The organism is Anaerobacillus sp. 1_MG-2023 (genome assembly GCF_030547345.1).
GTDB classification, from domain to species: Bacteria; Bacillota; Bacilli; order Bacillales; family Guptibacillaceae; genus Guptibacillus; species Guptibacillus hwajinpoensis_B.
In genome coordinates this window covers 172,042-287,384 of sequence record NZ_JAUORD010000002.1, presented here as the reverse complement: position 1 = coordinate 287,384, position 115,343 = coordinate 172,042, and the positions used below count along the sequence as shown (strand labels likewise).

113 protein-coding genes, 2 riboswitches and 1 other annotated feature (2 of these 116 only partly in view) are annotated in these 115,343 nt (G+C 39.3%); of the genes, 23 read left to right on the top strand and 90 right to left on the bottom strand.

The window, feature by feature from the left end; translation table 11 throughout:
- From Q4550_RS05240 to Q4550_RS05175, 14 genes are all read right to left on the bottom strand, one after another.
- Positions 1 to 1,864, bottom strand: partial view of a S8 family peptidase gene (locus Q4550_RS05240; protein ID WP_303530850.1) — the beginning only. 2,423 nt of this gene lie to the left of the window's left edge; the window shows 1,864 of its 4,287 coding nt (coding positions 1-1,864); the start codon lies at positions 1,862 to 1,864; its stop codon lies off the left edge, out of view.
- Positions 1,865 to 2,595: 731 nt separating this feature from the next.
- On the bottom strand, positions 2,596 to 3,684 hold the full coding sequence (locus Q4550_RS05235; protein ID WP_303530849.1) for an FAD-dependent oxidoreductase: 1,089 nt from the start codon (positions 3,682 to 3,684) through the stop codon (positions 2,596 to 2,598).
- A 20-nt stretch (positions 3,685 to 3,704) separates the two neighbouring features.
- Entirely contained in the window at positions 3,705 to 5,132 is a 1,428-nt protein-coding gene (locus Q4550_RS05230; protein ID WP_303530848.1) for a dihydrolipoyl dehydrogenase family protein, read from the bottom strand.
- Positions 5,133 to 5,146: 14 nt separating this feature from the next.
- Complete coding sequence (locus Q4550_RS05225) at positions 5,147 to 5,728, bottom strand: CDP-alcohol phosphatidyltransferase family protein (RefSeq protein ID WP_303530847.1); 582 nt, start codon at positions 5,726 to 5,728, stop codon at positions 5,147 to 5,149.
- 13 nt (positions 5,729 to 5,741) lie between these two features.
- Positions 5,742 to 6,398, bottom strand: coding sequence for a TVP38/TMEM64 family protein (locus Q4550_RS05220; RefSeq protein WP_303530846.1), 657 nt, complete (start codon positions 6,396 to 6,398; stop codon positions 5,742 to 5,744).
- Complete coding sequence (locus Q4550_RS05215; protein WP_303530845.1) at positions 6,395 to 7,381, bottom strand: ABC transporter ATP-binding protein; 987 nt, start codon at positions 7,379 to 7,381, stop codon at positions 6,395 to 6,397. Before Q4550_RS05215 ends, Q4550_RS05220 begins: the two co-directional genes overlap by 4 nt.
- 13 nt (positions 7,382 to 7,394) lie before the next feature.
- The gene (locus Q4550_RS05210) at positions 7,395 to 8,213 is read right to left on the bottom strand and encodes an ABC transporter permease (RefSeq protein WP_303530844.1); all 819 of its coding nucleotides are present in this window, start codon (positions 8,211 to 8,213) and stop codon (positions 7,395 to 7,397) included.
- Positions 8,210 to 9,094 (bottom strand): ABC transporter permease, encoded by an 885-nt coding sequence (locus tag Q4550_RS05205; protein ID WP_303530843.1) that lies wholly within the window; start codon positions 9,092 to 9,094, stop codon positions 8,210 to 8,212. Before Q4550_RS05205 ends, Q4550_RS05210 begins: the two co-directional genes overlap by 4 nt.
- Complete coding sequence (locus tag Q4550_RS05200; RefSeq protein WP_303530842.1) at positions 9,063 to 10,301, bottom strand: ABC transporter substrate-binding protein; 1,239 nt, start codon at positions 10,299 to 10,301, stop codon at positions 9,063 to 9,065. Before Q4550_RS05200 ends, Q4550_RS05205 begins: the two co-directional genes overlap by 32 nt.
- 277 nt (positions 10,302 to 10,578) lie before the next feature.
- Positions 10,579 to 11,928 carry a copper amine oxidase gene (locus Q4550_RS05195; RefSeq protein ID WP_303531133.1) on the bottom strand — a complete coding sequence of 450 codons (1,350 nt, stop codon included), beginning with the start codon at positions 11,926 to 11,928 and terminating at the stop codon, positions 10,579 to 10,581.
- 297 nt (positions 11,929 to 12,225) lie between these two features.
- Positions 12,226 to 12,888 (bottom strand): sulfite oxidase-like oxidoreductase, encoded by a 663-nt coding sequence (locus tag Q4550_RS05190; RefSeq protein ID WP_303531131.1) that lies wholly within the window; start codon positions 12,886 to 12,888, stop codon positions 12,226 to 12,228.
- An 83-nt stretch (positions 12,889 to 12,971) separates the two neighbouring features.
- Positions 12,972 to 13,070, bottom strand: a riboswitch (SAM riboswitch).
- Between the two features lie 39 nt (positions 13,071 to 13,109).
- Entirely contained in the window at positions 13,110 to 13,595 is a 486-nt protein-coding gene (locus tag Q4550_RS05185) for a GNAT family N-acetyltransferase (protein WP_303530840.1), read from the bottom strand.
- A 196-nt stretch (positions 13,596 to 13,791) separates the two neighbouring features.
- Complete coding sequence (locus Q4550_RS05180) at positions 13,792 to 14,223, bottom strand: GNAT family N-acetyltransferase (RefSeq protein ID WP_194222332.1); 432 nt, start codon at positions 14,221 to 14,223, stop codon at positions 13,792 to 13,794.
- A gap of 97 nt (positions 14,224 to 14,320) precedes the next feature.
- A complete protein-coding gene (locus Q4550_RS05175; RefSeq protein ID WP_303530838.1) occupies positions 14,321 to 14,884 on the bottom strand; it encodes a GNAT family N-acetyltransferase in 564 nt (187 codons plus the stop codon).
- Between the two features lie 249 nt (positions 14,885 to 15,133).
- Between Q4550_RS05175 and Q4550_RS05170 the strand changes: the two genes are divergently transcribed.
- The gene (locus tag Q4550_RS05170) at positions 15,134 to 15,757 is read left to right on the top strand and encodes a LysE family translocator (protein WP_303530836.1); all 624 of its coding nucleotides are present in this window, start codon (positions 15,134 to 15,136) and stop codon (positions 15,755 to 15,757) included.
- 61 nt (positions 15,758 to 15,818) lie between these two features.
- Here the strand turns inward: Q4550_RS05170 and Q4550_RS05165 are convergent, their stop codons facing one another.
- From Q4550_RS05165 to Q4550_RS05145, 5 genes are all read right to left on the bottom strand, one after another.
- Complete coding sequence (locus Q4550_RS05165; protein WP_303530834.1) at positions 15,819 to 16,595, bottom strand: 3-hydroxybutyrate dehydrogenase; 777 nt, start codon at positions 16,593 to 16,595, stop codon at positions 15,819 to 15,821.
- Between the two features lie 240 nt (positions 16,596 to 16,835).
- Positions 16,836 to 19,025, bottom strand: coding sequence for an FUSC family protein (locus tag Q4550_RS05160; RefSeq protein ID WP_303530833.1), 2,190 nt, complete (start codon positions 19,023 to 19,025; stop codon positions 16,836 to 16,838).
- A gap of 216 nt (positions 19,026 to 19,241) precedes the next feature.
- Complete coding sequence (locus tag Q4550_RS05155) at positions 19,242 to 20,771, bottom strand: glycine betaine uptake BCCT transporter (RefSeq protein WP_303530832.1); 1,530 nt, start codon at positions 20,769 to 20,771, stop codon at positions 19,242 to 19,244.
- A 259-nt stretch (positions 20,772 to 21,030) separates the two neighbouring features.
- Positions 21,031 to 21,792 (bottom strand): anti-sigma factor, encoded by a 762-nt coding sequence (locus Q4550_RS05150; protein WP_303530830.1) that lies wholly within the window; start codon positions 21,790 to 21,792, stop codon positions 21,031 to 21,033.
- Positions 21,776 to 22,348: an RNA polymerase sigma factor gene (locus tag Q4550_RS05145; protein ID WP_194222029.1), complete on the bottom strand. Its 573-nt coding sequence runs from the start codon at positions 22,346 to 22,348 to the stop codon at positions 21,776 to 21,778. Before Q4550_RS05145 ends, Q4550_RS05150 begins: the two co-directional genes overlap by 17 nt.
- A 530-nt stretch (positions 22,349 to 22,878) precedes the next feature.
- On the opposite strand from Q4550_RS05145, the gene fabL reads away from it, so the two are divergent.
- The gene (fabL, locus tag Q4550_RS05140; protein WP_303530829.1) at positions 22,879 to 23,637 is read left to right on the top strand and encodes an enoyl-[acyl-carrier-protein] reductase FabL; all 759 of its coding nucleotides are present in this window, start codon (positions 22,879 to 22,881) and stop codon (positions 23,635 to 23,637) included.
- Positions 23,638 to 23,745: 108 nt separating this feature from the next.
- On the opposite strand, the gene Q4550_RS05135 is transcribed toward fabL, so the two are convergent.
- Positions 23,746 to 24,633, bottom strand: a complete 888-nt coding sequence (locus Q4550_RS05135) for a phosphatidate cytidylyltransferase (protein WP_371018652.1) — start codon at positions 24,631 to 24,633, stop codon at positions 23,746 to 23,748.
- A gap of 96 nt (positions 24,634 to 24,729) precedes the next feature.
- On the opposite strand from Q4550_RS05135, the gene Q4550_RS05130 reads away from it, so the two are divergent.
- On the top strand, positions 24,730 to 25,284 hold the full coding sequence (locus Q4550_RS05130) for a hypothetical protein (RefSeq protein WP_303530827.1): 555 nt from the start codon (positions 24,730 to 24,732) through the stop codon (positions 25,282 to 25,284).
- A 97-nt stretch (positions 25,285 to 25,381) separates the two neighbouring features.
- Here the strand turns inward: Q4550_RS05130 and Q4550_RS05125 are convergent, their stop codons facing one another.
- The 3 genes from Q4550_RS05125 to Q4550_RS05115 form a co-directional block, all read right to left on the bottom strand.
- A complete protein-coding gene (locus tag Q4550_RS05125; RefSeq protein WP_303530825.1) occupies positions 25,382 to 26,311 on the bottom strand; it encodes a manganese-dependent inorganic pyrophosphatase in 930 nt (309 codons plus the stop codon).
- A 147-nt stretch (positions 26,312 to 26,458) separates the two neighbouring features.
- Complete coding sequence (locus tag Q4550_RS05120; RefSeq protein WP_303530823.1) at positions 26,459 to 27,103, bottom strand: SDR family oxidoreductase; 645 nt, start codon at positions 27,101 to 27,103, stop codon at positions 26,459 to 26,461.
- A 61-nt stretch (positions 27,104 to 27,164) separates the two neighbouring features.
- Entirely contained in the window at positions 27,165 to 28,340 is a 1,176-nt protein-coding gene (locus Q4550_RS05115; protein ID WP_303530821.1) for an MFS transporter, read from the bottom strand.
- 149 nt (positions 28,341 to 28,489) lie between these two features.
- On the opposite strand from Q4550_RS05115, the gene Q4550_RS05110 reads away from it, so the two are divergent.
- The gene (locus Q4550_RS05110) at positions 28,490 to 29,248 is read left to right on the top strand and encodes a TrmB family transcriptional regulator (protein WP_303530819.1); all 759 of its coding nucleotides are present in this window, start codon (positions 28,490 to 28,492) and stop codon (positions 29,246 to 29,248) included.
- 219 nt (positions 29,249 to 29,467) lie between these two features.
- Here Q4550_RS05110 and Q4550_RS05105 read toward each other — a convergent pair whose 3' ends face one another.
- Complete coding sequence (locus tag Q4550_RS05105; protein WP_303530817.1) at positions 29,468 to 29,773, bottom strand: AbrB/MazE/SpoVT family DNA-binding domain-containing protein; 306 nt, start codon at positions 29,771 to 29,773, stop codon at positions 29,468 to 29,470.
- A gap of 390 nt (positions 29,774 to 30,163) precedes the next feature.
- Here Q4550_RS05105 and Q4550_RS05100 point away from each other — a divergent pair, with 390 nt between their 5' ends.
- Positions 30,164 to 30,616: a MarR family winged helix-turn-helix transcriptional regulator gene (locus tag Q4550_RS05100; protein WP_194222037.1), complete on the top strand. Its 453-nt coding sequence runs from the start codon at positions 30,164 to 30,166 to the stop codon at positions 30,614 to 30,616.
- On the top strand, positions 30,613 to 33,255 hold the full coding sequence (locus tag Q4550_RS05095) for an MMPL family transporter (RefSeq protein ID WP_303530814.1): 2,643 nt from the start codon (positions 30,613 to 30,615) through the stop codon (positions 33,253 to 33,255). The genes Q4550_RS05100 and Q4550_RS05095 overlap by 4 nt, the downstream gene beginning before the upstream one ends.
- 84 nt (positions 33,256 to 33,339) lie before the next feature.
- Here the strand turns inward: Q4550_RS05095 and Q4550_RS05090 are convergent, their stop codons facing one another.
- The 4 genes from Q4550_RS05090 to Q4550_RS05075 all read right to left on the bottom strand — a co-directional run bounded on the left by Q4550_RS05090 (position 33,340) and on the right by Q4550_RS05075 (position 37,017).
- Positions 33,340 to 34,269 carry an aminoglycoside phosphotransferase family protein gene (locus tag Q4550_RS05090; RefSeq protein WP_303530812.1) on the bottom strand — a complete coding sequence of 310 codons (930 nt, stop codon included), beginning with the start codon at positions 34,267 to 34,269 and terminating at the stop codon, positions 33,340 to 33,342.
- A gap of 28 nt (positions 34,270 to 34,297) precedes the next feature.
- The gene (locus tag Q4550_RS05085; RefSeq protein ID WP_303530810.1) at positions 34,298 to 35,671 is read right to left on the bottom strand and encodes a hypothetical protein; all 1,374 of its coding nucleotides are present in this window, start codon (positions 35,669 to 35,671) and stop codon (positions 34,298 to 34,300) included.
- Between the two features lie 282 nt (positions 35,672 to 35,953).
- Positions 35,954 to 36,436, bottom strand: coding sequence for an NUDIX hydrolase (locus Q4550_RS05080; protein WP_303530808.1), 483 nt, complete (start codon positions 36,434 to 36,436; stop codon positions 35,954 to 35,956).
- Positions 36,437 to 36,453: 17 nt separating this feature from the next.
- A complete protein-coding gene (locus Q4550_RS05075) occupies positions 36,454 to 37,017 on the bottom strand; it encodes a M15 family metallopeptidase (protein ID WP_303530806.1) in 564 nt (187 codons plus the stop codon).
- A 320-nt stretch (positions 37,018 to 37,337) separates the two neighbouring features.
- On the opposite strand from Q4550_RS05075, the gene Q4550_RS05070 reads away from it, so the two are divergent.
- Both Q4550_RS05070 and Q4550_RS05065 read left to right on the top strand, forming a co-directional pair.
- Complete coding sequence (locus tag Q4550_RS05070) at positions 37,338 to 37,877, top strand: P-loop NTPase family protein (protein ID WP_303530804.1); 540 nt, start codon at positions 37,338 to 37,340, stop codon at positions 37,875 to 37,877.
- 90 nt (positions 37,878 to 37,967) lie between these two features.
- Positions 37,968 to 38,429 (top strand): hypothetical protein, encoded by a 462-nt coding sequence (locus Q4550_RS05065; protein ID WP_226615440.1) that lies wholly within the window; start codon positions 37,968 to 37,970, stop codon positions 38,427 to 38,429.
- Between the two features lie 47 nt (positions 38,430 to 38,476).
- On the opposite strand, the gene Q4550_RS05060 is transcribed toward Q4550_RS05065, so the two are convergent.
- From Q4550_RS05060 to Q4550_RS05050, 3 genes are read right to left on the bottom strand one after another with little or no spacing between them, the layout of a single operon-like run.
- Positions 38,477 to 38,908 (bottom strand): GNAT family N-acetyltransferase, encoded by a 432-nt coding sequence (locus Q4550_RS05060; protein WP_303530803.1) that lies wholly within the window; start codon positions 38,906 to 38,908, stop codon positions 38,477 to 38,479.
- The gene (locus Q4550_RS24560) at positions 38,905 to 40,140 is read right to left on the bottom strand and encodes an MFS transporter (RefSeq protein ID WP_303530800.1); all 1,236 of its coding nucleotides are present in this window, start codon (positions 40,138 to 40,140) and stop codon (positions 38,905 to 38,907) included. The genes Q4550_RS05060 and Q4550_RS24560 overlap by 4 nt, the downstream gene beginning before the upstream one ends.
- Positions 40,141 to 40,172: 32 nt before the next feature.
- Positions 40,173 to 41,795, bottom strand: a complete 1,623-nt coding sequence (locus tag Q4550_RS05050; protein ID WP_303530798.1) for an SLC13 family permease — start codon at positions 41,793 to 41,795, stop codon at positions 40,173 to 40,175.
- Between the two features lie 293 nt (positions 41,796 to 42,088).
- Between Q4550_RS05050 and Q4550_RS05045 the strand changes: the two genes are divergently transcribed.
- On the top strand, positions 42,089 to 42,766 hold the full coding sequence (locus tag Q4550_RS05045; RefSeq protein ID WP_303530796.1) for a hypothetical protein: 678 nt from the start codon (positions 42,089 to 42,091) through the stop codon (positions 42,764 to 42,766).
- 87 nt (positions 42,767 to 42,853) lie between these two features.
- On the opposite strand, the gene Q4550_RS05040 is transcribed toward Q4550_RS05045, so the two are convergent.
- The 4 genes from Q4550_RS05040 to Q4550_RS05025 all read right to left on the bottom strand — a co-directional run bounded on the left by Q4550_RS05040 (position 42,854) and on the right by Q4550_RS05025 (position 47,116).
- Complete coding sequence (locus Q4550_RS05040) at positions 42,854 to 44,149, bottom strand: Na+/H+ antiporter NhaC family protein (RefSeq protein ID WP_303530794.1); 1,296 nt, start codon at positions 44,147 to 44,149, stop codon at positions 42,854 to 42,856.
- Positions 44,150 to 44,219: 70 nt separating this feature from the next.
- Positions 44,220 to 44,323, bottom strand: a riboswitch (SAM riboswitch).
- Between the two features lie 193 nt (positions 44,324 to 44,516).
- Entirely contained in the window at positions 44,517 to 45,356 is an 840-nt protein-coding gene (locus tag Q4550_RS05035; protein ID WP_303530793.1) for an alpha/beta fold hydrolase, read from the bottom strand.
- A gap of 159 nt (positions 45,357 to 45,515) precedes the next feature.
- Positions 45,516 to 45,845 (bottom strand): YolD-like family protein, encoded by a 330-nt coding sequence (locus Q4550_RS05030; RefSeq protein WP_303530792.1) that lies wholly within the window; start codon positions 45,843 to 45,845, stop codon positions 45,516 to 45,518.
- Between the two features lie 14 nt (positions 45,846 to 45,859).
- Positions 45,860 to 47,116 carry a Y-family DNA polymerase gene (locus tag Q4550_RS05025; RefSeq protein WP_303530791.1) on the bottom strand — a complete coding sequence of 419 codons (1,257 nt, stop codon included), beginning with the start codon at positions 47,114 to 47,116 and terminating at the stop codon, positions 45,860 to 45,862.
- A gap of 360 nt (positions 47,117 to 47,476) precedes the next feature.
- On the opposite strand from Q4550_RS05025, the gene Q4550_RS05020 reads away from it, so the two are divergent.
- On the top strand, positions 47,477 to 48,280 hold the full coding sequence (locus Q4550_RS05020; protein WP_303530789.1) for an SDR family NAD(P)-dependent oxidoreductase: 804 nt from the start codon (positions 47,477 to 47,479) through the stop codon (positions 48,278 to 48,280).
- 88 nt (positions 48,281 to 48,368) lie between these two features.
- Here the strand turns inward: Q4550_RS05020 and Q4550_RS05015 are convergent, their stop codons facing one another.
- The 4 genes from Q4550_RS05015 to Q4550_RS05000 form a co-directional block, all read right to left on the bottom strand.
- Positions 48,369 to 48,929, bottom strand: coding sequence for a GNAT family N-acetyltransferase (locus Q4550_RS05015; protein WP_303530787.1), 561 nt, complete (start codon positions 48,927 to 48,929; stop codon positions 48,369 to 48,371).
- 161 nt (positions 48,930 to 49,090) lie between these two features.
- Positions 49,091 to 49,438, bottom strand: coding sequence for a DUF805 domain-containing protein (locus Q4550_RS05010; protein WP_303530785.1), 348 nt, complete (start codon positions 49,436 to 49,438; stop codon positions 49,091 to 49,093).
- Positions 49,439 to 49,553: 115 nt separating this feature from the next.
- Positions 49,554 to 50,090 carry a GNAT family N-acetyltransferase gene (locus Q4550_RS05005; RefSeq protein ID WP_303530784.1) on the bottom strand — a complete coding sequence of 179 codons (537 nt, stop codon included), beginning with the start codon at positions 50,088 to 50,090 and terminating at the stop codon, positions 49,554 to 49,556.
- Positions 50,091 to 50,281: 191 nt separating this feature from the next.
- Positions 50,282 to 51,037 carry an NUDIX hydrolase gene (locus tag Q4550_RS05000; protein ID WP_303530782.1) on the bottom strand — a complete coding sequence of 252 codons (756 nt, stop codon included), beginning with the start codon at positions 51,035 to 51,037 and terminating at the stop codon, positions 50,282 to 50,284.
- 200 nt (positions 51,038 to 51,237) lie between these two features.
- On the opposite strand from Q4550_RS05000, the gene Q4550_RS04995 reads away from it, so the two are divergent.
- A complete protein-coding gene (locus tag Q4550_RS04995; protein WP_303530781.1) occupies positions 51,238 to 51,744 on the top strand; it encodes an LURP-one-related family protein in 507 nt (168 codons plus the stop codon).
- Positions 51,745 to 51,992: 248 nt separating this feature from the next.
- Here the strand turns inward: Q4550_RS04995 and Q4550_RS04990 are convergent, their stop codons facing one another.
- Together Q4550_RS04990 and Q4550_RS04985 are read right to left on the bottom strand one after the other, a co-directional pair.
- Entirely contained in the window at positions 51,993 to 52,784 is a 792-nt protein-coding gene (locus Q4550_RS04990; RefSeq protein WP_303530779.1) for an SDR family NAD(P)-dependent oxidoreductase, read from the bottom strand.
- A 12-nt stretch (positions 52,785 to 52,796) separates the two neighbouring features.
- Positions 52,797 to 53,765 carry an MBL fold metallo-hydrolase gene (locus Q4550_RS04985; protein ID WP_303530777.1) on the bottom strand — a complete coding sequence of 323 codons (969 nt, stop codon included), beginning with the start codon at positions 53,763 to 53,765 and terminating at the stop codon, positions 52,797 to 52,799.
- A 415-nt stretch (positions 53,766 to 54,180) separates the two neighbouring features.
- On the opposite strand from Q4550_RS04985, the gene proC reads away from it, so the two are divergent.
- Positions 54,181 to 55,011, top strand: coding sequence for a pyrroline-5-carboxylate reductase (gene proC, locus Q4550_RS04980; RefSeq protein WP_303530776.1), 831 nt, complete (start codon positions 54,181 to 54,183; stop codon positions 55,009 to 55,011).
- Between the two features lie 90 nt (positions 55,012 to 55,101).
- Here the strand turns inward: proC and Q4550_RS04975 are convergent, their stop codons facing one another.
- Positions 55,102 to 55,365 (bottom strand): HPr family phosphocarrier protein, encoded by a 264-nt coding sequence (locus Q4550_RS04975; RefSeq protein WP_303530775.1) that lies wholly within the window; start codon positions 55,363 to 55,365, stop codon positions 55,102 to 55,104.
- Positions 55,366 to 55,626: 261 nt separating this feature from the next.
- Here Q4550_RS04975 and Q4550_RS04970 point away from each other — a divergent pair, with 261 nt between their 5' ends.
- Together Q4550_RS04970 and Q4550_RS04965 are read left to right on the top strand one after the other, a co-directional pair.
- A complete protein-coding gene (locus Q4550_RS04970; protein WP_194222063.1) occupies positions 55,627 to 55,935 on the top strand; it encodes a MerR family transcriptional regulator in 309 nt (102 codons plus the stop codon).
- A 108-nt stretch (positions 55,936 to 56,043) separates the two neighbouring features.
- The gene (locus Q4550_RS04965) at positions 56,044 to 56,430 is read left to right on the top strand and encodes a DUF302 domain-containing protein (RefSeq protein WP_303530774.1); all 387 of its coding nucleotides are present in this window, start codon (positions 56,044 to 56,046) and stop codon (positions 56,428 to 56,430) included.
- Positions 56,431 to 56,481: 51 nt separating this feature from the next.
- Here Q4550_RS04965 and Q4550_RS04960 read toward each other — a convergent pair whose 3' ends face one another.
- Positions 56,482 to 56,805, bottom strand: a complete 324-nt coding sequence (locus Q4550_RS04960) for an MGMT family protein (protein WP_303530772.1) — start codon at positions 56,803 to 56,805, stop codon at positions 56,482 to 56,484.
- Between the two features lie 140 nt (positions 56,806 to 56,945).
- Here Q4550_RS04960 and Q4550_RS04955 point away from each other — a divergent pair, with 140 nt between their 5' ends.
- The gene (locus Q4550_RS04955; RefSeq protein WP_303530771.1) at positions 56,946 to 58,592 is read left to right on the top strand and encodes a BCCT family transporter; all 1,647 of its coding nucleotides are present in this window, start codon (positions 56,946 to 56,948) and stop codon (positions 58,590 to 58,592) included.
- Between the two features lie 113 nt (positions 58,593 to 58,705).
- Positions 58,706 to 58,909: a binding site (T-box leader), on the top strand.
- A gap of 72 nt (positions 58,910 to 58,981) precedes the next feature.
- Complete coding sequence (locus tag Q4550_RS04950) at positions 58,982 to 60,325, top strand: sodium-dependent transporter (RefSeq protein WP_303530770.1); 1,344 nt, start codon at positions 58,982 to 58,984, stop codon at positions 60,323 to 60,325.
- A gap of 54 nt (positions 60,326 to 60,379) precedes the next feature.
- Here the strand turns inward: Q4550_RS04950 and Q4550_RS04945 are convergent, their stop codons facing one another.
- Positions 60,380 to 62,428: a peptidoglycan D,D-transpeptidase FtsI family protein gene (locus tag Q4550_RS04945; protein WP_303530769.1), complete on the bottom strand. Its 2,049-nt coding sequence runs from the start codon at positions 62,426 to 62,428 to the stop codon at positions 60,380 to 60,382.
- Positions 62,429 to 62,713: 285 nt separating this feature from the next.
- On the bottom strand, positions 62,714 to 64,159 hold the full coding sequence (gene cls / locus Q4550_RS04940) for a cardiolipin synthase (RefSeq protein WP_303530768.1): 1,446 nt from the start codon (positions 64,157 to 64,159) through the stop codon (positions 62,714 to 62,716).
- Between the two features lie 257 nt (positions 64,160 to 64,416).
- Here cls and Q4550_RS04935 point away from each other — a divergent pair, with 257 nt between their 5' ends.
- Positions 64,417 to 64,554: a hypothetical protein gene (locus Q4550_RS04935; protein ID WP_194222070.1), complete on the top strand. Its 138-nt coding sequence runs from the start codon at positions 64,417 to 64,419 to the stop codon at positions 64,552 to 64,554.
- A gap of 171 nt (positions 64,555 to 64,725) precedes the next feature.
- Positions 64,726 to 65,361 carry an FMN-dependent NADH-azoreductase gene (locus Q4550_RS04930; protein WP_303530765.1) on the top strand — a complete coding sequence of 212 codons (636 nt, stop codon included), beginning with the start codon at positions 64,726 to 64,728 and terminating at the stop codon, positions 65,359 to 65,361.
- Between the two features lie 52 nt (positions 65,362 to 65,413).
- Here Q4550_RS04930 and Q4550_RS04925 read toward each other — a convergent pair whose 3' ends face one another.
- From Q4550_RS04925 to Q4550_RS04915, 3 genes are all read right to left on the bottom strand, one after another.
- Positions 65,414 to 65,623: a cation transporter gene (locus Q4550_RS04925; RefSeq protein ID WP_303530764.1), complete on the bottom strand. Its 210-nt coding sequence runs from the start codon at positions 65,621 to 65,623 to the stop codon at positions 65,414 to 65,416.
- Positions 65,624 to 65,746: 123 nt separating this feature from the next.
- Positions 65,747 to 66,133, bottom strand: a complete 387-nt coding sequence (locus Q4550_RS04920; RefSeq protein ID WP_303530762.1) for a DoxX family protein — start codon at positions 66,131 to 66,133, stop codon at positions 65,747 to 65,749.
- A gap of 69 nt (positions 66,134 to 66,202) precedes the next feature.
- Entirely contained in the window at positions 66,203 to 67,819 is a 1,617-nt protein-coding gene (locus Q4550_RS04915; protein ID WP_303530760.1) for a M20/M25/M40 family metallo-hydrolase, read from the bottom strand.
- A gap of 152 nt (positions 67,820 to 67,971) precedes the next feature.
- Between Q4550_RS04915 and Q4550_RS04910 the strand changes: the two genes are divergently transcribed.
- Together Q4550_RS04910 and namA are read left to right on the top strand one after the other, a co-directional pair.
- Positions 67,972 to 68,757 carry a glycerophosphodiester phosphodiesterase gene (locus Q4550_RS04910; protein WP_303530758.1) on the top strand — a complete coding sequence of 262 codons (786 nt, stop codon included), beginning with the start codon at positions 67,972 to 67,974 and terminating at the stop codon, positions 68,755 to 68,757.
- 76 nt (positions 68,758 to 68,833) lie between these two features.
- Positions 68,834 to 69,853 (top strand): NADPH dehydrogenase NamA, encoded by a 1,020-nt coding sequence (gene namA, locus Q4550_RS04905; RefSeq protein ID WP_303530756.1) that lies wholly within the window; start codon positions 68,834 to 68,836, stop codon positions 69,851 to 69,853.
- 30 nt (positions 69,854 to 69,883) lie between these two features.
- On the opposite strand, the gene rnz is transcribed toward namA, so the two are convergent.
- Positions 69,884 to 70,816 carry a ribonuclease Z gene (rnz, locus tag Q4550_RS04900; protein WP_303530755.1) on the bottom strand — a complete coding sequence of 311 codons (933 nt, stop codon included), beginning with the start codon at positions 70,814 to 70,816 and terminating at the stop codon, positions 69,884 to 69,886.
- A gap of 90 nt (positions 70,817 to 70,906) precedes the next feature.
- Between rnz and Q4550_RS04895 the strand changes: the two genes are divergently transcribed.
- Complete coding sequence (locus tag Q4550_RS04895) at positions 70,907 to 71,503, top strand: CPBP family intramembrane glutamic endopeptidase (RefSeq protein WP_303530754.1); 597 nt, start codon at positions 70,907 to 70,909, stop codon at positions 71,501 to 71,503.
- Here the strand turns inward: Q4550_RS04895 and Q4550_RS04890 are convergent.
- The 9 genes from Q4550_RS04890 to Q4550_RS04850 all read right to left on the bottom strand — a co-directional run bounded on the left by Q4550_RS04890 (position 71,480) and on the right by Q4550_RS04850 (position 82,112).
- Positions 71,480 to 72,700, bottom strand: coding sequence for a hypothetical protein (locus Q4550_RS04890; protein ID WP_303530752.1), 1,221 nt, complete (start codon positions 72,698 to 72,700; stop codon positions 71,480 to 71,482). The two genes, Q4550_RS04895 and Q4550_RS04890, sit on opposite strands and share 24 nt — an antisense overlap.
- Positions 72,697 to 73,908 carry a DUF58 domain-containing protein gene (locus Q4550_RS04885; protein ID WP_303530750.1) on the bottom strand — a complete coding sequence of 404 codons (1,212 nt, stop codon included), beginning with the start codon at positions 73,906 to 73,908 and terminating at the stop codon, positions 72,697 to 72,699. The genes Q4550_RS04890 and Q4550_RS04885 overlap by 4 nt, the downstream gene beginning before the upstream one ends.
- Positions 73,905 to 74,858 carry an AAA family ATPase gene (locus Q4550_RS04880; RefSeq protein ID WP_303530748.1) on the bottom strand — a complete coding sequence of 318 codons (954 nt, stop codon included), beginning with the start codon at positions 74,856 to 74,858 and terminating at the stop codon, positions 73,905 to 73,907. Before Q4550_RS04880 ends, Q4550_RS04885 begins: the two co-directional genes overlap by 4 nt.
- Positions 74,859 to 74,894: 36 nt before the next feature.
- Positions 74,895 to 76,175 carry a DNA polymerase IV gene (locus Q4550_RS04875; RefSeq protein WP_194222081.1) on the bottom strand — a complete coding sequence of 427 codons (1,281 nt, stop codon included), beginning with the start codon at positions 76,173 to 76,175 and terminating at the stop codon, positions 74,895 to 74,897.
- Positions 76,176 to 76,273: 98 nt separating this feature from the next.
- Positions 76,274 to 76,762: a transcriptional regulator, SarA/Rot family gene (locus Q4550_RS04870; RefSeq protein WP_303530740.1), complete on the bottom strand. Its 489-nt coding sequence runs from the start codon at positions 76,760 to 76,762 to the stop codon at positions 76,274 to 76,276.
- 139 nt (positions 76,763 to 76,901) lie between these two features.
- Positions 76,902 to 78,023, bottom strand: coding sequence for a M20/M25/M40 family metallo-hydrolase (locus tag Q4550_RS04865; protein ID WP_303530738.1), 1,122 nt, complete (start codon positions 78,021 to 78,023; stop codon positions 76,902 to 76,904).
- A 25-nt stretch (positions 78,024 to 78,048) separates the two neighbouring features.
- Positions 78,049 to 79,599 carry an acyl-CoA carboxylase subunit beta gene (locus Q4550_RS04860; protein ID WP_303531129.1) on the bottom strand — a complete coding sequence of 517 codons (1,551 nt, stop codon included), beginning with the start codon at positions 79,597 to 79,599 and terminating at the stop codon, positions 78,049 to 78,051.
- Entirely contained in the window at positions 79,596 to 80,432 is an 837-nt protein-coding gene (mce, locus tag Q4550_RS04855) for a methylmalonyl-CoA epimerase (protein WP_283154009.1), read from the bottom strand. The genes Q4550_RS04860 and mce overlap by 4 nt, the downstream gene beginning before the upstream one ends.
- A 21-nt stretch (positions 80,433 to 80,453) precedes the next feature.
- Entirely contained in the window at positions 80,454 to 82,112 is a 1,659-nt protein-coding gene (locus Q4550_RS04850) for an acyl-CoA mutase large subunit family protein (protein WP_303530735.1), read from the bottom strand.
- 206 nt (positions 82,113 to 82,318) lie between these two features.
- On the opposite strand from Q4550_RS04850, the gene prli42 reads away from it, so the two are divergent.
- Positions 82,319 to 82,411 carry a stressosome-associated protein Prli42 gene (gene prli42 / locus Q4550_RS04845; RefSeq protein WP_142329569.1) on the top strand — a complete coding sequence of 31 codons (93 nt, stop codon included), beginning with the start codon at positions 82,319 to 82,321 and terminating at the stop codon, positions 82,409 to 82,411.
- Positions 82,412 to 82,557: 146 nt separating this feature from the next.
- Here the strand turns inward: prli42 and Q4550_RS04840 are convergent, their stop codons facing one another.
- The 14 genes from Q4550_RS04840 to Q4550_RS04775 all read right to left on the bottom strand — a co-directional run bounded on the left by Q4550_RS04840 (position 82,558) and on the right by Q4550_RS04775 (position 97,526).
- The gene (locus Q4550_RS04840; RefSeq protein WP_303530733.1) at positions 82,558 to 83,103 is read right to left on the bottom strand and encodes a L,D-transpeptidase; all 546 of its coding nucleotides are present in this window, start codon (positions 83,101 to 83,103) and stop codon (positions 82,558 to 82,560) included.
- A gap of 46 nt (positions 83,104 to 83,149) precedes the next feature.
- Complete coding sequence (locus Q4550_RS04835) at positions 83,150 to 84,118, bottom strand: aromatic acid exporter family protein (protein WP_194222338.1); 969 nt, start codon at positions 84,116 to 84,118, stop codon at positions 83,150 to 83,152.
- Positions 84,119 to 84,345: 227 nt separating this feature from the next.
- Complete coding sequence (locus tag Q4550_RS04830; RefSeq protein ID WP_303530730.1) at positions 84,346 to 85,068, bottom strand: amino acid ABC transporter ATP-binding protein; 723 nt, start codon at positions 85,066 to 85,068, stop codon at positions 84,346 to 84,348.
- Positions 85,061 to 85,720: an amino acid ABC transporter permease gene (locus Q4550_RS04825; RefSeq protein ID WP_194222088.1), complete on the bottom strand. Its 660-nt coding sequence runs from the start codon at positions 85,718 to 85,720 to the stop codon at positions 85,061 to 85,063. Before Q4550_RS04825 ends, Q4550_RS04830 begins: the two co-directional genes overlap by 8 nt.
- Positions 85,721 to 85,746: 26 nt before the next feature.
- Positions 85,747 to 86,547 (bottom strand): transporter substrate-binding domain-containing protein, encoded by an 801-nt coding sequence (locus Q4550_RS04820; protein WP_303530726.1) that lies wholly within the window; start codon positions 86,545 to 86,547, stop codon positions 85,747 to 85,749.
- 252 nt (positions 86,548 to 86,799) lie between these two features.
- The gene (locus Q4550_RS04815) at positions 86,800 to 87,228 is read right to left on the bottom strand and encodes a BrxA/BrxB family bacilliredoxin (protein WP_226614125.1); all 429 of its coding nucleotides are present in this window, start codon (positions 87,226 to 87,228) and stop codon (positions 86,800 to 86,802) included.
- Positions 87,229 to 87,355: 127 nt separating this feature from the next.
- On the bottom strand, positions 87,356 to 88,651 hold the full coding sequence (locus Q4550_RS04810) for a dihydrolipoamide acetyltransferase family protein (protein ID WP_303530723.1): 1,296 nt from the start codon (positions 88,649 to 88,651) through the stop codon (positions 87,356 to 87,358).
- 27 nt (positions 88,652 to 88,678) lie between these two features.
- Complete coding sequence (locus tag Q4550_RS04805) at positions 88,679 to 89,662, bottom strand: alpha-ketoacid dehydrogenase subunit beta (RefSeq protein WP_303530722.1); 984 nt, start codon at positions 89,660 to 89,662, stop codon at positions 88,679 to 88,681.
- A gap of 12 nt (positions 89,663 to 89,674) precedes the next feature.
- On the bottom strand, positions 89,675 to 90,667 hold the full coding sequence (locus Q4550_RS04800; RefSeq protein WP_194222093.1) for a thiamine pyrophosphate-dependent dehydrogenase E1 component subunit alpha: 993 nt from the start codon (positions 90,665 to 90,667) through the stop codon (positions 89,675 to 89,677).
- Between the two features lie 28 nt (positions 90,668 to 90,695).
- Entirely contained in the window at positions 90,696 to 92,117 is a 1,422-nt protein-coding gene (lpdA, locus tag Q4550_RS04795) for a dihydrolipoyl dehydrogenase (protein WP_303530721.1), read from the bottom strand.
- A gap of 78 nt (positions 92,118 to 92,195) precedes the next feature.
- Complete coding sequence (gene buk / locus Q4550_RS04790; protein WP_303530719.1) at positions 92,196 to 93,302, bottom strand: butyrate kinase; 1,107 nt, start codon at positions 93,300 to 93,302, stop codon at positions 92,196 to 92,198.
- Positions 93,303 to 93,316: 14 nt separating this feature from the next.
- Positions 93,317 to 94,414 (bottom strand): branched-chain amino acid dehydrogenase, encoded by a 1,098-nt coding sequence (gene bcd, locus Q4550_RS04785; protein WP_194222096.1) that lies wholly within the window; start codon positions 94,412 to 94,414, stop codon positions 93,317 to 93,319.
- A gap of 30 nt (positions 94,415 to 94,444) precedes the next feature.
- On the bottom strand, positions 94,445 to 95,341 hold the full coding sequence (yqiS, locus tag Q4550_RS04780) for a phosphate butyryltransferase (protein ID WP_303530715.1): 897 nt from the start codon (positions 95,339 to 95,341) through the stop codon (positions 94,445 to 94,447).
- Between the two features lie 118 nt (positions 95,342 to 95,459).
- Entirely contained in the window at positions 95,460 to 97,526 is a 2,067-nt protein-coding gene (locus tag Q4550_RS04775; RefSeq protein WP_303530713.1) for a sigma-54 interaction domain-containing protein, read from the bottom strand.
- Between the two features lie 237 nt (positions 97,527 to 97,763).
- On the opposite strand from Q4550_RS04775, the gene Q4550_RS04770 reads away from it, so the two are divergent.
- Complete coding sequence (locus tag Q4550_RS04770; protein WP_226614134.1) at positions 97,764 to 98,003, top strand: DUF2627 domain-containing protein; 240 nt, start codon at positions 97,764 to 97,766, stop codon at positions 98,001 to 98,003.
- Positions 98,004 to 98,067: 64 nt separating this feature from the next.
- On the opposite strand, the gene spo0A is transcribed toward Q4550_RS04770, so the two are convergent.
- The 18 genes from spo0A to spoIIIAE form a co-directional block, all read right to left on the bottom strand.
- Entirely contained in the window at positions 98,068 to 98,868 is an 801-nt protein-coding gene (spo0A, locus tag Q4550_RS04765) for a sporulation transcription factor Spo0A (RefSeq protein ID WP_194222100.1), read from the bottom strand.
- Between the two features lie 242 nt (positions 98,869 to 99,110).
- Positions 99,111 to 100,406, bottom strand: coding sequence for a SpoIVB peptidase (gene spoIVB, locus Q4550_RS04760; RefSeq protein ID WP_303530710.1), 1,296 nt, complete (start codon positions 100,404 to 100,406; stop codon positions 99,111 to 99,113).
- Between the two features lie 124 nt (positions 100,407 to 100,530).
- Positions 100,531 to 102,225 carry a DNA repair protein RecN gene (recN, locus tag Q4550_RS04755; RefSeq protein ID WP_303530708.1) on the bottom strand — a complete coding sequence of 565 codons (1,695 nt, stop codon included), beginning with the start codon at positions 102,223 to 102,225 and terminating at the stop codon, positions 100,531 to 100,533.
- A 35-nt stretch (positions 102,226 to 102,260) separates the two neighbouring features.
- On the bottom strand, positions 102,261 to 102,710 hold the full coding sequence (ahrC, locus tag Q4550_RS04750; protein WP_098444159.1) for a transcriptional regulator AhrC/ArgR: 450 nt from the start codon (positions 102,708 to 102,710) through the stop codon (positions 102,261 to 102,263).
- A 179-nt stretch (positions 102,711 to 102,889) separates the two neighbouring features.
- On the bottom strand, positions 102,890 to 103,696 hold the full coding sequence (locus tag Q4550_RS04745; RefSeq protein WP_303530706.1) for a TlyA family RNA methyltransferase: 807 nt from the start codon (positions 103,694 to 103,696) through the stop codon (positions 102,890 to 102,892).
- A 6-nt stretch (positions 103,697 to 103,702) separates the two neighbouring features.
- A complete protein-coding gene (dxs, locus tag Q4550_RS04740; protein WP_194222103.1) occupies positions 103,703 to 105,595 on the bottom strand; it encodes a 1-deoxy-D-xylulose-5-phosphate synthase in 1,893 nt (630 codons plus the stop codon).
- A gap of 18 nt (positions 105,596 to 105,613) precedes the next feature.
- Positions 105,614 to 106,222 carry a CNNM metal transporter family protein gene (locus Q4550_RS04735; protein ID WP_303530705.1) on the bottom strand — a complete coding sequence of 203 codons (609 nt, stop codon included), beginning with the start codon at positions 106,220 to 106,222 and terminating at the stop codon, positions 105,614 to 105,616.
- Between the two features lie 768 nt (positions 106,223 to 106,990).
- A complete protein-coding gene (locus Q4550_RS04730) occupies positions 106,991 to 107,848 on the bottom strand; it encodes a polyprenyl synthetase family protein (protein WP_303531127.1) in 858 nt (285 codons plus the stop codon).
- 20 nt (positions 107,849 to 107,868) lie between these two features.
- Positions 107,869 to 108,105: an exodeoxyribonuclease VII small subunit gene (locus tag Q4550_RS04725; protein WP_194222105.1), complete on the bottom strand. Its 237-nt coding sequence runs from the start codon at positions 108,103 to 108,105 to the stop codon at positions 107,869 to 107,871.
- Positions 108,092 to 109,450: an exodeoxyribonuclease VII large subunit gene (xseA, locus tag Q4550_RS04720; RefSeq protein ID WP_303530704.1), complete on the bottom strand. Its 1,359-nt coding sequence runs from the start codon at positions 109,448 to 109,450 to the stop codon at positions 108,092 to 108,094. The genes Q4550_RS04725 and xseA overlap by 14 nt, the downstream gene beginning before the upstream one ends.
- Positions 109,451 to 109,471: 21 nt before the next feature.
- A complete protein-coding gene (nusB, locus tag Q4550_RS04715) occupies positions 109,472 to 109,858 on the bottom strand; it encodes a transcription antitermination factor NusB (RefSeq protein ID WP_303530703.1) in 387 nt (128 codons plus the stop codon).
- A 127-nt stretch (positions 109,859 to 109,985) separates the two neighbouring features.
- Entirely contained in the window at positions 109,986 to 110,381 is a 396-nt protein-coding gene (locus Q4550_RS04710) for an Asp23/Gls24 family envelope stress response protein (protein ID WP_194222108.1), read from the bottom strand.
- 10 nt (positions 110,382 to 110,391) lie between these two features.
- On the bottom strand, positions 110,392 to 111,759 hold the full coding sequence (gene accC / locus Q4550_RS04705) for an acetyl-CoA carboxylase biotin carboxylase subunit (protein WP_226614152.1): 1,368 nt from the start codon (positions 111,757 to 111,759) through the stop codon (positions 110,392 to 110,394).
- A gap of 11 nt (positions 111,760 to 111,770) precedes the next feature.
- A complete protein-coding gene (accB, locus tag Q4550_RS04700; protein WP_303530702.1) occupies positions 111,771 to 112,259 on the bottom strand; it encodes an acetyl-CoA carboxylase biotin carboxyl carrier protein in 489 nt (162 codons plus the stop codon).
- Positions 112,260 to 112,700: 441 nt separating this feature from the next.
- Positions 112,701 to 113,258 carry a SpoIIIAH-like family protein gene (locus tag Q4550_RS04695; protein WP_303530701.1) on the bottom strand — a complete coding sequence of 186 codons (558 nt, stop codon included), beginning with the start codon at positions 113,256 to 113,258 and terminating at the stop codon, positions 112,701 to 112,703.
- Complete coding sequence (gene spoIIIAG, locus Q4550_RS04690; RefSeq protein ID WP_194222112.1) at positions 113,259 to 113,897, bottom strand: stage III sporulation protein AG; 639 nt, start codon at positions 113,895 to 113,897, stop codon at positions 113,259 to 113,261.
- Positions 113,898 to 113,902: 5 nt separating this feature from the next.
- Entirely contained in the window at positions 113,903 to 114,508 is a 606-nt protein-coding gene (gene spoIIIAF, locus Q4550_RS04685; protein WP_303530700.1) for a stage III sporulation protein AF, read from the bottom strand.
- A 10-nt stretch (positions 114,509 to 114,518) separates the two neighbouring features.
- Positions 114,519 to 115,343, bottom strand: partial view of a stage III sporulation protein AE gene (gene spoIIIAE / locus Q4550_RS04680; protein ID WP_303531125.1) — the 3' portion only. 357 nt of this gene lie beyond the right edge of the window; 825 of the gene's 1,182 nt are visible here — the last part of the coding sequence; the start codon falls outside the window, past its right edge — the gene reads right to left on this strand; it ends in the stop codon at positions 114,519 to 114,521.

The window sequence follows — 115,343 nt, the reverse complement described above, 5'->3', positions numbered from 1 at the left end:
GGATAATTTCTACCTGATATTCGTCCGTTGTGACAACATGCCCGCCATAGTCTTCGATTTTAAACCTGTAACTAACGGAAGGTTCACTGACGGCGTCACCTGGAATAATAGCTTGATAGGATCCAGAAAGATAGTTCCCATCAACTCTTGTTGCTTCAGTTGACGTCCACCCTCCGTTATGAGCATATTCAAGCTCTACACTCGTTACGCTCACATTATCTGTCGCTGTGACGGTAAGAGGAAGGTCCATCTGAGCATAGCCCTCTGCAGGAGCATCGTGTTGATATGTGGGCTCTTCTTCATCGCTTCCTTCTTTCATCACATCACCTTCTAATGTACCGAGCCCACTCATAACAGAAGAAACGGCATCAAATGCATTCACTAATCCATAACCGTAACCATTATTCGGAGAATCTGGGAATTCATCGTCTGTAAGTGGTGTGACGGTGTTTAAAAAGATGTCTTCTATATCATCAACCGTCAACGATGGATCTGCTTGACGAAGGAGAGCAGCAATCGCTGATACGTGTGGTCCAGCCATCGACGTACCATTCCACCCTCCTTCATAGCTACTCCCTGGTACCGCAGAACGGATATTAACTCCAGGAGCTGAAACGTCAGGTTTTATTTCATCATATGGGGATGGTCCCTGTAGAGAGAAACTCCCAAGAGCATTATTGATATCTGTAGCTCCTGTAGCAAATGACTCAGGATAATTTGCTGGTGTTGCGATTGACTCCGGTCCTCCGGGATTAAATAGTGTTGTATTACCAGCGGAAAATTCTGGGAATATATCTGCATTTCGCCAATTTTGAACCATTGGGCGATACCATTCGTCAAGCCCAGGTCCGCCTCCCCAAGAATTGTTTACCACATCAGGAGCCTTCTCAGGGTGTGGATTGCCTTCTGCATCCTTAGGAGCAATAATCCATTCTCCTGCTTCAAGAAGATCGATATCTGTTCCACCGTCTTCGCTAAAAGCTTTTACCGCTATCCATTTTGCCCCAGGAGCGACACCAATCTCGTTCGAACCATCCGGTTCAGCGCCAACCATTGTTCCCATTGTATGGGTCCCATGTGCGAGATCATCATATGGGGCGGCTTCTCCGCTTACAGCGTCAAACCAGTTAAATTCATGATCTACTCCTTCAGAACTATATCCTCGATACTGTTCCATAAGAGCGGGATGATCCCATTGAACACCGGTATCAATGTTAGCGATCACCGTCCCTGCCCCATCAATTCCCATATCCCATACTTCAGGAGCACCTACTCGATCAATATTCCACTCAATTGAGTTTGTATCTGAAGTCGTTTTAGCCTTAGTTTTCGTTTTATCTGGAATTGGCTGAATCTGCCTGATCTCGTTAGGAAGTATTTTATCCACTTCAGGAAATGATGCTAGTTGGTTCATCACTTTTTTTGTTGCTGTTACTGCCATACCGTTTACGATGTAAAATGATTTTATGTCTTCTGCATTACCTTTTTTCTCTTGTTGTTCTAAGTATGTGGACACAGAGTGTTGTGTTTCAATAGACGTAGCTCTTAATGCATTAACAACAGCTGATCGCTTAGTGATTTCAGCTTGAAAGGAAGTTAAGTTGTTTTTCTTAGCCTTTTCTTCAGCTTCTTTCGCGGCTTTTGTCGTATCAGCTTGTTCTGCAAATTTAATCAAGAACGTTACTTTTTCGTTCTTCTCGAATGCTTTCGATACCTTCTGATCAACGCGTTTCACTTCATCATTCATGGATACAGAAGAATCACTTTTCGCGTTCGCTTGCATCGCTGGTTGTATGAAGCTCGTGATGAGGAGAATAAAACAAGCAAAAAGAGCTACGATTTTACGTTTGCTTCGTTTTCTCAAATTTCTTCCTCCCTAATTATTAGTTTTGTGTTTACACTCTGCCCTCCTTTTGTATTGCCGGGTTCACTTAATATGCTATACCAGGATTTGTCACAACCCAAACGAAAATGACAAAATTTTCAGAAAATGATTCGATTCTCTCAAAGTACTTTTAATATAAAATAATGATGATTGTCCTACTTATGAAGTATTTTGATGAGTGATATCGTTTTTTAATAGCCTTTAGCGGTTAAGGACTATAGAAGCAGCGACTCTTACTCAAGTAATACACTTATGACAAAGTCCCTAAAATTCGCTTTTATATCTTTTTGATGTCAGCATAAAGGAGGAGTTTGTTCAAATAGTCCTTTATCGACATGCCAAAAAAATTTAGAAGTCACTCTAATTTGTCATATTTCGCTAGCAATCGTTCTGTCAACCCCTCTCTTTTCAGCACAAATATCCGACAGGGTTTTCACATGTCCACTCATAAAGTCGCGGTCTTTTTGTATGAATTAATGAAGATTACACCAATATTTTTTATCAACAATCTATATTAGCTTCTACTTTTGATTCTCGATTTTTGGCTCATTCGAGTGCAATTTAATCAGAGAGCGTACATGAGCCAAAAATCAGCAACGTTCATTAACATCCTTTTTCAAAAAAAACTCTCTTTCTTAAAGAAAGAGAGTTTTTTTATGAAGAGAACCCCTTAAAGGCCTATTGTAATACACCTCTAAGTGGGGCGTTACTCAAACATGCGTCTTGTATGTGGTCATAAACTTTTGATCTATTCTATTTTTTAATTTCCAAGAGAGTGGATGATGAAGTACTATTCTCCCATATAACAGTAATCCCTGTTTCTGACCAGTAGAAAGAATCGATAAGTAAGTATTTTTAGGTTGGAAACGCCGACCATTCGCCTCTTTCAGAAACCCCTTTATGTTCGCCCAGAGGATCTCTGATTGTCGCACGGCTACTACACCGGCCTTAGGTAGATCTGGATACTGGCGGATAGAAGCACAATCTCCTGCCGCAAAAATGGCCGGATACTCCTTCACTTGTAGTGTATCTTCTACAAGTAAATAACCCGCTTCATCAACTGGTAATTGAGAAGTTCGAAATATACCTGGAGCTTTTGGTCCAGTTAACCATAGCACTTCATCATAAGCAATTTGATTACCAGTTGTTGTGATAATCTGACTTGATGTTATATTTGCCACTTTTTCTTGCAAATAAAGTGGCAAGCTTTTATCTTGCATAATTTGCTTGATTTTTTCCTGCGCTTTAGCAGAAGTATTTTCTAACAATGGTGAATGAGAAATTAATGCCACCGGTTTTTTATCCTCAAGTTTTCTTTTTGCAGTGAGAGCTAAAGCCATTTCAACACCCGCTGCGCCGCCCCCTACAACGACAGGGGTTTCTGCCGACTGCATTGCCTTCGCGACTTCCTCGAAACGATAATTAGGTTTTATGCGGAGAGCATGCTTTCTAGCGCCAGGTACGTCAATTCCGGCTGTTAATGAACCGATATCTACGGAAAGAACATCATATGAGAGAATGTCACCCTTTTCCGTTAACACAACTTTTGCTTTAGCATCTATAGATAACGCTGCACCCTCCGTAAAATGAATGCCTGCCGCTTTTGCTAATGTTGGAATATGTATTCGCATATCTTCTTTGTTATATAGCCCTTCAAGATAGCCTGAGAACATTCCAGAATAATATTGATACTCCGATGGAGAAATGAGTGTCACCTCATGCTCTCCTTTTTCTTCCTGAAGTTTCTTCATTATGTGAAGGTGAGCATGTCCCGCTCCAATTAACAACAGTTTCTTCAACCTTCTCCTCCTTTAATTCTTTATCGCACCCATTTAATGTATTTTTCTGACACCTTGGGAAGCCAACCATCAAATAATTTTTCTCTCCAGAATAAATCAGCGGCTTGATTTAGGATAGCCCCTTTCGTTGGGTATGGGTGAATAACTGTAGAAATGTCTCCGATTTTATGACCATGTTCTTTCGCAAAAACAATTTCTTGCATCCAGCTTCCAGCATCTTCACCAACAGCATGAGCACCTAGAATATGCCCTTTCATGTCTGTAATGACCTTTAAAAGTCCATTTTTTTTGCGCTCAGCTATAAATCGATCGACATCTTCCATACCAACCTTGAAAACGCGAATTTGATCGCCATGTTTCTCTTTCGCTTCTTTCTCAGTCATTCCAAGATGAAAGACCTCAGGATCTATATACGTAACCCATGGAACGTTCTCATAGTTTACTTTTCTCTTCAATCCAAACACCGCGTTTTGTACAATAAGTTTCCCTTCCATACCAGCTCCATGTGTAAAAGGAAAGGCACCATTTACGTCACCAATTGCATAGATGTGGGATTGGCTAGATTGTAATGATGCATTAACTGTAATAAATCCATTGTCCTCATCTACTAAGGCCGCTTCTAAATTCAATTTATCTGTATTAGGCTTTCTACCCGTTGAAAACATAATCATTTCTGATTGGATAGTTTTCTCTTCGCCATTCTCTATATACGCCACAACTTTATAACCGTTTTCCTCTTTAATCTCTTTTACTTCTGCTTTAAAAATAAATGAAAGTTCTTTCTCCAATTCCTTCGTAGCAATTGGAATAATATCATGATCTTCTTTTTTCAAAATGGTTTCAGAGGTTTCTAATATAGTTACATTTGAGCCGAATCTTGAGAGAGATTGAGCAAGCTCAAGTCCAACAGGACCGCCACCTATAAAAACGATGCTTTCGGGCAAATGGTCTAAATTGAAAATTGATTCATTCGTAATATAAGAAACATGTTCCACTCCGTCAATTGGGGGAACTTTCGGGCTTGATCCTGTGGAAATTACAATACGTTTCCCTTTGATTGGGTTCTTGCCATCAATGTGGACTGTATGACTATCTTTAAATGAACCTTTGCCTCGATAAATATCTACCCCTAATTTCTCAAAGCGCTCATCACTATCAATTTCTTGAATTTCACTAATCGCTTCTTTCACGCGATCTATAGCACGACTAAAGAGCACTTCGCCGCTCACCGTAAGGCCAAATTCTTTTGCCCCTTTGTAGACAGCATGAACTTCTTTAGCAGCTGTAATAAAAGCCTTTGATGGGACACACCCATAATGAAGACAGTCACCACCTAAACCTGGCTGATCATCGATTAAGGCCACATTGGCTCCCATATTGGCTGCACCAGATGCAGCAGTCAGTCCACCAGAACCCCCGCCTATTACAATTAGATCATATTCTATCATTCGTCCCATCTCCTCTATCCTAATATCCTTTTGGCTTCTGCTAGTCTTTGAAAAGCAGTGAATAGTTCAATTGCTACAAACGCTAGTGTCAAGATAACTAAAAAGTTGTGAAACAAAATCATTGCTGTAAAGAGAAGAAAACCTTCTGTTCTCTCCGCAGCTCCCGCTTGATAATAGAATGATTTGATGCCTTTTTTCTCTGACACAGCACCTACTGTAAGGAAGATCGTCATGGCAAAAATGATGGAAGTACTTAATAATAACAGGGCCCACATTGCTTCAGGAAACCGAAAAGCAAGCCCCAATATGACACTAATTTCCACAACACGATCAAAACTCACATCTAATACGGTGCCAAAAGCAGATGGCTTTGTTTTACGTGCCATTGTTCCATCAACAGCATCAAGAAAACCAGAAGCCCATAAAACGATAACCGCCCAAACGTAATAATCAAAATAAATAAATATCCCCGATGAAATGCCAATAATGAATGAAACAACCGTTACTTGATTAGCCGTAAGACCTAATCGAAGCAGCGATTCTGAGGTGCGATCCATTAGAGGCTGAACATATTTCCTTGCATGAGTGTCAAGCACGACAGCACCGTCCTTATTTCAGTTCTTCTTCAACAGAAGGTCCGAATGCTTTTCTGCGAATATATAGACTTACGATAAGTAATAGTAGTAATACGGCAGCAGCAATAATGACCGACGATAAATTATTTGATAAAAAACTTGCCCCCAGAAAATTCAATGCAATGGCACCTGGTAACATCCCCAGCAGCGTTGCTAAATAGTATTTCCTCCGATTCACATTAGAAACCCCACAAACATAGCTAACTAAATCAAAATGAAGAAAAGGAACGAGACGTAACAAGAGTACATAAAGAAAACCCTTTTCTGATAATCGTTTCTCAAGGTTTTCTCCCCTCCGCTTCCATGATTTTGGTAGGATGTTCATTCCTAATTTTCTTGCTAATGAAAAGAAAAGAAGAGCTCCTGTTGAACCACCTACCACGGCTAGAACTGTACCAAGTAGAGGCCCAAATACTAAGCCACCACTGATCGAAATGATCGATGTGGGAAAAAGCACAAAGGGTCTGCCAATACAAATAAGCAAGAAAATGAGCGGGGCATAAAAGCCGAATGATGAAATCCAACCACGAATGTGAGAGGGTCTAAAATCAAATACATATTGATTAAGTAAGTAAATAACAATGATAAGTGCCGTCAACGATAATCCTTTTAGAAGTGTTTTAACAGTCATCGGGCAAGACCCCATTGATCTTTGGAATATTCTTTCATATCTTCCCTCTTAGCACTTAATAGAACTTCTTGGCCCGCAACTAAACGACTGTCTGACATGACAAGAATACTTCCCTGTTCCCAGGATATACGATAGCATTCTATGTTGTTTTTTACTGTAACCGCGCTTACCTTTCCTGAAACAAAGATACAATCCTGGTTACTTTCATTATCTTGCACAGAAATGGCCTTTAATTTACTAAGCGGAATAAAGCCTTCTTCTAGAGCTAATCCTTCTCCAATAATTTTAGCGCTCTCCATAGATGAAGGATTCGTGACAACATCATAAGGATGACCGATTTGGGTGAATCTCCCCTCATACATAACAGCAAGCCTATCACCCATTTCGATAGCTTCGTCACGGTCGTGAGTAATAAACAGGGAAGTAATCCCTTCTTCTCTTAATAAATCCTTCACCTCACTACGAAGTGATTCTCGTAGTGCAGCATCAAGCGAGCTAAACGGCTCATCTAATAAAAGAAGATCTGGTTTCAGCACAAGCGCTCTTGCAAGTGATACTCTCTGCTTTTGACCACCTGATAATTCATGAGGAAAGGTATCTTTCCATTTAGATAGTTTTACTTTATTTAACATTTGTTCAGCTTGCCTCACGCGTTCGTTTTTTGATACTTTTTTTCTTTTCAAACCATAAGTTACGTTTTCTAGTACTGTTAAATGAGGAAATAATAATGAATCCTGAAACATCAAAACGACTGAACGATCTTCTGGTTTCAGCCTTACAATTGATTTTTCTCTTAAGTAAATGTCTCCTTCATTTAGTGCTTCCAAACCAGCAATACACCTGAGGAGTGTACTCTTACCGCATCCTGATGGTCCTACTACTGTAAAATGCTCACCTTCTTCTAAATGAAACGAAAGGTTCTGCAAGATGGATGTATTTGAAAATTTCTTATGAAGGTTTCTGCATTGCAATAGCTGGTTCAAAACAATCTTCCTTTCAAACGCGATTAACAGCTCGAATAACCAGCCTCAACATAACTTCCACCAGGCCAATAAATAGAAGGGGAAGCAAAGCAAAAAGTATTGAAAATCCTGCAATAACTGCTTCATTCGAACTTGAAAAATAGGGGTAATATAATAATGGGAGAGTGATCACTGTACCTCCCCCAATAATAGCTGTAAGCGCATACTGTCCTAGAGATATAACAAAAGTTAATAACATTAAGCTTCGAATACTTGGAAGTAATAAAGGTAGGGCTACTGTCAAAAAGCGCGTCAACGGACCGGCTCCTAGTACAGCAGCCTGCTCATTTAGACTACTTCCCATTCTCTCATAGCCTGCCCTCATGACACGAATGGCATAAGGTAGCGTAGGAATCAAATGAACAATGACAACCCCTATCATCTTATCTGCTAAGCCAAATTGTATCATCGTAAATTGAAGCCCCATTGCGAGTAAAATGCCAGGTATTAAAATAGGGGATAGCAATAGTCCCTCAATAATGGATTTTCCTTTAAACGTATAGTGAGAAAGAGCCCTGGCCGCTGGTATTGCGAGCAAAATATTTAATATTACAACTAGAAGAGCAATCTTGAACGTTGTAACAATTGATTCGATTAATGAAGGATCTTTCATTATGCTACGCCACGCATCCAAACTTAGTTCGTTTGGAAATAACGCAGGCCACCTCCACCCTTCGGAGACGCTTTTCATTCCTATTGTTACAAAAGGTAGGATGAATAAAATAATAAACAAAACAAACACGAAACTAGTTGCTAACTCTCTTTTCCCTAAACGCTTCAAAAATAACCTCATCTGTTTCTCCCCTTTATCATTCTAAGCCTATGTTTTTGCACAGCTCCGATTGAAAAGGTCGCAAGAAGAAGGGCGAGCACACCTGGAAGGAGCATAGCAGAAAATGCAAGTGGTCGCTTGCTCCAATCCCCATCATAAAACCATTCGTATGCTCTAACTGGTAACATTTCTGGTCGTGTGACACCTAATAAATATGGGATTTCAAACGCAGAAGCGACAAATGCTAATAAAATTACTGCTGTTTCGATGAGAATCGGCAGTATCCAGGGTAGTTCAACTGTTTTAAAAACATCCCACTTACTTCCACCTAGCGTTCGAACGACTTCAGAATAGCGATGATCGATCTCATAATAAACAGGCAACAGCATGAGAATTACAAAAGGAACTTCCTTCCAGACATATGTTAAAATGATCCCCAACCCAAATTTCTCTTGAACAAGAACTGGAAAATCACCTCGACTCTCTAATGCTCCCATTTGATAAAGTAGAGAAGAGAACAGTCCACTTTGCGAGAAAAACAAAAATACTAAATAACCTGCAACAAAATGCGGAATTAACATCGGTATCCATACAAGTAGCTTCAGTGATGAATCTTTAAATAACTCATATAACATTCTAGTCATTATTAATCCTATCACTAACGATAGTAAAGTGGACAGGACAGCAACTCGAAACGTTAATTTAAGGGAATGAAAAAAAGCATGATTACTAAAAAGTTCCGTGTATGTTGCAATAGTCCATTCCCCATCTATTGTTTGAAAACTTTGAGCTACCGCTGACCACATTCCATGCCCTACAAGTAGCAATGTGACCGCAAGCGCAGGTAATAAATATAAACGTAATTTCCACTTATTGCTCAATAACCCGATTCGCCCATTCATTATTAATCCACTCCGTGTAACCTATATCTAAGTCTGGTAGCTTATAGTCATTTAAAACCTCTGTGGAAAGTACGCTTTTTCCCCGGTCAAGGTTCCCAATAATCTTCTGATCCTCTTCACTCAATTTATCAAAATTTAATACCGTACCTTCCCCCCACATTGTAGGATCCATTTTAGCTATTTGAGCTTCTGGCGATTCAAGAAAATCAATAACTGTCATAGCTCCCTCTGGATTCGGACTATTAAATGGAATACTGAGATAGTGTGTATTTGAAACCGATCCAGGATCTTTTAGAACAAACGACTCCGTGCTTTCAGGAAACGTTCCATTTTCAATTAAACTTTCTGCTCTTGCTTCGTTAAAGCCCATAGTCATTAGGATTTCCCCCTGACTATAAAGCGTATCAAGTTTAGTCAATGATTCAGGATAAGTTTCACCATTACGCCAAAGATCAGACTTTATATCATCAAGATAATTCCACACGTATTCTTCGGAATCTTTAATAATCTCTTTGTTAAATTCCTCTGCCAGAAGACCCGACTCTTCGCCTGCACCTTTTATGAGTAGGTGCTTCACGAACGTATTACCAGTAAAATCCGAAACGTTAGGATACGTAAACTTCCCAGGATTATCGTGAATCCACTGCTTTAACTCCTCAAGTGTACTTGGAGGTGTATCGATCTTGCTCGAATCGTAATGAAAAACATATTGAACATTTCCCCACGGAGCTTCTAATCCATCAATTTCCGTCCCTTGATCATATTCAGCATTCTGATCCTTTGATCCAATGTATTCTTGAAAATGAGGCAGCTTCTTTGAGAAAGAACCTAGTAATAAATCAGCATTCTTAGCATTTTTGAAATTTGCGCCATTTATCCATATGACATCAATTGTACCTTTGTTTTTATTTGCTTTTTTCTCTGTTAAAAGTTTTTGCATAAATTCTTCGGTATTCATCGGCTGACGATTAAGCGTAATATCATGCTCCTCTTTTAATCTTGGTGCTACCCATTCATCAACGTACTGATTAATGCCTTCATCCCCTCCCCACATAAAGAGATTTACCTCTGTTCCATTAGAAGAGGATACGATTTCATCCCACTCCTTTGATAACACCTCTGTTTTACCAGTTTCATTGGTTTCACTATTCCCACATGCAACAATAAAAAGTAGCGTTGCGATAATAAATGTTAACTTTTGCTTCATCTAGTTTCCCCCTCTTATAAACTATCCTAGCAACTGAAAGACATATTTGACGAACTTAATTGTGTTTCATAGTCAGACATCATCTATTTTCCCATTATCAGTATACCTTTTTTATAAACATGATGCTGTAACGCTCCTTACATCTCAAACTATAATAAAACCATTTCCTATAGCGTAAGAACGGCAAGTTCATCGTTCTTTTCACGAAGAAAAGCAATAGCCACTTTGGCTATTGCTTTTCTAACGGGTATGTTAGGCTACCCTATCATCTATTCCCTTAGCTTTTCTGCATTTTTCTACGAACAATTACGCCAGTTGCAGCCATAGTTGCAAGAATAGCTGCAACAATCCATTCGATTGGCATTTGCTGTTCAGCTGTACCACCCATACCTGTTTTAGGCATATCAGTTGGCATAGCTTCCATAGCGAATTTATCCGGGAATTGGTTTACGAAAGCACCAGAAAGTCCCTTTGCCGGCTTATACATATGAGCATAAGCTTCACGAACCGAATCATAAGCTGCATCGTAGTCTTCCGTAGTGTAGCTATCAAACGCAGATATTAATTGATTCACATGCATTTGTAACCCTTCAGATAATGGTCCCGCTTCTAATCTACCTTCAGTTGCTGTTTCAAGAAAACTCGAGAAGTCTGCACGATAGTCTTCAAGCGCTTTTAGTGCTTTTTCTTGAGCAGCTTCATCTTCAGCTCCCGTCGCTTGAACATATTCTACAAAGTTACCGATATGTCCAGACCACATTTCTTTAAATTGATTTCCTGCTTCTTCACCATATACAGAAGTTATCGCAGCAGCTAGATCATCCGTATTCTTGCTTAGTGCATCTGCAGATGCATTAAAGTCTTCTGATCCGTCGATTCCGTTCTGCATTGTCATCATTGCAAGACCAGCATGTTCAGATAATAAATGACCTAATGTTGCACGAAGATCAGAGGCTGGTGTTACGGCTTCTGTGTTTTCGAACTTGTCTGGGAACTGATCAGTAATGGCACCAGAGAATCCTTTAGCCACCATTTGCATGTGAGCAATCGCTTCACGTTCTTTCTCGTAAGCCATCTCGTAATCACCTGCTACATAGCTATCAAATGAACCAATCAACTGATTAATATGAGCTTGAAGTCCTTCAGACAATGTTTCAGCTTGAAGTCGTTCTCCAGTAGCATTTTCCAAGAAATTAGAGAAATCTTCTTTATAACCATCTAAACTATCTAAAGCTTTTTGTTTTGCATCTTCATCTTCATTACCTGTTGCTTTCACATAGTCAACGAAGAAACCGATATGATTGCTCCAAATTTCATTAAATTCAGCTCCTGCTTCTTCACCATAAACGGATGTAATCGCAGCTGTAAGGTCTTCCGTGTTTTCACTTAAGGCACCAGCAGAAGCTTCAAAATCTTCAGAACCTTCAGCTCCTTTTCTCATTGTTTCTACTGCAAGATAAGCATGCTCACTTAGTAAATGGCCAAGATCAGCACGAAGATCAGCACCTGGTGTTTCTACTGTAGGCTTGTCCATTTGCTCGTCGTGGTCAGAGGCAAATGCTCCAGCAGTTGGTATTAAAAGTGAAAAGCTAAGCGGAACAATTAATAGTCCCTTTTTCCAATCGATCACTTTCTTTTTCATATTCTTGTTCGTATTCATTATCAAATCCACTCCCCTTAATTTTGATTTACACTTAGCTAACGGAGAGAAGATCCATTTGGATCATTCTTTTTTAAAATTCTTCTCTTTTTTTAATTACGAGACAATAAAAAGTCAGCAAAACCCACACATACTAAGGTTCTGCTGACTTTCAAATTTTAACTATTTTTTTATAGATATGATGATATTTAGAATGTGATAATAAACTACCTTTTCCTCAATCAATTCTATATGTGTTAATCACGCCCGCTTTTTTAAGAAAAATTAATCAAACTCTTTTTTCTCCCATTCATCTTCCGGTAGTCCCAAATCCTCTCCAGAAAACCTTTCTTCTTTAAATGGATCGGCATGGTTATGAAATCCGTTTTGTTCCCAAAAACCAGGTTTGTCTTCATTGATAAATTCTATCCCTCTGATCCATTTAATACTTTTCCAGAAGTAAAGATGCGGTACAACTAACCTAAGAGGCCATCCGTGTTTTGCCGTTAATTTCTCTCCATCGACTGAGTGGGCAAGAATAACATCATCTCTCATTAAGTCAGTGAGGTGAATATTCGTTGAATAGTTATAGTCTCCATGTAGCATAACATAGTTCGTTTTCGGTACTATCCCATATGCGTTCATAAAATCCTTAATCAAAACCCCTTCAAAAGTATTATCAAACCTAGACCACCTTGTGACACAGTGAATATCACACTTTACTTTCTTCTGTGGTAAGGCAAGTATGTCGCTATAGGAAATGATCACTTCCTTATCAATTTCTCCAAATACACTTAGGTTCCATGTCGACATCTCATACACAGGTACATCACCTTCATGTAGAATAGGGAACCTTTCTGTAAGTACTTGCCCCGGTGGCAGACGATCACCATACTTTTCACTTGCATCTGGAACTTTCATTTTGCGAATACGGTCAGCTTTTTTCAAATTCTTCACAACCCGTCTCTCATTTATTGAATCGTCTAAAAAACTCTTCCTAACTAATAAGGAAGAGTTCGCTTCAGAGCTCTTCCTTATCTCTCAGAGCATAGACTCTGCTGGATTTGGCACCTTGTCTATCAGGTTGCCGGGCATCAAAGGGCCAGTCCCTCCGCCTCTCTCAATAAGGAAATTAAATAATGTAATTTTGATTCATTCTATCGGTCTATTTAGTATTTTGCAATTATTGTTTTAAACGAGATTTTTTTCATTTCAACAAATTGAAATTCTCCCCCATTGGTTTGTTGCATAAACAGATGAGTGATTTGAAATCCAGCCCTTTGATACACTTTTATGGCTCGTTTATTAAATTCAGCTACTGCCATTCCGAAGGAAGTTGGATGATACAATTCAACTGCTTTTTGAAGGCCAGCCTCTAAAAAAGAAAAGCCTTCTCCTTTTCCAACATTATCGGGACACATTCCTAGACCAATTTCTATATGGTTGTCTTCATGCTCATGAAAACTAAAAAAACCAATAAGATGATCCCTTTGGTAAACGCTCCAATAATTTTCATTGCTGACTGCATCTTCCCGGAACTCTTTTAGATCTTCAAGATCCTCGTCCATATTATAAAATGAGTATACCCCATCATAGTTCCAGGAGATAATTCGCTCGACTGCTTCATGACTTATTAACTTAAATTGATATACCAATACTCTCCCTCATTTCTGTGCGATTGAAAAGGAAAAGCCCCATGCTGGGAAATGCATGGGGCTCACACTTTATATTTTAAGGGGGACAGGAACCGGGGAAGTCCCTGCAAAAATAGTGTAGCAAGTTCCAAGGGCATGATGATTAATTATGAGTTGTTTTTCACATTCTTTTAATAAATGAAAAGAAGCTGGACAACTATTTATAAACCATGATTGTTTGAAGTTCTCGAAATCCAATGTCTTTATAAATGTATTTCGCGAAGTTAGAGGAATACACATTCAAACGAATTTCCTCATATCCCTGTTCTTTGAAGTTTTCAATACTCGCTTGAACCAGCTGCTTAGAATACCCTTTCCCACGAAACTTTGGAAAAACAAATACATCATAAATGAACCCATGCTTGCTTTCTGTAAAATAATCCGTGTTTTCTCCAAGTAATACCCAGCCAGCAATTTCCCCTTCGTCGCGATAAATGAGGTGGTAACCACCTCGATCAAGAATAGATGATACAATTTCGAGTGCTTTCTCTTCTTTTACGATACCAGGATTTGTCGTTCCTTCATTAACAGATTGAATGGAATTCGATAAAATAAAATCTCTTTCTTCTATCGTCGCTCGTTCGATCACATAGTTTCCCTCCATCATCAAAATCATTCATTACTCGTTTATTCTTGATGCAAGAACCTTATTCCTCCCATAAGTAGGATGCATATTCTTACCAAATTTATTTTTTTGTTAAAGCATAGACGCATGTATCAGTTAGTTTACTGCCATCAATTGAGACATGGTCGTTTCGTAAAATAGCCTCAAGTTGAAACAATTGTTTCTCGGCAATTCGCCGACTTCGCCTATTTGTCGCATTGCAACGAATTTCTAGTCTTCTAGCGTTAAGGTTTGAAAAGGCGTAATCTACAATGCCTTGGACCGCTTCAGACATATAGCCTTGACCAGCGTATCTAGAATCAATCCAATAACCGATTTCAAATTTACGAACGTTCCAATCTATTCGATGTAACCCTGAGGAACCGATAAAATCACCCGTCTGTTTATGGAAGAGTAATAGTCGAAGATCCTCCCGCTTTAAAAACGCTACGTGAGATTCGCAGATATTCGCTTCAACGTCTTCTTCCGTTTGATCTATATGTGCGAAAGGCATCCAAGGTTTAAGCTCTTCTAACGAGACAGCAATTGATTGATGAACCGAGACACCATCCCCAGGTAGTGGAAAACGTATATGTAAACGGTCAGTGCTAAATTTACTTGGTATATCAAATAAAATGGGTTTCATGGAACTATTCCTCCAACAACACCAAAAGATGTCAGAATTATATCATTAATGAGAAATCTGTCAAGTAATTGGTGTTTCCGCCCAATGTCCGCTACATATATTTGAAATCGAGAGACGAATTGAAGGGTCACTCACGAGGATATGGTTTTCGATATTCCGCATAATATTCATTCGCCCCTTTGAACAAGTCTTTATACATTTTCATTCCTCCTATATACTTGAGAAAATAGTTTTGAAAGGTGAGATCTATTGGATATTACAATTATACTATCATTCCTTCTTGCTGCTGTTCTTCTAACCGTTATGCCAGGACCTGACAATTTATTTGTTCTTGCTCAAAGCATCACACAGAACAAACAGGCTGGTATCGCCACTTCTCTTGGCCTCTGTTCAGGACTACTTGTTCATATTTCCGCTGCTACCTTAGGAATTTCTGCCCTCCTTTATCAATCCTCTCTCGCCTTTTCGATTGTTAAGTTTAGCGGGGCAGCTTACTTACTTTTCATGGCATATGAAGCTTTTAAAGATAGCGGATCCGCAACTAACCCCCTAAGTCAACCTAGCAGACCTTATTTTTCTTTATATCGAAAAGGGATTGTTATGAATATTTTAAATCCAAAAATCTCTTTATTCTTTCTCGCCCTTCTTCCACAGTTTATAAATCAGCAGGCAAATTCACCTGCTCTTCAAATGTTAATTTTAGGAGGGGTTTTCATTCTACAAGCCTTTCTTATCTTTAGTGCAATAAGCTTATTTGCAGGAAAAATCGCATTCTATGTCGTAGAAAATCATGTTCTAGCTAGAAAATTCAATCTTGCAAAAGCATTATTGCTTGCTTTAATTGGTCTTCAAATAGCCTTTAGCGATCAATAAAAAAAAGCAGCGCTTCTCATTAGAAGGCGCTGCTTTAATATTTTTTTAGTAAAATCTAAATTTACTGAGCTGTATAACCACCATCAATTAGAAGAGCTTGCCCTGTAATGCTCTTCGCTGCATCACTTGCGATAAACATTGAGTAATCAGCTATCTCTTTCACTTCAAGAAGTCTTCTTTGTGGTACAAGTGGATAGATTACTTCTTCTAGTACCTTTTCTAGCTCTACTCCGCGTTCTTTCGCTAGATCTTCCATCTGACCTCTTACGAGTGGTGTATCAACATAACCTGGTGCCATGGCATTTACTGTGATACCGTGTTCCGCACCTTCAAGTGCAGAAACCTTTGTAAGACCAATGACCCCATGCTTGGCACTATTGTAAGCCGCTTTCCCTCCGAAACCGATGACACCATTGATAGATGCCATGTTAATAATTCGCCCAAATCCTTGTTTCTTCATGATTGGAAATACATGCTTTGTTGCTATGAAAGGAGCTGTAAGCATAATATCCTGCATCATACGAAACTTCTCAGTCGGGAAGTTTTCTAATGCAGATACGTGCTGAAGTCCCGCATTATTTATTAACACGTCTAAGCGACCGTATTCTTCTACAGTACGGTCAATTGCTTGTTTAATTTCATCTTCATTTGTCACGTCTGCTTTAATACCAATAGCGTTATAACCTTTATCTCTTAGTTTCTTGGCAGCTTCTTGTGTTCCTTCTTCATTTATGTCAGATAGAACAACTTTTGCTCCATTCTCTGCGAACGTTTCACCAATTTCAAAACCAATTCCTCTAGCTGCTCCTGTAATAAATACAGTCTTGTTGTTAACCATGAATATTTCCTCCTATTGTCAATCCTAAATTAAAATTATACTGTCACACCTCTCTATTCCCGCTCCCCCTTTTAATAAACTAATCATTTTTGATTAATTTTCATAGCTCCCAATTTAAGTCACTTCATTAAAGTTTTTTTAGCCTATATTTAGATGTATTGATTTCTGGTTTATTTGAATGAAAGCTTAGTTTCAATCGCCCCATCCACATTTGGCTCAACAAAAAAATAACCTGGTGCGTTACTGCTCCAGGTTACGATTCTTATTAAAATGATCAGATGCTTCTTTATTCTTTGTGGAGCCAAGTTCCTTCCCTAATATCAAAAGTGACTGGTTAATTCTCCATATATAATAGAGGTCATTTACAAACTTTTTCAAATTTAAATCTTCATATTCAACTTTTTCTGAAAGACCTTCAATATACTCTCTTTCTTTATTTAAACTATACATCGTTAACCCTGTTTCACCTTTTAATAGTTTAAGTAAAGTATGGACATTATGTTTAATCACTTCATTAACCTCGAAAAGTGTGTTCTCTGATCCTTCTATGATAGTTGAACGGTTATTTCGATTTGTAGAAGCCAATAGATGTTTAGCAAAATAATTGATCGCTGTTAGTACAGTTAACCAGCGTTCAATCCCTGATCGGGCAAGAATAGCAGGTCGATTACGAAGCGGTCTCGCATCTTCAAGGATTTTTCGCATTTGTTCATCAATACTAAAAGCCTGATTTGTAAAATTAAAATTCTTTTCAGTATGTGAAAAGGATTCAAGATAATCCGACACATACTCATTTAATTTATTAAGAAAATCTTCCGCAGTATCTGCAACCTTTTCACGTGTAGTTTTAGGGTAGATCACTGCTGCTGCTAGAAAACCAATGAATGCTCCTGCTAACGTATCAAACACACGAGCTATTAAAATCTGTTCTGTAATCCCACCTAGGATAAAATCGTACATAATCGCGATTAGCATTGTCATCCAAAACATCATCATCGCATACGAAATGGAGAGCAAATAAAATGCCATAAAGATACAGCAAAATAATGCAATTAACTCTAAGACAAGCCTTCCTTCAAGAAGATGCGCCAGGCCAAAACCTGCAACCGCGCCGAAAATAGTTCCCAGTGACCGTTGAAAAGCTTTTTGTAACGTCATTCCAACGGTATCCGTTCCTAAAAGAACTACAAATGCAGAGAGGAGAACCCAGTACTGGTGAGTAGGTGAAAGGAAATAGCCTAAGAAAATAGCCACTACGCCTGCTACGATAGCTTGGAGCGCCTTCCTAGTGGCTGCTCTTGGTCGATTTGATTTTTCACTTTCTCGAACATTTTCTTTCTTTACTTCTTCTGGATCGTCTAATCGAACTTGTTCTTCAATATTCGCCATCCGTCTAGCTCCGAGTTCGTTTGAACTTTCAATAAGATGATTGGCAATCGACTCTATTCTCCTAATTAACCATAACCAATCTTTATTTTGATGATTAGATATTCGTAATTCGATCAGCTGATTTTTCAATTCTTCAATAACGGTCTGTGTTTGCTTTAAGTTTCCAACGATATCGTGACTTCGTAACACCTCAGCGTCTCTAATGGATTCAACAACTTTATATAGTAATTTTCTTACTTCATTATGTTCAAGTGCATGAAGTTCTTTCATCCTTTTAACTGCGGGATAAAGTGTTTCAATTAACATCTCGGCATCAAAGACGTACATTCTAAGTTGCTCAGCGTCTATACCACTCCAGACTTCTCCTGGATCAGTTGTTGTTAATTGGCTTGAAATAACCTGGGCATACTCATTAAGTTTTCTTACATCTCGCTTTAATAACAAGGCTCTATAGCGATTCGGAGTCGGATCTGATATGGCATCAAGTACGAGATCTAGCGTAAGGTTTGTTTGAATATGAAACGACTTCATACTTCGACTGAGCTGTCTTTTGGGACGATTTCTAAACAGAATAAAGTGATAAAGATACGAGTATGCTCCTCCGACAACAATTCCGAGGATAAAACCGAGCAAGTCGGATGGTTGAAGTTTCAATAAGGTTGAAAAATAGATCGATAAAAAAGCAATCATAAATAGTCCAAAATATCGAAAACCATAATGTTGTAGGTAGTAAGCAAAAAAGATCACAAGTAAAAACAAACCATCCGTAACAAATGGAATAGAGCTAAGCAATGTTCGAAGTGTTAACCAAATAATACTTGAAATTACTAACAAAAGGGCAGTGATTTTTTTCTTTTTATCTGTGTCATCATTCACAAGTAATAATGATAAAAGACTTACCACCCCAGCAAGAATAGCTGGGGTAAATGATATTCCAAGTATTGTGGTCAACCACAGCATTGTCATGACGGAAGAAAAAACGCTAATCGTTATTCTTGCTGCTTGATGTAACCTAGTCCTGCCGGGGTCTGTAGCAGCCAAACGAGACCACCAGCTTTGTATGATTGTTTTCTCGTTTTTAGTCCACATACATTAATAATAGCGAATTTTGATTCATTCTGCCAACATTGCGTATTCCAACTCTACTTTTATTTGTTGGGAAGTTAATGTTAGATCGTTCATATTGCTTATTTTCTTTTCCTCGGTATCTAACTCTATTTAAAAAACCTTTGGAGAATGTACTCCAAAGGTTTTATATTAAACCGTTTTTAGATCTTTTTTGGACTTGGCTTTCTTATCCGTACTACGTTGCTTTCTTGGTACTTCTTCATTAAATGATTTAATCATTCCCCAGCACGTAAATAACAGAATAATTGTAAGCGGGAAAGCACTAACGATTATAGCCGTCTGCATACTTTCAAGTCCACCCGTAATCATTAGAACGATCGCTGATGCTGATAACAAAAATCCCCAGGTAAATTTCACATAGTTCGGGGGATTCAAACTTCCATTTGTTGTTTGCATTCCAAGCACAAATGTAGCTGAATCGGCAGATGTAATAAAGAATGTAGAGATTAATAATAGTGTAACGATAGTTAAAATACCACCGAGCGGAAGTTGTTCATATAAGAAAAATAACCCCGTCTCAAGACTTTGACCTGCTATATCTGTTCCTTGAGTAAAATCAAAGAAAATACCAGATCCTCCAAATACCCCAAACCAAAATGCACAAACGACTGTTGGTACAACTGTTACGGCTATCATAAACTCTCTAATCGTTCTTCCTTTCGATACCCTTGCAATAAATGTCCCAACAAAAGGAGACCAGGCAATCCACCATGCCCAATAAAAGATTGTCCAATCTTGAATCCACGTTTCACTTTCTGCATTCATTGGAGCAAGTCTCATGCCCATAGCAAATATATTTTGAACATATTCTCCGAAAGTAGTGACAAATAAATCTAACACAAATTTTGTTGGTCCGAGAATGACAAACATGATAAGCAATAATACAGCAAGCGCCATATTAGCATTACTTAAATACCTTATCCCCCTCTTTATTCCTGTTCCTGCTGAAACAGTAAAAAGAACGGTGATAATCGCAATAATAATCAATTGAATTGTGAAATTATTAGGTATGTTTGTTAAATAACTTATACCACCGTTAATTTGTTGAGCCCCAAGGCCTAGAGAAGCGGCGACACCAAATATTGTCGCAAAAACTGCAATAATATCTACTGTAATCCCGATAGGGCCTTTCACTTTATCTCCTAATAGTGGATAAAGCGTTGCGCTCATTAATCCCGGCGCCCCTTTTCTAAATTTATAATAAGCTAGCGCTAATGCGATGGTTGCGTATATGGCCCATGCATGGAACCCCCAATGTAAATATGTATATCGAAGGGAAAGGTGCGCGGCTTCAACCGTTCCTCCTTCACCATATGGCGGGGTAGAAAAGTGGGACATTGGTTCTGATACACCAAAGAACAATAGCCCTATTCCCATCCCGGCGCTAAAGAGCATAGCAAACCATGTGAGCCTGCTATATTCAGGCTTATCTGTATCCTTTCCTAACTTGATATGCCCAAATCGACTAAAAATCAAATAAATTGCAAATATTAAAAAGAAAGTTGCGGCAAGCTGATAAAACCAGCCAAACTGATCTAAGAAGAAATTTTGGGATACCGTCATCACCTGATTAAGGTTATCTGGCATCAGCACGCCCCAACCAACGAAGACAATCGCAATAGCGATTCCTATCCAGAAAACGTTAGTAACTTTGTTCATTCTCTCCACTCCTACATTTATTATGTGGATCTCAAAAATATTTCAAAATAATAACCACATCGTTACTAATCATAAGCAAAACCGAACTTATTATCAAATTTTTATAAGAATTTAGTATAATATACCCCATACCGCTTTACTAAAACCCCTTCATATTCACAATGTATTTATTTTAGTATCTTGTTCTATTAATCAGCTTTTCTTTTCTCCATTTTCAAAAAAAAACAGAGGCGTATATTACGTCTCTGTTTTCTGTGATCTATAAACCTGAACTTAATATAATTTTCCCTTTAGGCGTTTCACTTGTATTATCCGGTTCAAGGGTAATCGCGACAGCATCCCAGTCGTGCTCACCTTCATAATCTACCTGATAAGCTACCTCACCTTTTCCTTCCTGATTTGGAACAAATGAGCCTGCGCGGTATGGTTTTTCACCTTCAAGTAACCAAACTTGATACACTTGATCGCCTTCAACTCCTGACACATCGTTCACTTCTACAACTAAATTCATTTTTCCATCTTCATTCATAAGCGCTGCAGATCCTGCTGAAGCTTCTGCTTCAGTTGGCTGTAGTTGTACAGCTTTGATAAGAGATGAAATTTGTTCTGAATTATCTATCTCGCCATCAGATTCGTTTATATACGTATACAAATTTCCACCAAGGGAGAGAAAAAGTGCTGCTGCTAATGCAGGCGCTACCCACTTCCTCTGTCTTGATTTTCTTTCTGTCTGCAGATCTATTACTGTATTACTCTGTTTCTCTTCTAGGTTTTCGACTTCATTGTTATCTACTTCTTCCGCCTCGCTCTCAAACACACTTGTCAGAACACGATCTTTCATTCCAGCGGGTGGTTCTTCTGGTATAGAGAGATAAGGAAGGTCACCTGTCAATTCATCCAGCTCCTTTAATTCCTCTCTGCACTCTTCACAAGATAAAAGGTGAGTTTCGAACCGTTCTTTTTCTTCTTCTGATAAGGTTTCATTAAAATAGTCAAGTAGTTGCTCACAATTTGCTTTCATCTGAGACCCCTCCTTTCTCTCTAAGACTGGTATTTAAATGTTTGAGCGCTAGCCGAATTCGGCCTTTAACAGTACCCAGAGGGAGGTCGAACTCTTCAGAGATCTTTTTGTGCGTCATTCCTTTAAAATAGAACATTTCAATTATTTTCTGTTGCTCATCTTTAAGTTTTGATACAGCTGTACGAAGTATTTGTCCTCGCTCTTTCCATTCAACCTGATCTTCCACTGAAGATTCATCACTATGAAGAGAGTCTCGTTCATCCAGTTCAAAATCTGGCTCTTTTGATTGTTTGCGGAGCAAATCAATTGCTGTATGCCGCGTCATTGTAAGGAGCCAAGAAGAGAATTTCCCTTTGTCAGCACTATACTCGGCCTTCCCTTTCCATAGCTTTATGAACACTTCTTGCATAACTTCTTCTGCAAGTCCTCCATCTTTTACAATTCGATATGAGAAAGAATATAACAACTTTTCATATCGATCGTAAAGAGATGAGAGAGCTTCTTTATCCTTTGCCTGCACCTTAACATACAGCTCGGCATCGTTAAGTTCTCTCATATCATTCTCCTTTTCATCGCAACTGACGCTAGCCTGAAGAGGCAGGAAGCTTATGTATAGCTAACGTTACTCAGTCTACTTTGGATGTGTTTTTCATAAAAAATCATCTTACCAATCCACGAAAGCGCTTTTAGTTTATAATGCCCCTCTGAAAGAAAAGCTGCAATTATACATCATTTCTGTCTTCAACACTTCTCTCAAGTATTGGATCCTTAAACCAAGGAGACTCATTCCATCCATTATTCACCAAAAAAGTTTTCTTCAAATCAGCTCCCTAAATAAACAGTTTACTGGCAGCTTTGACCAAAACTGATTTTAATATATTCACTTTCATCTCCATGCTCTAATCAACTATTTAGCATAATTTGTTTCTAGATGAAAGTATATCATAATTGTATTCTTTTCCATTGAATACACCCTCTAACTTAAAAGTTTTTTCTACCAATTCACCTCAGTTTGATTTCGCGAAACTTTTCACATGCTCCTTGTTCCTGTATGATAGGTTGGAGTAAATATTGAAGAGGTGACTTATGATGAGTAATAAAGTAGCGCTAATCACAGGTGGAACAAGAGGTATCGGTAAAGCAATAGCACGAAAATTTGCTTCCGAAGGCTACAACCTTGTTCTCAACTTTATGAGAAAGAAGAAAGATGCGGAACAAACAAAACAAGAATTAGAAAGCGAATATGGCATTACCGTACATATCGTTAAAGCAAATGTTGGTGAAGTGAAGCAAATCACTTCTTTATTTCATGAAACAGAAGAAACATTTGGTCGACTTGATGTATTTGTTAACAATGCCGCTTCAGGTGTTTTAAGACCTCTAATGGAAATAGAAGAAAGTCATTGGGATTGGACACAGAACATCAATGCTAAAGCATATCTATTTGCTGCACAAGAAGCCGCTAAAATCATGGAGAAAAATGGTGGAGGAGCGATTGTAGCCCTATCAAGTCTTGGATCAATCAGGGCACTTCCAAATTATGTTGCTGTTGGCGTATCTAAAGCATCCGTAGAAGCGATTACTCGCTATCTCGCTGTTGAATTATCACCAAAAGGAATTGTCGTGAACGCTGTTTCTGGTGGCGCTGTGGATACGGACGCTCTTAAACATTTTCCAAACAGAGAAGAATTATTAGAATCTGCTAAGGAAAGAAATCCAGCTGGACGCCTAGTAGAGCCTACAGATATGGCAGATACCGCTTATTTCTTAACAACTCCAGCAGCACGTATGATTCGTGGGCAAACGATTATTGTCGATGGTGGATTATCTTTGCTAGGTGAATAAACGTAAGGCACGACCGCGGTATTTTCTGCTGTCGTGCTTTTTTTGTCGCATCCTCGATAACAACAAGCTAAAATATCTTTCCTCACTGTATGAAACATGCTCTTTTACTTACATAAAATCAAAAAAGTACCGAATTACATGGAAATAAACAGGTGATGTGTATGCAAGACTATCCACTCTATTTAAGTAATTTCCCTCCAAAGCCTTCATTCTTCGATCGTCACCAAGTAAGAGATCCCTTTTCAGAACGGAAATTGTTAGACTACCAAGAAAGCCAGCGACGCTGATTAGAACTCCTGATAAAACTCCAAACAACGTACCAAAAGGCGTTAAATAAGGAAATAACATATAGGCTAGTGCTGTTGTGACGATAATTGCGCTTAAAAATCCTTCTAAAGTAAGATAAGGGTTGGAGGATGGAACGACTTTACGCCTGCCTAGATAAAGAGAAATAATGTAATGAACTGCATCATTTACCTGAGTTAGCAATACAAGAAATAACACTAAATTGGCTCCATAAATTGGGCTAGCTATTTGGAAATAGGCAAGGTGGCTTAGACCAAAAACCATTAGCATTAACCCCCATTGAGTCGAACTAACTGATCTTAGAAAACCTAGCGTCCCTTTTCCTATAATACGTGGAAGCGGTAGCAATAAGAAAACATAAACTGGTATAAACACAATGAACATTCCATACCAATCGATTAGGATCCAATAGAATTGGAGTGGGATAGCGACATAGGACCATAGAAAAATCCTTCTATCAGCTTTCCGAGTTTTCATCATTGAGAAATATTCTTTTAATGCGAAAAAGCTTAATATCATTAAAGAAAACAAGGAAACGATTGGGTTAAATAGTGTGGCAAGACAAAAAACAACAAACATGCCCCACCACGTTTTTACTTTTAACGATAGTCCCGTAAAGTCCTTGGTTGGCTGCTTATTCTTCGCAACAAGAAAAACAGCCTGTGCAAATAAAAGACCTATTAAAATAATTGCCAATATCCATATTGTGCTTTCCAGAAGAGGTACCTCCTTATCAATCTATTTATGTATAATGAGAGTAAACGTCAAATGTATAAGGATACCATGATGAGTCAAAAAATATATATTTTACTTTCTGATACCGGTACACTCTTTACAAAATCGATTAAGAAATATACTAAAGCTCCTTACAATCATGCATCACTTGCCTTCGATGAAGAATTAAATGATATGTATAGCTTTGGAAGAAAAAAACCTGGCAATCCTCTAAATGGCGGATTTGTGAAAGAAGATGTCCTAACGGGGACATACAGCCGATACCCCATGACGACATGCGTAATCTATGAACTCAATGTAACGGAACGTGATGTACACAAAATGAAGCGCTTGCTAAAGATATTCATTCGAAACAAACAGCGGTTTTTGTACAATATTCTCGGCGTTTTGGGGGTTTCAATAAATGAACCTATTGAGTTTAGTAATTCTTATTTTTGTTCTCAATTTGTTGCTGAAGTTCTTTATCGTTCAGGCATTCAACTTTGGGACAAGCTTCCAGCACTTGTTACTCCAGATGATTTTCGCAAATGCGAAAGGCTTTTACTAATTTACGAAGGGAAACTCTTTGATTATGAACCTATTAGAAAGCAGCTTCATAAATTTTAACGTGTATATTTAGTATGACTTTTATGATGTTTTTTCACAATAAATGAATAAAACGTGGACAGATCCCCTTAGAATCTGTCCACGTTTGGAACGATCATTAAGCTGTAAACGTTTCTGTTAGAACAGGAACGATTTGTTTCTTACGAGAAACAACGCCTTCAAGTACAGCAAGGTTTTCAATTAATGTGACATCAAAAGCCTTCTCGACTTTATTTGCTTGTTTACCTAGTGCTAAAGCCGTTGAGTTATTAGTAAGAATGTCCGTTACAACGAGTAAGAAAAGATCAAGATCTTTAGCTTCGATCGTTTTTCTCATTTCTTCTTCAACTACATCCTGACGAGCAAGAACATCGAGAGTATCAACAACGTTGACTTGAGCTACTTCCACTTTAGAAGCTCCCATACCAAATTCTTTCGCATCAAGAGAGATCAGTTCAGCAGGCGTTTTACTGCTCATATCCGCCCCAGCCTTAAGCATTTCAAGACCATATGTTTCGGCATTTACTCCCGCTATTTCAGCAAGTTCGCTAGCCGCAGCTATATCTTCCTCCGTACATGTTGGTGATTTGAAAAGAAGAGAGTCAGAAATGATCGCAGAAAGCATAAGACCAGCTATGTTTTTATCAACCTGAACATTCTTCTCTTTGTATAACTTATTTAGAATCGTTGCTGTACAACCAACCGGCTCTGCTCTGTAATAAACAGGGTCAGCTGTTTCGAAGTTCGCAATGCGGTGATGATCAATCACTTCTAGAATCCGAACATTTTCAATATCCTCTGCACTCTGTTGACGTTCGTTGTGGTCAACAAGAATAACCTCATTTGTTTCATTCGAAACGGTTTGAACCATTCGTGGAGCTTCCACATTAAATTGATCTAACGCGTATTGTGTTTCTCCATTGACTGCACCAAGGCGGACTGCCTCTACATTCATGCCAAGCTTCTTTTTTAAATCGGCATAAACGAGAGCAGAAGTGATCGTATCCGTATCAGGATTTTTATGTCCGAAAATCAATACTTTTTCCATAGTTAGACTCCTTTTAGATGAAAAGATTTATGTACTCAATACATATTGTAAAGATCTCTTACCGTAAACTCAACAGCATTTTGTATTCTTTAAATAAGAAAAGTAAGGAAACCGATTCTTTCGCATAAAGAATCGGTCACCTTATTATTATAGAGATCCTATTGACTGAGTAATCAAGCTATCCCCAGAAATCAAATCGAAAGATCGGCGAATCGTATTTTTTTTCATTAGTGTAGAAACGATAACCTCAGCTACATCATCACGTGGGATCGATCCACGTCCTAGATTCTCAGCGATTGACACCTTGCCAGTTCCTTCTTCGTTTAAAAGACCACCTGGGCGCACAATAGTATAGTCCAATGAACTTGCTTCTAACGCTTTATCAGCGTAATGTTTTGCAGCGTAGTATGGCAATAATGCCTCACTCCAATTTTCTCTGTTGTGTGCTTGAAGTGCACTCAACATCACATAACGCTTAATGCCAAGTTTTTCAGCTGCTTCGATCGTTTTTACTGCTCCATCTAGATCTACTAATAATGTTTTATCTGATCCAGTACTTCCACCAGAACCAGCAGCAAAAATAACGGCGTCGCTCCCTTTCATAGCCTCAGAAATGGTATCGACTGAGTCTTCAAGACTCGCTACTACTGATTCAATTCCGCGGTTTGCTAATTCATCCGCCTGTTCTTTCTTTCGGACCATCGCCTTTAAGGAATAGTCTTTGTTATGATCAAGAAGATTGACAACTTTTTGACCTACCTGGCCGTTTGCTCCAATAACCAGTACATTCATGAGTAAACTCTCCTTTTGGATTGTCTATCCATATTATTTCAAAATAAATTCTTAATCTCAACTAACCTGCTTGATTGTTCAATTGCGTTGACGCTTTCCCGCTATCTCTCTTCATAGAAAATACCGCGGCAGCAAGTGAAAGTAAAATAAAGGCACTTCCAACAGTGGCATTCATTTCAACTGAGCTGTTTTCAATGACAAAAGCTCCAACCGAGGAACCCATTGCAATTCCGAGGTGAAGAGCAGAATTATTCAGGCTTTGTTGAATATCAGATGATTCTGGCGCAAGTTCAATTAAATAGCTTTGTTGTGCAGGTGTGATCCCCCAGCTCAGCATACTCCAAATTACCATTATGATAAGAAAGACCGGAAAGGAGAAAGTTGAAAAGGGAATAATAAACATTGCAACAGCAAAAACCATAATCGATATAAGTATTGTTGGTCTTGTTCCAAATCGATCTGAAGCCATTCCACCTAGTCCGCCCCCGGCAACTGCAGCCACTCCAAAGATCAGATAAACAATACTTACCCAACTTCCTGATAATCCAAGTATTGTTTTGAGAAACGGCGTTAGATATCCATAAAGAGTTAGGTGACCTGTTAAAAACATTAAGGATGTTAACTGTGCTGATAATACACGGCTATCTTTCAGTGTTTGTAGCTGTTTACGAAGTGGAACTGCGGGTTTAGGCTGAATCTTCTCCATAAACAAGGTAACTCCCACCATTGATAACAGTGTGAGAACTAGGATCAAAACAAAAGGCGCTTTCCATCCAAATGCATTTCCAAGCATTAATCCAATTGGCACTCCCAAAACTAGAGAAGCACTAATCCCCATAAATACAACCCCTATAGCTCTTGCGCGATATTCCTGTTTTACTATATTGGAAGCAATGGTGACACATAGCACAACAAGAAGAGAACCACTTGCCGCTGAGATAATTCTCGCTGTCATTAACAGACTAAACGTTGTACTAATGACTGCGATTAGATTCCCTATTAAAAAAATAACGAGTGAGAATAGCATCAAGTTTTTCCGTTCTATTTTTGCAGTTACAGAAAGTAGAACTGGACCCATTAATGCAAATACGATAGAAAAAACACTAATTAATAAACCTGTCTTCCCTAAACTTATTTGAAGATCTTCTGCTACCAGATCAAGAATTCCTCCTATAATTAATTCCACCATTCCTACTACAAATGAAACAATCGTAAGTAAGTAAACACGTTTATTCATTACTTCTTGCACCCCTCTTATTAAGTTACCACTAAAAGAGTAACTCTTTTTAGAATGGAAGGCAATAGTTAAATGAAGGACGCTTTTGACTGGTCAGTTGATGTGCTATCATTATAGAAAAGATTAGATGAAGCAAGGAGAATCGACACATGCTGCAAGAGTTTGGATTTACTCAATATGAAAGTCAAGTCTATGAAGCGCTGATTACAATAGATGAAGCACTGGATGCCACGACTATTGTAAAACGTTCTGGTGTCCCTCGTTCCAAGGTTTATGACGTTATCCGTCGTATGATTGAGAAAGGGATGGTGTTAGAATCAACCACTGAGAAAAAAAGACTTTATACCGCTCTTCCAATTGATTCAGCGATCACCAAGCTTAAAAGTGATTTCACCGAAAGTATTACACAATTGAAATCAATTCAAACTCGTAAGAAGCAAGCAGATGATCGCGTTTGGACACTTAAAGAAGATCAGTCGATTCATTCCCTTGTCTCAGAGTTACTTCAACAATCATCGAGCTCTATTATCTTTTCGGGCTGGGCCGATGATATCGAGCAACACCTCTCCTTGCTTGCGGAAAAAGAAGCTGAAGGCGTTATCGTTGAGTTACATTCAATTGGAGAGATAGATTCTAATCTTAAAAACGTAACAACTTTAATTCCCGACAGCGCTCACCAAAAGTTAGAGCGAAGTCGTATTGTTATAGTAGATAATGAGGACGTTTTATTTGCCGGAATCGAAGATACAAGCTGGCAGGCGATTCACACCAAATCAAGACCATTAGTTACCTTTTTCACAGAGTTCTTCTATCATGATATTGTATTAACTGAAATTACTAGAAAATTTGGGTCTTCAATGATGGAAGATCCTCATTTAAGAGAGCTATTATTGAAATTACGTTATTAGGCCAAGCTTATCTTTTTATCATTTTAACTTTCATTAGTAGAAAGTTCTCACGCTATCTTATATGATCTTTAGAAAGAATCTCAATTGTTAGAAGGTATATTAGCTTATATGATAAACTCCCAAAATTTCACCTATTCTATTGGATATCCAACAACGTTCATTAACTTACTGTTAACAAAAAAACACCCTTCTCCTTTGGAAGGGTGTTACAGATAACACTTATTTTGCTTTAAGTATTTCCTCATTTTTCTTTCCTAGCTTCATTTCCAATTCTTCTCTCAGAAGCGCCATTCCTTCTGGACTAAGAACAATGCTTCCATTTCCAAATGTTTGATTTTCGTCTAATATCTCTCCAGTAACCATACATGCCATATCTGCCTGATACTTTTGTAAGACCACCCTGTTTTCACTTGTGAAGATTTCAATTGGATCTTTCACGTTAATATCTAAAGTTCGTCGGAGTTCTTTTGGAATGACAATTCGGCCTAGTTCATCAATTTTTCTAACCACACCAGTACTCTTCATTCTCATTCCTCCCTTTCGTTTTAACGAACAAGCGATGGTTTCTTTAATCATAATACCGTCGATCGTATTATGCAATACATATTGCGCCAAAATTCTGCAAATTTACATTTTATTTTATCTTTTGGTAGATTTCTCGTGTATTGAAAAAGAAATTCAATGAACAGAATCAGAATTTCATCAAGATACCTTACTACTCTTATTGAAAGTTATTTAAAACGAGACCTATTCTTCCTCTCCACCCTCTCCACCTTATCGTTAACTTAAAACGTTATCATGACCTCCTCCCTTTGACTAACCTTCAAAATTCATGCGTATTAAATAGTTGCAAAAACCATAGTTTAGAGGGTAAACTAATAATGTTTAGAGGGTAAACTAGTGGAGGAATGGTAAATGAATAAGAAGTTATGTGAAGCCGTTGAGCTTTTCGAAGAAGTGATCATGTATGGAACAGAACGAATTATTCGTTCTTTTGAGCATCAACTATTTGAAGAATATTCTTCAGAGCAGCTTCAGATGCTTCAAATTATTTCTAAATCAGGTCGTATTTCACCTGGGAAGCTCGCTTCTTTACAAGGTGTTCACAAAAGCGCTATATCAAACCGTTATAAAAAACTTGAGATGAAAGGACTCGTGGTCACAGTTGATTCCGAAGAGGACCTAAGAGGGAAATCGATTACGCTTACTGAAAAAGGAAATGACGTTGTCGACTTATTTGATAAAGTGATCTATGAACATGTCGAGAAAATCGTTTTAAACGATTTTCATGAAGAGGAAATCGATGAATTCCTGCGTATTTTCCGCAAGTTAAGTTCAATTTTAAAAGCAGAAGGAGATGCAAAATGAGACAAATTTTAAAATTCAAATGGCCAATTGCCATTGCACTTATTGCTCTAACAGCCGTTCTATTTGTTTTATCCCCTAACCTTACGAAACAGGCTGAAGATGCTGGAACCTTTCAATTACCTGAAAATGCAGATTCAAAAATAGCCGCAGACATTCTTGAGGAAGCTGGTGTGGGCGATGAAACCATTTCACTTGTCTTCACCTTCGATGAACCAGTAAATGAGGACTCTAAAGAAAAAGTTTCTTCAATTGCTGAAGAAATTGCTGAAGAAGGTTCACTCATAAAAGAAGTACTCGATCCATTTGAAAGTGAAGAGATGTCTGATCAACTTGTTTCAGAAGACGAACAAACCATCCTTCTTCCCATTACAGTCGATGGAACAGACGATGAAGTGAATGAACTCGCCAATCATATTCGTCAGGATCTAATTCCAGACAATACGACCGCTTATCTTACAGGTGAATCCATTATTAATCACGATGTGAATGAAAGTGCTCAAAAAGGACTTGAACGTACTGAAATCATTACTGTTGTGTTGATTTTCGTTCTACTTTTGGCCGTTTTTCGTTCGATTACAACCCCTTTCATTCCTTTACTTGCAGTAGGGGTTACGTATCTCCTAAGTCAATCAATTGTAGCTTTTTTAATTGATTGGATCGGCTTTCCTGTATCCAACTATACTCAGATTTTTCTCGTTGCCGTCCTGTTCGGGATTGGAACAGACTATTGTATCCTCCTCTTAAGCAGATATAAAGAAGAATTAACTGAGGGACATTCTGTAGAAGATGCGATTGTGAATACTTACAAAACAGCAGGCCGTACCTTATTAATTAGTGGATTAGCTGTATTCATCGGTTTCGCAGCGATTGGCTTTGCAGACTTCCCGATATTTAAATCAGCTGTTGGGGTTGCTGTAGGAATCGCGATTCTTATGCTCGTCCTGTTTACGCTTGTGCCATTCTTTATGGCCTTATTAAAAGATAAGTTGTTCTGGCCTTCAAAGAAATCAGCGTCACACAAAGATAGTAAACTGTGGACTTCGTTTGGTCGTTTCTCTATTAACAAGCCCATTTGGTCTATGCTCGTTGTCGCTGTTATTATGGTTCCACTACTTTTCACTTACGACGATCAACTGTCGTTTAATACAGTAAACGAGATTGGTAGTGACTATGAATCTGTTAAAGGATTAAATGCAATTGAGGAAGGATTCGGCCAAGGTGATTCACTTCCGGTAAAAGTGATCATTCAGAAGGATCAAGATATTGTTACAGAAGATTATCTTCCTTATATCGAAACAATTAGTAAAGAAATTGAGAAAAATGATAACGTTGATTCCGTTAGGTCCATTACAAGACCAGCAGGAGATGTGATTGATGATCTTTATGTTGATTCACAACTTGCACAAGTTGGGGATGGGCTCAACGAAGCAACGAATGGCATCGATGATGTTCAAAACGGCCTAACCGAAGTTCAAAATGGATTGGATAATATTAGTAACCAAATTCCTTCTAGCAGCAACGCTGGTGGACTTGAAGAAGCCGTAAATGGACTGGGGCAAATTAACGATCAACTTGGCTCTATTTCCGCTGGGCTTCAACAATCGCAAAATGTTGCTGCTGCTTCCGAACAGCTTGGGCAGGTGCAACAACAGCTCGGACAAATCCAACAGGGCCTCGCTGGCGCTTCTTCGGATCTACAAGGTCAGGCTGGTCAGACGTCTGAGCTAAGCGGTGGCATTACTGAACTATCTAAAGGTGTGGGTTCATCCATTGATGGCCTTGATGAAATAAAGAACGGCTTACAAGATGCTGCTGACATCGTGACCGATATGGGTAATTCGAAAGCTCTTCGGAATACAGGTGTATTTATTCCAGATGGAACCCTTGAAGACGAAGAATTTGAGCCTGCCATCGATCGCTATGCCTTCGATGAACAAAAAGCGGTTACACTTGAAGTTATTTTAAAGAAAGACCCTTATTCTACGGAAGCTATTGATACTGTAAGAGAAATTAAAGAAACGGTATCACGAACGATTGACGGTACGCCGCTTGAAGATGCAACTGTCGCTTATAACGGCGTAGCAAGTATTAACAGTGATCTATCTGACATTTCAACAAGTGATTTTACTAGAACAGTCATTATCATGCTTGTCGGTTTGTTTACTATTCTAACACTCCTTTTCCGCTCCATGATCATGCCACTTGTTATGATTGGTTCGCTGTTACTCACATACTTTACGTCAATGGCGATATCGGAGTTAATTTTTATTAATCTACTAGGCTATGATGGCATCACATGGGCAGTTCCATTCTTTGGATTTGTAATGTTAATTGCACTAGGTGTCGACTATTCCATCTTCCTACTCGACCGTTTTAACGAAGAAGCTTCCATTGGGATTAGGGAAGCAATGCATCGCTCTATGGCAAAAATGGGTACGGTAGTCATCACGGCCGCTATTATCCTAGCCGGTACATTCGGGGCCATGATGCCTTCAGGCGTTCTTAGCTTAATGCAAATTGCGACCATTGTCATTACTGGCTTACTTCTTTACGGTCTAATCGTTCTACCACTTCTAATTCCTGCTGTTGTTGTCTCATTCGGTAAAGGGATTTGGTGGCCTTTTAAATCTAAAAAATAATCATCCACATTTTCATCGATCAAAAAGGCTCAGAGCGTATCGCTCTGAGCCTTTTCAAATAGAAGCAACATTGTTTATCACTACTTAATCTACATAACACCCTATTTCAATTCCGTAATATTCAAAATATAGTCTCTCAAAAATAGAAATCATCCTATAAAAACAGCTACTATAGCTCATGCCTTCGACTGTCCACGCTGTCGCTAGTACGGCATGACAATATCCCCACAAAAAGAATCGCTCTAGATTCAGGTTCAGTTCATTTGTTAAAATTTCTATCCGCTTTTTCGTTACTTCATAAACCCCTTTATCAGGAAGACGATTTAAAAGAAATTGGATCAAATCATACTCTACTTCACCTATTAATCCCTTTGGATCAATCGCAACCCAATCTCCCTGTTCTGAAGCCAGTACATTATAATGATGAAAGTCTCCATGAAGCAACTTATATTGAGCGATTGTTTGATTCAGCTTAGCAAAAATGCTTAGTGCATTTACGAGCACATGTTGGGAAAGCGGACCGTATCCTTTCTCATTACGATTGACCGTATCTCGAAGCTCCTCTTCCCTTGCTCTCGTCGTTTGAATTCGAGTGTTTCTTGGAGCAGGAAGGGAAAGCCTTTGAACAACTTGCGCTGCTAAATAACAGGCTGTTTCGTCATCCTCTATTTCAGCTAACGTATATCCAGGTGACAATTTCTCTAAAATGAGAATTCCCTTTTCTATTTCATAGTCAAGGACCTTCACTATCCCGTGATGTTTAAATAAACGTAGTGATTCTAGCTCATTAAGAAAGTCAGCTCCTGGTATACAAATTTTCACCACTATTTCTTTTCCGTTCCTAAGCTTAGCAGGGGCAACATAATTAATAGAGAGACGGTAAGGGTTTTCCATTTTCATTGACCATTTTTGTTCACAGTAATGGATGATTCCAGGTAACTCCTGTAGCCATGCTTCTCCTTCTTCCTTACAATAAAGACGAACCAATTGCACAAACTGCTTTTGAAACTTCACCTTGCACCTCCTAATCTTCACAATGATTCTAGTAAAGAAATAAAGTGAGATAAGCGATCAAAACGCCTATAAAGCCACACATCAAACTATATGGGATGTTTTTTAAGACGATTTTATAAGGATTCATTTTTAATCCAACTGAAGTGAGTGTAACAATAAGCCCATAAGGAGCCGAAGGAACGGTAGCAATCGCGCTACTTGCAAGCAGGAGCGTTAACGTCACAGAAGGAAAAGTGTTTAATAATAGTTCACTTACCCCACCAAAGATTCCCATTGTTGCAATGGGATGGACGCCTAATAGTGTCATGATAAGAAAAGTTGCCTGAATGAAAAGCATAATAAAAACTTGATGCCCTTCTAATGCCACAAGAGGGTCCTGTAAATACCGTAAGTACGGAGAACCATTTAACGTTTCTGTAAAAAAAGAGAGGGTTAGTAGTAAAACAATAAAATTATGTAAATGATTGGTTTGTCTTTTCCAAGTTGGCCAGCCAATTTTAAGGAAGCTTCTTTTTCGTTTCAGGAGTACCGCCCAAATGTAAGCAAACGGGAACAGAGCGATCGTTACAGCAAACAAAAAGTTAAACTGAACTACATTGGTTAAAAATACAACCACGATTAAGAACAGTACAAGCGCCAGAATAAATTGAATTAACTTCTTCCGACTTCCCTTTCTCAAATTCGTAGAAGCCCCAGTTTCTTCAACGACTTCGTTTCGAAAGATGATTTTTCCAATACTCGAATCGATCGCAAAACCAAGAAAAGCAATAAGTAACATCCATGGTAATACTTCTAAATAATTGGCATTCGTAATAAAAATCGAAGTAGCTAACAATATTTCTAACGGACTCCATAGCAGAGCAAGTGAATATCCTCTCAAAGTAGACCTTGCTATAAAGCTATTTCTAACGTTTGTGTTAGCATTCTTCAACTGTTTTTTTAAGAGGTCTTGAGAAATGGTAGCAGACGATAGATTTAAAAATGCAGCGAGAGAAACCATAGTCGCTTCTCCACGCACATATAATTCTCCCATCCCTTTCACATTGCCACCCAATAACGTTTGTAGTAGCTTATTATATCTCCCAGCTTTAACAACGGTATTCATCCATGGAAGCATCGATATAAGAAAAAGCAATCCTATATTTCCCGCAAAAAAGGAGGGGATTTTTGTGATAGACTCATTGCTAGATAAATAGAAAACTGCCCCCGCGGATAGAAGGATGATGCCAAGTATTTTAAATACACGATCGGCTTCCTTAAAATTAATGACAATCATTATAATTGCAAACAAGCCAATTACGGTATAAAGGGAAGAATTAGACCAGAAAAGGTAAATCACATCCAATAGAAAAACAAATAAATAAAATACATACAAATACTGAGTAAAATTACGGTTCCACATGATATTCTCCTATCCAATAGCGAACGGCAAAAGGTTAAGTTCGTCTACTTCCCTGTTGTTTGGTTGCTGTTCTTATCCTATCGGTAACAGCTGGAATTTTCAAGAATTTAGAAAGTTTCAACCGCTAAGAGTTTTATGTCTCATCATTTACATTTCCATTTTAGAAAGATTTACACTCCCTCTCTTTCAAGCACTCTTAGCAAAAAAAGTACCGCCCGATTTAACGGACGGTACAAAAGGGGGAAAATTATGTTAGTTTGAATTTACCCCTTCTCCAAATACCTAAACCTCTTTTTTAAAATCCTTACTATTTTTTCGTTCGAAGTTAGCCTGTTTAATGAACTCCTGTGTTTCAGGGTGCTTAAGCATGAGCAATAACTCTTTTTCACCAACAAAACGCAGCTGATCAATTTCCTTATCAAGCGGGCTAAGATCCTGTTCATCCCCCTCGTACTCATAGTGAAACATGGGGATAACCTGGTTGTGATAGCCAATTTTACATTGAACCTCAGCTGGAAATTCAAATGTGATCGATTCATCAAACCTCTTCATCAGCTTGTATTTTACTGATCCCGTTTCCTCTAGCAATTCTCTTCTAATCGAAGCTTCAACGTCTCTATCCTCGTCTTCTACTCCACCTTTAACGAAATCCCACGTTTCACCCTGAGACTCTTGTCCAGCTTTGGTATTCATCTTTGTTTTATGAACGATCAAAAAACGGTGCTTATACGTTACGATAGCCCCCACAGCCTGTCTTGTTCTCATAACCATATCACTCTAAGCTAGTTTGTCGCATATTCACTCTCATCTGGCCTATGACCATTCTTTAACTCTCGCATTGTGAAACCAAAATCCATTTGAAGATGAGGATAATCTTTGAAGCTACTCCAATCGCCTCCCCATTCAAAACCAAGGTCTTTCGCCATGTCAACAACCTCCATCCAATCTGACTTCCCGTTGCCATTATCGTCTCGCTTCATATCCCAAACGACGTCACCATCATCTAACTTTAATGCAAAATCAATTGCTAGTCCGTAGTTATGATAGGAACCGCCGCCCGCTACGTTCGTCACCACCTGGCCCCCAGTAGAACGTCCCTTTTCATAAAGAGCATCCTGTTCTTCTTTCGTTCGATGCCCAGCGGTTATCACAATTTCTATTCCAGCTTCGGCAGCTCGATTCATCAACGCCTTTCTTGCTTCATTAACCTTTGGGTGAAGATCAGTTGGTAAGGGCACATCCTTCTTTATGAATTGTTTTTCAAGATCATCACTTATATAGATACAAAAGATACCGACTCCTATTATAAAAAGGAAGGTTATAAGATTTTTCGATCGACGTTTCATAACAAAACCTCCCACATTACTAATCTAGTCATTTGATCATAACATAGCAATCTGATATAGATTAATACGGACGTTCGCTTCATTAAGCTACTTGTCTGTAATACCTGCGTCACAAGGAAGATTTTTTTAAACAAGCTGTTTTCCTAAAGAAATAATGGTTTGTAAGCTGCTCATCTTTTGCCTTATTCACATTTTTTTGGGTTTTCGATCCATTCGATAAACAACTGTCCTCTTCTGCTCTTCATCATTCGTTAGGCCTGTTTGCTTACGTTAATTTTTGGTAAACTTTAGTAGTGTATAATACTGGAAGGAGCAAGGATATGAACCGAATTATGGTAATGGGCTCTTCCGGCGGGGCGGGTAAATCCACTTTCGCCCGTCGCCTTGGTGAAATTCTAGATTTGAAAGTTTATCATCTTGATACCCTTTTCTGGAAGCCCAATTGGGTGGAAACAAGTCTTGTCGAATTCCGTGATACCCAGCAAAAGATTGCTATGACTGAAAAATGGATCATGGAAGGGAATTATAGCAATTCTTACGATATTCGGGTTGCACGAGCTGATACGATTATTTACTTAGATGTTCCGAGATGGCTTTGCATTTACAGGGTGCTAAAACGATGGGTCACTCATATCGGTCAAACTCGTCCTGATATGGGCAAAGGGTGTAAAGAGAAAGTGGATTGGTCTTTTTTAACTTTCATTTGGACGACCTATTATCCTCGTAAAGAAAAAATGAGAAGTAGATTCGAACAGTTAGAACAAACTTCCCCCGATAAAACCATAATACATTTAAAAAACAAAGCAGATATCGCTAATTTTCTTCATGAACTTCATTCAAAGCATACAATTTTGTCATAAGCCATGATAAGATAAGGTGCAGTATGTTTGAATTGGAAGTTTCCTGTTCAAAATGAATATAGAAAGACTATTGAAGCACATGGAGGCATTATGCTAACTTTTGAAGAAAAATTAGAAATTATTGAATCATCCTTTCCTGAACTGACACGAAAAGACGTTTCTCTTGGACGTGTGAATTTTCACTATGAAGAAGCGGTTATTGATAAGAAAAATGTTGTTTATCATCTTCACCCTAATGGCAACGGCTATGTATTTGGTGACCTTATTGAAGGGTATCCATTAGATGAAAGAGGAATGGTTAATATCCGTGATTTCTCAAGCAACGAGCTTCGTAAAATCATAGGTGAATCCATTCAATCGCTTTCTGTTCTTCCTGGTTCAGATATTGAGATCCAAGTTTGGGTAAACGATGAAGATCAAACTCTGGAATTAATGTATGAGCCTGAGCTCGAACTATGGAATGTTTATGCTGGAGATATCCTTGATGGTACATTCCCTTCTCGTAACGAAGCGATCCAATATCTTGATGAAGAAGGATTTACTAGAAAGTAAACTTTAAGCGCCTGCCACCTTTTAAAGATGGCAGGCTTTTCCTATTATCAATCTATCGATTTATAAAACCCCGTGGATTTCCCCGTAAACCCACACGCTTCGTAAAAAAGGTGGGCAGACTTCCTTTCATCCCGATTCCCACTATTTAAAACGATGGTTGAGGCACCCTTTTCACGAGCCAGATTTTCTGCTTCCAAAAGCAGAGTCTTCCCAACTCCCTGCTGCCGATAATCTTTTGCCGTTACCATTGTAATAATTCTTGCAACAAGAATATTAGCAACATAAGATCGTTCATAATGCACTCCCAGCAGTCCAATCAAAGACTCCTGTTTTTCACTAACAAGCGTGACGTACAAAGGATCTGACAAAATTGGTTTTAGACGCTCCGTCACTTCGCATACAGACGTCTCATACCCCATTTCTGAAAGCAAATAAGTAATCCATTCCTCATCACCTTTTCTAGCCCTTCTAATGTTCATCGTGCTTTCTCTCCTCGTAAGTCTTCATAATGATATCTTTTTGAAACCTGTTTTTGTGAAAATAATAATAAAAGCGGCAAAATAAAAATAAGTAAGCTCACTACCCCTATCCATCCCAAACCGTCCCATAGGATACCAACGCCCGAACTACCTGCTGCTACCCCGGCATAGTAACTAATCAAATAAAAACTAGATGCCCCACTCTTATGATGCTCTGCCGTCTTTGCAACAGAAGCTGATGCCATCGAATGAGAAATGAAAAACCCTGCACAAATAACGCAAAGCCCAATCATTACCACAGTTAGTTCTTGATATAGTGTAATGCCAACTCCTAACGTTAATAATAATAGGCCCGTTACCATCGTGCGCCGTAAGCCAATGCGAGATGAAATTCGTCCTGCAATTGGTGGTGAAACTACTCCGAGAATATACGCAAAATAAGCAAGGGAGATCCATTTTAACGAAAGAGAAAATGGATCTTGTTTAAGGAAGAAAGGCAAATATGTCCACACGCCCGTAAAGATCACTTGAATAAGAAAGCCAAGCGTAAATAGCGATAAGAGTCGACGATCTCTTAAATGTACAAACATTCCTTTCATATCCTTTATAACACTGCTATTTCCCCCCTTAAAAAAGCGAGAGGGTGGCAGGAGCCAATAAAAGCAAATGATTGCTATAATAGCAAACCCTGCAAGGATGATAAAACTTACTTGCCAACTATATAAGTCAGTCAAATATCCTGTTGCGACTCGTCCACTAAGCCCCCCCATTGCATTGCTCGCAATAAAAATGCTCGTAGCAAGTCCTACGTTACTTGGAGCTACTTCATCTGCAAGATAAGCCATCGCCGATGCCGGTATACCTGCAAGAAAGAATCCCTCAATACATCGAATAATGAGCAGAAGAAGGAATGAATTCATAAAGGGCATTATTAGTAATGAACTAAGGACAAAAAGGAGCGATATTTTCATCACTACTGTTCGCCCATAGCGGTCTGAAACAAAGCCAAGTATAAGAAGTCCCGGTATCATCGTGATGACGGGCATAGACATAAGTAAGCTTGACGTTGTTGCCGTTAAATGAAATTCACTCGCAAATATTGGAAGCAATGGTTGAAAAGCATAAAGTGCCGAAAAGACTAATAATGCTCCACATCCAAGACTAACCGTCGCCCGCCAGAAACCCGCATCTTTTGATTTATATGGCTGATTGTTATTTAGAACAACTGACACTTGATCATCACCTTCAATTTTCTATCTTACTTTTATTTTAACTGATTGGGAATTTGAGTGAGATCAATTCCCCACACCACTGGCATATAAAAATAAATCGCCAGAGTAATGATGACGACAGATGTTAGATTTAGCCAGAAACCTGCTCTCGCCATATCTGGGATTTTTAAATAGCCTGACCCGAATACAACGGCGTTCGGAGGGGTTGCAACCGGAAGCATAAAAGCACAGCTTGACGCAATTCCTGCCCCAATCATTAGAGCATAAGGATGAACTCCGATCGCGGATGATAGAGACGCCATGATTGGAAACATCATTGTCGCCGTCGCCGTATTTGATGTAATCTCCGTTAAGAAAATAACAAGCGATGTGACAAGTAGTAAAATGACGAACAGATGAATGCCTTCAAGAACCGTTAATTGCTCCCCAATCCAGTTTGCAAGTCCTGACTCCTGAAAGCCAGAAGCTATGGCGAGTCCGGCTCCAAATAATAGAAGGATTCCCCATGGTAATCCTTTTGCTGTATCCCAATCTAAAAGAAAGGCACCTTTTTTCGAAGGGGCAGGTATAAGAAAAAGTAATAGCGCTGCAGTCATCGCGATGACAGTGTCATTTATATTCGGATTAAGCTCACTTAAAACAAAGGAACGGCTAATCCAGGCAACCGCAGTGAAAGAAAAAACCACCATAATGACCTTTTCTTCCATAGACATTTTCCCAAGATCCGCTTTCTCCTTATTAATCACCTCTTTCCCGCCTGGCAGCTCTTTAACATTCATCGGAAATGCCATTTTCACAAGGTAATACCAGCAGCCGAATAAAAGAAGAACAGTTAGAGGTACGCCAAACATCATCCAGCGGGCAAATGAAATCTCGATGCCATATAGCTCATTGACCACGGCTGCAAAGATGGTATTAGGAGGTGTTCCAATCAATGTTGCTAGACCACCAATTGAGGCACTGTACGCGATACCAAGCATAATGGCTTTCCCAAAATTAAATTGCGGCGCACCTTCTTCTTGTTTCATATCAAGCTGCTCGGATACTTGATAAATCACGGCCAGCCCAATTGGCACCATCATCATAGCCGTTGCCGTGTTTGAGATCCACATTGATAAAAAGCCTGTTGCAATCATAAAGCCAAGTACAATTCTCTCTGTACTTGTTCCTATTGCTGATATAATGAAAAGAGCAATCCGTTTATGTAAATGCCATTTCTGCATTGTAAGCGCGATCAAAAAACCACCCATAAAGAGAAAAATGGTGTTATCGCCATACGCTGATGCTGTTAAATCACCTTTAAGTCCGCCCGTTAGTGGAAATAAAATTAATGGTAAAAGAGACGTTGCTGGTATCGGAATGGCTTCTGTAATCCACCACGTTGCAATCCACGCCGTACTTGCTAAGATGGCCAAGCCTGCTTCTGAAAGACCATTTGGATTAAAAAACAACATTATGCTAAGAAAAAGGACCGGTCCGAGGATCAACCCCGTCAGTTTCCTTTTATCATAAGCAGGATCTGGTCCAGATGCATAACCTGGATTTTTTTGAGAACTTTTTGAAGGGATTTCCGGCGTGTGTGAAGAAGCGAATGTTAAGAGATCTTTTGCTCGATCATGTTCTTTCCATAATTGGTTCCAAAGGTGTTGTTCCATAGTCATACCTCCTATCGTTCATTAAACTATAGTGTAGAATTCGCTCGCCACATCTGTCAATAAATTCACAATTTTGGTACTTTATTACTCTCTTTCAAGAAAGGACTTTTGATTCGTTTTTCCATTTCCATACAAGTAATTCATTTCAAACCCCCTTAAATTTCCATTAGGGGCGAAAATTATAAGTTGATGATATGTTTTTATAATTCAAAATAAATAAACTCAATGATTAAATGTAAGAATAGATACACAATCCACAACAAGTTGCTCAAAATCGATCCAGGGGGTATATGATGAGAAAGATACAACAGACTACTATTAATTCGGTTGTGAAATACGGACAAACAAAGCTTCCAAAATCAGCTAATACAGAATGTCCAGAATGTGGAAACGACGCTTCATTTCAACTGAAGTTCGATTACCAAATTAATCAGGCTGTGTTCTCCACGCTTTCTCGCTGCTCTATTTGTAAAGAAGCTGTGCTTTTCATACTCATTAAAACGTCCCATAATGATCGCGGAGAAGAAGTTGAGCTTTTCGTGCATCAAACCTCTTTTACACGAGAGCCGCTCGGCAGACTGACTAGCACAGCTAGATTACCCGATGACCTTGAGCGTGTTTATCGCTCAGCAGTGAATGTACATAACATGAAGGATTGGACTGCAACGGCTGTAATGGCTAATCGTGTTCTTGAGAGCATTACAGGTAGTTTTCTTTCTGAAAATGAGCTAGGACAGCCACTTTCTAAACAGCTAGAAACACTTGCTAAGCAGATTGATTTAGAAGAACCAATTGTAAAACTAGGACACCTACTAGGCAAAGGTAGTAATTTAAATCACCTCCTTTGTCTTGAGAAAGCTACAAGTGAAGAAACGGCCAACTTAATTATCGACTTACTAGATTCACTTATTGAATACTTGTACATTCTTCCTCAACGAATTGTGCATCTTCAAAAACAAATCGAAGGATAATAAAAAAAAGCAGGTAGCCCAATTTGAGCTAGCTGCTTTTTAAATGCTCATATCAAATTTTAATTCAAGATTCTGTTCACTATCACTTTAGCCCTTTTTCGAAAAAGAGGGATAGTTGATGAAAATCGCAATAATTCCTGCAATAGCAATGAGGATTGGATAAATTGAATACGGTAGTAGAGCGAGTGGCGAAATCGACGCAAGACCTGCTACTGCAAGCACCTGTGCCCCATATGGGAGCATGCCCTGTATACTACCTGAGAAAATATCAAGAATACTAGCAGACTTTCGTGGGTCTACCCCATATTCTTCGGAAATGTTTTTCGCAAGTGGCCCCCCCATTATGATCGAAATGGTGTTGTTAGCTGTTGATAAATCAAGCACGCTTGCGAGACCGGCGATACCAAACTCTGCTCCTCTACGAGAAGTTACTTTGCTCAGGATTTTGTCCAATACGTATTGTATTCCTCCGTTATGCTTAATGACTTCAATCATCCCTCCGATGACAAGAGCAATCATGGCAAGGTCTTCCATCCCTTTTATGCCCTCTGTAACCGTGGAGATCAGTCCACTCATTCCAAATGTTCCGTTATATAAACCTACAATCCCAGCAAATAAGGTACCACTTACAAGTACAATAAGAACATTAACACCAGCGATCGCTGCGATCAGTACACCTAAATAAGGAATAATTGTAACGAAATTAAATGCGTGTTCTCCTCCAACCGTTGCTTGCTCTCCCATCGTTAAAGCACCATATATAATGGCTGTTACGATAGCAGCTGGCAAGACTATAAAAAAGTTTACTTTGAATTTATCTTTCATTTGCGTATTTTGTGTGCGTACTGCCGCAATTGTAGTATCTGAAATCATAGAAAGATTGTCACCAAACATTGCCCCACCTATGACTGCTGATAAAGCCAGCGCCGGGGCAACTCCGGTTTGCTCTGCAATTCCAATTCCAATGGGAGCAAGTGCTACAATTGTTCCCATCGATGTACCCATCGAAATAGAAATAAAACAGCCAATAACAAATAAACCTACGATTAAAAGATTAGCTGGTAGAATCGATATACCTAAATTAACAATCGAATCTACTGCTCCAATTTTTTCAGCTGTTCCGGCAAACGCCCCAGCCAGTAAAAAGACTAAAATCATTAATATGATATTCGTATTACCTGCTCCACGACAAAACACTTCCACTTTTTTCATAAAGCTTTCTTTTCGATTCATCGAAAGAGCTACGCCCGCCGCAATTAGAGAAGCGAGAATAACAGGCATACTATAAAAGTCCTTTGTTATGATAGCTGTACCAATAAAAAGCACAATAAATATTCCAAGAGGAAGTAAAGCCAGGCCGTTCCCCTTTATTTCTTTCTCCATTATTCATGTCTCCTTCATCTTTTATTCTGTCTCAATAAAAAAAGCCCACTTCAAGAGAAGAAGGCTTTTGCACTTATCTCTCAAGATTTCTCTTGCTGGAAGCAGCACCTTTCTGATGATCAGAGGTTGCTGAAGCTTCTTTGGGCCAGGTCCCTCCACTTCTCTTAATAAGAAATATACAATTATCAATGAGCGCATGCTTCATTTTACTTTTTCATAACGAGCTTTACTTTATCACGCATTATTCTGATGAGTCAACTTTGATTAACTGCATCAAAATAAACTCCTCATCCTTAAAGGAGTTTACCTGATTAACTAGTCTGGTTCAAGCTTTGTATGACTACCAATTTTTGCATTAGATCAATCTTTATTTTCCCAAAAACCACTCAATATCCTTCATAATCGATGCCGGTTTTTCTTCTGGTAGAAGGTGACCAGTTTTTTCATAGATGATCAGTTTAGCATTTGGGAGATCGTTACTGAGACGCTTCCCAATTTTCAAAGGCACAACTCTGTCGTTCTCTCCCCATATTAGTAGGCTAGGTGTATGAATTTGATTTAGTTCAGCTTCTGACAAATCTCCTTCGCGATCTCGAATCATCCTAACTAATGACCGAAAGATACCCTCATTGAAGAAAGGTTGGATATATCCATCCATCATTTCTTCATCGATAAGGGAAGGATCATAAACACAATTAAGCAAATTTCCTCTGACACCTTTTCGATAAAGCCACCTTTTCAAGTATACCGAGAAAAAAGGTAAATACGATGTATACACTAGACTCTGTTTAGCCTTTTCAAGATATCCTGAACTGCACAGTAAAATATTCTTACTAACGAGATCATCTTTCATAGCCGAGGCTCTCATTGCTACTTGCCCACCCATAGAATGGCCGATCATAACAGTATGATCAATTGAAAGCCTTTCTAAAAGTTCAACCACCACTTCCGCATAATTATGATAAGAGTGGACAAAACGATTAGACTTTTCACTTTTTCCGAACGGGGGAAGATCAATGGCAACAACAGTATATGCCTTTGTTAATAATGGTATCAATCTTCTGAAGCTGAAGCTCGACGATAGAAAACCGTGAAGAAGCGTTAATACTGGCCGATCGACGGCTGTGTCATTTCTATAGTATTCATAGTGAATATCAATTCCTTTGATCTTTTCCGTATTTTGTTTAAGATTTTGAGCTAATAGCATCTTTCATCTCACTCCGGATTTTAAATTCACCTGATCTGATTTACTCTTCGTTTCTAACCAGAAAGGATGGTCTCACTTATTCAGGTTTGACTTTATACTTATTTTACCCCAATCCTGAAATGAAAAACTTTTTTACAACCGAGAGGATATTCCATTTTTTCATTCTAACTCTACGTGCACAAGGTCCAGCAGCTTTATCGTTGTCCTTTTTTCATTATGGTCAATAATACGCAGTTCTTTCGTAAGTGGATCTACATAGTGCACATATCCAAAGAGAGTTTTCGTTTCACCTCCGCTAAAATATTGAAAACAAAGCGAGTTGTGAACGGCCATTGCTTCACATATCGTTTCATTCATTTCCGCCATTTTTTGTTCATCAAGTACCGGCTTTCCACTTCTTTTTTCTTCGGTTTTCCAATCTCTTAGCTCTTTCACATGCTCAGGTAACATCATTGACGTCCATTTTATATTTCCGCGATCACGTATCACGCTTCTTCCCCCTTCTATGCTTTATGACCACCCACAAGTTTACTTCTATGCAGTGCCGTACCGGCCTTTGTGTATGAAACGGCACGAAGCAGCGCATCTGAGCCATATTTCTCCCGGATCGAATCCATCACATATCCGAGATCCCGCTGCTTTGGGCGTGACGCATTAAATAAGTCCAACTGCACTTCTTCATCATTGCAAATATTTGAAAGGGTAATGGAAATCTTACGAACCGTTTTTCTTTCAAAAAACTCCTCAAATAACTGAAGACATACATTGTATATTTCGAGCGTAATAGCAGTCGGGCTGTGGATACTCCTTGAACGGTGAAAGCCACCCCCGCCTTCTTCTTTGCTATAACCAATCCCAAGGCTAATCGTACGCCCTGCCTTCCGGGCTTTTCTCGCACGTCTTGCAACTTCTTCACTCATCTCAAGAATGACGTGTTGAATGTCTTTTTCGTCATGGTAATCTCGTAACAAAATTTGGCTTTTCCCATAGCTAATCTGTCCCTGCATAATCGGCGCACCCATTTCAGAAAGATCGATGCCCCACGCATGATGATAGAGCTGATTTCCCATAATACCAAATTTTTCTTCTAGTAGATGTAGCGGATAATGCGCAAGCTGCTTTACATTCATAATCCCCATGCGATTTAACGTTCGCTCCACACGCGACCCAATACCCCACATTTGGCTTAGCGGGGAAAGCGGCCAGAGTTTTTTAGGAATATCTTCATAAGTCCATTCTGCAATCCCTTTTTCTTTCGCTTCCAGATCAAGACAAAGCTTTGCCATTAAAAGATTTGGCCCGATCCCTATGGCGCATGGTAATCCGAATGTCTCTCTTATTTCATTTTTGATCTTGTGAGCTACTTCAAATTTGTTCCCCCAAAGTCGTTCTGTCCCATCAACCTGCAAAAACGATTCATCAACGCTATACGTATGGATACATTCTGATGGTACATAACGATGAAAAAGCCTCGTTATTTCCATTGATTGTTTTAAATATGAAGACATTCTCGCATTAACGATATGAATGTTTTTGTTATTTGGAATTTCAAATAGTCTGCTCCCTGTTCGTATTCCAAATTCCTTTTTTAATGCCGGAGACGCCGCCAGCACAACACTTCCCAGTCGCTCGGTATCACCAACAACCGCGAGATAGCACGTAAGTGGATCAAGCCCCATCTCTACTGCTGAACAACTTGCATAAAAACTTTTCATATCAATACATAGGATTGTTTTCTTTGGAAATTTAGAATAATCCATTTGTATCCCCCTTCTCCTAAATGAAAGAACGTTTGTTCCCTTTATATATACCCGTATTTTAACCGAATATACGTTCTCTTCACAATAAGTACTTTCTTCCAATCATAAAAGCACTTACCGATGAAGAAGGAGTAATACCGGGACATCAATGTCTAGTCACACGTAAAAAAACTGAACATTTTATTTCATGTGATCATTCACGATTTTGTTTATTCCTCTATCACATCTTAATTTTATTCAATTGTAGTTGCTTCATTATACTCTTCCCTTGTAATATTTCTTCCCTTGAAAACGGCTAATCTGAGGTTTTAATGCTTCTTATTCGGGAAAGTTCCTTAGAAGATTAAAGGAGGGAATAGAATGAGCATTTATAAGGAAAATACATTAAAATACGAGCACATTCTTATTACCGGAGCCACGGGTGGTATTGGATATGAAACAGCAAAAGCCGCCGTACAAGCCGGTGCTACGATTACGATAACTGGAAGAAATAAGGATAAATTAACTCAGCTGAAACAGGAGTGCGAAGAGTTAGTCGCGGAAGCAAAGGTTGCTGTTCTTCCCGCTGATTTAAACAATGAGAAAGATCGTTATACCCTTATCGAAAGTGCGATTAAATATAACGGAAGCATAACGGGGTTAGTTAACTCAGCAGGAATTGGCGGCGGCAATACGCTTGATCAATTACAAGAAGAAGATCTTCGCAAAGTAATGGAGCTAAATTATACCTCGACTGTTTTACTGACTCAACTTGTGTATAAGCGAATGCGTGCGGATAAGAAGAAAGGGGCGATTGTAAACCTCTCTTCTCTCTCAGGTCTTAGAGGAACTTTTGGTAACACGGCCTATAGCGCTTCAAAGTTTGCTATAACTGGGTTCACGCAGTCGTTTGCCCACGAGGCTATCCGTGATGGAATTAGAGTTAACGCAGTATGTCCCGGCTTCGTTGATACAGAAATGGGGCGAAACAGTATTGCTTCAAAAGGGGCGAGAGAGAATAAAAGCTTTGAGGAAGAATTAAAAGCTGTAGAAGCAGCAATGCCATCTGGAAGAATTACGCAGCCTGAAGAAGTCGCCAATAGCATCATTTACCTTCTTTCAAATGCGTCAGAAAACATTATTGGCGAATCGCTCAAAATTTCAGGTGGAAGCGTTATGCGCTAGGTGCTTTGGAGAAATTATCTACAAATAAAAGATGACTCATGCTTGAAGAAAGCATGAGTCATCTTTTATTTGAGCATTCACGAAGCCATTAAATAATACTAGCGTAGATACAAGTATCTGTTATCTGTGTTCCGTCGATCGACATATCTTCGTTTTTGAGAGTTCCTTCGAAATCATAGTCCAATCGTTCTGGAATTGCACGACTTCGCTCATTTTCTCGATCGCATCTAATCTCGACCCTTCTGCACTTCAAGTCCTGATGTGCATATTCAGTAAGTTTCTGAACGGCCTCAGTCATATAGCCATGACCACTTTGCTTCGTAGCAACCCAATACCCAATTTCAAGCTTTGGAACATCCCATTCAATGTTATGAAACCCAGTGGATCCAACAAATTCATTTGTTTCTTTCAAAAACACCAGGAATCTTAAACTTTCACGCTTTAGGAATTTAATATGTGCCTCTCGTGTATTAATCTCTGTATCCTCCGGAGTCGGCGTTTCTCTAGCAAAGCCAAGCCAGGGCCTCAGTTCACTTATAGAAGATTGAATGGCTTGATTAACTATTTTACCATCCCCGTATTCAGGCATTCTTAATATTAATCGTTCTGTTTCAAGTACTGTTTCAATTTCCATTAAGATTGGATTCATTTCTACCCCTCCGACGTAAGTAAAGACATTCCCTCAAAAAGAAGGAGATTTACAAATAAGCTGGAACAAGCGATTAACTTTTCACCTTCAACTAGAATTTGAACCGCCAATCAAGGAGATTAGCGGTTCAAATGAGATCAGAATAATTGAAATTTAGCTAACTATACTACTTTCGGATTTTTCCCAAAACGGTTTTCTTCTACATCGCTATCTAAGCAAGTGAAGACCAGAATGACAAGACTACCAATTAGAGGAATAAGTCCGATGAGCACCCACCAACCGCTTCTTCCCGTGTCATGCAATCTTCGCACAGTTACAGCAAGCGATGGTAAAATAATGAACAATGAATAAATACTTGTCAAAAATGGGGAAATATCAGCTAGAGACTCTACTATCGTTAAGACAATAGAAAAAATAACATTAAAAAGAGTAAACATCCAATATTCTTTACGCCTTGCTCTTCCTTGGAAATTCACATAATTCTTTAATACTTTCAAATACCAGTTCATACTGCTTCTCCTTTAGCGAATAAGTTTAGTAGATTAGTACCTTTTCATACAAAATAGTATAACATAAAGGCTAACAATATTAGGTAAACAAATCAATAATTGGATATAAAATCTGCTAATTAACTTCTCTTCTCAGAATACTCATTCTAACCCGGTCCACATACTTTCCTTCTCTATACCGATCCTCACGCAATATCCCTTCTTCCACAAAGCCACACTGCTTGTAAGACTTGATTGCCTTATCATTATCTACTTCTACTCTTAGCCAGACCTTATTTAAACTAAGTTCCGTAAACCCTAAATGAAGCATAGCTTTTAAGGCGCTCATCCCATAACCTTTCCCCCTATAGCGTTTATCACCTATAGCAATCCCTAGCTCTGCATGACCGTTTAACTGATCAATATTCTTTAAGTCTACCCAGCCAATATGTTGACCTTCACCAGTTACAATAGCTCTTTGTTCATACCCGTTCTTTCGATTGATGCACATTTGAATCCAGTTCATTGTTTCTTCTCGTGTAAAAGGAGGATATTTAGCCGGCATGTTCAGATGCCTTGTTACGTCTCGATCCAGGCACCATTGATAGCGATCTTCAACATCTGAAAGAGATAGTTCTCTAATCGTAACAAAAGGTAAGGTTTTTGTTTTCATATTCTGCTCTCCTACTTGATCGATTTTAGTGGTGCATTTCTCCCGTTGCATAAACTTTAATCTTTACTCCCAATAACAAGCCTGAAGGTAGGGAAAACAAGTTACCATTGGCTCGGCTGGACCCTACTTTATGAAGAACCAAAGAATGAAGTAATAAGACAGCATTATCCGATTCTTTTTAGAGACCCCTTTTACCTCCTCAGATGATCTTCGCTCTGTGTGAAGTTTTTTTCTATCTCCTTCACAACCGATTGATAATAAGAGACTTCATGTGGTACAAAATGAAGTTTATTGATTTTTTCATTCACATTTATTCTCTCTTCATCGTCATTCAAGCAAAATCCTTTTACATCCACTTCATCCCGCTCTCCCAACCAAAGGTTATAAAATTGATCAAAATCAGCTTGTACGATTCCAGAAACTTCTTCTTTTTGAAGTTTAAACTTCTCTAATGGCTGATTACACTCATAGAGGAAGATATTGGCGATTTCATTATCAAAAAAGTGGTCTTTTTTAATCGAAGCTTTTATGACCTTTAGCGGGGTCAATTCATTATAGGAAACACCAATTCCGAGCTCTTCCTCGACTTCCCTCACTCCGTCTTCAACAGACTCATCAGCCATTAAGTGGCCAGCCGCTGTGATGTCATATAGCCCTGGAAAATCCTTTTTCCGATCACTTCGAAGCTGAAAGTAAATCTTTCTAACACCATTTTCGATTCGCACAAACCAGCATTGAAAAACCTCATGCCAGTAACCTTTTCTATGTACCTCTTCTCGAGATGCGATGCCGATCGCTTCTCTATTCTCATTAAATATCCTTACTTGTTCACTTTCCATTTTACACCCTCGCTTTTTTTCTTTAGCTGTTTTTGTAAACATTGTTGCTGCGGAGGGATTTCCGCTCCAATCAGCTAAGTGTGCTGCTTTATACAAAAATTCTTTCAAAACAACAATCTCTGAAAAAGAGACTTATCTTTAGCTGGATAGATAAACTTCTTTTTCAGAAAAAATCCTCTTCCTTATTTTAGCATTATTACTATTGACTACAATTATTTTTTCATCAACGTTTCCATTCACATATCTAATAAGCTAGGTTATTCCGAAACTTCTCTACTGTATTAATCGTATAAATGGAGGAGGGAGTGATGATTAGTATGAATCAATTATTTTTTTCGGATAACTTTTTTTCGGCGGGAAGAACAGACATCTACAATAGCGATCGCGAGATGGTAGGGGCACTTAACCTTAGAAGCGCGTTCTCTTCTAAAGTCGAAATAGAAGATGTCAATGGAGACGTTACTATGGAGGGAGCCTTTACGTTTTTCGCTAACAAATGGATAGTTAGAAGAAAAAACGGCGATGAACTCGGTTACGTGAAAATGTCTTTTACTTTTCTATCAAAGAAATTCCATTATTTCAAAGACGGTAAGAAATTCACTATAACGTCACCTGCATTTTCAAAAGCATACAGTATAACCGATGACTCCAATCGTGAGGTAGCTACTTTTCAAAGAACGAATAGCTATTTTGAATCAGCGAATTATGAACTTAAGAATATGTCAAGTAACCTTTTAGCAGAAGAGTTGATTTCAATTATTATGGGCGTGAACGCCTTTCAAAAAAATGTTAGTGTAGCCGGAGCAGCTACTTAGCCAATAGGAAGTAAAGAAAGGGGAAATCACGATAGTCAGCTATAATCCAAATAATCATCACTGTAGCGGGCATATTGTTTCTCTCTACGAAAGAAAGAGTGGCTCTTTCTAATGAAAACACCACTAGTGCCTATATTCCCATCATCCTCGATCCACTTAACCTTAGGCAGGGGCAAATGAACGAACGGCTCCTAGAAAAGGAAACTTAAAAAAGAAGAGCACTTTAAAAGCGCTCTTCAAACAACTCATTATTTTTGATCAAAAAACTTCCCCGCCACTTTTTCAACTACGCCTGGGGCAGTATGATAAAGTTTTGTCCCTACGTTCATCCAGCCTGGGAGATTGACTTCTCGTCGACCCTTTTCAATAGCTGCTATGATTTCCTTTGATACCTTCTCTGAAGATAACATCATTTTTTTAACATTCTTAATATAAGTCCCACTACTATCTGCTGTCTCAAAAAAGCTTGTATTAATTGGACCTGGGTTAACTGTAGTAACAAAGATGTTATGTTCCTTCATTTCCATTCTTAAACTATTCGAAAAGCCAAGCACAGCGTGCTTGGAAGCAGAATAACCGGAGGATTTTGGAGTAGCAAGTTTTCCTGCCTGTGATGCTACGTTAACAATGTGTCCCTGTCTTTTTGCAATCATCCGAGGCAGCACATGAGATGTAAAGCGCATCAGTCCCAATACGTTCACATCAAACATTGCTTCAATATCTTTCATATCTGCATCTACAAAAGCATCGAATTTCCCAAATCCCGCATTATTAATTAATACGTCTATAGGTGGCATTTCCTTCAGCAAAGAAGGCAATAGTTGATCAACCCGCTTACGGTCACCTACATCCAGGCTCCATACAGCTGGAGGGTATGCTCCACTTTCTTCGATTTGCTTCTTAACGTCCATTAATTTATCTTCGGAACGAGCAACGAGGATGAGTTTAGCGCCTTTTCTAGCTAAGTCAACAGCTAGCTGTCGTCCTATACCGCTTGACGCTCCGGTGATCAGGATTACTTTGTTTTTTAATTTTTTCATTAGTTCCTCCTCTTACAGCTTATACCGATAATAAGTTTGTTCTTTATCCTTTATTTTCACGATGACATTTTCCGATTCTAAATAATCTAAGTGACCAATTGTCTCTGAGAGTGTAAGGCCCACTTGCTTCTTATAAACACCTGGAAATAATTCCCTACATACTTCGAAAGCAGTTAGCGGCTGTTTTTGCAAGAGCAACGCTACTTTATTAGAGCGTTCTTCTTGCTTCCTTAGGCGCTCCTTTATTAAATCATCCGGATTTAAAATAGGCTCTCCATGTCCCGTATATACATATTGCAAATGAGCATCTAACGTTTTCCGATAAGAATCACGCTGCTGAATGAGTGGTTTTGGACGCTCTGTTCCTTTTACATAGGGCGGTTCGAGAAGCGGATTAGATGAGATTTTCTTAATAAGATGATCGCCAGCGATCATCGTTCCTGTTTCTTTATGCCATAGAGAAATATGACTTTGTGCATGACCAGGAGTTTCCATGACCGTCCATTCTGAACATCCAGGCACGGCATCCCCTTCAGATAGATGGATATCGCACTTCGCTCGATCTGTAAAAGCAAGATAATCACGCGTGTCGCGAGCATGATCAAAATACTGATCAGCCACCCCCGCTTCTCGATAGATACTTGTCATAAATGTATCATTTTCTTTCAAAAAAGAATCGCTCATTTGAAGCCAGCGATCATTTTTCCAATGTCCAAGCACACGTACTCCTCTTTCCATCATACCCCCCACCAGTCCAATGTGATCTGGATGATGATGAGTTAGTACTACTTGTTCAATATCCTCCAACGTATAACCATAATTTTTCAACTGCTCATTAAGTTCTCGCTGTGCCTCAGGTGTTCGCGGACCTGTATCTACAAGCGTCAGCACATCTCCTTTTATTAAAAAACAATTAACAGGGCCAACTGCAAATGGTGTTGGTACCGTCATTGAAAGAACGTCAGCTTTCGTTATATTCAAATTACCCGCCACCTCTACTTTTCTTTCGTTGCATGAACTAATTCTATTCTACCGCTCTTCCCTCTATTTGTCATTATAGCAAGATAATTAAATTTGAATTTTCCGACAATGGGTATTGACAATTCTCCCTGTTCGTTGCATACTATGTAAAATTAGATTGAACGTATTGGCTTTGAACGGGACTAGTAAAAGACTAGGTAAGCGTCAGAGAGAGGAATTCACCGGCTGAAAAATTCCTTCACTTCACCTACTTTGAACCTGCCCCGGAGCCTGCTGTGAAAACACAGCCGCTTCCCACGTTACAGGGTACTTGAGGATATCGCTATGATATCAAATGAAGGTGGTACCACGGATAACGCCCATTCGTCCTTTAAATAAAGACGAATGGGCGTTTTTATATGGAAGGATGAGCAAGATGAAGAAACACACCATCGCATTCATAGGTGCCGGATCGATCACAGAAGCCATCATCGAAGGTATGATCAAAGAAAAATTTATTCATGCAAATCAAATTGTTGTGATGAACCGCTCAAACTTGGATCGCCTTGAAGAACTTAAAGACAAATACAATGTGCAAACTACACAGAACATAGAGCAGTTATTAAAGAACAATAAAGTAATTATCCTCGCCATGAAGCCTGCTGACGCAGAAACTGCCTTAAAAAATATTCAACCATATATTAATGAGCGCCATCTTATTATCTCTGTACTTGCCGGAATCACAACCTCTTATGTTGAGGAGGCTATTGGAACGTGCACACCTATCGTTCGAGCTATGCCTAACACATCAGCTATGATTGGATTATCCGCAACAGCGATTTCTCCAGGTCATTTCGCTAAGAACGAGGACCTGTTATTTGCAGAAAACTTATTCCTTACAATCGGGAGTGTTGTACAGATTACAGAAGATAAAATGAACGCTGTAACGGGGTTATCTGGTAGTGGGCCAGCTTATTTTTACTATATGGTTGAATGCATGGAAAAAGCTGCGATTCAAAATGGCCTAGACAAGGATACAGCACGCGAGCTGCTGCTTCAAACAATGAATGGAGCCGCAAACATGCTCCGTCGCACTAATCAATCTCCAACTTTATTAAGAGAAAAAATTACAAGTTCAGGAGGAACAACTCAAGCTGGCATAACTTCTTTAAAGGAATATCAATTCGAAAGAGCAATATTGTCTTGTATTACAGACGCAACTAAAAAAGCAGAAGAGTTAGGAAAAGCGTTTGAGAAACAAAAATAACTAGCTAAACTAACCCGGACATTCGTACAATGTCCGGGCAAACAAAAATAGAGCGCCATTTTAATTACTTTAAAAGCCCTCTTTATCTATTTAAACACTCTTCTTCTGAACAACTTCACACCTCTTTTTCAAGTGATATAAAGCCTCTTCACCGTCGAGTCCATTTGCAATAATTTTCATTGGCCCAAAATGAGTTGTTAACCGTCCCATACTTAATATACTTTTAGCATTTAATCGTCTTCCTTCAACTTCAACAATAATATAACTACTAAACTCGTTCGCACTTTTGACAAAATCCATTAAAAAGGTCATTGTCACTTTACCTGTGATCAAAACGGTTTCTTTATATACCATTGCAACATCCTCCTTAGTAATATATACAACCGTTTGCACATTTCTATATTGACACCCTCTTTGGCTAACCGCAAGTCTTATGGCACCTTTCCTCACACACTCTTTGCGAATAACACATATCATACGTTAGGTATTCTAACATATGATGCATTTTCTTTTAGAGCCTATGCTATAATCATAGTAGATTGCCAGTTTAGAAGACTTCAATAGTATATGTAGCGGTAGCTGCATTATGAATATATCCACAGGGAGTGACTGGAGATGTCATACAAAGATAAAAAAGTTCTGCCAATCGGTTCAGTTAGTGAACTAACGGGACTATCTTTACGAAAAATCCGCTACTACGAAGAAAGAGGACTAATCTTGCCAGAACGATCTGGTGGCGGAACTCGAAAATTTTCATTTACGGATGTAGAGAAATTAATGGATATCGCCAATCAAATTGAAGATGGTATGCAAACATTTGAAATCAAAAAGCTATATAAGAAAGAAAAGCAGAAAGACAAAGATAAAATCAGAGATGAAATGATTCGTGGTCAACTAAATGCCGCTTTCAAAATGACGAAATAAACAAAACAGGCGACAAACGCCTGTTTTTTCATATGGACTCGTTTAAAATATACGATGCCGGGTATACCAATAAAGCATAACGATATTTATTATAAGGGGTTGTTCTAAATGAGTTTTCATTACACAGTTGAAACATCCAAAACAGTCGACCAGGCAGTCTCTGATTTAAGTACGGAACTTCAGACAGAAAAATTCGGTGTATTATGGGATTTCGATCTATCTGCTAAGTTACAAGAAAAAGGAATGGACTTTCATACACCTTATCGTGTTCTAGAAGTTTGCAATCCTAAAGAGGCTGAGCGCGTTCTAAATGAAGACAAATTAGTTGGATACTTTCTCCCATGTAAAATTGTTGTATATGAAGAAGGTGGTCAAACTAAAATCGGGATGCCCAACCCAACAACATTATTAAATTTAACGGGTGATGACAACTTAAGCGATATTGGCTCTGACATTGAAAAGCGCCTTGTTTCATGTATTGATAAAAGCAAATAGAATTACTGAACAAGAAGGTGTATCTCTAACGAGAAACACCTTCTTGTTTTATTAACCATTGTCTCGCAGAGCTGGCTCATAGCGATAGACAGTTAAATCAACTTTTGAATTAGGAAGAAAGACAATCCCTTCTCCTTCGAGCAACATTTTCTGATCAATAGAGCCTTCTTCCGTTTTGATACCAATTTCCCCTTTTGCGTTGATCACACGATGCCATGGGAGTTTATACTTCTGACTCATTGAATGGAGAATTCTAACCACTTGTCTTGCTCCTCTTCGACTTCCCGCACACTTTGCGATTTGTCCATATGTCATCACTTTACCAGATGGGATTTTACTAATAATCGAAACGACTTTCTCAGTAAATGGCTCCAAATACTTCACCCTCTAATGTAACTTTCTATCCACTTATTATAACAAAACCACGTAATTCCAAAAAATAAAAAGCGTTGTATAAAAAAATGTTCGTGCTAGAAACTAAGTTTAGTCCGCTATTGCAAAGGAGTTTAAATGTAATGGATAAGCGAATAATTGATTGGCCTACCTTTCTAGGTGCTTTAAGTTTATTACTGCTCGTTACCGTCCCACTTACGCTTTTTCCCGAGAGTGGAAAGGAATTTGTCGATAAAGCAAATGAGTTTGTTACAACCCAATTTGGTGTCCTTTATTTAATTGTCGGTCTCGGTATTTTTTTCTTTTTGATCTATGTCGCGTTCAGTGATAATGGACGCGTGCGATTAGGTGAAGAAGGAGAACGTCCTGAATTCAATAATTTTTCTTGGGCAGGAATGCTATTCTGTGCAGGAATAGGATCAAGTATTTTATATTGGGGAACGATCGAATGGGCCTATTATTATCAAGGACCACCGTTTGGATTGGAGCCTGGAACAGAAGAAGCTATCCTATGGGCAAGTACATACGGAATCTTCCACTGGGGACCAATCGCATGGGCGATCTACACCCTTCCCGCTCTTCCTATGGCTTATTTCTACTATGTTCGTAAAAAACCCGTTCTCAAAATAAGTGAAGCGACAAGACCCTTAATCGGAAACCTTGTTGATGGACCTTTAGGGACTATTATTGATGTTCTATTCATGTTTGGACTCCTTGGGGGAGCAGGTACCACGCTTGCCCTTGGAACTCCTATGATCGCTGAAGGAATCGATGCTCTGACAGGTATTGGAGTAACAATGGGCTTAAAGACGATGATTCTTCTTCTGGTCACAGCTATTTTTGCTATTAGTGCCTACTCAGGATTAAAGAAAGGAATTAAGGTGCTATCAGATATCAACTTAGTTCTCTCGATTTTTCTGCTTCTCTTTGTTTTAATAGTAGGTCCGACGCGGTTTCTCGTTGAAACGGCAACGAACAGTGTCGGCTTATTGTTAGATAACTTCTTTCATATGAGTACATGGACAGAGCCATTCAATGCTCTTGGTCCATATGATAAAACTGGATTCCCCGAGAGTTGGACCGTCTTCTACTGGGCATGGTGGCTTGTTTACGCACCTTTTGTCGGGCTATTCGTTGCCAAGATTTCAAGAGGTCGTTCTATTAAACAAATGATCCTTGGAACCATTAGTTACGGAACCCTGGGCAGCTTATTATTCTTTGGTATCCTTGGAAATTATGGACTTCATATGCAGTTAACAGGTGAATTCGACGTCATTAACGTACTCAATGACCAGGGTGCACCAAGAGCGATAATTGAAACGATTGCTCAGCTTCCCCTATCATGGTTTATGATTCTCGTTTTTGTTGTGTTAGCGATCATCTTTCTTGCGACTACGTTTGATTCTAGCTCCTATATTCTCGCTTCCGTTGTCCAAAAAGAGGTTAAAGATGAACCCCTCCGTTGGAATCGGCTCTTCTGGGCATTTGCTCTTTGCTTAATGCCACTGGTGCTGATGTTTGTTGGGGGACTTGGAACTCTCCAAACCGCAAGTATTGTCGGTGGGTTTCCTCTTCTATTTATCATGATTATGCTAGGTTGGTCGTTTATGCGTGCTTCAACAGCCGATATTAAAGCTTCTGAACACTATGAGCCCAAGACTTTTTCATTAAACTACAAAAAGATTTTACAAACAATTCGCCGCAAGAAAAATAAGCCGCAAAAAGGGCCGATTGACGCGCATTTTGAAGACGATAAAAAAGACGACTAACTTTTCGGCACCCGATTCAAACACAAAACATGATATTGATTATTTTTCCATATTTAAATTCTTGTTGACACTTTCAATTGGTCATGATAAAAATTGAATAACTCTAAAATAATTGAACTGCTTTGAAGGAAACTAAGTAGCTACCTTTTCCCTATTGAAGAGAGCCGATGGTTGGTGAGAATCGGTATATAAAAGGACGTGAAATTCATTTCTGGAGCTTCTTTTGCAATCGCAAAAGACGGTGAAGATCGTTATACTATGAAGTGGTGAGTTCATCTCACAACCAGGGTGGTACCGCGATAACAATCGTCCCTACGGATAACGTAGGGACGATTTTTTTGTGGCATAGCGTGATCAGCATTCAATACAAATTGAAAGGAGAAAACAGCATGAGTCAAAACGAACAGTGGTCATCAAGACTTGGATTTATCCTAGCTGCAGCAGGTTCTGCCATCGGTCTTGGCGCAATTTGGAAATTCCCTTATACAGCAGGACAGAACGGAGGCGGGGCTTTCTTTCTGATCTTCATCCTATTCACCTTAATTCTCGGTCTCCCTCTTTTGCTTGCAGAGTTCTCTATTGGACGAACAGCTCAAAGTAATGCGGTAGATTCTTATAAAACCATTTCTCCTGAATCAAAATGGTATCGCGTAGGGATTATGGGCATGATTACTTCATTCATCTTGTTATCCTTTTACAGTGTTATTGGGGGCTGGATTATTGCCTACCTGTATAAAGCTGTGTCAGGAGAGTTAAATGGACTATCTTCAGACGAATACGCTCAGGTTTTTGGAACGACCATTTCGAATTCATTTATTAGCATATTCGCACAATTTATTTTCATTATTTTAACGATCCTTGTTGTAGCAAGAGGTGTTGAAAAAGGAATTGAACAAGCAAGTAAAATTATGATGCCTGCATTATTTCTTCTCTTTATTATTCTTGTCATTCGTGCGGTAACATTAGAAGGTTCGATGGACGGGATCTTATTCTTGCTTCAACCCGATTTCTCAAAAGTCACATCACAAACCATACTTGAAGCAATGGGTCAATCTTTCTTTACATTAAGTGTTGGTGTATCCGTTATGGTTACTTACAGTTCTTACTTACCAAAGACGCAGAGCTTACCACGCTCAGCGATCTCGATTGTCGCCATGAACATTTTCATTGTATTGCTTGCTGGTCTTGCGATCTTTCCTGCTGTATTTGCTTTCGATCTTGAAGCAGGCGCTGGTCCCGTTCTATTGTTCAATGTCCTTCCGACAGTCTTTGGACAATTACCGTTCGGCATGCTCTTTTTCATTGCATTCTTAGTTCTTTTCTTATTTGCGGCATTAACTTCCGCCTTCTCTATGCTTGAAATCATTGTATCGGTGATATCAAAAGGCGATCTTAAGAAACGAAAAAAATGGGCATGGATTATCGGACTTGCGATTTTTGTTATTGGAATTCCATCTGCCCTATCATACGGCGTTTTAAGCGACGCGACATTATTTAATAAAACGATTTTTGATTTAGCTGATTATGCAGTAAGTAACGTTTTGTTACCAATTGGAGCATTATTAATTTCACTATTTGTTCCATTAAAAATGAAGAAGTCTGCACTCTATGAGGAATTAAAACGTGGAAGTGGCTTGAAAAAAGGATTGTTTGAAACGTGGTATTTTCTTATTCGCTTCGTTGCACCTCTTCTTATTTTGTTCGTCATGTTAGATGTCCTTGGTATCTGGTAGTATGAGTAAAAGCCTCACCAATCTGGTGAGGCTTTCTTGTTATATCATAATCTGTTATTCAGCATCTTCCTCTTCACCAGGAGAAGCGGGTTTTGGTTCGTCTTTAAGATCAAAATAAGCTTCAAATAATCGTCTAGCTATGTCTTTATTTACTGATTCATTTCGATCACTACTTAAGCTAGGGACTACAACAGCTAAGGCAATTTCAGGGTCCTCATAAGGAGCATAGCCAACAAAGGTTAAATTAAAACCCTTAACCTGATTATCACTACCAAATGACACCTGAGCAGTCCCTGTTTTACCCGCATGAGTGAAATCTACTCCCTTAAAATACTTTGTCGCTGTACCATTGGTAGCATTCGTTACTCGCCATAAACCATTTTGCACTCGATTTATATCACTTTGACTCATTTGAATACGATTCATTACGTTTGTATCGAACTGATCCACGATAATATTCGATAATCCATCGACATTTGAAGCTTCATGAACTTCTTTTAAAAAGTGTGGTTGAATTCTTTTCCCGTCGTTCGCAATCGTTGAAATATACTGAGCCATCTGCAAGGGGGTATACGTATCAAACTGCCCAATCATTAAATCCATTAAGTTACCAATTTGCTGAATGCCTCCATTGATTCCTGTTGTTTCAATTGGCATATCAATTCCCGTCTTATTACCTAATCCAAATTGATTAAAGTGATAACGAACAGCATTATAGCCATCTCGATTCCAGGGAATCCCGCTTGTGTCTGGAACATAATCAAACCCTGCTATCATCATAGCGATTCGGTACATATACACGTTGGAGGATCTTTCTAATGCTTCCACATCATTTACCCACCCTAAGTTTGCATATGAAGCTTTCTTTGGAGTAGAAGGAATAGATATTGGAGTATCGAACAGAGTTGTTCCATGGCTAATCACACCCGTTTCATAACCCGTTAGGACGGACGCACCTTTCACCGCTGATCCCATTTCATATGATTCTGAAAGGGTCCCATAGGAATACTCGATATACTCATTTTCTTTCGAGCTATATTTTGTTCCACCAAATGCTAATACCTCACCCGTTTCTGGATCCATTCCAATCGCATACGCACGATCAGCGTATGGGTTCCCACGAGCTCTAGCTTTTCTTAATTCCTCTTCAAGAATCGATTCAAGCTTCTGCTGAAGATCTATATCTACTGTAAGAACGAGATCATTCCCTCTTTTTCCTGGAGTCACCTCAGGTTCACCTATTGGTTTGCCCGATTTATCCGTTACGTACTTCTTCATCGCTTTCTGCCCTCTTAATAAATCCTCATACTGCTTCTCAAGATAGCTGATGCCCACAAGATCATTATTGTCGTAGCCTTTCATTGTATAGGCATCTAAAGATTCTTTAGGGATTTGTCCTAGATTACCAAACATCGTCTCCATCGTTTCATCGTATGGATAGACACGTTCGGCATCTGGTGAGATATCAACTCCAGGAAGCTCTTCTAGGTTCTCGCTCACTTTTGCGATTTCTTCTCTCGTTAATCCTTTTTTAATAGCCTGAGAAGAAAGCGCATACCCAGTATCCATTTGTCTTTTAATCGCGGCTATTTTTAGTTCCTCATGATCACTCGTTATTTCTTTAAGATCTTCTTCTTTAATCCGATCAAGTTGCAATTGATATGCTTTTTTAGAATCAAGATCATTCCGTTCTCCTTCCGATAACTTCTCCTTTGCCTTTTCTGGTCTCGTGATAATCCAAAAATCCTTTAAATCTCGTTCAGTCACTTTATCTGTATCCATTTCTATGTATGCTGCTAACTTACGAGCTACATCAATTCTTTCCTGCTGTTTCGTGTTCTGATTTCGGATATACGTTAATGTAAACGTTGGTTCGTTATCAACAAGTACTCTTCCATATCGATCATACATCTTCCCTCTTGGTGCTGATGATTTCGCTGTCACATTTTCTGTTTGCTCTGAAATTCGCTCAAAATCTTCTCCTTGCACAATTTGGATCACACCAAGTCGTAAGATTAAAACAGAAAACAATAAAAAAACAAAAAGAAATAAGATATTCAGCCGAAATGGCACATGTGTTTTCTTCATTTTTTCTTTAATCATAAAGGCCCCCCACGACATTTCCTTATCTTCCCAACTATCATAACATAGGTTTATTAGGACTTTTTTCCTTATTAGAAAATAAATACAATTTCATAACACATAAATATACGCTTACTTTATCTATAAGTTAGACGATTCAATTCGTTTGAATGGTTCAATTCAAATGGTAAAAGTAGCTATATGTAATCAATTCAGTCCTTTTTTCGTTTTTTACCCCATAAAGACATAACAAAAGGAGCGTGTTTAGTTAACACACTCCTTTACGTATTTCTATTAATGTCTAATTTATAGTATTGGAGAAAGCAAGCGTGAAATTGATTCTTTAAATCGTATCCAAAGCGAGCGGTCAAGATATCCCACTTCTGTTAGTTCCTGACTCTTCTTCATATCGTTTATGAAAATATTCTCCAGTTTCTTTGAGATTTCCTCATCATAGATAAAGGCATTTACTTCGAAATTAAGTCGAAAGCTACGAACATCAATATTTGCTGTTCCTACTGAAGATATTTCGCTATCAACCGCAATGGTTTTAGCGTGAATAAAACCGTTCTGGTAAATGTAAATTCTAGCTCCCGCTTTCAGTAATTCTCCTACATAAGAATAGGTTGCCCAGTATACAAACAAATGGTCAGGTTTGTTGGGAATCATTAACCTCACATCAACCCCGCTAAGAGCCGCTATACGTAAAGCATCTAACAGACTTGCATCTGGTATAAAGTAAGGGGTTTGTATGAATATGGTGCGTTTTGCTGATGTAATAAGCTTAATGTAACCATTTTTAATTTGTTCCCATTCTGAATCTGGTCCACTACTGACGACCTGCACACCTGCTTTTCCAATCGATTCGATAATAGGAAAGTAACAAGATTCATAACCTACTTTGTTCCGAGCAGCATGATTCCAATCTAAGAGGAACCTTGTTTGCATAGCGAGCGTTGCACTTCCTTCTATTCGTAGATGTGTATCACGCCAATACCCAAACTTCGGATTTAAACCTAAGTACTCATCACCAACATTAAACCCACCAACATAGCCAAGTTTCCCATCAATAATAACGAGCTTGCGGTGATTTCGGTAATTCAAGCGAGTATTAACATATGGAATTCGAGAAGGGAAAAACACCTCCACTTCTCCTCCCGCTGCAATTAAATCTCGAAAGAATCGCTTCCTTGTTTTTCTTGAACCCATTTCATCATAAAGAACACGTACCTTCACACCTTCTTGTGCCTTTTGAGTCAACTTTTCTACCAGCTTCCTACCAAGATCATCTTTTTGAAAAATATAGTATTGAAAGTGAATATGATCACTCGCACGGCCAATATCCTCAATTAGTGCGTTAAATTTTTCTTCTCCATCTGTAAAAACGCTTATTGCATTATCCTGAGTAAGTACTGCGTCATCATTTACAAGATGCATATAAATAAGATCTTTATGTCTGGCAATTTCTTCATGTCTAAATGGATAAATCCCGCTTTTGATCTCACTAACTTGTTCCTCAATTAAATCCTCAATTCCTACTTTTTTAATATTATCCCAATCAAATAATCTTCTTCGACTAAGGTTTTGTCCAAAAACTAAATACATCACAAAACCAAGCAGAGGAATAAAAAGAAGGACCATTAGCCAGGCCCACGTGGCCCCAGCATCCTTTCGTTCTAGGAAAATAACGAGCGCAGCAAAACCAAGATTTAGAACGAATAATATTCCTAATAAAATTGATATAATGTGCATAAATCATAACTCCTTTATTAACCACAATGACAAATTTTACTCTCTAATCCCTTAAGTTTACCTTATTTCTAAACTGTTATTAAGATTAATTGTGAAACAAGTGAATCCTTTCCATATTTTATCTCGTTATTAAATGATTTTACCCATTTTCTCTTGTTAGTTGAAACAAGAAATATTGAATTATATTACATGAAAGCTATTCCACTTCATCTTTTTTCAAAGTAAAATAGAAGCAACACATACAAGGAGGAGTTTAAATGAATGGTAAACCAATTCATTTCGATGGAAGCTCTGTTCCCTCTGTAACTTCAGCTAAGAATCAACCTCTTAAAATCACTGATGACGTTCGAAAATGTATCAGCTGCAATCCATTTCAACTGCCACCAACTAAATAATTCTTGCTAAAAGCCTTGCTCATCTAGCAAGGCTTTTAGGACTTTGACTTGATTTAATTACTATGAGGCAAATTCCTTGAATCAATCTTACGTCTGCTTTATAATTTGTCTTGAATTAAAAATAACTCAATTCAAGATAATTGGAACGAATAGGAAAGGAATGAATCTGTAATGGCAAAAGTTTTATACATCACTGCTCATCCACACGATGATACTCAATCTTATAGTATGGCAGTAGGTAAAGCATTTATAGAGACGTATAAGCAAGAAAATGAAACCGATGAGGTTGTTCATATAGATCTTTATAGTGAGCATATTCCTCAAATCGATGCTGATGTGTTCAGCGGCTGGGGAAAATTGCAGTCAGGAAAAGGATTTGAAGAACTATCAGCAAGTGAGCAAGAAAAAGTAAAGCGTCTTAATGAATTAAGTGAAGAATTTATTGAAGCAGATAAATATGTATTCGTTACTCCACTCTGGAATTTCTCTTTCCCTCCAGTAATGAAAGCCTATTTTGACTCTGTATCTGTGGCTGGTAAAGCCTTTAAATATACTGAAAATGGCCCTGTAGGTCTTTTAACAGATAAAAAAGCCATTCATATCCAGGCACGTGGTGGCGTGTATTCTGATGGTCCCGCTGCTGAAATGGAAATGGGCCATCGTTACTTCACAACGATGATGCAATTCTACGGTGTTCCAGAATACGAAGGACTCTTTGTAGAAGGTCATAATGCTATGCCAGATAAAGCAGAAGAAATTAAACAGGATGCTATTGCTCGTGCAAAAGACACTGCCCATACATTCTAATCTCGATATTTATTTACGAAAACCAGCTGAAGAACTAATTTCAGCTGGTTTTTTATACCTTCACATCATACCCCTGCTTTTCCACTACTTTCTGTATATCTGAGGAAGACACTTCATTTTTATCATAAGTTACTTTAGCACTTCCTTCCTTGAGATGAACTTCTACAGCTAAAACTCCATTCAATTCTAGTAAAGCAGTCCGAACGATCACCATACAATTTTCTCCAGGCATTCCTTTAATTTTCAAAGTTGTTTTTTCCACTTCTTGTTCACCCCTCCAGTTGTTAAGTTGACTCTATTCTTCCCCTATTCTTGTTAAAGTACTATGTCATAGAATTTAAAGCTAGAACTTTCAATTATAGCAAAAGACAGCAGGGGAAATTCCCTAACTGTCTTTTTGAGCTGCGGCCCAGAATACCCACCAGATCAATAATGGTTGGAAAAGTAATCTCACCCATAATAATACTTGATTTGCTTCATCTTGCCCTGGAGCAGGTACGCCAGCAATTGCTGCATAAATATTTGCTGGAAAAATAGCGATTAAATATATGACCGTCCACAATCTAGCCTGTTTTCGTGTGGAAGGAACAAGCAGAAGAATCGCTAATACGATCTCTATGATTCCAGTTAAATAAATGAGGCCGAGTTTGAACGGAACCCAATCGGGTACCATTGCGGCAAAACCTTCACCCTGAAGAAAATGAGCAAATCCTGCAAAAATAAAGAAGAAAGCAAATAAGACGAGGGCTATCATCCGAATCGTTTTTTTCATAAAGTATCTCCTTTTCACTTCGATTCTTTCATGATAGCAAACTCACCTTCATTTGTTGAAGGGAAACGCTTAGCGAAGCAGCTCCTTAATTGTATATGGAAGCATTTCATGAAGCGTTTCAAAAGAATAGGTGAGTTCAAGCCGCTCTGTCCATTTATGCGCATCTTTACCCTTAGGTCCAAGGTTCATGACGGGAACTTTTAGCTGCTCTAAAGCTTCTAGAGGCAATTCGTATGATTGACCATATAACGGCATGTTGCTCATTAATGGTTGGATTGTTTCTTTCGTTCTTTCAAGCCCGACGAAACTTAAATCAGAAAGTCCTGGAAAATAATGTTGAGGTTTCAGCGTCACCTTATGTTTAGTTGAACTATAAGCGACCACTCGATGAATGGTTTCCTGAATAAAAGAATCATGCCTGGAAGATACAGCCGGATAGAATGGTGGATTATAAAAAAGGATAATCATCGGACCATCATCTTTACATAGTGCGGCTAAATCAAAAACCATTCTTGTTGAAAGATCTCGATCGCCTAGATCTTTAAAATTGGCAGATATATAATCTTGCCGACGTTTAATTTCTGCCTCCCCAAACAGCATTACAGCACGTTGATGCAGCTGCTCATAAGTCAGAACGTTAACCTTGAATGGTTCAGGGACATAGTTTTGGAGCATGGAGAACGCTGTAGCTTTCTCCAAATAGTGATTTTCAATGCGTTTGGCAGCAACTTTGACTGCCTCCATTAATTGATTTGTAATATGCTGAATGCTCCTCTCCATACCAAGAACATTGAAAAGAGTTACACCCACATGCGGAATCTGTACGGAGTATCCTTCTTTTAAATCCTTTTGCATTAAGTTAGTTGGCGGAGGTGTTACTTCCCCATCGACAACTTCACAAAAATCAGCGTTAAGCTCAAGCTCTCTTGTTACTTCAGCAGCCATGTAGTTAGCATTCAATCCTGAGAACGGCTCACCAACGTGCGTTTCTTGACCGTAACAGAAAAAGCCAGGTAATAGCTTTCCAATTGATCCTGAATAAACATACAAGTTCTGGTCACCAGGATAATTTGTAAAAACAGGTTCAGAATTTAAGCAGGCAGTATAAATTAAATCATGCTGTTTAGCCATTTCGACAAGTACAGGAACAGCTTCGATCATCCCAAGTGAATTTGCTTCTTCATCAGGAACAGTAAGGAATAAAATATTCCCGTCAAATTCACCAAAATTTGCTTTTTCAAGCATACTCATTTGAAGGGCAATGCCAGCTTTCATATCCATTACACCACGCCCAAACATCCACTCGCCACTTGTAAGGTCGTTCTGAACTTCAACCGGCATTTTATCAATATTTTTGTATATTTCTTCTGTAAGATCATATGGACTAAAAGCTAGATTTTTGAATTGTCCGTAGTCTTCTATGTCAACCACATCAAAATGGCTAATTAATATAACCGTTTTCTTAGACCGTCCTTTTTTAATAAGTCCTGTAACGAAAGAGCGACCATCACTTGTTGGATGAAGAGCGAGCATATTAGGATTTCCTTTGAAATAGTCCAAATCCTGAAGCTGAAGGTGAATATATTCAGCAAGTGCTACCTCCGGATATGATCCTGTTACACTCTGATGTTCAACTAGTCTGGATAGTAAGTACATTAAGGTTTCTTTCGTTTGCCATTTCCCCATCACATCGCCCCCTCATATGTCTGTTATTTTTGCAAATCCAACCTGTTTTTGGTAGGTTTAATGGGAATAGACGGACTTTTATGAACTCTTTTTCCGTTTATCATATTTTATACATACTAAACCCGAAAAGACCAGCAGAAATGAGGGGAACAATGACAATTATATTCGCTCACAGAGGCGCAAGTAGACAATGCCCCGAGAACACAATAAGTGCTTATCAACGCGCTGTTCATCTTGGAGCAGGCGGAATTGAAATTGATATTCAGCTTTCAAAAGATGGGATCCCTGTCGTTATTCATGATCGAACGCTGAAAAGGACAACATCCGGAAAAGGGATTGTGACAGAAACCACTCTCTCTGACCTCAAAAAACTTGATGCGGGAAGCTGGTTTTCTCCCGATTTTAAACATGAAAAAATTCCTTCGTTAGAAGAGGTTTTGATCTGGGCAGCGGACTACCCAGAGGTTTTGTTAAACATTGAATTAAAATACTATCGAGAAGACGACGAACAGCTTGCCAAAGTGGCGATTCCACTCATTAAGAAATATCGCTCTGAGAAAAATACGATGATTTCTAGCTTTGAACACCAACGGCTGATAGATGTGCATAAATTATGGCCAAAATTAGAAACAGCACCTCTTTATAAGGGGAATTTACATGAGCCATGGCATTATGCTAAGAAGTTAAAAGCAAAAGCGATCCATCCGCAATTCAAATCCATCCATGCATCACTCGTAAAAGCAGTGCATTCACATGGCATTAAAATACGTCCTTATACGGTCAATGACGAAAAAGGACTAAGACAATTCCTCGATTGGGAAGTGGATGGAATTATGACAGACGTCCCAGACCTGGCGCTTAATATCATGCATAATAAACAAATTCCTCAACAAAAAAAGTCATGGTGGAAAACTGTCTGGAGTGTGGTAACAAAGTAAAGCAAGATTTGCGACATCTATTTTTGGTCATGCTATACTTTTAGGGTTACGAAAGAAGTAATAAAGGAGCGATTGCATGTCTTCAGCATTATTTACACCATATACTATTAAAAATGTCACCTTCCCTAACCGGATTGTAATGAGTCCCATGTGCATGTATTCATGTGAAGCACAGGATGGTAAAGCCACAAGCTTCCACTATATTCACTACACTTCCAGAGCTGTAGGAGGAACAGGCTTGATTTTCACAGAAGCAGCAGCCATCACAGAACAAGGTCGTATTTCTCCACAGGATCTTGGAATCTGGAGTGATGACCATATAGAAGGATTAAAAAAAATTGTGCATCTTTCTCAAGAACAGGGATCAAAAGTTGGCATTCAACTTGCGCACGCAGGTCGAAAAGCCGTTCTCGATGGACCGATTATTGCACCATCTTCCATTCCTTTCAATGATGAGATGAAAACACCAGAAGAAATGACAGTCGAACAAATTAAGGCAACCATCGATGCTTTTAGAAAAGGAGCGGAACGAGCGAAGGAAGCAGGATTCGATGTGATTGAACTACACGGCGCTCACGGATATTTAATCAATGAATTTCTATCGCCACTCACTAACAAACGTAAGGATGAATATGGCGGTTCAAGAGAAAACCGTTATCGTTTCTTAAAAGAAACCATTAATGAAGTAAACGAAGTTTGGGACGGACCACTATTCGTTCGAATTTCTGCTGAGGAATACCATGAAGAAGGTAATACAATGGAGGATTTCGTTTATTTTTCTGACGAAATGAAAAAGCAAGGTGTCGATCTTGTTGATTGTAGTACTGGTGGAGTTGTTCCTGCGCGTATTCAAGCCTACCCAGGTTATCAGGTAAAGCATGCCGAACAAATCCGAAGGGAATCTAACATTGCAACTGGAGCCGTTGGATTAATTACCCATCCTCTTCAAGCGGAAGAGATCATTCAAAATGAACGAGCGGATCTCGTTTTACTCGCTAGAGAAATGTTAAGAGATCCTTATTGGGCTAGAACTGCCGCAGCTGAACTTGGAGGAGATTTAAAAGCTCCTAAACAATATGAACGTGGTTGGAACTAATGTGTTGCAATAGATATAGATAAAGCGAGCTCAAGTTGAGCTCGTTTTTCTTAATGGAATATGTACCGTTGTCTGGTCCATCATTAAATCGGTATTTTCAAAAACATTTCTCGCTTCTTCCACCAGTCCTAAAACATCAGATTCCTGGTAGCGAGAACTAATATGATTTAACAACAGTTTCTCCACCCGAGCATCCTTTGCAATCCTAGCTGCTTGAACTGTAGTGGAATGATAATACTCATATGCTAGTCTAGTGTTTGCCTCAGAAAAAGTAGCTTCGTGAATCAAAACGTCGGCATTTCTGGCAAAATCAATGGTCTTTTCTGTAAATCTTGTATCGCCACAAACGACAATGTGCCTACCTTTAATGGTTGGTCCTGTCACGTCACACGCATGAATCGTTTGCCCGTTCTCCAGTTTAATTGAACAACCGCTTTTCAACTTTTGATAGATCGGTCCAGGCTGTACGCCGAGAGCCTTTAATTTTTCAACATTTAACGTACCTGCTTTATCCCTTTCTTCAATGCGATAACCAAAGCTATCGATTCCGTGCTCCAAAAGAGCAACCTTAATGGAAAAATGAGATTCATTCACTTGAACCCCGTCCTCTACTTCTACAATACGCAGCGGATAACGTAGGTAGGTGCCACTAATCCGAATCGCTGTATCAATAAAATCAGCTAATCCTTTGGGACCATATACAACCAATTCTGATTCTCCTCCCTGAAAGGAGCGACTCCCAAGGATGCCTGGTAATCCAAAAATGTGGTCTCCGTGCAAATGAGTAATGAAAATTTTTGTCATTTTACTAAGTGTAATAGATGAAGTAAGAATTTGATGTTGTGTCGCTTCTCCACAGTCAAATAACCATACTTCTCCAGAATCCAATCGAAGGGCTGCGGAACTGACGTTGCGTTTTGTGGAAGGAACACCGGCACCCGTCCCAAGAAATGTGATTTCCATCTAAATCCTCCTTTTCATCGTCTCTTAGTCGCAAACATTTAGATGATCAGCTACACTATATGTATAAATTTCATATAGGAGCTGGATCTCATGTCTTCGAAGAATAGATTAATAGTTGCATTAGTCCTATCTCATATCCTTTTATTCTTGTCTTTCTTTTTGTTTAATGACATCTTCTGGCCGCTCTTTACCGTATCTCTTCTATTACTCGGTAGTTTTTCATTCCGTCATGTTAAATGGAGGAAACTTTCTTTCGCTCAACTCATAATCGGAATTGGAAGCGGTGGCTTGCTGTATCTCATTTTTTATGTGGGTAAAGTGATGATGCTCTACATTTTCCCTCAGTCGATCACTCAGGTTGAAGCACTCTATCAACTTGTAGCACCTGATCAAACCTGGCATTATTACAGCCTAATTCTTATCATCATTCCGGGAGAAGAACTGTTTTGGAGAGGGTTTGTACAAACACAGCTAAGAACGATTCACATCAAGTATCCAATCTTACTAGCTGCTCTTCTTTATATGAGTGCACACATATATGCAGGCGCTTTTCTATTGCTGATAGCTGCTGTTTTAGCAGGAATTGTATGGGGATACCTGTATAAACGCACTGAAAATATGATCGTTCCGCTGCTTTCACACCTTGTTTTCGACTTATTTCTTCTAGTTTTCTTTCCGCTTCTCTAGTTTATACGAAAACTTTACTTCATGAAGGAGGTTCTTCACATGCTTCTTATACAGAAGAGCCTCTTTGTGATCTGGATCTTTCTCTCCATAGCGAACATTCTCGTAAATTTTAATAATATATTTTTTGTTTTCACAACTACCAGGAATCCTTCGCAACCATTCACTTAACGTTTCATCTTTTTGGCGACCATTACGATATTTGAACGCTTTTATTTCAAGATCATAGAGCTGTTTTCTTATTTGATCAGAAGGTGGCTTTGATTGCTTCATTTGTTTATCTTTATGTGAATACACTGTTTCACTTGTTGAAGTTGCAAACGATTTGACTTGAAAACGAGAAAGAGCCAACCTTTTCTTATACAAAACGATCGCAACAATAACGAAGCAAATGAAAAGTAGAGTATAGAAAATCATCTCTATCGGAATATCTATCCCTTGATTCAGAATTTTTTTATCGTTCATGATTTCTTGAGTCTCACTACTCGAGCTCGTCTGTAATAATTCCCGACCATCTTCAGTAAAGCGACCTTCAAGAAATGATGTTATCCAGTAAATCGGTAGACCAATAACATAACCTAGTCCGCTTATCGAATAAGAGATTGCTTTTACGATCGGTTCTTTCACCCAAATCAAGATGCTAAACAGTACACTTGAAGCAGATAACAAAATGAAGATAGAGCTTATCGCCCACCTAGCCTGCTTCTTCCCTCCTGTTTTACTAACTTCTACAGCAGTTCTACAAATAAGAAGCATCACGAACTGCACAAGAGGCAACAAAAAAATAACCTGTCGCAGTTCAGATGAATTACTAAATAAAAAGAATAGAAACGCCCCAATTAAACTTAAGAAAAATATGAGAGCATCATTACTTCGCTCAATCTCCCACATATTAATATAACTCCGCCAGGCAATGACTATCGAAAGAAGAACCGTATATAGGAACGGGAAACCTAGCACTACTACTCCCGCAAGAGTCGTCAAAACCATTAGCAGCAACATCCATGTAAACGAAATGTATGCGCGGTTTCGGGCGTAGACACCGAAAAATACTAAGCCTCCCCCTATAACCATAGTCAGAAAGGGAAGTATCGGTGGAAAGGTCTTTTCATACAAATAAAAAAACGAAATGATAAGATACACAAACACCATGTCATAAACGTAATAAAGAATATGAGAGAGTTCCTTTCGTAAACTCATGACTCCTTCTTCCTCTCTAAATAGCTAAGATATGCGTCATCACCTGACATTTTTACTTCATAGCATTTATGTCCTTTCCTTTCTAATAGATGATAAAACGCTGCTTCTTTGCTCTCGTGGATCGGTTCTCCTAATCGAATGACAACAGATCGATCTGTTATTCGCTTCCGCAGCCATGCACTCATTCGCTCAAAAGATAACAAAGGCCTCGTTTCGTCAATTCGAGCTAGCAATTCAAGCGCATTACTCAACTGAGCATTTCCCTCACCTGCTTCTAGTGTCATACATGGGGACGGTCCTTCTGGATCTAGATTGATATGTAATTCGAATGACACCCCTGTTTTGGTAGCAAGTTTGCAGAGAAAAGCAAGTTGACTTATATACGTCTCGATGTCTTTAGAGACCTGCCCAGGACTATTTTTCCTTTTAACAGATAAATCAAGAACAAATATCCACCTCAAATCAATCGAACGTTCGTATACTTTTGTTTTCAATTCTGAGGTTCTAGCTGTGGCTTTCCAATGAATGCGATTGAATGGGTCCGAACTTTCGTATTCCCTGGCACCTGCTGGAGATGAAAGGTTTTCATATAGCGAATGTTCATAAGAATGGCTTCCCATTTCGAACGTCGAAAGTCGCTCTACACCTTTCACCTCTAAAAGTTCGGGATATATCAGAATTTCTGTCTGAAATAAACTTTCAAGAATGGATAACTGTCTCCCCCATCCAAAGAGATCTTTAATCAAAAGCTCTACTTTTCTTATCCGAGTCACTCCTCTTTTATCTGCATAAATCGGAAAGGAAATGGTTTTCCCTTCCTTTCTACCAAGATAATAAGGTATGGAATAAAATTGAAGGTTTTTAGTATTTTGGACTAGATCAACATTTGAAACATGCAGAATAGGCTCTAGAGAAAAATGGAGCTGCCCATTCCATATCGGAACTTTCCCAGTATTGTTTAGTGTAAAAGAGAGGGTTTCCTGCTCCCCTTTGAAAAGCTTAATCGTTCGACGGTTATTTACTAATTCAAGATGCTCACCTGCATTTTTCAAGTACAGACGAGTAAAAAAGGTTAATAGCAATAGCGCAATGGTGATTAAGAAAAGTTCAAAAGACTGAAAATAAAATGAGAGAAGAAGGACAATCCAGCTCAGGGCAAAAAATGAAGTTAGAAACAATGAAAGCGATGTTGACGATTTCCACCTCATGTTACTGACGTCCCTAGCACTTCCACAGGCACTTCAATTTGAGTGAGAATTTCATTAAATACTTTTTGTTTCGTCATCCGCATGGATCCTTCCATCGTAAGTACAAGACGGTGACTAAGAACATAAGGAGCCACGAACTGGAGATCATCAGGAGTGACATATCGTCTCCCTTCTAAATACGCTTTTCCCTGTGCGGCTTTCATAAAAGCAATTGTGCCCCTTGGACTAACGCCAACACTTATGTACTCTGAATTTCTTGTGGCTTCCACAATATTAAGTAAATAATCTTCAATCACATCAGAAAGTTCAACTCGTTTTACTTCCTCTTGAAATGATTCAATCTCACCTTCTTCAAAAAGACACGTCAAATCATTAAATGGATTATGTAATCTCATCATTTGAATCATCTGTTTTTCTTCTTTCATGGTTGGGTAGCCACTTTTCATTTGCATAAAGAAGCGATCCATTTGTGCTTCAGGTAATGAGAAGGTACCCTGTGATTCTAATGGGTTCTGTGTCGCCATGACGATAAAAGGAGTAGGAAGCTTTAACGTTGTTCCTTCAATGGTTACTTGCTTCTCTTCCATAACTTCCAATAAACTCGACTGGGTCCTTGGAGTAGCTCGATTTATCTCATCTGCGAGTAATACATTCGTCATAACGGGGCCGGGTCGTAATTCAAAATCTTGTTTCTTAGGATTGAAAAATTGAATACCTGTGACGTCACCTGGAAGAACATCAGGAGTAAATTGTATTCTCTTAAATTCCCCTCCTAGTAAAACGGCCATTGACCGGGCAAGAAGTGTTTTCCCCGTGCCTGGAACATCTTCTAATAAAACATTCCCATTATTCAACAATGAAATCATTACAAGTTCAATCGTTTTTTCTTTGCCGATCAGCACCTTTTGCATTTCATGTTGAACAATCTTCATTTTTTCTACAATTTTCATTTTGTCAGCTCCCTTTCAGATCAGATGAAAAATGGGCTATTCTTTTTCTTTTTTATAATTCCAAAGAAAATCACGATCTAGACTCGTTCCACGTCTTTTCTCGTCTCGCAGTTTATGACTTCCATCTTCGCCAAGCTGGTTCCCTTTTAGAAGAGCACTATCTCCGTATTTTGATCGGATAGATCCAATGGTTTTCTGTAAGCTATCTCTTCTTGAATCAGCTTCAAAAGAAAATAAATCAAGCTGAACAGTGGCTTCGTTTCGATCAACTAATTGCTGTCCAGTTATTCCAAGTAATCGAATTGGCTGCCCGGACCAGTTCTTTTCAAATAGTCTCTGAGCTGCATCTAAAATATCAGCAGATTGAGAAATCGGGTTTTGAAGCTTCTTGCTTCTGGTTACAGTTGTGCGATCATTGTAGCGAATCGTCAGCTGAATATTAAAGCTCAAAACATTCTTCTTACTCATACGCTTCGCGACCGAATCTGATAAATTAGTCAGCGCAGTATTAATACGATGATGATCAATGAGATCCTCGGGAAAAGTGGTGGAATTCCCAACGCTTTTAAACTCATCTATGGCGTCAGGATCAACCGGACGGTCGTCCCTCCCATTTGCGCGGTCATGTAGCCTTCTTCCGTTGATACCAAGCTTCATTTCAAGCTGCAGAGGATTCGCATGAGCAAGATCGTGAATGGTTTTAATATTGAGTTCATGCAATTTCCCCTTCGTTTTCTTGCCTACCCCATGCATTTCACCAACATCTAGCGGCCAGAGTAATTTATCTAGCTCTCTTTTACGAAGAATCGTTATACCTAAAGGCTTCTTCATATCAGAAGCCATTTTAGCCAAGAATTTATTAGGGGCGATTCCGATACTACATGGAATACCAATTTCAGAATGAATCCGCTGTTGAATTTCCTTTGCAATAGCAACAGGACTTTTCTCACCGCAATCTTCCGTAATATCTAAGTAACCTTCATCAATCGATACTGGCTGAACGAGTGGCGTGTAGGTTTCTAACAATTCGAATATTTGGAGAGAGGTTTGGCGATAAAGGGGAAAGTTAGGTGGCATGATGAGAAGTTCTGGACAGTACTTTTTCGCTTCCCATACCGGCATTGTTGTTTTCACACCTTTCTTTCTCGCTTCATAGCTACTCGTCACCACAATGCCTCGCCTTTCCTCAACATTCCCGGCAATCGCAAGAGGTTTTCCGCGAAGCTCTGGATTATGAGCAGCTTCAACTGACGCATAAAAACTGTTCATATCTACATGAAAAATAATTCTACCTCTTCCCTTTGCACTCCTATCCATTCCACACATCTCCTTAAACCTATATCGACTCCATTCGAGTCTATTCGGGCGGTGCCTGTCACTAGTAACTAACAAAAAGACAGGAGTGGGCCCCTGCCTTACGTCGTTTTAACTTGTTGTCTTTCAACCCATTTCACAAATTCATTTCCGTGAAAATGCTTATTGAACTCCATCTGAAATTGATACATTGCCTCAAGAAATTCAGCATTTTCTTCTGATTTGGAGCGATATTCTTCAAGGTACTTCATAACGGAGTATGAGTACTGGTCACTCGCTTCTACTTTAGATAGTCCTTCTTCAGTCAAAGTAACATATGATACGCGTCGATCATCCGTTTTCTTTTCAAGTTTAACGAACAATTTGTTTTTCAACCGCTTTAATACCTGCATAACGGTGGAGACATCCCATAGACCGATTTCCGATATTTTGGTTATCGTTACCTCTTCCTCAAAGTAAACAATCCACATCACATGTTGTTCAGCCTGAGTTAATCCAATCTCTCTTGCATTTTTTTGCCATTCATTTTCCAGAACTTTATATGTTCCGCGCATATAGTTCATTAGTTTATGAGTTTGAATAGAGTCCATCTTAACACCGCTTCCACTTCTTTAATTGTAATCATACGAATCCATTTTAACATAATATAGGAATCCTGCCACGAAGATGAGAACAACAAAAAAAGAACATTGTCTAAATCCGACAATGTTCTAAACAATGATTTACTTACTATGCATTTGCTACTTCTTTAATAATAGATACCACGGCTTCAGAAACTTTCACTAATTCTTTTACCGGCATCCGTTCATTTGTAGTATGAATTTCTTCATAACCTACCGCAAGGTTAATTGTGGGAATACCGTGTCCAGCTATAACGTTTGCGTCACTTCCACCGCCACTAGTTAATAGTTCTGGGGAACGACCAATCTTTTCCATAGCTTTTTTCGCTATTTCAACAACGTAATCACCATCGTTGAACTTAAATCCAGGGTACATGACCTTAATATCAAGATCAACGGAGCCTCCCATATCTGAAGCAGTTGTCTCAAATGCTTTTTTCATTTTTTCTACTTGAGCTTCCATTTTCTCTGGAACGAGCGAGCGTGCTTCTGCAAGAACTTCCACATAGTCGCATACAATGTTTGTTTGTGAGCCACCTTGAAAACGACCAATATTCGCTGTCGTTTCATTATCCAAACGTCCAAGAGGCATCTTAGCGATAGATTTTGCTGCCATCGTGATTGCGGAAACTCCCTTTTCAGGTGCTACTCCTGCATGAGCCGTTTTTCCATAAATAGTTGCCTTGATTTTTGCTTGAGTAGGAGCCGCTGTGATAATTTTCCCAACTTCACCATCACTATCGAGAGCGTAGCCAAATTTGGCGATTAGCTTCTCTGGATCAAGAACTTTTGCACCTTGTAGTCCAGACTCTTCTCCAACAGTTATTATAAATTGGATCGTTCCATGCTCGATATTCTGTTCTTTTAGTACACGAATAGCTTCAAACATCGCAGCTAGTCCTGTTTTGTCATCGGCACCAAGAATCGTTGTTCCATCCGATACGACATATCCATCTTTAATTGAAGGCTTAACTCCTTTTCCTGGGACAACTGTATCCATATGCGAAGTGAAGTAGATCGGATCTGCACTTTCAACGGTGCCTTTTAGTGTACAAATTAGGTTACCGGCTTCATGTTCCGTTTTTTCTGCTGCATCATCTTCTTCTACTTCCACACCAAGTGATGTGAACTTTTCTTTTAAAATGGCAGCAATTTTCTTTTCGTTTTTTGTTTCAGAATCAATTTGAACGAGTTCTAAAAACTCATCCACAAGTCTTTGTTCATTAATCATGATGTCGTGCCTCCTGTAATTCATTTTAAAGCGGAATGTTACCATGCTTTTTCTTTGGACGTTCTTCTCGCTTATTTCTCATTAATTCCAGTGCTTCAATCAATTTCATTCTAGTCTCTCTCGGATCAATGACATCATCAACCATCCCGCGTGATGCGGCTATGTATGGATTAGCAAATTTCTCCCGATACTCTTCAATCTTTGAAGCGCGCGTTTCTTCGGGATTATCGCTCCCATTAATTTCTCTCGCAAAAATGACGTTTGCGGCTCCCTCTGGACCCATTACAGCTATCTCTGCATTCGGCCATGCATATACAAGGTCAGCTCCAATGGATTTCGAGTTTAGGGCAACATATGCTCCACCATAAGCTTTTCTTAAAATGACTGTAATTTTGGGCACCGTTGCTTCAGAATATGAATAAAGAATTTTTGCTCCGTGACGAATAATGCCCCCATGTTCTTGCTTAATTCCTGGGAAAAATCCTGTAACATCCTCAAACGTGATCAATGGTATATTAAATGAATCACAGAATCGGATAAACCGTGAAAGCTTATCAGAAGAATCAATATCAAGTCCTCCGGCCATTACCTTAGGCTGATTGCAAATCATTCCAACTGTTTCTCCCTTGATTCTTGCAAAACCAATGACGATATTCTTCGCAAAATACTTTTGTACTTCTAAGAAAGAATCTTTATCAACAACTGAATCAATTACGGCTCTTACGTCATATGGTCTCGTGGAGTCAAATGGGACAATATCCGCAAGATCTGAACAAAAATCATCTCGTTCCGGACTTGCCACGATTGGCGTCTTCTCCTCGTTATTGGATGGTAAGTAAGTGATCAAATCGCGAACGTTTGCGAGAACTTCTTCCTCAGTTTTTCCTGTGAAGTGCGCGTTTCCACTTTTAGAACGGTGAACTTTCGCACCGCCAAGATCTTCAGCAGAAATTTTCTCGCGCGTAACCGTTTCGATTACTTTCGGACCAGTAATAAACATCTGACTCGTATCTTCTACCATAAAAACAAAATCAGTAATTGCTGGTGAATAAACAGCCCCACCTGCACATGGACCCATAATCACAGAAATTTGTGGGATCACTCCGGAATAGATCGAATTTCGATAGAAGATATGTCCGTACCCGTCCAATGATACCACACCTTCTTGAATTCTCGCACCTCCAGAGTCATTCAAACCAATGATTGGAGCACCATTACGAGCAGCAAGATCCATAACATGGGTTATTTTTTTGGCGTGCATTTCCCCTAATGCGCCACCAAACACTGTGAAATCTTGGGCAAAAACATAAATAGGACGACCATCTACTTTTCCATAACCGGTCACAACACCTTCTCCAGGTGCTTTTAAATCTCCCATGCCGAAGTCTTGAGAGCGATGTTCAATGAACGAGTTCAGCTCTACAAAGGTACCTGAGTCAACCAGCAAGTCAATTCGTTCCCTAGCGGTTAATTTACCTTTCTCGTGCTGCTTGTTAATCCGTTCATCACCACCGCCCATTTCTACTTCTCTTCTGCGGTCATACAGTTCATTAATTTTATCGTACATGTCCATTATTCTGCCTCCTTCGTTCCCTTTTCACAAAGTTCGTATAGTACTCCTCCTGCTGATTTAGGATGCAGAAATGCAATGTTCGCTCCACCAGCTCCTTTAACAGGTGTTTCATGAATCAGCTTAACACCGTTTGAAGAAAGCTCTTTCAATCGTTCTTCAATCCTGTCATCAGCAAGAGCAATATGGTGAATACCCTCGCCTCTCTTCTTAATGAATAAGGCAACTGGACTAGACTCACTCATTGGTTCAAGAAGTTCGATTCTCGACTCACCGATTTTCATAAAAGCGACTTTCACACCTTCAGAAGCGACTTCCTCAATCGCTTCAAGCTTCAAATGAAGCTGATTCACATAAAAAGGTAGTGCTTCTTCAAGAGAAGAAACGGCAATCCCAATATGGTCAATTTTCTTAGGCGGCTCTTTAACTGTTTGGTCAATTCCATCACGCTCGTATACTGCTTTTTCAATGAAAATGGCTGTATCTTTTGTAGGGGTTCCTGGTGTGAAAACTTTTTGAATCCCTTTTGATTCTAGAAACGGAATGTCTTCCCATGGAATTACACCCCCTCCTACTACAATAATATCCCCCGCACTGCGCTCTTCTAATAATGAAACAATCTCAGGGAATAATTCATTGTGGGCCCCAGATAAACAAGATAGGCCAATTGCATCTACATCTTCTTGTACAGCAGCTGCAACGATTTGCTGTGGCGTCTGTCTTAACCCTGTGTAGATCACTTCCATTCCATAGTCTCGAAGGGCCTGCGCAATAACAAGAGCACCTCTATCGTGTCCGTCAAGACCTGGCTTCGCTATCAATACTCGAATCTTCTTCATATCGCTCAACTCCCAGTTTGTTTAGATTCCTGTGTACTCACCAAATTCTTCCCGTAGTACCCCGCAGATTTCGCCAACCGTGCAATAGTCTCTAACACAGTTAATAATAAGAGGCATTAAATTGCTAGTTCCTTTAGCTCCCATTCTCAATTCTTCCAACCGAGCGCTCACTCGATTCGGTTCTCTCGTAGAGCGAAGCGATTCAATTTTCTCGATTTGTTTGCGCTGAAGCTCCGGATCTATACGGTGTAATTCAGGCTTTGGTTCATCTTCTAGAGTATATTGATTCATTCCAACAACAACTTCTTCGCCGCTTTCGATTTTCTTTTGAGTTTCATAAGAAGCTTGATGAATTTCACGCTGCATATAACCTTGCTCAACAGCTGAGACTGCGCCACCCATATCATCAATCTTGCGAATATAATCAAACACATACTCTTCTAACTGATCAGTTAGTTTCTCAATAAAGAAAGAACCTCCTAGCGGATCAACTGTATCCGTAACACCACTTTCATTCGCGATAATTTGCTGCGTTCGAAGAGCAATCCGTGCTGAATCTTCTGTTGGTAACGCTAATGCTTCATCCTTTGCATTCGTATGCAAACTCTGGGTACCACCTAATACTGCTGCAAGCGCCTGAATGGTAACTCGAACGATATTGTTATCCGGTTGTTGGGCTGTTAGCGTTGATCCCGCTACTTGAGTGTGAAAACGTAGCTGAAGGCTTTTCGCTTTTTTAGCTCCATACCGTTCCTTCATAATCTTTGCCCAAATTCTTCTCGCAGCTCTGAACTTCGCAATTTCTTCAAGGAACTGATTGTGTCCGTTAAAGAAGAAGGCCAATCTTGGTGCAAAGTCATCGACCTTTAACCCAGTTTCAATAGCTGCGTCAACATAAGCGATTCCGTTAGCTATTGTAAAAGCTAGCTCTTGGGCCGCTGTCGATCCCGCTTCTCTTATGTGATAGCCTGATATACTAATTGTATTCCATCGCGGTACATGCTCAGCACAATAAGCGAAAATGTCCGTGATAAGTCTCATAGATGGTTTTGGTGGAAAAATATACGTACCCCTAGCGATGTATTCTTTTAAAATATCATTTTGGATCGTTCCAGAAATTTGTGCCTGTGACACTCCCTGTTTTTCTGCGACGACAATATACATAGCAAGCAATACAGATGCTGGAGCATTAATAGTCATGGAAGTACTGACTTTATCAAGAGGGATATCTCGTAAAAGCGCTTCCATATCATTGAGTGAATCAATAGCAACACCCACTTTACCAACTTCACCTTTGGCCATCATATCGTCTGAATCATAGCCGATCTGTGTAGGAAGATCGAAGGCAACTGATAATCCAGTTTGACCTTGATCAAGTAAATATCTAAAGCGACGGTTGGTCTCCTCAGCTGATCCAAACCCTGCATACTGTCTCATTGTCCATGTTCTACCTCGGTACATCGTTGGTTGAATACCTCTTGTATATGGATATTGTCCTGGTAAGCCCAATTTCTCCATGTAGTTCTCATCCAAAGTTTCTGGATGTCCCAAACGGTCTATATCAATTCCAGAGCTCGTCTTAAACGCTTCTTTCTTCTCCGGAAACTTCTTAATAAGTTTTTCAGTTAGTGCTTTCCATTCTTCAAATTGAGTTTGAAAATCTTTCTTCTCTGTCTCCATCCCCATTCCTCCCTAGTTGTCTTGCTATAGAATTAATTCGAAATTTAGATGTCTAACTTATATCTAATTCTTTATTAAGTAAGCGTTTTCCTTCAAGAACTACAAAATTTGTCGATACTCGCTACTGTTTCATGAAGGATTGTCTTGTCCAATATAAGAAATCCATGTAAAATGACAATAGAATGTTTATTTTGGGAGGGACTCTCATGCCTCGTAAAGCCACAAAGATTGTTGTATATATTATGATTATCTCGATGCTTCTTAGTTTGTTTGCTGGAGCAACTGCGATGTTGTTTTAATAACGACTTGTTCCTAGCAAAAAAATCTTTTTTAAATAAAGAAACAGTTTTCATCCTATACAAAGAAGAGGCTGTCAGTTGACAGCCTCTTCTTTGTATAGGCATTCTCTTTTAGTATCTATCATTATTCATAGCTATAAACCAAGTTAATTTTGAGCTCCTTTATGGTCTAAAATCGCTTTATCCTTAGATAGGGCCCCAGATTCAACTCCAAGCTTATAAAAATCATTCTCACTCGTAGTAATCATGATTTTCGTTCCAATTGGAACGACCTCAAAAAGCGACTCAACCTCTTTATTTAATAGACGTATGCAGCCCGCCGTAATATATTTACCAATTGAATCTGGACGATTAGTACCATGTACACCGTAAATCCGACCATTTGTACCTTTTGCATCAAACCCAATCCATCTTGTACCAAGGGGGTTGTCTTTCGCACCCCCCTTTATGTTTTTCTTTCTGTAATAAGGATCTTCTGCTTTTATAATGATTGTAAAAAGCCCTTCTGGTGTATCTTCCGTACTTCGACCAGTCGCTACCGGTAAAACACGCTGAACTTCATTTTCATTAATGAATGCAAGCTCATTAGTCATCTTATTAACGATAAGAAACGGGTCTCCTGGGGTAGGTTGACTACCAAAAGGGAAAAGAATGGATACAGAGAGATATATCGATAGTACGAAAGAGGTCATGGTCTAACACTCCTTTTAGTATCTATCATGCATCCATTTGTGCAATTCATTCGGATTTCGAGAAAGCTCCCGGTTTAAAGTATCGTTTTAATAGCAGATATTGTTCGATTTCATTTAGAAAATAAAGAAGAGCTGACCGCGTTTCAAATTCGTCTCGAGCAACAGGTAACGGCGAATTCCTAAATTCCTCTCTCATGGATTCAAGCTCTTCTAAAAAAAGATTCGCAGTATTTTGAGGTTTAACAGCTTCACTAAGCTTTTCCATAAAATCTGCTATCGTACGGCCATGAATATACGTTTGATCGAGTGAAGAAATAATCGGTAACACTCTCTCTAATATCGTAAATTGTTTTTCTCGCATTTTAAAGTAAACATAGTATTTATCATCATCGCGAATCATATGGTTTTCGATATCTTTAAGAGCTAAGTTCTTCGCATACTGAAGCAAATCACCTACTTCAATGATTTCTTTACCGTCCCAGTTGCTTTCACCTTCTCGAAGATAAACCGCGTATTCCATTAAGATCACAGAAAACTTCTCTTCAATTTGTTTTCTAATATTCAACAAATCTTTCTCAAGACTTGGCATATAGAGGTTAAATAGAAGGGCAACACCTATACCAATAACAATAATAGCTACTTCGTTCCATACAATGTCCCAGCTTACTTGATTAAAATTATAAATATGGAGAATGATAACTGAGCTTGTAATGACGCCTTCGGTTGCCTTGATGGCGACTACGGCTGGTATAAAGAAAAGCAACAATAGTGAGATGCTAAACGGTGTATATCCGATTCCTTCAAAAAACACAGCGCTAAACACAATTCCGAGTAAACAAGCTAGAAATCGTTCCCATGAACTTCGAAAAGACCGTTTAGTCGTCGGTTTTATACAAAGAATGGTAAGTATGCCAGCAGAAACGTAGTTATCAAGAGATAGCAATTGGGCGATTGTTATCGCAACACCAGTACCTATTGCCGTTTTTAGCGTTCTATAACCAATTTTCACTTTCAATAAAAATACTTCCTTCCAAATATGACTTACTACTTTAATATCCTTCAATTATCAGAGTCTAAACCATTTTCGTATCGTTGAACAGCAAATTCTCTATTAATAGCGCTTTCAATTAAATATTTTCATAATATATCCTTACATCCTATTGTTGTGGAAGGGCGATTGTATATCTAAGTCAGACACTTTATCTTATATTCAACATAAAAAAAGTGAACCATAGGCTCACTTCATAACACTTTATCTAAAAACGCTTTTGCTCGATCTGTTTTTGGTTCATTGAAGAATGCTGCAGGTTCACTTTCTTCCACAAGCTTTCCTCCATCGAGAAAAAGGATACGATCAGCTGCTTCTCTTGCAAAAGCCATTTCATGTGTAACAATCACCATAGTCATCCCTGATTGACCAAGATCCTTCATTACATCAAGAACTTCTTTTACCATTTCAGGATCGAGTGCAGAAGTCGGTTCATCAAACAACATATACTCAGGTTCCATAGCTAGTGCTCTTGCTATGGCTACACGTTGCTTTTGACCTCCAGAAAGCCGTTTCGGATATTCATTCGCCTTCATTGAAAGTCCAACTTGCAATAGGAGCTCATGTGCTTTTTTCTCAGCAGCATCTCGCTTTAATCCTTTTACTTTCATTGGTGCATAAATAAGATTTTCCAATACTGTTTTATGAGGAAAAAGGTGAAAATGCTGGAACACCATCCCAATAGACTGACGTAACTCCATGACGTTTGTAGTGGGATCTGTTAATTTTTTCTCATCTACCCAGATTGTTCCGGAGGTTGCATTTTCTAATTGATTCATACATCGAAGAAGAGTTGATTTACCAGATCCAGAAGGTCCAATAATTGCAACTACTTCTCCTTTTTGAATCGTTGTTTGAATATCAGTTAATACTTCAAGAGTTCCATACTTCTTGTGCAAATTGTCTATTCTAATCACTCCGGCTCATTCTCCTCTCCACCATTTTTCCAACTAGAGTTAATATCATAACGAGTAAGTAATAAATGATCCCCGCAATAAGTAACGGCTCAAAATACTTGAACTTCTCTGCTGCCACTATTTGACTTCTTCTCATAATATCAAACACACCAATAACAGATACAATCGCTGATTCCTTCGTTAATGTAATAAATTCATTCATGAGTGCAGGTAAAATGTTTTTCATAGCCTGTGGTAGAATGATATCCTTCATCATCGGACGATAAGGTATACCTAATGCAGCAGCCGCTTCATTCTGTCCGCTGTCTACTGCACGAATTCCAGCCCGAATAATTTCGGAAATATATGCAGCTGAATTTAGACCAAATGAAAGGACACCGGCTTCAAAAGCTGAAATATCATAACCCGTTAGCTGAGGAGTTGCATGATAGAATAATAGTAGCTGTAAAATGAGTGGCGTTCCTCGGAAAACGGAAGTATAGGCATCAGCTATCCAAGTTAGAACCTTTACTCTACCAATTTTAAATAATGCGAGAACCGTACCAAGCACAAATCCTACTATTGCAGATACACTTACAAACTTTAACGTGACCAATATTCCTTGCAGGATGTAGGGAATATTAGGCACGAATTGGCTGAAATCCAAATCCATGCCTGATCATCCTTTCTTCTAAGGTGTTATTCTACGGTGTCTTGACCAAACCATTTCTCAATAAGCTCGTCCATCTTGCCATTTTCTTTCATTTCTTTAATTACTTCGTCAAATTCTTCAGTCAGTTCACTATCTTTCGGAAAAGCGACAGCTGACCCTGCTTCCTCGGTATTAGGAAGGTTCTCACCAGTTAAATCTTCATTACTTTCTAAGTAGCCCTTCGCTACCGTATCTTCAATAATAATGGCATCGTAACGTCCTGACTTAAGTTCTTGAATCAATTCTGGAATTCGATTTAATGTGATAATCTCCATATTTATTCCACTGTCTTTTAGCTCATTCGCTTTATCTTCTTGAATCGATCCAAGCTGAACACCAACTTTTGCTCCGTCAAGGTCTTCTGGCTTTGACATTTTATTATCTGATGAAGAAACAATCATGTGATTAGCTGAATAATAAATTTCTGAGAAATCGACATTTTCCTTACGTTCATCTGTAGGCGTCATTCCTGCTAGAACGAAATCAACACGTTCACTACTTAGCGCTGTAATTAACCCGCTAAAATCCATATCTTTTATTTCTACATTATATCCCAACTCATCAGCGATGTAGTTTGCAATATCGACGTCAAAACCAATAATATCTTCTCCTTTTGCAGAATCAATATATTCAAACGGCGGATAATCTGCTGAAGTTCCCATAATGAGCGTTTCTTCAGATGAACCTCCACTTTCTTCTTCGTTCGAATTTTCATTTGAAGATCCGCATGCAACTAGTGCCATCACCATGAATAATCCACCTATAATCATTAGCCAATTTTTCTTCATTTTAATTCCCCCTGATCAATGTATAATAATTCGTTTTTTTGTATATTAATTACTATAGCAGATAATATTTTAGATTTCTACATATTTATTCATATTATTTCATATAAATTAAAGTTGTTAAATTCGGTTTATTCTGTATTATCAAACAAAAACCTTTCTTGTTCATTCTTAATTAAAGAAACAGAAACTAATATTATATGCAAAAAAGCACCAGGCAAGTTTGCCTGGTGCTTTTGAGTAAATGAGTTCAATTTAACAATATTTATTAAATAAGTATTGTAGCATTCCAGATACTTCTTCAGGATCGCTACCTTCGATTTCATGACGTTCAACCATATTAATAATTTCTCCGTCTTTTAATATAGCAAACGATGGAGAAGATGGTGCAAAACCTTTGAAGTATGAACGTGCTGTTGCTGTAGCCTCTTTATCTTGACCTGCAAAAACAGTTACAAGTTGATCTGGCACCTTTTCGTTTGTAATAGCCATTTTTGCAGCCGGACGCGCAACCCCTCCTGCACATCCACATACAGAGTTTACCATCACAAGAGTTGTTCCTTTACTTGTCACAACCTCTTCTACTTCTTCAGAAGTTGTTAATTCTTTATATCCTGCTGCTTTGATTTCTTCACGAGCTGTTGCAACAACGTCGTTCATAAATAAATTAAAGTCCATAGACATTTTATATTCCTCCCTTTATCATGAAACCTTCTCTCTTATTGTATCGCGAATCCCTATACTTTTCCAAGAAACGCTTTCAAACTTTATCAAAAAAAACAGCCATCCCGAGTAGGGACGGCTGTAATTCTTAATAAACGGAAGTATTGTCTTTTGAAATCGTCTCTAGGTTTTCTTTTACCCGAGCAAGAAACTTACCGCAAATCATGCCATCTAGAACTCTATGGTCAAGAGAAAGGCAAAGGTTAACCATATCACGAACAGCAATCATACCGTTGTTCATAACTACAGGACGCTTCACAATACTCTCAACTTGAAGAATAGCTGCTTGAGGATAGTTTATGATCCCCATTGATTGAACAGAGCCGAAAGATCCAGTGTTATTCACAGTGAATGTTCCACCCTGCATTTCTTCACCCTTCAATTTACCCGTTTTCGCTTTTTGAGCAAGCTCTTTCACTTCGCGAGCAATGCCTTTAATTGATTTTTCGTCTGCATTTTTAATAACAGGGACGAAAAGAGATTCATCTGTTCCTACAGCAATAGAAATATTAATATCTTTTTTCTGAACGATCTTATCGCCAGCCCACATTGAATTCATTTGAGGGAATTCTTTCAGAGCTTCTACGACAGCTTTAACAAAGAACGCAAAGAATGTTAAGCCATATCCTTCCTTCTTTTTAAAGTCATCTTTTATCCCATTTCGATATTCAACGAGATTCGTTACGTCAACTTCAATCATCGTCCATGCATGTGGCGCTTCATGCTTACTGCGAAGCATATTGTTGGCGATCGCACGACGAACACCGGTAACAGGAATTTCAATATCCCCTTCTGCTACAGGAACATCTGCTCCTTTTCCTTCAGAAGTTTCTTTCACTGGAGCTTTTGGAGCTTCTTTCTTCTCTTCCTTCTTGCTAACAGCTTTAGGTTCTTCTTTAGGTGCTGGCATTTCACCTGACTCAATCACCTTCTGGATATCTTTACGGGTAATTCGCCCACCTTTACCAGAACCGCTTATTTGTTCAAGATCAAGATTGTTTTCCTGAGCCATACGGAGAACAGCTGGTGAATAACGACGTTTCATCGGCTGCTCTACTTCTTCTTGATCTTTTTTATCTTCAGATATATTCTCTATCGCTTTTTGACCAGTAGATTCTTCTTGCTTTTCTTCTGATGCTCCACCTTCAATATCGATATAGCAAACCAGTTCGCCTACTTCAATCGTATCGCCTTCTGCAGCTACAAGCTCTTTAATTACGCCTGTATAAGAGGATGGAACTTCTGCATTCACTTTATCAGTATTTACTTCCGCAATTGGATCGTACTTATTAACAGTATCGCCAACTTCAACTAGCCATTTCTCAATTGTACCTTCTGTGACACTCTCGCCCAACTGGGGCATGAGTATTTTTTCAACTGCCACTCTAATCCCTCCTATTCATCCCACGGTTTAAAATTCAGCTAATTCACGCATCGCTTTCTCGACTTTATCAGGATTTAACATGAAATATTTCTCCATCGGAGGAGAATACGGCATTGCTGGGACATCAGGTCCTGCAAGGCGTTGAATTGGAGCGTCAAGATCAAAAAGACACTCTTCCGCAATAATCGCTGAAACTTCACTAATAATGCTACCTTCTTTATTATCCTCTGTAACAAGAAGAACCTTTCCTGTCTTCTTCGCCGCTTCTACAATCGCTTCACGATCAAGCGGGTATACTGTTCGAAGATCAAGAATATGAGCAGAAATACCGTCTTTCTCAAGCTTCTCGGCTGCTTGAAGGGCAAAGTGAACGCTTAGACCGTATGTAATAACCGTGATATCGTCACCCTCACGCTTCACATCCGCTTTTCCTATTGGAAGCGTATACTCTTCTTCAGGCACCTGTCCTTTAATCAAACGATAAGCTCGTTTATGCTCAAAGAAAAGAACTGGATCGTCATCACGAATCGCTGCTTTTAGCAATCCTTTTGCATCGTAAGGAGTTGATGGCATAACAATTTTAAGTCCCGGTACATTAGCAAAAAGCGCTTCGACAGATTGCGAATGATAAAGGGCACCATGTACTCCACCACCATACGGAGCACGAATGGTAATTGGACAGCTCCAATCATTATTAGAACGATAACGAATTTTTGCCGCTTCTGATACGATTTGATTGACCGCAGGCATGATGAAATCAGCAAACTGCATCTCAGCTACAGGACGCATCCCATACATGGCAGCACCGATACCAACGCCTGCGATAGCAGACTCCGCAAGTGGAGTATCAATCACTCGTTGTTCTCCAAACTCATCATACAAACCGTCAGTAGCGCGGAAAACTCCACCTCGTACCCCTACATCTTCACCTAATACAAAGACTTTCTTATCGCGCTGCATTTCTTCTCTTAGGGCCTGGGTTATCGATTGAATATATGAAATAACTGGCATAATGGTTCCCCCTTACTCTGCGTATACATGCTTCATTGCATCTTCAGCAGGTGCATAATCCGCATTTTCTGCGTATTCTGTTGCTTCATCGACCTCTTTTTGAACACGGTCGTGAATTTCTTTTTCAATCTCATCTGTTAGAACGCCAACCTCTTTTAAATAAGCTGCAAAGGTAATGATCGCATCCTTTTTCTTAGCTTCTTCTACTTCCTCACGCGTACGATAGGCGCGATCGTCGTCATCACTTGAGTGAGGCGTTAAACGATAAGAAACAGTCTCAATTAATGTTGGACCATCACCGCGACGTCCTCTTTCAACTGCTTCTTTTGATGCTTCATATACAGCAAGTGGATCATTTCCATCAACAGTTACTCCTGGCATACCATAACCGATGGCACGGTCTGACACCTTCTCACAAGCTAACTGCTTAGAAACTGGTACTGAAATCGCATATTTATTGTTTTCACATACGAATAGAACTGGTAACTTATGAACACCAGCAAAGTTTGCTGCTTCGTGGAAATCCCCCTGGTTCGATGAACCTTCACCGAATGAGCAGAATGTAACAAGGTCTTTCCCTTCCATACGTCCCGCAAGAGCAAATCCTACCGCATGTGGGACTTGCGTTGTTACTGGAGAAGATCCAGTAATAATATTATTCTTTTTCTGTCCGAAGTGTCCAGGCATTTGACGACCTGCAGAGTTTGGATCTTCTGCTTTCGCAAATCCAGATAGCATAAGGTCTTTTGCAGTCATACCGAACGCAAGGACAACTCCCATATCACGATAATAAGGAGCGACAAAATCTTTTTCTGGATCCATTGCAAAGGCAGAACCTACCTGTGCGGCCTCCTGCCCTTGACAAGAGATTACAAATGGAATTTTCCCAGCTCGGTTAAGTAACCACATGCGTTCATCAATTTTTCGAGCCATTAACATTGTTTCAAACATTTCGAGCACTCTTTCATCAGAGAGACCTAATGCTTCATGACGATTTTCAGCCATAATGTTTTACCTCCTTATATAACCTTTATTAAGAATGAATTGCTTTTCCATCCACTGCAAGCGCAGCTTCACCAATTGCCTCGGATAATGTTGGGTGAGGATGGATGGTATGTGCCACTTCCCATGATGCAGCATCTAGTACTTTTGCAAGACCAGCTTCCGAAATCATATCTGTTACATGAGGACCTATCATATGTACGCCAAGGAGATCCTCGTTATCAGCATCAGCTACAATTTTCACAAAACCATCAGACTCCCCAAAAACAAGCGCTTTGCCAATCGCTTTAAAAGGGAATTTCCCAATCTTAACATTATGACCTTGCTCTTTTGCCTGATCTTCTGTCAAGCCAACACTTGCCATTTCTGGACTGCTATAAATGCAGCTAGAAACCATTGTGTAATCAATTGGTTCAGGATTTTGATCCGCTAAATGTTCAACGGCTGTAATCCCTTCATGAGAAGCCACGTGAGCCAGCTGCATACCTCCAATAACATCACCAATCGCATAAATATGAGATTCTTTCGTTTGGTAATATTCATTGGTCTGGATGACACCCTTGTCTACCTCGATCGTCGTGTTCTCAAGTCCAATGTTTTTCACATTTGCCTCACGCCCAACTGATACAAGCATTTTGTCAGCAGTAAACGTTTTGGTTTCCCCTTCATGCTCAGCATTAATGGAGACACCATTATCTATTGTAAGAGAATCCCCCATCACCTTTGCTCCAGTGAAAAGCTTGATTCCTTTTTTCTTCATAAGCTTATGCGCTTCTTTAGAAATATCCTTGTCTTCTGTTGGTACGATCCGATCCGCATATTCTACAACCGTAACGTCTACACCAAAATCAACAAGCATTGAAGCCCATTCAATCCCGATTACGCCTCCGCCGACAATGATGATCGAAGATGGTAGACTTTCCATACGAAGCGCTTCATCAGAAGTCATAACATATTCGCCATCTACTTCAAGGCCTGGAAGCGTACGCGGTTTAGAACCAGTTGCAACAATAACGTTTTTGGGAATTAGCATTGCATTTTCTTCTCCGTTATTCATCTCGACTGAGACCGTACCAGGCATTGGAGAAAAGATAGATGGTCCAAGAATTCTACCAAAGCCCTCAAATACATCAATCTTCCCCTGCTTCATTAGGTGTTGAACACCTTTATGAAGTTGGTCAACGATTCCTTGTTTACGTTCTTGAACTTTCTTAAAGTCTAGCGCAATTTCTTTAGCCATAACGCCAAATTCTTCACCGTGCTTAGCAGTAGCATACACTTCAGCACTTCGAAGCAATGCTTTACTAGGAATACATCCACGATGCAAACATGTTCCACCAAGTTCACGTTTTTCAACGATTGCCGTTTTGAGACCAAGTTGTGAAGCCCGTATAGCGGCTACATAGCCACCAGTACCTCCACCCATAATGACGAGATCATATTCTTCAGCCATTCAAATTCTCCTTTATAGAACAATTTATTCCCTTTTACAGTTAAGGTCGTAACTGTCATATCAAAAGGTTAATAACCATTATATGACAGTCGATTCTACGGAAGAAACAGGGTATACTTTTGCCTTTTCTTCTTTTCTCAACACCCGTAATCCACCTTCAGCTAAAGCCTGAAGCTCATTTTCTCCAGGATGGACAATAACGTCAGCGATCCACTTAATCTGATCTGTTATTTGGGATACAAACTGCTTACCATATGCTAGTCCACCCGTTAATACAATCGCATCGACCTCTCCAGCAAGAACAGCGCTAGCAGCACCAATCTCTTTTGCTACTTGATATGCCATTGCGTCAAAAACGAGCTTTGCTCTCTCATCACCTTCGCTGATCTGCCGCTCTACTTTCACAGCATCATTCGTCCCCAGATAACCAACGTAACCAGCTTGTCCAACGAGCTTCTTCATAATTTCATCTGCATAGTATTCTCCGGAGAAGCACATAGATACTAATTCTCCTACCGGAACTGTACCGGCACGTTCAGGTGAGAAAGGGCCTTCCCCATGCAAACCATTATTCACATCAATAACTTTCCCTCTATGATGCGCGCCTACCGTAATCCCTCCACCCATATGAGTTACGATAAGGTTCAATTCTTCGTATTTAGTATTCAGTTGGGATGCAACTCTTCTAGCAACAGCCTTTTGGTTTAAGGCATGAAATATACTTTTGCGCTCTATTTCAGGCACTCCCGAAAGACGGGCGACATCTTGAAGCTCATCCACAACAACAGGATCTACAATAAATGAAGGAATATTTAGCTGTTCAGCAATTTCAAAGGCAATAATTCCACCTAAATTTGAAGCGTGTTCACCTGAGAAACCATTTCGAAGGTCTTCGAGCATCATGTCATTCACTGAATACGTCCCCCCTTCAATGGGACGTAATAAACCACCACGGCCTACTACTGCTGATAACCTCGAAATGTTAATATCTTCTTCATCTAACGCTTCAAGAATAGTGTTTTTTCTGAATTCATACTGATCGATGATGGTTTTGTATTGATTAATCTCATCCGTATCGTGCCGTAATGATTTCTCAAATACGGCACGTTCATTATCAAAAACACCTATTTTAGTCGATGTTGATCCCGGGTTGATTACCAGAAGTCGATATTCTTTATCTGTCACTCGAAACCCTCCGTTTATCTGCGATGACCTAGAATGTGCTGAGAATTCATTAAGAATTGGCTTCTTGATTGCTTCATTTGCTCAATTCTTTCTTCAGCAAGGCGGTCAGCTGCTGCATAAGTAGGAATACCATCGCGTTTAGAGATTTCAATGACTTTCGCAATGGTGTCATAAATGCCATCAACACGTTTCATAGCGCGATCGCGATTATAACCATAAAGCTCATCAGCAACGTTAATAACGCCACCTGCGTTAATTACATAGTCCGGTGCATAAACGATACCCATTTCGTGAATCTGATCACCATGAGACGTTTCGCGAAGCTGGTTGTTGGCCGCTCCTGCAATAACTTTTGCTTTAATTTTACCTATAGTCTCGTCATTAATAATGGCACCAAGTGCACAAGGAGCGAAAATGTCGCACTCTACTTCGTAAATATCGTCCGGATCGACTGCTTTCGCTCCAAAATCAGCAACTGCACGATCAACAGATTCTTTGTTAATGTCAGTGACTACAAGTGAAGCTCCTTCTTCGTGAAGATGTTTGCAAAGGTTATATGCAACATTCCCAACACCCTGAACTGCTACTGTTTTACCTTCTAACGAATCGGTACCGAATGCTTCTTTTGCAGCTGCCTTCATTCCAACATACACACCGTATGCTGTTACAGGAGAAGGGTTACCAGAAGAACCAAATGCCGGTGAAATACCCGTTACATACTCTGTCTCTTCGTGGATCATATCCATATCTTGAACTGTCGTACCTACGTCTTCTGCAGTAATATAACGACCATTTAGACCCTGAATGTAACGACCGAACGCACGGAACATTGCTTCGTTTTTGTCTTTGCGAGGATCACCAATAATAACAGTTTTTCCCCCTCCAAGATTCAAGCCAGCCGCAGCATTTTTGTAAGTCATCCCTTTTGCAAGACGAAGAGCATCTTCAAATGCCGCTTCTTCGGAAGCATATGTCCACATTCTTGTACCACCTAGAGCTGGTCCTAGTGTTGTATCATGAATGGCGATAATCGCTTTTAATCCTGAAGCTTTATCCTGACAAACTACCACTTGTTCGTAATCATATTTCTCCATATAAGTAAAAAGTTCCATTTAAATCTCCCTCTCTGTTTTCATAAAAATTTATTTAGCTGAACTAACCGCAAGCGCGATACTATAAACTTTACTTTGTGCACTATCTGCTCGAGAAGTTAAAACAATTGGCGCCTTTGCACCTGCAATAACTCCACCAACTTTTGCATTTGCAAAATAAACGAGTGATTTATATAGTGCATTCCCCACTTCAATTGAAGGAACAAGAAGAATATCTGCTTTTCCTGCAACTTCACTCTTTATCCCTTTATGCTCAGCTGCCTCGACAGAAATAGCATTATCTAGTGCAAGTGGTCCATCAATGATACAATCAGCAATTTGACCTCTATTGTTCATTTGTGTAAGTGCTGATGCATCAAGCGTCGCCTGCATAGCAGGATTGACCACTTCTACCGCGGCAAGCGGTACAACTTTAGGTAATGTGACACCAATGCTTTTCGCAATATATACAGCGTTTTTAACAATTTCAACCTTTTGCGATAAATCCGGGGCAATATTCATACCTGAGTCTGTCACGAAGATCAGGCGTTCGTATCCCTGAACGTCAAACGCAGCTATGTGAGAAAGTACTTTTCCTTTTCGTAACCCATATTCTTTATTTAAAACTTCTTTTAAAATAACCGAAGTGGAGACCATTCCTTTCATTAACACATCGGCTTCTCCATTTCTAACCGCCATCACAGCAGCTTTCGAAGCCTCTTGGTCTGATCGAGCTTGTACAACCTTGATAAATGTTGATTGAGATAATCCGTGATCGTCCAACATTTGCTCGATTTCGTTCTGATCTCCGTAAAGGATGAATGAAGCAAGTTGTTTGTCAATGGCTTTATGAACTGCTTCAATCACTTCTTGATCTGCCGCTGAGGCAAGCGCAACTGTTTTAGTCGGCTGTTCCGCTACCTTCTTCACAAGTTGATCTAAATTCATTGATGTCCCTCCTTTTACGCCATCATACTATTATGCAAGTTCCATGCCAATTCTCACTTGTTGACGCAACAAGGATTCGCGGTAATTGAACTATGCAATAAATTGCAATACATGCAAATTATTGCATGCTAGATTTTTCAATTTCGTGTTTCTCCATTTTATAATACAAATTTCGAAGTGACACTCCTAACGCCTTTGCCGTGGCAGTTTTATTCCCACCGTAATGCTCAAGAGTTTGCTGAATCGTTTTCCTCTCAAATTCATCAACTAACTGGGATAGCATTTTGTCAGGGGTACGTTCTACCGACAATAAATCAGCGTCTTTCTTTTCGCTTAATAAGGACGGAAGATGTTCAAGGTCAATCATGGTTTCAGATGTATCCATATGAATAACAATTCTACCAAGTACATTTTCAAATTCTCTAACGTTTCCAGGCCAATCATAGCTTTTTAAATAATCAATAGCTGATGATGTAATCCCCTCAACGTTTCTTCCATAATCTTGGTTAATTTTTGTAAGAAGATGCTCAGCAAGTGAAGCAATATCTTCTTTGCGTTGTCTTAGTGGAGGGATTTGGATCGGTAAACGATTTAATCGATAGTATAAATCTTCCCTAAATGAACCATCGATTATTCTTTTTTCAAGTTTTGCATTGGTGGCTGCAATAATTCTTACATTGATAGAAACCGGCTTCGCTCCACCCACTCGAACAATTTCACGTTCCTGAAGAACGCGAAGGAGCTTCGCCTGTGTACCTAATGACACCTCTCCAATTTCATCAAGAAAAATACTTCCACCATTCGCTTCTTCAAAAAATCCTCGTTTCCCTCCTTGACGGGCGCCTGAAAACGCACCGTCCTCATAGCCAAAAAGTTCACTTTCAAATAGTGATTCTGAAATAGCCGCACAGTTCACTCTAACAAACTTGTTGTACTTACGATCACTGGCATTATGTATGGCATGTGCAAATAGTTCTTTCCCAGTCCCAGATTCTCCACGAAGGAGCACGGTTGCTGGTGTAGAGGCTGCAAGCTTTGCTTGCTGGACAGAAAACGTCATTTCTTCTGATTTCCCTATAATATCTTCAAATGAATATTTCGCTTCAAGCGTTCGAATAATTTGTCTTGCTCTCTGCAGTTGACTATTCAATGAATGAAGTTCTGAAATATCGTGAATGACGCCTACACTGCCCTTCAATCTGCCATCGACAATAACCGGAGAAACATTAACAACAACTTCTCTCTTACTCGGTCCAACCTTCATCTGAACACCACGTACAGGCTTCCTAGTCCTCAATACACGCATATGCATGCTTTCACCTTCAGATATATCTGTACTCGCCGGCTTGCCAATAACTTGGGCATGTTCAAGACCCGTTAACCTCGTATAAGCCGGATTGATCATTAGACCTTTCCCTTGTTCATCAACAACAGAAATCGCTTCATCAGATGATTGAATAATGGCTTCAAGCATTGACTGCACGCTTTTTAAGTTAGTAACTTCCTGTGCCATTTGCTCAATAGCTGTCATGTCTTTAAAAACCGCTAATGCGCCAATTCGCCTGCCTTCATCATCAAACATCGGGATTCGTGTCGTAATAATTTTTTTCCCATTTGGAAGTAGTTGCTCTTGATTAATTTCCGGCTGGCCGGAAGATAAAACTCGAGGCAACATGCTAGAGGCCATGAGAGACCCAATTATTTTTCCACCAGCATGTGTTTTGGAAATTCCGGTAATTTTCTCAGCACTCCGATTAAATAACGTCACTTCTTCATTTATATTGACCGCAATCATACCGTCATGAGTAGAATCAAGAATGATTTCCTGCTGTTTGGATTGATGACGTAAAGTATCAATTAAATCTTCTTTTTCTTCAATTAACTTAAGAACGATGTTAGCAACTGAACCCGGAATCAATACAGTATGCTTCTCTCGCATGTCTCTAATCTCTTCAAAAACGGTCTCATTTCCAGTAGCTTCAACAATGACATCGATTTCAAAACGCTTTAGTGCAACTTTCCAATTGTCAAAAACAGCAATTCCGCTTTGACGAGCTTTAAGAATACCAGGCGCATCTAAATTACAATCAACCATTGCAATAACATTCATCATCTCAGTCTCTTGTAAGATATCCAAAAGTGCTACCCCGCCTTTTCCGGCACCTACAATCATACATGTTCGCAAATATTCATCACCTGCATCCTATACATGCAATATATTTCATACCTATCATACATCTCTTTTCTTATTTTGACAAATCATGCATGGTTCACTTTTTTGACTATGTTAACTTATCGTGTTGATTATCCATTTAGTATTTCTCAATGCCGTTGTAACAAAATCCGGTACAAACACGCATAGACACTTTATTCAGAGTTCGCTACAATAACAGTAGCGATGTCTAGAAAGGGTGCGCGGGTAATGAGGTTAATCGCTTTACTTATCGTATTAATTCCAGGGATTTTAGGAGTAATCGGTATTAAATTAATGAGAGACGTTCTTTTCGGTGTACTTAACCCACCATTTACTTCTCTTATTGTTCAATTCATTCTCGGTCTAGTCTTTCTTATAGCCGGTCTTTCTTTTGTTGGTGGGTTTATCTTTTATCGTGATCGTAAGCGAAATAAAGTACAGCAAAAATTTTCTTCAAAGAAACAATAAAAAAAACAAAGCCCTTTTGATGTCGGGCTTTGTTTTTTTGCTATAAATTATTTAATAGTGCACTTTACCTGCTATGAGAATAATTATCCATATTGTGCTCAATGCGAAGCTTATCGGCAACCATCGCAATGAATTCACTATTTGTTGGTTTTGCTTTTGACATGCTTACAGTATAACCAAACAGATTGGAAATAGACTCCACATTCCCTCGACTCCATGCTACTTCAATTGCATGACGAATAGCCCGCTCAACTCTTGAAGAGGTTGTATTAAACTTCTTTGCGATATCTGGATACAAGACCTTCGTAATAGATCCAAGTAATTCAATATCATTGTAAACCATCGTGATCGCTTCTCTCAAATACATGTAACCTTTAATATGTGCAGGAACACCAATTTCATGAATGATACTAGTGATACTTGCATCAAGGTTTCTTGGTCTGTTTTCTCGTTGCGGGCGTTTGTATGATCCGCCATTTGTGGTAAACGTTGTTTTCTTACCACTTACCTGCCTCACATGGCTTGCCAAATTATCCATATCAAACGGCTTCAAAATAAAGTAGGATGCTCCAAGGTCCACAGCTTTTTTGGTTACATCTTCTTGTCCGAACGCAGTAAGCATAATAACGCTACAAGTGTAATTCATTTCACGTAAGCGTTCCAGAACTGCTAGGCCATCGAGATGAGGCATGATAATATCTAGAACAAGTACATCAGGCTCGTGATCTTCAAGCACTTCCAAGCACTCCTGACCATTGGAAGCGGTTCCGACTACCTCCATATCCTCCTGTCGTGACATATATTCCTCAATCAAATTAACTAATTCGCGATTGTCATCAGCTAAACATACTTTTATTTTTTGCACGGTTCCGTCTCTCCTTCCACAAGTTTGGTTACCGTAGTATAGACATTCAACGGATTTGGTAAATTTCCTCTAAAATTTCTAAAAACTTTTAAAAACAATATTTATTCCGCATAATTCTTAGCTATTCTCCAATTTACTACACGTTACTCTTTTTTCTGAATACTCTTTCAATTTTGTCGAATTTTCTTCATCCACAGTATATCATGGTTGAAAAACGAAAGAAAGCGAACAGTGAGCTTTTTTTAGCTCGCTGTTCGCTTCTCATGACGACTTTCTTCATAAATATTAATCCCAGCCTCTTCTAACATCCATTCAATGTGAACACCATAGCCTGAAGTGGAATCATTGACGAACACATGGGTGACTGCACCGATTACTTTTCCCTCTTGAATAATCGGACTTCCACTCATTCCCTGTACAATTCCACCTGTTTCTTTTAATAGTTCAGGATCCGTTACCTTAATAACCATTCCTTTTGTCGCTGGAAACTTCTGTGGTATTGAACTGATCACTTCTACATCGTATTCTTTTACTTCACTACCTTTAACCACTGTTAGTATTTTGGCAGGACCTTCCTTCACTTGGTGAGAAAGCGCAATAGGCATTGGTTGGTCATACATGCCTTTTTTGACTTCATCATTCATTTCTCCAAAGATTCCAAATGGACTGTTGCGTGTAATCGTTCCAAGTTTTTGCGCCTTATTAGAAAACCTAGCTAGCTTCTCACCCGGATGTCCATTGCTCCCTTTTTCAATAGAAGTGACAGATGATGGATAAATTTCTCCATGGTTTACTACAATTGGCTTTTTTGTATCCATATCAGATATAACGTGTCCGAGTGCACCATACTTCTTTGTATTAGGATGGTAAAATGTTAATGTTCCAACTCCAGCTGCAGAATCACGTATATATAATCCAATCCGGTATGATTCATTTTGTTTATCTTTCACCGGAATCAGCTTCTTACTTAATTCTTCATTTTCTCTCACGATTGTAACTTTCAGTGCATTACCGTCGCTACCGGCTTTCTTAACAATTGTTCCAATGTCACTCATTTTCTTAACGGCTTGACCATTGATCTTAGTAATAATATCGCCAACTTGTATATCTGCTATTTCTCCCGGAGAACGATCTCCCTCATTTGTATGAATTAAATGGTGGCCAACTACTAACACCCCACGTGTGTTTAATTTAACTCCTATAGACTGTCCTCCAGGTATAACCTTAAAATCAGGAAGAACTTTCACGCCAACTTTTTTGACTGGGAAATCTCCTACCGTTAAATCCAGAATATCAGAACCACTTTTTTTGCCGTTTATCGTAAGGTTGCTTTGCTGCTGATCTAGGCTTGCCACTTCTGTACTTCCTAGCGAAGCAACAGCAGGTATTACAGATGAGATCCTGGTTTGATCTCCTTCGAACATGATAATCTCGTCTGGGATAGTTAAAAATAATTGTACCGGCTTTGAAAAACCAAGTGCAATTAAAAAACCAAGGAGAACTACGCCTAACAATTTACGAAACATCTCTATCTTCAATCCTTCACTCTCCTCGCTCTTGCTCACACCTCCAACATGGCTGTATCTATAATTTTGCCTTGAGTCGCGGTTATTATAACCTCTAAAAATGAAAATGCTACCCTGAGTTGGATAGCATTTCAAATCATGATTTTATTTGGTTCGCTTGATGCAATAATTCTCTCGCATGTTTCTTTGTTAGCTCTGTCATTTCAGCGCCAGATATCATTCTTCCAAGTTCTTCAATTTGTTCTTCATCACTTAAATTACCAACACTTGTCTTTGTTCTTCCTTCACCCGTTTCTTCTTTAGAAATATAAAGGTGATGGTCAGCCATTGCGGCAACCTGAGGAAGATGTGTAATAACAAGAACTTGAGAACCAGAAGAAAGGCGCTGAATCTTCTCAGCCATCGCTTGAGCAACTCTTCCACTAACGCCTGTATCAACCTCATCAAAAATAATAGAGGTTATTCCCTGGTGTTTTGAAAAGATGGATTTTAACGCTAGCATTATACGTGATAATTCACCGCCAGATGCTGTTTTTGAAAGTTCTTTAAGCGGCTCACCTGGATTTGTAGAGATCATAAAATCAATATCATCTTGTCCTGATCTGTGAAAGGATTCTTTTTTATTATTTAAGTCATTAAAATGAATAGCAAATTCTGTCTTTCCCATATATAAATCTCTAAGTTCATGATGGATCGCCTCTACAAGATCAGTGGCGACCTTTTTACGAAGTCTTGTAAGGTTTTCCGCTTCTACGGTCAGGTCCGCTTTAATACCTTTTAAATTGGATTCAAGCTCTTCTACGCGGTCTTCTCTATTTACAAGTTCATCGACTTCATCTTCAATTGAAGCAGCGTATTCCAAAATTTCTTCTACCGATTCACCGTATTTCCTTTTGAGCACCTGAATTTCATTAAGGCGCTCTTCTACAAAATCTAGACGAGCAGGATCAAATTCAAGTTGATCTCGATATGTATTTAACTTTCCAGCCGTTTCTTCAAGCAGATAAAATTGATTAGCTACTTCTTCGTGGTATCCTTGTAATTCCTCATCAAGATCAGTTACTGATTCAAGTTGCGCCATCGCAAGTCCTACCCAGTCTAATCCTTTATTATCTCCATGCAGAGAATGATAGACATCTTGAAGAGCAGAAAATAATTTCTCGAAATTGCCAAGACGTAACTTCTCTTCCATTAATTCTTCATCTTCATTTGGAGATAATTCCGCTTTTGAAATTTCTTCAAGTTGGTATTGAATTAAATCTAATCTATGTGCCATCTGTTGTTCGTTTTCTGTCAGGTTCTTCATCTGCTGCTGAATTTTCTTGTATCTTTGAAAAATATCTCGATATTCCACTAATGCCGGACTAATAGCACGGTCACCAAATTGATCGAGCAGCGTTAAATGTTTGTCTGATTGCATCAAATCTTGGTGTTCATGCTGCCCATGTATATCAATAAGTGTTTGACCAATTTCCCTTAAAATCCCGAGTGTGACTAACTTTCCATTGACTCGACAAATGCTCTTACCAGTATTTGAGATATCACGTCGCAATACGACCATATTATCAGTAAACTCGATCCCAACGTCCTCAAGCTTTTGAACTGTTGGATGCTCAGGTTCAATGTGAAACAACCCTTCGATTTCTGCTTTTTTTGTTCCATAACGAACGAATTCAGCAGAACCTCTCCCACCAACTAAAAGTCCAATGGCATCTATGATAATGGATTTACCTGCGCCCGTTTCTCCAGTAAGGACTGTTAATCCACGATCGAATGAAACGGTGATCGCTTCTATGATCGCAAAATTACGAATGGATAGTTCCGCTAACATATTCTCCCACCTTCAAAAGATCCTCTTTCATTTCCCTAAAGCATGTCAATAAAGCGTTGCGATAACATAGGTGCAGCATCGGCACTTTTGCAAATGATTAATATAGTATCATCTCCGCTAATGTTACCCATGATTTCTTCCCAGTCTAAATTATCTATTAGCGCACCAATCGCGTTCGCATTACCAGGAAGCGTTTTCATAACGATAAGATGATCCGCATGATCTATGCTAATAAATGCATCTGTTAATGTTCTCTTCAATTTCTGAAGTGGATTAAAGCGCTGATCTGCAGGAAGACTGTATTTGTATCTACCATCAATAGTTGGCACTTTAACAAGATGAAGTTCTTTAATATCCCGTGAAACAGTGGCTTGAGTTACATTAAAGCCAGCGCTCTTCAGGCAATACACCAGTTCATCTTGTGTTTCAACATCTTGATTGGCAATCATTTCACGAATTTTGATATGACGTTGTCCTTTATTCATTGTATAACCTCCAGAAGTTCCGGTAAGTAAAATCTGACAGCCTTATTATATAGCCACGCTTCTCTTTTGTATAGACCCTCATAAATATTCACTCGTAAAAAGATATTTTCTGGACTAAATACGAATAAACTTCTCTTGTACAGTGACGAACGAGAAAAAGGACACACAGCGTGTATCCTCTATAACTTTTGATGCGCTTCTTCTACAACTTCTTCAGGCGTAGGAATGGTTTCGTTAACCATATCCTGCTGCCAGCCCAAGTATAATAAAAATTCGATATTTCCTTCACCACCGGTTATTGGAGAAAAAGAGATGCCTTTGATCTGGTAGCCTTCTTTAGTCGCGAAGTCCATCATTTCTTTTAGTACACGTAAGTGAATTTTTTTATCACGTACGATTCCTTTTTTCCCAACTTCTCCTCTTCCAGCTTCGAATTGAGGTTTTACAAGTGCAATCACTTCTCCATTTTCTTTTAGGATCTGCTTAAGAACTGGCAAAATCAATTTTAAGGAAATAAAGGAGACATCTATGGTGGCAATATCTGGCAACCCCTGTTCAAAGTCTGCTTTCTCTGCATATCTAAAATTTGTTCTTTCTTTAACAACTACTCGGTCATCTACACGTAATTTCCAAGCTAATTGATTATATCCAACATCAAGTGCATACACGAGTGAGGCACCATTTTGCAGCGCGCAATCCGTAAACCCACCTGTAGATGAGCCGATATCCAATACAACTTTGTTTTCGATGAGAAGAGAGAAGACATTAATCGCCTTCTCAAGTTTTAAACCACCGCGTCCAACATAACGAAGCGTATCACCTTTTATTTGTAAACTAATGTCTTCTGCTACTTTCACACCCGGCTTGTCCATTCTTTCTGTTTCCGAAAATACAAGACCAGCCATGATCGCTCTTTTTGCTTTTTCTCTTGTATCGATTAGTCCACGATTCACAAGGATTACATCAAGTCTTTCCTTCTTAGCCATTCTCTTTTATGCCCTCTTTTGTTTTGCTGGAATTATTTTCTTAGCTTTCGCAACAATATCATCTGGAGTTAAGCCGATTTCTTTTAATAGTTCATTGACACTGCCGTGTTCAATATATGCATCTGGTATGCCCATTCTTTGAATTGTACCGTGTTGATAACCGCTGTCATTCACATATTCAAGTATAGCACTACCAAATCCACCTTGAAGAATCGCTTCCTCCACTGTTAACATCGGAATTCCTTCTTGCATAAGTTCAGCCATCATTTTCTCATCAAGAGGCTTAATAAAACGAGCATTAATTACTCGAGCTGAGATGCCTTCTTGTTCAAGCTTCTCTGCAGCTTTCAAAAGGTCTTGAAGCGTAGGACCAAAAGAGAGGAGTGCGACATCTGTTCCTTCGCGAATCACTTCCCAAGTACCAATTGGAATTTCTTTTAAGTCTTTATCCATCTTCGTACCGATGCCATTTCCTCGCGGATACCGAACTGCAATTGGTCCTTGATTATACTTCATTCCAGTATTCACCATATGTTGCAATTCATTCTCATCTTTAGCCATCATTAAGACCATGTTCGGTAAATGACGAAGGAACGAGATATCGAATACTCCCTGATGTGTTTCCCCGTCTGCTCCGACAAGACCAGAACGATCAACTGCAAGAAAAACGTTTAGATTCTGCCTGCACACGTCGTGAACAAGCTGATCATAGGCTCTTTGGAGAAACGTGGAGTAGATGGATAAGACAGGCTTGAGATTTTGTGTAGCAAGTCCGGCAGCCATCGTTGTAGCATGCTGTTCTGCAATTCCTACATCAAAAAGTCTTTCTGGAAATTGCTTTTCGAACGCTTCCCATTTTGAACCAACTGTCATAGCTGGCGTAATAACAGAAATGCGATCATCTTTTTCAGCGAGCTTCCGTACTGTTTCACTTACTACCTTGCTGTAGCCTGGGGCAGCAACTTTCGGTTTAATCTGTTCACCAGCTTCGATTTTATAAGGACTCACTCCGTGCCATACACCGATTTGATCGCTTTCAGCCGGTTGATAACCTTTTCCTTTTTTTGTTAATACATGGATAAGGACAGGCCCTTTTGTTTTCTTAGCGTACTTAATATTCTCCATTAGAGCTTCAACGTCATGCCCATCTACTGGTCCAAGGTAGGTAAATCCAAGTTCTTCAAAGAAAATGCCAGACACCAATAGATATTTCAGAGCATCTTTAACACGCTCAGCAGTCGATGCAAGCGCGCCACCGAAAGCAGGGATTTTCTTAAGCAAATATTCAAGCTCTTCTTTCGCTTTATGATATTTACCTGCTGTACGAAGTTTTCCTAGAATATTATGAAGTGCTCCAACGTTAGGAGCAATCGACATTTCGTTATCATTTAAGATCACTAGCATATCTTTCTGCTCATGACCAATATGGTTGAGCGCTTCTAAGGCCATTCCACCTGTTAATGCGCCATCCCCTATGATCGCAACAACACTCTCGTCGCTTCCTTTCATATCACGAGCAGCAGCCATACCCATCGCCGCAGATAATGATGTAGAACTATGACCAGTTTCCCAAACGTCATGCTCACTCTCATTTCGCTTAGGGAATCCACAAAGACCTTTGTATTTTCGCAAAGTATCAAATCTAGAAGCTCGTCCTGTCAGAATTTTATGAACGTATGCTTGGTGTCCTACATCCCAGATAAATTTATCTTTTGGACTATCATAAATTTTGTGAAGAACAATAGTCAGTTCAACCACACCAAGGTTAGGACCAAGATGTCCACCAGTTTCAGACAATTTATTAATTAAAAAACTTCTAACTTCTTCTGCAAGCTCGGTCATTTCATTGATATCATAATTTTTGAGAAACTTAGGATTCTCAATCTTTTCTAAATCCATGGGAATGTCCTCCCCTTCTTATTTCGATTTACGGTTTCCCTTTTTCTTTTTGGATTGGTTGTCTACCATTTTAATTTTAAATGTTTTTTCTACATAATATAAGAACCGACCTACTTGGAAAATGATTCCAGTAGAAAAATGGATCGCAAACGTTTTTCCGAGCGCTTTTCCTCCGACCGTCAACGCAGCTATGACGCTGGTAAATACTACTGATACTATATATTGAAACAAAGATCCATCGCTATGTCCAAGTTGAAGTGTTAATTGTACGACAACGGTTGCGGAGGCTGTACCACTTATAATACCCGAAATATCACCAATTACATCATTACAGAAGCTTGCTACGCGATCTGCGTTACGTGTAACAAAAATTGCATGCTTCGCCCCGGTTAGGCGTTCAGCAGCCATAGCGTGGAAGGGTACCTCATTTGCTGCTGTTGAAGCAACACCAATTGTATCAAAGAAAATACCAATTAGAACGATTAATAATACTACTATCATACCAATCGCCCAAGATACACCACTTAATACAGCCGTCGATATAATTGAAAAAATAGCCGCTAACACAAGTGTGATAACGGCAATAGCTAAACTCCAGTTTATGGATTTTGATACGGAAGCTTTCATATCTACTCCTTGTCCATTATATAATCACATAAAAATAGGTATCCAGCTGGCAGGAATTCATGGGGTCAGTTCGTTTCCCCCTGTTCCCTGTCAGTTGAACACCCCATTACTCATATGTATCGAAGAGTGGTCACTTAAAGAGTAAAGACTGCGGCTTAGGTCCAGTAGGTTTTCCCAGATAGATACCTGAACGTCGCCATTCAGGCGGTTTCCCTTTACATCTATCTTAGCGTAGTCACCATGCGCTAGACTGGATTACCACTTAGTCCGCACTATAATCCCCTTTAAGTGTCACTCGGAACAGTCTAGGAGTTTTCCTCAACAGTTCCACACATTTCCTAGCCTCTTTTGCAGAGCAGATTTCATATGGGTGGTAGGAAAAAAGCGGCCGGCCGAGCTGCAAATTTCCAATAATCCATAATCCCCTCTAGCTCCACTCAAGGCAGGCTACGCTGTTCAACTGCGTTCCCATGCAGCTGCAACAGGTTCATACCCCAATTCATAGCAGGCAGCGTTAACCGCTCTACTACAAGAATGGGCCTCCGCGGAAGCAGGGTCAACGCCCACATGCCTTTGTGGATCGCCCTGCGACCTTAACTCCCAGCATCGACCCAAGTCTGGGCGACTCAAGCCAACACCAGGAACTTCATCGATGTGCCCTATGGCGGATTTTTAGGCCCGCCTTCAGAAATGGCGAACTGACTAGAATACTGCACCACTCAATCTTAACTTATTATACCACAGGTTATGATTATGCTCAATTATATGTTAATGATCACGCTCTACAATAAACTTTGCAATCGACCTTAATCTATTTTCCTTTATGTTAGCGGCAGAAAGGTGAGATAATCCCTCATCAAAATGATGCTTTAATTTTTCTTTAGCGCCCTTTAAGGACAAAAGCTTAGGATATGTGCTTTTCTCGTTATTCTCATCACTTCCTGGCTGTTTACCAATCTTGCCTTCATCTCCTTCAACATCGAGGATATCATCACTTATTTGGAAAGATAACCCGATGTGCTCACCGAATGCTTGGAGATGTTCTCGTTGAAGTGGCGAAGCATTTCCAATAATCGCCCCTGCCATAATGGAAAACATAAGAAGCTTCCCAGTCTTATGATGATGAATATACTCAAGTTGTTCTAACGTTAATGCTTGTTTTTCACCATCCAAATCTGCCATTTGCCCCCCAACCATACCCGAAGGTCCAGCAGCATGAGACAATAACTTAATAAGCTCTACTTTTTGCTCGCTCGTTAAATTGGAGTCTGCAATAAGTTCAAAACTTTGGGTTAAAAGGGCATCACCGGCAAGAATAGCCACCGCTTCGCCGTAAACGATGTGGTTTGTAGGTTTTCCTCGACGTAAATCATCATTGTCCATAGCCGGCAAATCATCATGAATTAGCGAATACGTATGAATCATTTCTACAGCACAGGCAACGGGAATTGCTTGATCAATTGATTCGCCAAATGCTTCTACAGTAGCAAGCATTAATATCGGGCGGATCCGCTTCCCTCCCGCATGAATCGAATACAACATCGCTTCTTTTAGTGATTCTGGCATTTCAAGATGATTAATATATGAAGGCAGTTCTTGATCAAGCAGTTTTTTACAATCATTCATATAAGAGCTAAGATCTTGGATCACGCTTCATCCTCCTGCACAGAAAAACGCTTGATTTCACCGTTTTCCTCAACAATTTGATCCATTTTCCCTTCAACGGATTGCAGTTTTTCATGACAGATGTTTGATAAGTTCATCCCCTCTTGAAAGAGTGAAATAGCTTTTTCAAGAGGAACGTTTCCTTCTTCTAAGGCCCCTACGATTTGTTCTAACTTTTCCATTGCTTCTTCAAATGTGACGTTCTCATTTTTCTCCATTCGAATCACTCTCCTCTAATCCCCATACATGGCAATCAATTTTTCCATCTGTCATTTCAAGTTTAAGAACATCTCCAGGTTGGACCTGACTAACAGACTTAATGAGTTCTTCTTCTTTATATGCAAGGCTATACCCCCGCTCCATTACTTTCAATGGGCTTAATGCATTCAATTTCCCAGCAGCAAGTGAGAAATCACTTTGTTTTCCAACTAAAACACGTTGCATTTCCTTATTCAAAGAATTCTTGAGCTCTACAAGTTCTTGACTCGCTTCTCTTAGAAGTTTTTGGGGGTGCTGCTTTTTTAATTGCTTATGGTTTCGATCGACTTGTTCTTTTGTATACGACAATAACCGCTTCATATTTCTCTGCAATCGCTCAACTTGTAAATCAAGCTCTTGTTCCTTTTGCTTCAATAGTTGATCTGGATAGCGAAAAGCATAAGACTTTTGGAGGTTTGACAGCCGATCTCGATCGGAGACAAGTTTTTCTTGCATTACTCTCTTGAGTCTATGTACTCTTTGATCAACTCGCTCTTTCAATTCCACTACACTAGGGACTGCTAATTCAGCAGCACCAGTTGGTGTCGGCGCTCTTAAGTCAGCAACGAAATCCGCAATCGTAAAATCCGTTTCATGGCCTACCGCAGAAATAATCGGTACGTGCGACCAAGCAATACTTCTTGCGACTTCTTCTTCATTAAATGCCCATAGTTCTTCAATAGATCCACCGCCACGCCCCACAATCAGCACATCAATCATTTTCATCGCATTCGCCATCTCTATGGCTTGAACAATCGATCCCTTAGCACGATTTCCCTGCACGAGAACGGGAAAAACCGTAATTCGCGCAGCTGGATACCGTCTTTTAATTGTTGTGAAAATATCTCGAATGGCCGCTCCAGTAGGGGAAGTAATAACGCCAATTTCTGTAGGATAGCGTGGAATTTGCTGTTTGAGGTTATCAGAAAACAATCCTTCAATTTCGAGTTTTCGTTTCAACTCTTCGTAAGCTAAATACAGATTACCAATTCCATCAGGTTGCATTTCTTTTGCATAGAGCTGATATTGGCCATACGGCTCAAACACAGATATTTCTCCACGGATCAGTACTTTCATTCCGCTTTCGGGTTTAAATTTCATATGCCGATTATTTCCTGCAAACATGACAGCCTGAACACGTGATTTATCATCTTTAACTGTAAAGTAAAGATGTCCTCGATTGTGAAGCTTCACATTGGATAATTCGCCACGCAACCAGACATCTTGCAGTGCAGGTTCATTATCAATCATTCGCTTAACATGTCTCGTAAGCGCCGTTACCGATATATAGCGATCCGCTTTCACAACTATCCCCTCCTACTTAAATTACCTTTTTTGGATGATCTTAGAGAGGACACCATTCACAAAACGCCCTGATTCTTCTCCACCGAATAACTTCGCAAGTTCAACGGCTTCATTTAAACTAACGTTAACGGGTATATCATCTCTGATTACCATTTCATAAGAAGCCATGCGTAGTACTGAACGGTCAACATTTCCGATCCGATTAAATGTCCAGTTCACAAGATTTTCTTTAATGACTTCATCAATTCTTTCGAGGTTCTCAAGCGTTCCGAAGACAAGCTCAGATAGAAACTCGTCACCTTCTTCCTCATTTAAAACGTGTTGAAGAGCCTCACGTGGATCGGTGTCTGTTACATCTATTTGAAACAATACCTGGATGGCTTTTTCTCTTGCATGTCTTCTTTTCATTGCTATACTCCCTTTACGCTAATATTGCTATACCAATAAATAATAGCATACTGTAGAGGACAAATACAGGTTTTGCAATGTCCGATTGTTTTCACAAACAAAAAAGCAGGGGGACAATCCCCGCTGCTTATTCTTCGTTCTCTGGTTCTTTTTTATCAAATGTAATGCCTACAACACTCACGTTGACGGCACTGATTTCTAGAGCAGTCATTGTAAGAAGGGCCTGACGGATATTTTCCTGAACCTTCTCACATACTTCCGGAATGGATAAACCATAGCTTACCACCACATAGGCATCTAGGATGATCCCATCTTCATCAAGTTCCACCTTGACGCCTTTTCGATGATCCTTTCGCCCAAAGCGTTCTACAACACCAGAGGCGAAATTCCCTCTCATCTCTGCTACACCATCAACTTCAGAAGCTGCAATACTTCCAATGACTTCGATAACTTCAGGTGAAATCTCTACTTTTCCAAGACCAGTATCGTGCTCTTCCATTTCAAATGATTGAAGTTCATTCATTCTGAACACCTCACTTAGAATTCATTGATTGCTCTGTTAAATCATATTTCTCAAGAAACTTTGTATTGAAATCGCCGCTTACAAATTTCTCATGATTCATAAGGCGCATATGGAACGGAATAGTCGTTTTAACTCCTTCAACGACAAATTCCCCCAGTGCTCGCTTCATTCTAGCGATAGCTTCTTCTCGAGTATCAGCATAAGTAATCAGCTTTGCAACCATTGAATCATAAAAAGGTAAAATATCATACCCTGGATAAACAGCTGAATCAACTCGAACTCCAAATCCACCCGGCGGCAGGTACATTTCAACCTTACCAGGGGATGGCATAAACTTTTTGTCAGGATCTTCTGCGTTGATACGACACTCAATCGCCCATCCTTTAAACGTCACATCTTCTTGTTTGTATCGGAGTTCTTCATCAGAAGCTGCTCGGATTTGTTCCTTAATTAAGTCAATACCCGTTACCATCTCAGTCACAGGGTGCTCAACTTGAATGCGCGTATTCATTTCCATAAAATAAAAATTCCCTGTTGGCTCAAAAATAAACTCCACAGTTCCTGCACCAGAATATTGAACGGCTTGAGCAGCTCGCACTGCCGCATCTCCCATTTTCTTTCTGATTGTTGCGTCAAGAGCTGGAGAAGGGGTTTCTTCCACTAGCTTTTGTAAACGCCTTTGGATAGAACAATCACGCTCACCTAGATGGATTGCATTCCCATGATTATCTGCAAGAACCTGGATCTCTACATGTCGGAAGTCTTCAATAAACTTTTCAATGTAAACCCCAGGATTACCAAATGCGGTAGAGGCTTCTTGTTGCGTAATATTGATTCCTTTTACTAATTCATTCTCATCCTTAGCAATGCGGATTCCTTTACCACCACCGCCAGCAGTCGCTTTAATAATGACGGGATAACCCATTTCGTTCGCAAGAGCTACTGCCTCATCAGCATCTTTAATAATCCCTTCAGAGCCAGGTACAATCGGAACTCCAGCTTCCTTCATTGTCGTTCTAGCAACGTCTTTCGTCCCCATGCGATTAATAGCTTCAGGACTAGGACCAACAAACGTCACATTGCATTCTCTACAAAGTTCAGCAAAATCGGCATTTTCAGCTAGAAAACCATATCCGGGATGAATGGCGTCAACCCCTGTCACAGTAGCAATACTCATGATGTTTGTAAAATTTAAATAGCTGTCTTTTGCTGCTGTGGGTCCGATACAATAAGCTTCATCAGCAAGTCTAACATGAAGCGCATCTTTATCTGCCTGGGAATATACGGCCACTGTTTCTATTCCGAGCTCTTCACAAGCTCGTATAATTCTAACTGCTATCTCTCCGCGGTTAGCTACAAGTACTTTCTTAATCTCCATACTATCATCACCTATGCTTTCACTAAAAACAGAGGCTGTCCGTATTCAACCAGCTGACCATCTTCAACTAGCATTTCTACGATTTCTCCATTTACCTCTGCTTCTATTTCATTAAAAAGCTTCATTGCTTCAATGATGCAGACTACGCTATCTTCCGAAACTTTTTCTCCTGTTTTCACATAAAGGTCTGACTCTGGATTTGGACGAGCATAGAACGTTCCCACCATTGGGGATTCTATCTTATGTAATGATTCATCCTGTTTCTCTTCTTTAGGTTCTTCAGTAGCTTGCTCTTTTGAAGAAGACGCCACTTGCTTCACTGGCTCAGGCACCTGTTGTGCAACGGGCTGCTGAACAGGCTGCTGTACCGGTGCTTCAGCATATTGTACGTCGTTTTTCTTTAATACAATTTTAGACCCATCATTTTCGTATTCGAATTCATCAATGCTTGATTGATCAATAAGTTTGATCAATTCGCGAATTTCTTGAACTTTTAACAAGACTTCCACTCCCTGTCATCTTTTTTCAAATTTAGTATTTAGGAGGTTATTCTGTGCAGAAGACACGCTCCAACCTATAGCAATTATAGCATAATAAAGATGTGTATTAGTATCTCCAGCATTTCATCTAACAAATCAAACCTCATAATTAAGACCATTATATAAAAGCAGGTCCTAAGCCTATTCATCATATCATATCTTCAGTTTACTTGGTAGAAGACATCTTTGCACACCGACCTATAATAAGGGTAACAAACCTAGAAAGCGTTTTCACCCATAAAATTATTGTGGAGATTATCTATATACGCTCACTTTATAAATTTGGTATTTTATCTACTATTGTTTATTTCTCAATAACCGCTCTTTCTGAATGAAACTCTTTTCACAATACTTTCAGAGCATTAATGGATCAAAACAAAAAAGATGGAGTGAACTCCATCTTTACTTTGCTGCAGCCTGAAATTCAACCGCTATTCTATGGCCTTCTCCTAGTTGTTCTTCTGCTAGTACCATAATGTTGTTGGCTTCTTCATTCGAGAGTTGATCTGCTTTAACAATAACTCTTACTTTATCATCATCTAGCGTATAAACTACCGCATCGCTATACCCTTCTGACTTTATCACATTTTCCAATACAGATTCTTTTTGAGATAATGCCATCAATTCTTGACGTTGCTCATGTGCCTCATTTCTAAGGTCAGCAGATGCTTCGCTTGCAATAACTGCCGTATAGTCTTCAATCGCTGCATCTCGTTGTTCTTGAATCTCAAGTCTTATGGATGCAAATCCTTCCTCACTTGAAACACTTGAAGAAACAGCATCTCCTTCTTCTGCGTTCGTTTCTTTTGCCTCTTCTCCTTTACTTTCCTCACCACTCTGCTCCTGATCCCCTACAAACGCTACATTATCAGTTCCAGGAGTCATAATATAATAGGCTGATAAGACAATGATTAAACTTAACATCGTTAGTAACCACACTGTTTGCTTTTTCAAAACCATTTAGGATTCCCCCTTTAATTTTTTCGGAAGCACCATGACACGGTGACTCTTGACGTCTAGCAGTCTTGTTACTGCATCCACGATCATTTTCTTTACTTCCATATTCTCTGCTCCAACTGCTACCACTACAACTCCTCGTACGACAGGCTTCTTCGTACTAACAATGATAGGCTCCTGGCCGTTGTCATTTTGAATGACGACAACTTGTTCTTCACTTGACTGTTCTTCAATCTTTCTTGAACCTCCATCATTTGGAGATTCATCCGTATATTTATCAGTAGAAGTGCTGTTCTTCTCAACGATTTTTTCTTCTGTAGAATCTAAATTCACAATAACTGTGGCATCAGAAACTCCTGCCACTTCATCTAAAGCTTCTTTCAGCTGTGTTTCGTATACATTCTCGTATTCAGCCATAGACGACGGATTGGACTTTTTTTGACTAAAGGTCGGTTCACTATCCTTGGAGCCCGCCTGCTCTGAAAACACTTCCTGGACTTGTTCAGGTGACTGGAAAAAACTCCCGGAAAACATGAAGATAACGCCAATCCCCGCAGCAATAATCAAATATAATAACGGGATTCCCTTTTTCTTTTTAGGCTTCTTCAATTGATCAAGCCAGCTAGTTGGTTTTTCATCCACGTTCCCTACTCTCCTCCTTTCACCTGAACTCCGACTTGTTTTGGATACAATTCCCACTCATCTGCAAGAAAATATGCAACCTTACGTGAGAGAGTATCCGTTTCTTCGAACTCTTCCTCTTGAATATCAATTGATACGGATACGGCATCCACTTCCTGAACAGATTTTTCTGCTCCTGCTTCATTTACTGTTACTGCAATTTGATCAATATCCTTTTCCCCATCAAGATTCTTTAACTGAAGACTAACGCTTGTGATTTCGAGGTTAAACTGGTCCCTCAACTCCTTTTCTACCTGGCTTTTCATTTGGACAGCCATTTGTTCTTCAATATATGCAGCATTGGATGCTTGTATTTCACTTTTCTTCGATTCTATCTGATTTTCCATATTTGCCTTTTGAGTTGAGTCAGTGAGCGTTACTGTTCGGAGCATGGCATCAAAGTCTTTTGTGAAAATCGTGAGTATAGGAGATAAAATAACCGCCATTAACATTAAACCTATAACCATCTTTACATAACGCTGCATATTTGAATTTGGTAGCAATAGTTCTAGCACTGTTGCTAGAAGGATTAACACAATAATATTTGTAATCCATCCTGTAATAATATCCACACGACACCTCCTAACGCACCATTAACGTAATATTGCCAGATGCTATAATAATCGTTACAGCAAGAAAGAACATCAATGAAACAATAGCAAGGGCCGCAAATATGAACAAAATGCTTTTTGATATAACATTTAGAGATTGAATAATTGGACCACCGCCCAATGGTTGAATCACCGCTGCAGCAATATTATAGATTAGTACTAGTGATAACACTTTTAGCGCCGGAAAAGCGCAAATCATTAAGAGGATGACAACTCCAGCCAAGCCCACCGTGTTTTTTAATAACACAGAGGCGCTTAACACCGTATCGGTGGCATCTGTAAACATCCGACCAACGACTGGGATAAAGTTACCCGTTACAAATTTCGCAGCACGTATCGTAACGCCATCCGCTACCGCAGTTGTCGCACCTTGTACTGAAATAACCCCTAAAAAAACCGCAAAGAAAACGCCAAGAGTTCCTATCGCTACATTTCGTAATAAATTAGAAAGCTGGGTAACCTTGTACTGCTCACTGATAGTACTTACTATAGCGAGGACCGCTGATAGAAAGAGCATCGGAAGTACAAACTTCTGAATAAGTAATCCACCAGTATTTACAAGAAACAAGACGATCGGATGAAAGAAAGCAACAGAAGCTACTCCACCCACAGATGCCATTAAAGCTAAAAGCAATGGTATTAATGCAAGTAAGAATCCCATCATGTTAGCTATAGCATCTTCTGTATACTGAATCGCAACATGAAAGCTATTTAGTGCCAAGATAATTAAAACCATATAAATAATGCCATACGCTACTGTACTAACTGCTTTATGTTCAAATGCATTTTGCATGTT

Excerpts from the sequence above, each read along its gene's own strand:
- Q4550_RS04990 (WP_303530779.1), bottom strand. The coding sequence starts at position 52,784 with ATGAAAAAATTAAAAAACAAAGTAATCCTGATCACCGGAGCGTCAAGC.
- Q4550_RS05015 (WP_303530787.1), bottom strand. The coding sequence starts at position 48,929 with ATGAATCCAATCTTAATGGAAATTGAAACAGTACTTGAAACAGAACGA.
- Q4550_RS05005 (WP_303530784.1), bottom strand. The coding sequence starts at position 50,090 with ATGAAAACAAAAACCTTACCTTTTGTTACGATTAGAGAACTATCTCTT.
- proC (WP_303530776.1), top strand. The coding sequence starts at position 54,181 with ATGAAGAAACACACCATCGCATTCATAGGTGCCGGATCGATCACAGAA.
- Q4550_RS04995 (WP_303530781.1), top strand. The coding sequence starts at position 51,238 with ATGATTAGTATGAATCAATTATTTTTTTCGGATAACTTTTTTTCGGCG.
- Q4550_RS04955 (WP_303530771.1), top strand. The coding sequence starts at position 56,946 with ATGGATAAGCGAATAATTGATTGGCCTACCTTTCTAGGTGCTTTAAGT.
- Q4550_RS04880 (WP_303530748.1), bottom strand. The coding sequence starts at position 74,858 with ATGAAAATTGTAGAAAAAATGAAGATTGTTCAACATGAAATGCAAAAG.
- Q4550_RS04910 (WP_303530758.1), top strand. The coding sequence starts at position 67,972 with ATGACAATTATATTCGCTCACAGAGGCGCAAGTAGACAATGCCCCGAG.
- Q4550_RS05010 (WP_303530785.1), bottom strand. The coding sequence starts at position 49,438 with ATGAACTGGTATTTGAAAGTATTAAAGAATTATGTGAATTTCCAAGGA.
- Q4550_RS04825 (WP_194222088.1), bottom strand. The coding sequence starts at position 85,720 with ATGGATTTGGATTTCAGCCAATTCGTGCCTAATATTCCCTACATCCTG.
- Q4550_RS04730 (WP_303531127.1), bottom strand. The coding sequence starts at position 107,848 with ATGAATGATTGTAAAAAACTGCTTGATCAAGAACTGCCTTCATATATT.
- Q4550_RS04710 (WP_194222108.1), bottom strand. The coding sequence starts at position 110,381 with ATGAATGAACTTCAATCATTTGAAATGGAAGAGCACGATACTGGTCTT.
- yqiS (WP_303530715.1), bottom strand. The coding sequence starts at position 95,341 with ATGAATTTAGATCAACTTGTGAAGAAGGTAGCGGAACAGCCGACTAAA.
- Q4550_RS04965 (WP_303530774.1), top strand. The coding sequence starts at position 56,044 with ATGAGTTTTCATTACACAGTTGAAACATCCAAAACAGTCGACCAGGCA.
- Q4550_RS05230 (WP_303530848.1), bottom strand. The coding sequence starts at position 5,132 with ATGATAGAATATGATCTAATTGTAATAGGCGGGGGTTCTGGTGGACTG.
- Q4550_RS05080 (WP_303530808.1), bottom strand. The coding sequence starts at position 36,436 with ATGAGAACAAGACAGGCTGTGGGGGCTATCGTAACGTATAAGCACCGT.
- Q4550_RS04850 (WP_303530735.1), bottom strand. The coding sequence starts at position 82,112 with ATGGAGACAGAGAAGAAAGATTTTCAAACTCAATTTGAAGAATGGAAA.
- Q4550_RS05040 (WP_303530794.1), bottom strand. The coding sequence starts at position 44,149 with ATGGAGAAAGAAATAAAGGGGAACGGCCTGGCTTTACTTCCTCTTGGA.
- Q4550_RS05025 (WP_303530791.1), bottom strand. The coding sequence starts at position 47,116 with ATGGATTATTCTAAATTTCCAAAGAAAACAATCCTATGTATTGATATG.
- Q4550_RS05220 (WP_303530846.1), bottom strand. The coding sequence starts at position 6,398 with ATGACTGTTAAAACACTTCTAAAAGGATTATCGTTGACGGCACTTATC.
- Q4550_RS04770 (WP_226614134.1), top strand. The coding sequence starts at position 97,764 with ATGAGGTTAATCGCTTTACTTATCGTATTAATTCCAGGGATTTTAGGA.
- Q4550_RS04915 (WP_303530760.1), bottom strand. The coding sequence starts at position 67,819 with ATGGGGAAATGGCAAACGAAAGAAACCTTAATGTACTTACTATCCAGA.
- Q4550_RS05035 (WP_303530793.1), bottom strand. The coding sequence starts at position 45,356 with ATGCTATTAGCTCAAAATCTTAAACAAAATACGGAAAAGATCAAAGGA.
- Q4550_RS04895 (WP_303530754.1), top strand. The coding sequence starts at position 70,907 with ATGTCTTCGAAGAATAGATTAATAGTTGCATTAGTCCTATCTCATATC.
- Q4550_RS04800 (WP_194222093.1), bottom strand. The coding sequence starts at position 90,667 with ATGGCTGAAAATCGTCATGAAGCATTAGGTCTCTCTGATGAAAGAGTG.
- Q4550_RS05045 (WP_303530796.1), top strand. The coding sequence starts at position 42,089 with ATGAGAAAGATACAACAGACTACTATTAATTCGGTTGTGAAATACGGA.
- Q4550_RS04970 (WP_194222063.1), top strand. The coding sequence starts at position 55,627 with ATGTCATACAAAGATAAAAAAGTTCTGCCAATCGGTTCAGTTAGTGAA.
- mce (WP_283154009.1), bottom strand. The coding sequence starts at position 80,432 with ATGAAGAAGATTCGAGTATTGATAGCGAAGCCAGGTCTTGACGGACAC.
- Q4550_RS05150 (WP_303530830.1), bottom strand. The coding sequence starts at position 21,792 with ATGAAAGCAAATTGTGAGCAACTACTTGACTATTTTAATGAAACCTTA.
- Q4550_RS05115 (WP_303530821.1), bottom strand. The coding sequence starts at position 28,340 with ATGAATAAACGTGTTTACTTACTTACGATTGTTTCATTTGTAGTAGGA.
- Q4550_RS05100 (WP_194222037.1), top strand. The coding sequence starts at position 30,164 with ATGAATAAGAAGTTATGTGAAGCCGTTGAGCTTTTCGAAGAAGTGATC.
- Q4550_RS04870 (WP_303530740.1), bottom strand. The coding sequence starts at position 76,762 with ATGGACTCTATTCAAACTCATAAACTAATGAACTATATGCGCGGAACA.
- Q4550_RS05120 (WP_303530823.1), bottom strand. The coding sequence starts at position 27,103 with ATGAATGTACTGGTTATTGGAGCAAACGGCCAGGTAGGTCAAAAAGTT.
- Q4550_RS04805 (WP_303530722.1), bottom strand. The coding sequence starts at position 89,662 with ATGCCAGTTATTTCATATATTCAATCGATAACCCAGGCCCTAAGAGAA.
- Q4550_RS04695 (WP_303530701.1), bottom strand. The coding sequence starts at position 113,258 with ATGGTTTTGAAAAAGCAAACAGTGTGGTTACTAACGATGTTAAGTTTA.
- accC (WP_226614152.1), bottom strand. The coding sequence starts at position 111,759 with ATGGAGATTAAGAAAGTACTTGTAGCTAACCGCGGAGAGATAGCAGTT.
- Q4550_RS05165 (WP_303530834.1), bottom strand. The coding sequence starts at position 16,595 with ATGGTTAACAACAAGACTGTATTTATTACAGGAGCAGCTAGAGGAATT.
- Q4550_RS04945 (WP_303530769.1), bottom strand. The coding sequence starts at position 62,428 with ATGATTAAAGAAAAAATGAAGAAAACACATGTGCCATTTCGGCTGAAT.
- Q4550_RS04935 (WP_194222070.1), top strand. The coding sequence starts at position 64,417 with ATGAATGGTAAACCAATTCATTTCGATGGAAGCTCTGTTCCCTCTGTA.
- lpdA (WP_303530721.1), bottom strand. The coding sequence starts at position 92,117 with ATGGCTGAAGAATATGATCTCGTCATTATGGGTGGAGGTACTGGTGGC.
- Q4550_RS05125 (WP_303530825.1), bottom strand. The coding sequence starts at position 26,311 with ATGGAAAAAGTATTGATTTTCGGACATAAAAATCCTGATACGGATACG.
- Q4550_RS05155 (WP_303530832.1), bottom strand. The coding sequence starts at position 20,771 with ATGAACAAAGTTACTAACGTTTTCTGGATAGGAATCGCTATTGCGATT.
- cls (WP_303530768.1), bottom strand. The coding sequence starts at position 64,159 with ATGCACATTATATCAATTTTATTAGGAATATTATTCGTTCTAAATCTT.
- nusB (WP_303530703.1), bottom strand. The coding sequence starts at position 109,858 with ATGAAAAGAAGACATGCAAGAGAAAAAGCCATCCAGGTATTGTTTCAA.
- Q4550_RS04745 (WP_303530706.1), bottom strand. The coding sequence starts at position 103,696 with ATGGCTAAGAAGGAAAGACTTGATGTAATCCTTGTGAATCGTGGACTA.
- Q4550_RS05205 (WP_303530843.1), bottom strand. The coding sequence starts at position 9,094 with ATGAATGGGCGAATCGGGTTATTGAGCAATAAGTGGAAATTACGTTTA.
- Q4550_RS05200 (WP_303530842.1), bottom strand. The coding sequence starts at position 10,301 with ATGAAGCAAAAGTTAACATTTATTATCGCAACGCTACTTTTTATTGTT.
- Q4550_RS05070 (WP_303530804.1), top strand. The coding sequence starts at position 37,338 with ATGAACCGAATTATGGTAATGGGCTCTTCCGGCGGGGCGGGTAAATCC.
- rnz (WP_303530755.1), bottom strand. The coding sequence starts at position 70,816 with ATGGAAATCACATTTCTTGGGACGGGTGCCGGTGTTCCTTCCACAAAA.
- Q4550_RS05020 (WP_303530789.1), top strand. The coding sequence starts at position 47,477 with ATGAGCATTTATAAGGAAAATACATTAAAATACGAGCACATTCTTATT.
- Q4550_RS05075 (WP_303530806.1), bottom strand. The coding sequence starts at position 37,017 with ATGAAACGTCGATCGAAAAATCTTATAACCTTCCTTTTTATAATAGGA.
- Q4550_RS05095 (WP_303530814.1), top strand. The coding sequence starts at position 30,613 with ATGAGACAAATTTTAAAATTCAAATGGCCAATTGCCATTGCACTTATT.
- fabL (WP_303530829.1), top strand. The coding sequence starts at position 22,879 with ATGATGAGTAATAAAGTAGCGCTAATCACAGGTGGAACAAGAGGTATC.
- Q4550_RS04840 (WP_303530733.1), bottom strand. The coding sequence starts at position 83,103 with ATGACCTCTTTCGTACTATCGATATATCTCTCTGTATCCATTCTTTTC.
- Q4550_RS04875 (WP_194222081.1), bottom strand. The coding sequence starts at position 76,175 with ATGGATAGGAGTGCAAAGGGAAGAGGTAGAATTATTTTTCATGTAGAT.
- Q4550_RS05145 (WP_194222029.1), bottom strand. The coding sequence starts at position 22,348 with ATGAGAGAACTTAACGATGCCGAGCTGTATGTTAAGGTGCAGGCAAAG.
- Q4550_RS04930 (WP_303530765.1), top strand. The coding sequence starts at position 64,726 with ATGGCAAAAGTTTTATACATCACTGCTCATCCACACGATGATACTCAA.
- Q4550_RS05105 (WP_303530817.1), bottom strand. The coding sequence starts at position 29,773 with ATGAAGAGTACTGGTGTGGTTAGAAAAATTGATGAACTAGGCCGAATT.
- Q4550_RS05130 (WP_303530827.1), top strand. The coding sequence starts at position 24,730 with ATGAGTCAAAAAATATATATTTTACTTTCTGATACCGGTACACTCTTT.
- prli42 (WP_142329569.1), top strand. The coding sequence starts at position 82,319 with ATGCCTCGTAAAGCCACAAAGATTGTTGTATATATTATGATTATCTCG.
- Q4550_RS05085 (WP_303530810.1), bottom strand. The coding sequence starts at position 35,671 with ATGTGGAACCGTAATTTTACTCAGTATTTGTATGTATTTTATTTATTT.
- Q4550_RS05175 (WP_303530838.1), bottom strand. The coding sequence starts at position 14,884 with ATGAAACCCATTTTATTTGATATACCAAGTAAATTTAGCACTGACCGT.
- Q4550_RS04815 (WP_226614125.1), bottom strand. The coding sequence starts at position 87,228 with ATGTCTATGGACTTTAATTTATTTATGAACGACGTTGTTGCAACAGCT.
- Q4550_RS05060 (WP_303530803.1), bottom strand. The coding sequence starts at position 38,908 with ATGAACATTAGAAGGGCTAGAAAAGGTGATGAGGAATGGATTACTTAT.
- Q4550_RS04975 (WP_303530775.1), bottom strand. The coding sequence starts at position 55,365 with ATGGTATATAAAGAAACCGTTTTGATCACAGGTAAAGTGACAATGACC.
- ahrC (WP_098444159.1), bottom strand. The coding sequence starts at position 102,710 with ATGAATAAAGGACAACGTCATATCAAAATTCGTGAAATGATTGCCAAT.
- dxs (WP_194222103.1), bottom strand. The coding sequence starts at position 105,595 with ATGGATTTAGAAAAGATTGAGAATCCTAAGTTTCTCAAAAATTATGAT.
- Q4550_RS04735 (WP_303530705.1), bottom strand. The coding sequence starts at position 106,222 with ATGAAAGCTTCCGTATCAAAATCCATAAACTGGAGTTTAGCTATTGCC.
- Q4550_RS04920 (WP_303530762.1), bottom strand. The coding sequence starts at position 66,133 with ATGAAAAAAACGATTCGGATGATAGCCCTCGTCTTATTTGCTTTCTTC.
- Q4550_RS04950 (WP_303530770.1), top strand. The coding sequence starts at position 58,982 with ATGAGTCAAAACGAACAGTGGTCATCAAGACTTGGATTTATCCTAGCT.
- Q4550_RS04865 (WP_303530738.1), bottom strand. The coding sequence starts at position 78,023 with ATGATTAATGAACAAAGACTTGTGGATGAGTTTTTAGAACTCGTTCAA.
- Q4550_RS05210 (WP_303530844.1), bottom strand. The coding sequence starts at position 8,213 with ATGAGGTTATTTTTGAAGCGTTTAGGGAAAAGAGAGTTAGCAACTAGT.
- Q4550_RS05065 (WP_226615440.1), top strand. The coding sequence starts at position 37,968 with ATGCTAACTTTTGAAGAAAAATTAGAAATTATTGAATCATCCTTTCCT.
- Q4550_RS04890 (WP_303530752.1), bottom strand. The coding sequence starts at position 72,700 with ATGAGTTTACGAAAGGAACTCTCTCATATTCTTTATTACGTTTATGAC.
- Q4550_RS04885 (WP_303530750.1), bottom strand. The coding sequence starts at position 73,908 with ATGAGGTGGAAATCGTCAACATCGCTTTCATTGTTTCTAACTTCATTT.
- Q4550_RS05050 (WP_303530798.1), bottom strand. The coding sequence starts at position 41,795 with ATGGAACAACACCTTTGGAACCAATTATGGAAAGAACATGATCGAGCA.
- Q4550_RS04820 (WP_303530726.1), bottom strand. The coding sequence starts at position 86,547 with ATGAAGAAAAATTGGCTAATGATTATAGGTGGATTATTCATGGTGATG.
- bcd (WP_194222096.1), bottom strand. The coding sequence starts at position 94,414 with ATGGAACTTTTTACTTATATGGAGAAATATGATTACGAACAAGTGGTA.
- Q4550_RS05110 (WP_303530819.1), top strand. The coding sequence starts at position 28,490 with ATGCTGCAAGAGTTTGGATTTACTCAATATGAAAGTCAAGTCTATGAA.
- recN (WP_303530708.1), bottom strand. The coding sequence starts at position 102,225 with ATGTTAGCGGAACTATCCATTCGTAATTTTGCGATCATAGAAGCGATC.
- Q4550_RS04725 (WP_194222105.1), bottom strand. The coding sequence starts at position 108,105 with ATGGAGAAAAATGAGAACGTCACATTTGAAGAAGCAATGGAAAAGTTA.
- namA (WP_303530756.1), top strand. The coding sequence starts at position 68,834 with ATGTCTTCAGCATTATTTACACCATATACTATTAAAAATGTCACCTTC.